Consider the following 115,343-nt stretch of genomic DNA (forward strand, 5'->3'; position numbering starts at 1 on the left):
AACGGTGATATACCCACAATATTTCACCGCATGCTTTATTTTATCTAAAGATGCTTCCTGAACCAGTCAGTCTGAATAGCGATTATATTGTCAAAATGTTTACCACTATACATATCATAATGCATAGCCCCATCCTCAATATGCAACGTTTTATGTAATGAACTCACGGCATTATATAATTTTTGCCCTTGATCCGGCGGGTTTACAGTGTCAGCACCTGCGATAACAACCAGCGTTGGGCAGGTGACTCGTGCAGCATTATCTTTAGGTTTATATCGCAGGGTTTCGCGAACGGTAAGAAATGGGATCTTAATGTCCATTGCAGGATAAATTATTTTGTTTGTTTCGAAGAATGTTTTTGATTCTTTGTCATTCAGCACGCGAGTTACACCAACAAATGTTTCTTTGCCGGTGGCTTGCTTCTTTTCTACCATCTTATCCAGTGTGGCAATAAAGCTCTGTTTCTCTTCCTCAGACATTTTTCCCGTGACGATATCTTCACCATCAGCAAATGCGAGCTGGCTGACTACACATGCGATATCAGGATTATCTGCCGCAGCACCAAATACATGGCACCCGCCGAATGATGTTCCCCACAACCCGATACGGCTGGCATTCATGTCTGTCTGCGCTTTAACCCATGCCACAACGCTGAGGATATCCTCAATTTGCATTGCCGGAACCAGACGGCCACGCTCACCTAAACTGCTGCCAAAACCGCGGTAATCGAAAGTGACCGTGTTAAATCCCGCTAAGGTAAACGCTTCTGCGAATGCCGGTAACAGAATCTCCTGAATGCCACAGAAACCGTGACACAAGATCACGACTGGCTTGTTGCCTTGATGTTCCGTGGTACGCAGGGTCAGAGAAATACCGTTGGGTAATTGATGTATGGCTGCTTTCATCCTAACGACCTATTTTTTATGTATAAATACAAGGGTAACATAGCAAGATTGGAGCAAATCCTACCCGACAGATTAGTGACTAACGCTGCTGCACTAATTGGCGCTATGAGCTTTGGATAAGAATTGTAGTAAGGTGTCTGTCACTATGTCGGGTTTTTCTTTATTACTGATATGTCCCGCACCAGGAATAATGACATGATCACATCGCAGTAATTTTGACATTAATGCACCTTCAGATGGTGGCCTGGGTTTGTCATACTCCCCCGTAATGACTATCGAAGGAACAGTGATTTTTTCAAGTAAAGATAATTTATTTGGACGCCCAAAGATTAACTTACCCAAAGGAACAATACTTTGGCGTAAACGTTCGACTGGGATACTCCTCAAATGATCGATTAGAGGGTGTAACAGCATATTGGAAACATTATCTGAATAGAATAATTTCGCCGCATACTCTAGCAGTGGAGATTGTATGCTCCCGATTTTATCTATCTCATTTAACATACCAAAATAGCGCAACCTTTCAGCGTCACTCTCCTCACCAAGAAAAGTGTCCATCAGGGCAAGTAAGTTGACTCTTTCAGGATGAAGGGCTGCCAATTCAGCTCCCCACATTCCACCGACTGACAACCCTAAAATGCCAAATTCTTTTATACCCAAATCATCCATTAAGCTGAGATGGTCATGGGCAATATCTGAAAGGCTACTGTAGCCATCAGGGAGTTCTGGGGACGCGCCATGTCCCCATAAGTCAGGAATAATGACCCGGTAGCGCTTGGCTAGCTCGGGCAGTTGCGATGACCACATATCACTGCTGAAAAGATAGCTGTGTCCGAGCAACAGGGGAAAACCCGAACCTATATCGACGTAATGCATATTCTTTGTATTCAATACTAACTCCTTATAGTAAGAGTCGAACCATTCCGGCTCATCATTGGCTGGAGCGCTGACTCAGATGATCGTTTGTCGGATTATTCTAAATTATCGAGCTGGACTCCTGATGTAAACATGTCGCCGCTTCTGCACCTTATGTTTGTCTATATCGTGACGTCAAGGCGATCTGTTGGCGTTGCTCGAAAGATATCGGCTGTAATAAATTTCAGCGCATACAACGTGAATAAGGCCGCAATACACGATACATTCCAGTCACTAAGTTAAGTTACACAGATTATATTGCTAGTTAAGTAACAGATTAGTAAACATAACACTGAAATTTAATTAATAGGAAGAATATACAACAAAAATAACAAGCTACAGACAAATATAGTAAATATATTTGACAAGTGCTCATTAAATGCAACAAATGTATATACATGTACATACTCGATGAGAGCTTAATGATGACTCATAGCTATAAATTGGATATTCAGCAAGAGATCGATAACAGCCATTTCTCTTTTTTTCATTGGAAAATCATCATATTAGGCTTTCTTATTCTGGCAATTGATGGCTACGATACAGCCGCTATGGGTTACATCGCGCCGGCATTGTCAGATGACTGGGGGATTCCCAAGCAGAGTTTGGGGCTAGTATTGAGTGCCGCACTGCTCGGATTGTCACTTGGTGCGTTGGTGGCCGGGCCAATATCCGACAGGATAGGGCGCAAAAAAGTGCTGATTTATTCCTGCTTGTTTTTTGGCCTTTCCAGTTTGGCCTCCGCGTATGCCAGCAGCCTTAACCTTCTCACATTTTGGCGTTTTATGACGGGTTTGGGGCTGGGAGCGGCTATGCCTAATGCCATTACCTTGATATCAGAGTACGCCCCTGCACGTTGCCGGGCACTGGCGATTAACACGATGTACTGTGGTTTTCCTCTCGGTGCTGCTGCGGGTGGATTTATCTCTTCCTGGTTGGTACCACTTTATGGCTGGCAAAGCGTGTTATTACTTGGGGCTATCATGCCGCTAGCATTGACCCTTTTGTTAGTGTTTTTATTACCTGAATCCGTGAAATATCTCGTCAGTAAGCAACGTTACCCAGAGAAAGTTCGCCAGATTCTTATTTTGCTTATGCAACGGGATATCAAACCTACGACTCAGTTCTACCTTTATCAAGATCCACTGACACAGACTAAAAGTAGCCTTGGCCTGCTTTTCTCTTCCCGCTACCTGATTGGCACACTGATGCTATGGTTAACCTACTTTATGGGTTAATTATCTATTATGTATTACTGAGTTGGATGCCGATCCTGATGAATGGCCTTGGCTATCAACTGCAACAATCGGCAATACTCACCTCTTTGTTTACCCTCGGTGGAACGCTGGGTATTATCATTGCAGGTTGGCTGATGGATCGCTGGAATGCTTATAAAGTTGTGTCATGCGGATTTATGATTACCGCTCTGCTGATTGTCCTGATGTCTACTCAGAATAGCCAGATACTCTTATTAGGTGGTTTGATTTTTCTGATGGGGGTCACCATGAACGGTGCTCAGTCTGGTTTACAATCTTTGGCGGTTAACTTCTATCCAACGCATAGCCGTGCGACAGGAATTTCCTGGATGCAGGGAATAGGGCGTTTTGGGGGTGTCGCGGGTACTTTATTGGCCGCACAATTACTCAATATGCACTGGCAGGTGGATAATATTCTTCTGTTTATGTGTATTCCGGCATTGGTCGCCGCCATAGCAACACTGATTAATATGCACCATCGGTTTAAGAACGGGGGCTGATAGGGCAATGATACTAAGCACGTCATAATCATGTTTGTGAAAATCTATCGTTATGCGAAGTATTGCGTTCTGGGTGATTGACGATGACTATTTTATTTGGGGTTTGCTCGATCACAATTATCCCCAATCACTACGCATAACGACAGTGACTCTCAGGCACTTAATCCACGACAATAACATTGCTAATATAATGCGAATGCTGAAGCAGCACTACCCGTACTCAATTAGACAGACCCTTGCCTCATTCTATTTTCAGTAACTGAAAAACTCTCTGCTACGGCACTTCTATGGTATTTCCCCGTCGACATATACTGTTTTCCCCCTTGAGTTAACACAAAGGTTTCCAGCATTCATTTGCAAACTGGCCTCCTGAATAGAACAGGAGATAAAGCTTTTCTCCGCCATAACACTATTAATAAAGTATTTATCGCCAGTTCAGTTGCCATTCTCGTTTGCTTAAGCTGGCCAACGGCTCGAGGAGAGAATAAGTTCAGCACCACGACAGCCATGCCGGAGAAACGAATGAAGCTTCTGAATAAATATGATGGTTAAAATACTGATGATTTAGTATTTGTAGCAGATGCTGGGGCAGTTTGGATTTTAACCTGCCTGTAAGGGTGATGCTATGTAATTAAATGTATTATATGACATTTTTTACTGGTTCAATAAGATGAATTTGATCTGCCTTGGTCTGATTCTTATTGATGCGGGCATCCCATAAGATTTTTACCATAGGTCAATAGTTATCTTCACCGTGAAGGGGCTGTCTTTTGCGTATCCTGATACTCATAAATTATCCTCATAATTAACCACAATTGTAAGGTTACTCACATTGTTCTACAGTTAAAATGTTCTAATGTGTATGGGTGCGTGAATGGCGTGAGATTAAAACACGGATGGATAGCTAATATCCTTCATTATCGATAGGTAAAATTTGCGGGTGATTGGATGATTCACGCATTTGCTATATCTGAAAATAAATGTAGAACTGCTCCCGTTTGGATAAAATCGTTGCGCTATGTGTCACCAGATAAACGTGACCTAAGAATCGATCTGTTGCGGGGTATTGCCTTAGTGATGATGGTTGTTGCCCACATTGAAGTGATGTCTGTACTGGATATTTTTACCTGGGAGCGCTTTGGTCTGACGACCGGCGCGGAAGGATTCGTTATTCTTTCGGGGTTTATGTTGGGCGTAATTAATCGTCAACGCCTGCAAAAAGAAGCCTTGCTAACCGTTAGCTATGCACTATACCGGCGAGCTTGCAAGATATATATCGTCAATATAGTTATCATTATAAGTATACTACTGCTAACTAAATTGACATTCATAAACACCTTTGAAGTGACACATTTTACCGATCGATTTTCAGACGTGAACTATCCGTTATATCCAGTTTACGATCAGATAAAAGAATCCTGGTTTAACATGGTGTTCTATTTGCAAATTGGGCCACACCAAAGTCAGATTTTAGGTCTATATTTCTATCTGTTGCTGGCAACGCCTTTCTTTCTCTATTTATTGGAACGTAGATGGGTTGGATGGCTATTAATTATATCCCTTTCATTATATATACTCTATTTTTTCACTAGAATTAAGTTGACCTCGGCTCAGTTTGAATTTGCTTTTCCATTCTTGGCCTGGCAATTAATCTATGTGCTGGGCATGACGATTGGTTGGTATAAAGAAGAGTTGCTTTCTCTGGCTCGCACTAAGGCTGGATTTTGGAGTTTATGTATTATAGTTTTATTTACACTTGTAATGATGTTTATTGCACAAAATCATAATAATCCATTTATGCCTTATGACGTTATGCTGCATGTTATAAATGCGCCACGCTTCAATTGGTTCTATGAAAATTTCGCTGCTAAAAATGCGTTAGGGCCACTGCGCGTTATGAATGATTTTAGTCTGCTAATAACATGTTATTTGATATTGAGCTATTTGTGGGTGCCGATTAATAAGATATTTGGCTGGTTTTTAATAACGCTAGGTCAACATTCTTTATATGTTTTCATTGTCCATGTATATGTGGTTTTACTGGTTAATCAAATTGTGGATTTTGGATTATGGCATCGTGCATGGCTGTTAAATACACTGGTTCATCTCTGTGCTTTACTGATGTTATGGTTATTAGCGAAATATAATGTTGGCAGGAAGTTTATTCCTAACTGATATTTTTACTCAAAATGATAAAGAGGCCAGAGATGAAAGATACACAGTCGACTCCAGATAAAGATCAGGTCAACAAACTGCGTGATAGCATACTTTATGAATTGAAATATTCTCTCGGAGTAACGCTTTTAACTGCATCATCCAGTGATGTATTTAGTGCATTGGCATTGGTTGTGCGACGAAATCAAGTAGATGACTACTTCAGTACCCAAGAACGCCACTATCAGGCAAGAAAAAAACGTATTTACTATATATCGATGGAGTTTTTGATTGGTCAGTCATTACGGAATAACCTAATAAATCAAGGAATGATGGAAATCACAAAAGCCGCATTAGAGTCTCTCGGTGTAGATTTTGAAATTATTGTCAGAAGTGAAGAAGATGCGGCACTGGGTAATGGTGGGTTAGGGCGTTTAGCTGCCTGTTTTATTGATTCAATGGCCACATTAGATCTTGCTGGGTCGGGGCATGGGATCAAGTATGAGTATGGTTTATTTCACCAACAAATTCAGGATGGTAAGCAAATAGAGAAACCTGATGATTGGCACTCTGCTCATTCACCCTGGCTTATAGAGCATCAAAGTCAGGCGATGATAATTCCGCTTTATGGCCGTATTGAGGAAATAAAAGATCTACAAGGTAATTACAATCCAATGTGGATGGATTGGAAGATTATAATTGGCGTACCTCATGACTATCTGGTGTCGGGTTATAATAATAATACGGTGAATTCACTTCGTCTATACAGTGCCTGTGCTTCAGATTCATTTGATATTCATATTTTTAATCATGGTGATTACCTGAAGGCGGTTAATCAAAAAATAGCATCAGAAAATATTTCTAAAGTCCTTTACCCATCAGATGAAATTCTGGCGGGTAAAGAGTTGCGCCTAACCCAAGAGTATTTCCTGGTAGCTTGTACATTGCGAGATGTTATGCATGATTTCTTCTTGCATTCCACTGACCTTAATCAGTTGCCAGAGTTTGTGGCAATACAACTTAATGATACCCATCCGGCACTCGCTATTGTTGAACTGATGAGGATATTAGTTGATGAACATGCTGTCGACTGGGATATTGCTTGGGATTTAACACAACGGACGTGCGCCTACACCAATCACACCTTAATGCCTGAAGCGTTAGAAAAGTGGTCAGTTAATTTGTTCGAGTTGCTCTTGCCGCGACATCTACAAATTATCTATGAAATTAATCGGCGTTTCTTACTGGAAGTACACAGATGGCAGCCGGAACGTACAGACTTATTGGCGTCAATGTCTTTGATTGAAGAGATGCCTGAAAAGAAAGTCCGGATGGCCTATCTTGCAATTATCGGCAGCCACAAAGTTAACGGTGTGGCTAAATTGCATTCGGACTTGATTAAGTCAAACCTGGTGCCTGATTTTTATCATCTGATGCCGGAGAAGTTTACCAATCAAACAAACGGAGTTACTCCACGGCGCTGGATACAGCAGGCTAATCCACGCTTATCACTATTTTTAGATGCTCACCTAGGTAATGAATGGGTTACCAATCTGACACTTTTAACCAAATTGAGATCGTTAGCGAGCGACCGGGATGTTATTGCTGAGCTTGCAGAGATTAAGAAATTCAACAAACTGAAGTTAAGTCAGATAATAACCCGTCAGCAAGGCATAACTATTAACCCTGATGCAATGTTTGATTGCCAGATAAAGCGTATTCATGAATATAAACGGCAACTACTTAATGTCCTTTATGTCATTAATCTTTATCATAGGATTCTTGACGGTGTGGTCTCTATCGCGCCTAAAGTTCATATTTTCTCAGGTAAAGCTGCACCAGGCTATGCGATGGCCAAGCTGATCATACAGCTGATTAATCAAGTTGCTCTGAAGGTGAATAATGATCCTAACGTTAATGGGCAGCTAAAAGTGGTATTTTTAGAGGATTATAAAGTCTCTTTAGCTGAGAGTATTATCCCCGCTGCTGATTTATCTGAACAGATATCTACTGCAGGTACTGAGGCTTCGGGTACTAGTAATATGAAGTTGGCAATGAATGGTGCTTTAACTATTGGCACGCTAGATGGTGCTAATATCGAAATAAGAGATGCTGTTGGCCATGAGAATTTCTATGTTTTTGGTTTATCAGCGGAACAAATTGCAGAACAAAGATCAAAAGGACGTTCTCCATATGACGAGTATGCATCTAATACAGAACTGAAAATGACTGTTGATTCACTCATTTCAGGTTTTTTCCATGCAGATAAGAATCTATTTTATCCCCTATTTAATATGCTGGTAAATCATGGTGATCACTATTTCCATTTGGCTGATTTCTCCAGCTATTGTCAGGCCCAACATCAAGCCTTGACTGATTATAATAATACTTACAATTGGCATAGCAGAGCATTAAATACAATAAGTGGTATGGGAGAATTTTCCAGTGACAGGACTATTCGTGGTTATAGCAGGGATATTTGGGGAGAGGATAGTTTGAAGTGAGATACAACATATTATTTACAATGTTACTTGGTGGATTATTTGTCTACCCGTTAGATATTATGGCGGAGACAGCTAATCCACCGGCTGTTAAATTATTTACCAGCCCTTGGTCGCGCCTTTTTTCTGGTGATGAGGATACATTTTCGACGGCATTAACCTATAGCTCACCACTTAAAAAAAAGATGGTCAATGTTCCTACTGGGGAACATACCTCCGAAGAAGTATACAAACTCAATCAGCGGGGGCTTTTTAGTATGCAGTATTCCCCGATAAGTTACTTTTTTGGCAATATGACTATTCGGGTTCCATTACAAAATACCAGTAAATACAGTACCGATTTTGTCTATAGTTTTGGTTATGACGATTGGCATCCGGGTACTTTCAGCCTGGTTTATGGTAATTACAACGATAATAATAGTTTTTTTCCTGCGACAGGTGCTCAAAGAACACGATTTGAGCAAGGCTCTTGGACTTTGGGCTACAAATTTGCCTTACCTAAGACGGTAGAGTCTGCGTTATTGATTAACAAAAACGACTCACTGATTTGTCAAGTTGGCTATAGCTATGTGCCGCGTTATTACTCTGACGCCTCATCAACCATGAAAGAAAATAAGAACAGTTTTTTAGGGAGTTGTGGCTATACCTTACTACAACACTATTTTTTTCGCTTATCTGCTTTTTATTACCCAGACAAGAACCAGCAGCAACCTTGGAATTATGATTACACTTATAGTTTTGGCTATACGTCTGGTTATGCTCCGGGATCCTGGTCGCTTTATTATGGTAATTACACCGGAACTCGCTACCCGTGGCGGGAGAACGCAAATGCAAATTTTCGCAGTGGAACAATAAATCTTAGCTGGACTTTACCCTTGTAAATTGAAAGGTTAAAACTCTGTGCTACGCTTAATGGCACTATTAATAGTTAAGATAGTGTCATGTTTTATCGGTGTATGAAAAAGTCAGGGACGTCGAATATCATCCATTACTGATGATGTTTGATTAGTTATGTTTACACGAAGTATTTGGATAACTTATGCAACTTCATGCTCCAGTTACAGGTGTGACGTCTATACTTGTTGTTGATGATTCAGCAAGCTACCGCTTTTTACTGGTCAATTTGCTAAAAAAATGGCAATTCTCTGTTTTTGAAGCAGAAAATGGCCAGGATGCGTTGGCTATTCTCGATGATAATGCCATCAATATGGTGATTAGTGACTGGGAGATGCCCGTCATGGATGGATTGAAGCTCTGCACCACTATCCGCAAACACTATTCTGATCGGTATATTTATTTAGTATTGATAACTGTGCGCCAATCTGTTGAGGATTTGATCGCGGGTTTAGATGCGGGGGCCGATGATTTTCTGTCAAAACCGATAAATCAAAGTGAGCTACGCGCCCGTTTGCATGCTGGCGAACGAATATTAATGCTAGAAGCAACCCTTGATGCACGTAATCAGAAGTTATCTCAAGCGTATCAACAGATAGAAGCTGATTTGCAGTCCGCAGCAAAACTGCAACGCAGTGTATTACCCGCGGAAAAGCTGATGGTAAGTGGCTTTCAGGCTGAATGGATGTTTATGCCTTCTGCCTATGTATCCGGGGATTTGTTAAGTTTTTTCCAGCTGGGCACCCAACACATTGGTTTCTATAGTATTGATGTTGCAGGTCACGGTGTAGCCGCAGCAATGCTCTCACTGTCAGTTGCACGCCAATTCCTTAATGGGCGTGCCGCTGATAACTTACTGATTTCACCTGCTAATACTCCTTCAGGTTATCGGATTAACCCGCCTCATAAAGTTGTCGCTGAACTTAATCGGCGCTTTTGCATTGAGAACGATGATATAGCCAGCTATTTCACTCTCATCTATGGCGTTATAGATGTGCAAACCGCGACCGGGGTGCTTTGTCAGGCTGGGCACCCAACCCCGTTTATTGTCAGTGGCTCTGGCCAGGTAACCCCAATTGGTAATGGGGGGGCACCGGTTGGGCTGATTGATTCAATGGATTATCAGGATAGCGCTTTCTCGCTTGCCTCAGGTGATCGGCTCTATTTATTTACCGATGGCATCGTTGAGTGTGAGAACGCAGAACAAGAACTCTTTGGTGAACAGCGCTTACAAGACTTGCTGGCTGTAAGTCATCGGGACAGTGTGCAAGCCGTTTTTCGGCAAGTACAGCAGGCGTTAACTTGCTGGCACCCAATACTAACAGATGAGCATCAAAGTGATATTCAGAACGGGCGTTCTGCATTTAGTGATGATATCTCTTTACTGGTGATCGAGCGCAATAACTGTTCACCCCACGTAACGGCATTGTAAGGAAGAAATAATGAACTTTGAAACTCAGACAATTGATAATGTGCTGGTTATTACCCCCTTGATACGGCGATTGGATGCCTCGGTTGCCCTGAAGTTTAAGGAAGATATACAGGCAATGATTGCCCTGGGAGCCAAAAGTATTTTGTTAGATTTTAGTCGGGTAGATTTCATCGACAGTAGCTGTTTAGGGGCTCTGGTTTCGCTGCTGAAAACGTTGAATGGAAAAGGTGAACTTGCTATTTGCTCACTCAATAACAACATTCATGGCATGTTTAAGCTAACCCGGATGGACAGGATATTTACTATCGGTACTGATCAAACCGAAACGTTACAACAAATGCGCTCCGTAGCACCTTAATTTCTAAGGAATATTTATTTATGAAAGCCATGATCCTTGCTGCCGGGAAAGGAACCAGAGCCAGACCACTGACCACCATATTGCCGAAACCGATGATCCCATTGATTCGCAAACCTATTATGGAATCAATTGTTGAGCATTTAAGACAGTATGGTTTTAATCAGTTAATGGTGAATACCAGTTATTTGTCTATGGATATAGAGAATTATTTTCGTGATGGTCATGCCTGGGGCGTCGAAATGGGTTACTCCTATGAAGGCATTATGGAAGGGAATACCTTTGTCGATAATGTATTAGGTTCCGCCGGTGGCATGAAACATATTCAGAACTTCTCGGGTTTTTTTGATGAGACTTTTGTGGTGGTGTGTGGTGATGCATTAATTGATGTAGACTTTGACCAGGTATTGGCTTTCCATCGGGCCAGAAAAAGTGTGGCGACCTTGGTGATGCGCCCTGTCTCAGCGGATCAGGTGAATAAATACGGTATTGTTGTCACTGATGATCAAGGTAGAGTCAGTAAGTTTCAGGAAAAACCTAAAATAGAAGAGGCATTATCAAACAATGCCAATACTGGCATTTATGTTTTTGAACCCGAAATATTCGATTATATTCCTGATGGTATTGAGTATGATATTGGTAGTCAGTTATTTCCTCAGCTTGCTGAATTAGGCATTCCTTTCTATGGTATTGCCTTACCATTCCAATGGGTTGATATTGGGTCATTACAGGATTTTTGGCATGTGAACCGGATGATCCTCAATCAAGAGTTACCACATTATCCCATGCCAGGCATTAAAGTTGCCCCCCAAGTCTGGTGTGGGCTTAACGTTAAAGCTGATTTTTCGACCTTAGATATTGAAGGGCCTGTTTATATTGGCAGTAGTACAGAAATACAACCCGGAGTGACGATTAAAGGGCCAGCAATTATTGGTGCTGGGTGTTTATTAGAGCAGGGGGCTGTCATTGATCAAAGTTTTATTGCTGATTACACCCGCGTTGGGGGTATCGCGCATTTACATCAACAGATAATTTTTGCTGGGAAAGTTATTTCGCCTGAGGGAATCGCAATTGATTTATCTGAGGCCGGTCTAAATTGGCTAATTGATGATAAACGACGTAAGGATATTATTACGGCGGAGAAGTCTTTATTCAATGAGTTTCTTCATAAAGATATGTTGCTATGAGTTATCATCCAGGCACGTCACAGGCTCAGTTAATACGCATAAGCCTGCCAGCCTCGTTGTCGAGTCTGCATATTTTGCATGAGAAGTTGGTGCAATTTATGCAGCCCTTACAAATTGACTCATCCAGCAGTTATGCTATGGAACTTGCATTAAATGAAGCATTTATCAATATAGTAAAACATGGTGTTAATTATGATGCCACTCAAAATATTATTGTCGAAATGCGTTATGGAAATAATCAGTTAGTCTTGAACTTGCAAGATAAAGGAAAATCGATACCCGCTGAGTTGTTACAAAATAAAAGTGGTTTATCTCATTTTCCTGAGGTGTCCACACCTGACTCCTGGCCGGAGAATGGTATGGGGTTAATGATGATGTTTAATGCTGTCGATGAAATTGATTACGAAATAAAAGACGGTATTAATTCTTTATCATTGATAAAGAAAACAGAAGGGCCGACATAAGTATTGTGTTTGATAATCAGGCTGAATTTCCCCAATAGCTCATTGAATGGACTGATTTATCTCACTTATCTTCATGGATTGACTGAGGTTGTGATATGGCTTTTTATTTCTCTTCGTTTGAAAACAGAAAACCACCATCACCACTAAAAACTCATTGGGCTATTGAGTTTTTATGGCAAAGCCTGGCGGTTGCTGCTCTCATCTTGGGGGCAAACTATATCCGCTGGCGTTGGATGAATTCACTTAATTACGATGCGCTTTGGTATGCAATCCCGTTGGTAATGGCTGAAACTCTGGCATTTATTGGCTCAGCTTTATTTACTATCAACCTCTGGAAAGTGAGAGATATTCCTGCTCAGCCAGCACCTGAAACAATCGACGATTGTATCGTAGCTGAAGAGATGCAAGAAGGGCGGCAGATTAAAGTTGATTTATTTATTGCCACTTATAATGAAGATGTTGAATTGGTGCGCTTATCGATTCGGGATGCACTGGCCGTAACTTATCCCTTCCCCTTAGATTATCGTATTTATGTATTAGATGATGGAAAGCGAAGCGAAATGGCGGTGGTTGCGCAAGAAGAGGGAGTTAACTATTTAAGTCGGGAAAATAATATTGGGTATAAGGCCGGTAATCTTCGTAACGGCATGGAGATGACACAGGGAGATTTTATTATTATTTGTGATGCGGATACCCGTGTGTTCCCAACAATATTAACCGATACGTTAGGGTATTTCCGTGATGTTGATGTTGCCTGGGTGCAAACACCACAGTGGTTTTATGACTTACCGCAGGGTAAACCATTACCTGAATGGGCTAAACAAAAATTGGGCACAACCGGCTATCTGTTTGGTAAAGGGATAGAAAAATTGATTGGCCCATTAACAGTAGGCCATGATCCTTTCTTTAATGATCCCCAGATGTTTTATGATGTTATTTTGCGCAGACGTAATTGGGCTAATGCCGCTTTTTGTTGTGGCGCTGCATCAATTCATCGGCGTGAAGCTATTATGCAGGCAGCACTGCGGCGCTATGTCGATAATATAGAAGATGAGATAGAGCAATATACTAATGATTTAACCGACAGTGAAATAAAAGCGGATTTGGCCCAGGCCATGCTGCCCCATGTGGTACATGATACCGAGTTGATGCCGTATAAATTTCATGTGTCAGAAGATATTTATACCTCTATCGTTTTACATGGCGATCCTGGTCGTAAATGGCGCTCCGTGATGCATCCACAAATAGAATCAAAAATGCTTTCGCCACAGGACTTACTGACTTGGATGATCCAGCGATTTAAATATGCTGCAGGTTCAATGGATATCGCTTTACATGACCGGCTTTTTACCAGCAAACGGATTAAACTCAGCGCAATAACAAAAAATAATGTATGGCACCACCTTCTGGTCCTATTTTGCCTGTATCTGGAATACGGTGTTTTTGATTGCCCCGTTAATTTATCTCTTCACGGGTATTCCTCCTGTTTCGACTTATTCATCACCTTTTTATCTGCATTTTCTGCCCTTTATGATTGTCTCGGAATTAGCGTTTATGTTTGGCACATGGGGTATCTCCGCCTGGGATGGGAAGTCATCTTTCCTGGCTTTATTTTCTATGAATTTACGGGCATTAGATACTGTGCTGCGGGGGGAGAAGATTAAATTTCATGTGACGCCCAAGGAGCGCCAGCAAGGTAATTTTCTATCCTTAGTTAAGCCCCAGCTCGCCATTATCGGGCTGACTTTATTGGGGCTGATTTGGGGGGCGATTCAGATAGCCGAGGGGAATATAAAAGATCCCTCAGGCTTCGTGATTAATATCTTTTGGGGGCCGCAAACATTGCTGCCATGATGCCAATGGTTTTGGCCGCTCTTTGGCAGCCTGACCATGCTGAACTTAATGCACAGGAGGGTTCCTGATGTCATTTAAATATAACCTCCTGAAGGCGAGAAGTTATCTGGCGATGGTGATTGGTATTTTAATCGCTTTTTCTATTGTGTTGTATGTCGAGAGTCATTCCGAGGATAACGGTGATTCCCGTGTTCATATTGCTCCCAGTGTTGGAAGACCATTAACACCGAGTCCGCGCCCACTGAATCCGGAAGAAATAATTTGGGCCAAGGCCGCATGGCAATATTTTGTAAATAATACCCAGCCAAGTGGCTTGGTGAATTCCGTAGATAAGTTTCCGTCATCTACGATGTGGGATACGAGTAGCTATTTTATGGCAATTATTTCCGCTCAACGGATTGGTATTATTCAGCAAGACGAGTTTGATTCCCGTATCAGTAATGCATTAGGCGCGTTGGCTAAACTGCCTCTATTTGAGGGTAAACTACCCAACAAAGCGTATAACACGCAGACATTATCTATGGTGAATTATATTAATCAGCCCAGTACTAAAGGTATTGGTTGGTCGGCTATTGATATTAGTCGAATGATGGTGCCATTAAATATATTGGTCTGGAATTATCCCCAACATGCTGTTGAGGTGAATAAGGTTATTTCACATTGGAAATTAAATGCGCTAGTGGCAGATGATCAATTACAAGGTTCAACGATTAACGATAAAACTCAGGCCGTCTCCTTGCATCAGGAAGGGCGCATGGGTTATGAGCAATATGCTGCACGAACCCTGCAACTGGTGGGTATTAATGCCAGTTTAGCCCTGGATTACACAGCACATCTGCAATTTATTAAAGTTGAAGGGATATTGGTGCCTGATGATATTCGTATCTCACAAAAAGAAGGTGCAAATACCTTTATCGTCAGCGAACCTTATATTTTGACGGGCTTAGAGCTGGGTTTTGATCTTTATTCGTCTGAATTAGCCTGGCGGGTATTTAAAGCTCAGGAAAATCGTTTTCAGCGAACAGGAATTTATACTTCAGTCAGTGAAGACCATGTGGACACCGCGCCTTATTTTATCTATAGCACCTTGCACTATTCAGGCAACGATTGGGCGGTTATTACTGAAAAAGGGGTGCGAGTTGATAAACTGCGGCAGTTATCAACCAAATCAGCCTTTAGTTGGTATGCATTGTGGCGCACGGCTTATAGTGAGCAAACACGCCGTCAATTAAGTGGTTTGATGGTGCCATCAAAGGGTTGGTACGCCGGTATTTATGAGATAGACAACAAAGTAAATACCTCACTGAATGCCAATACTAATGGTGTCGTACTGGAAAGTTTGGCGTTTATTAATGGCGGAAAACTACTTTGTACTGGCTGTACTCAGGTGAAACAGCCAGTCGGCGCAACGGATAAATAACTTTAGTAGGAAGGTTTTATGATGAGAAATCAGTCAGTTTTGCGAAGTTCAAGCCTATTTATTAAGGTTGTATGCTCGATATTGGCACTGTTGGCGATGTTGTCTTTTTATGCTGATGCCACATCGACGGGTGATAAATTAGCGGCTGAAACCTATCCTGTCCGCCACGGCGAATTAACACCGCGGGAGATGGCGGTTGCCGTTAATGCCTGGCAATATTTTGTCCACAATTTACAACCTACAACTGGGCTTGTTAATGCTGTTAATAATTATCCTTCGACTACAATGTGGGACAGTGCATCTTATTTAGCGGCGTTGGTGTCGGCTCGCGAGTTGGGCCTGATTGATAAGGCAGAGTTTGACCACCGGATGTTACCTTTTTTAAAGACACTGAACAATATTTCATTATTTCAAGGGCAGTTACCCAATAAAGCTTATAACACCATCACCGCAGAAAAAGTTAACTATATGAATAAACCCGGTGAAATAGGATTTTCAGCTATTGATACGGGCCGTATGTTAATTTGGCTTAAAATTATTAAGGAGCGCTATCCTGAATATGCCAATAGCATTGATAATGTGGTTTTGGGGTGGGATTTTTCACATGTTATCGATGATTGCGGTACGTTATATGGTGCGATTTTAGATAAAAATAACACGCCTCAGTATGTGCAGGAAGGGCGACTGGGTTATGAGGAGTATGCCGCCAGTGGTTTCCAGCTTTGGGATTTTTCTACCTGCAAGGCATCACGGCCTGAACCTTATGATTTGGCAAAAATCTATTGTGTATTAGTTCCTTATGATTCTAGAGATGCACGTAAAACTAATCAACACAACTATGTGGTTACCGAGTCGTATATCTTACATGGCCTTGAGATGGGGTGGGATCGCAGTAATGATCGTGCAAATAAATCTGGGAGTTACAGCCATCCCTGGATGAAAGATTTTGCCAATAGGGTCTATCAGGCGCAGGAAAACCGCTATCGTGAAACGGGAATACTGACCGCGCGTTCAGAGCATCAGTTGGATCGCGCTCCGTACTTTGTTTATGACACAGTTTTTTCCGATGGTTATAACTGGAATACAATTACCGATCAGGGTGTTTTTGTCCCTGAGAATGCGGCTGTATCATTAAAGGCTGCATTAGGTATGTGGGTGTTTTGGCATTCGCCGTACACTGACCGGTTATTTGATGCAATAGAAAATGCCAACGTTAAGGATATTGGTTTCAACGAGGGCTTATACGAAAATGGCAAAGGGCCAATTAAAGAGTTTACGGCAAATAATAATGGCATCATGTTGGAAGCACTATTATTTAAAAAAGAAGGGAAGATACTCCGTTTTACCAGTGGCGATCCTGGCGATAAAGATTACATTCCATCGTTGTGGGAGCGGCAGTTAATTAATGCTTTTGATGATAATAACAGTAAAAAGAATCGACCATTTATTGATGCAACACCGAGTTTAGCCGCATTTTGTGATCAAACGGGTATTGCGATACGTAAAGCGCCAAACTGTAAGAGCTGCCAGTGTGCCCAATGTCAGGATGACTCTGGTAGTAATAACATATTTAAATTACCGGCTACGGCGACACCATCATGCGCAAAACAGTGAGGTGTTCCGCGCTTGCCTTGGTGATAGCTGCGGGGCTATTTAGTGCTGCATTTATTGGCGGTATGTCTGTCGGTGCCAATATTGATCAAAGTTCTGTTACCTATTCGGCCCGCAGTGGTGTGTTATCTGACAATGAACGATTGTGGGCGAAAGTCGCATGGCGTTATTTTATTAATAATGCACAATCCGGGACCGGGCTGATTAATTCTCTGGATAATTATACAGTTGTAAGTTTATGGCAAATCGGCGACACGCTTGTCAGCCTAACTGCGGTGGCGCAGTTAGGGATTATTAATCGGCAGGAGTTTGATCAGCGTCTATCACTATTATTGGCCACCATCAGCCATTTACCTTTAGTGGCGGGGAAAGCGCCAAATCTACTTTACAATACCGTTAATGGGCAGATGATTGATTATGCTAACCAGCCAAAACCGCTGGGATGGTCAGCTCAAGATATCGGCCGTTTAATGATGGGTTTGAAAGTTGTCGTACGTTTTTATCCTGAATATGCGGAGTATCTGGATAAACTCCTACTACGCTGGAGTTTTTGTCAGGTCATTGATAATGATGGACGATTACTAAAGTCAACGGCAGTTAATGGCCAGTTTATAGCAAGGTCAGAAGGGCGATTGGGGTATAGCAATTATGTTGCGGGTGCTTTTGGATTGTGGGGTTTCCTGTGGGAATATCAGCTAACCTTCCTTACAATACCATATTTATTTATGGTATCCCCATTGATGTCGATATTCGAGATGCCCGAATAACCTCTGTACCGTCTATTGTCGTCAGCTTACCTTATCTACTTACCGCAATGGAGTTAAAAAACACGCCAATATTTAAACAGCAGAAAAACCGTATTGATAATGTTTATCGAGTACAGGAAAAACGGTGGCAAAAAGAACATATATTGACTGCCCGTAGCGATTATTTTACCTCAGTTGCGCCATATCATGTTTACGATACGGTATTCGCCAATGGTTACCACTGGAATACTATTAGTGAGGATGGCAAGTTTCACCCAGATCTGGCGTTGGTATCAACCCGCGCAGTTTTCGGTTTATGGGTGTTATGGAATAGCCCTTATACCGATGCATTAATGCAGTTGACTCAGATGCAGTATGATGAACAACGTGGATGGTATGAAGGGCGCTATGAGAATAATGGTGCGTATAATAAAACGATTAGTCTGACCACTAACGCTATGGTATTAGAAACGCTGCTCTATAAAACGGCGGGGAACTTAATTAATACTGAGCCTGCTGCGGGATATCTGGACGCGCGCATGAGTGATGTCTTTTCACGGCCGCAATTATGCCTACCGCAAGAACGTGTTATCGGTCTGGGGGCAGAAAAATGAACAATATTCGCCGTTTGCGGCAATCAATTCTGACCCTGGGGCTTATTTTACTGCTGGCCCCGCCAGTGGTTATTGCTCAACGGCAATCCGCTGCCACTCAAGACTTATCTGGCCAATGGCGAGTACAGAACGGCAATCCACCTGCTCCTGAGGCCTGGCGTGACACGCTGGATGACAGCCTGTGGCAACAACTGAAAGTTCCTGCTAATTGGTACAGCGAGGGCCTCGACCATCAAGGCGTATTGTGGTATCGCACTCGGTTTACCCTGCCGATTTTAGGTGCCGATGATATGGCGACCTTGATATTCGATGGCGTCGATTATCAAGCTGATATTTGGCTTAATAATCAGCAAGTAGGGCAGCACCAGGGGTATTTTCAGCGATTTAGCACGGATATTACGGATGCTGCCCGAAAAGATAATCTGTTGGCCGTGCGGGTAGATAGCCCTTATGAGATCCCCGGTAAAGTTTGGTCTTTTCATAAGCAACTGATTAAAGGTGTTTTTAATCACCATGATACCCGGCCAGGAGGTGCATGGTCAGACCACGGTCAGGATGCTAATTCTGGCGGTATTTGGGCTGCCGTGGCATCACATATCAGCCGTGGGGCTGTTATCGACAATATATTGGCCGTACCGGACTGGTCCAGAGGGCTGCAATATCCTATTTTGCAGGTAAGTTTGGATTATCGCGCCAATCGCAACCGTTCGGTGGAGATGTTGCTAAAGCTGATCCCCGACAATTTCATCGGGCCATCCTATCAGCTGAAGCAAAATGTTTCGCTGGTTGCCAGCCCACGCAATGCACAACGGCTTACGGCTAATTTCCCTCTCGATAACCCTGCGCTATGGTGGCCATCGGGTCAGGGTAAACAGAATCTTTACCGGCTGGAGGTGCATTTTTCTGATGGTCTTGGCACGATGGATACCGCCCATGTGCGCACGGGGTTACGGCAAATAGTGATAGATCCGCAAGAACAAAGTTGGTCAATCAATGGTAAGCGCCTTTTCATTCGAGGGACTAATTACATTGGCAGCCCGTGGCTGGGGAGCTTGCGGCCAGCCGATTATCATCGTGATTTAGTTATGATGCAGCAGGCGAATGTTAATGCCATAAGGGTACATGCCCATGTGGCTGGGCGGGCGTTGTACGACCTGGCAGATGAGATGGGGATACTGCTCTGGCAAGATTTCCCGCTACAGTGGGGCTATGACGATTCGGCCACTTTCGCCGAAGAAGCCGCAAGACAAGCCGCAGATATGACTCGGCAGTTTGGCAGCCATCCTGCCATTATATTGTGGTCTGGGCATAATGAACCGCCTTGGGATGCGACATGGATGCAATACCGTTACCCGGACTGGCGGCCAGGTATCAATCGAGCGTTAACTGCGCGTGTAGCAAAAGTGTTGAGTCAGGATGCTAGCCGCATCACTCATGCTTATTCGTCAACCGGCGAGCATTACTGGCAAGGTTGGTATTCAGGGCAGAAAAGTGACCACCTTAAACCAGCAACCAACGCAATAATTAGCGAGTTTGGTGCTCAAGCTTTACCCGATTTAACCACGCTAAAAAACTTTATTTCTGGCACGGACTTATGGCCTAAGACCACGGATAAAAAAGATGAGGGATGGCGTATCTGGGCCTACCATAATTTCCAACCTCACGAGACATTTGAGTTAGCTAAAGTCACTCGTGGAACGGATATCAATACGTTTATCGCTAATAGTCAACAGTATCAGGCAAGTTTGATCCAGCTTGCCGCAGAGAGTTATCGACGGCAACGTTATCAACCGGTTGCTGCTTTATTTCACTTTATGTTTACCGAAACCTGGCCATCAATTAATTGGGGGGTAGTTGACTATCTTCGCCATCCCAAACCCGGTTATTTTGCCTTACAGCGAGCTTACCAACCGGTTTTACCCTCAATTGAGCCTAAAACAGCAACGTGGGTGCCGGGGCAGACTGGGCGCATTGGGTTATGGGCCATCAATGATAACTGGCATGACTATCCGCAGGCTTCATTGCATTGGGAAATATTGCAAAGTGGTGTGATGTTATCTGAGGGTGCGCAGGACATCAATCTGATGGCTGATAGCGGTCAAAAAGTGATGGAGTTGCAAATCACCCCGCGCAGTGACCAAACGATAACGGTGATGAGCGACATTCTTAACCACCGGGGCGAGGTCATCGGCCACAATGAGCTGCAATTACAGGTTCAACCTTGATACCTATTGTGGTCACAGATAAATGACATTTTCAGTATCGCAATAACATTTAGGATGGTCTGCACTGTCTTAAATCACATAGCGATCCTATGCTTGAGTCTATGATGATTATAAGGATATAAATTTTATATGAATCCTTCAGCATTGAAAGTACCGACCCAGCCATCCAAAACATATTTATCCCGGATGGCTGGGCTATTACAACAAACCATTTTGTTGCCATTATTTATATTTTTACTGGGGGCGGCTATTTCGGGCGCAGGAGCATGGTGGCTGTTTAACGAAATTGAGGACAATGCTAAAGTTGATTTTCAACGTAATGTTGACCGAGTTTCAGGTGAGGTCATTTGGCGCTTCTCTCAGCCAATATATGGGTTGAATGGCATCAAAGGTGCTTATGCGGCCGATGGTTATCTAACCCGCCAACAATTTCGGGCATATGTGGCCTCGCGTAATTTACCTGTCGAGTTTCCTGGCGTCAGAGGGTTTGGTTTTATTCAACGGGTGCCACGCAGTCAGTTGAATGAGTTTATTGCTAATACCAGAGCTGACGGTGCATCTGACTTTTCCCTTCGTCAGCTGCAAGATAAGCAACATGACGATTTGTATATTATTAAATATGTTGAACCTGCTGAAAAAAAATAAAAGGGGCTGAGGGGCTTGATATTGGTTCTGAGTCGGTCAGGCGGGAAGCCGCGCTATTGGCAATCAACAGCGGGAACCCCACGATTTCCGGCACAATTTATCTGGTTCAGTCTAACGTTAAAACTCCCGGCGTATTACTTTTTGTCCCGGTCTATAAATCGGGCACTCACCCAATGACACCTGCTGAACGCCAGGCATCATTGGTCGGTCTGTTGTATTCGCCCATTGTCATTGCTGATTTATTACGTGATATTCCCGAGTTTATGAGTGGGCGAGTGGATATTGAGTTGTTTGATAGTCTTAATGATTTATCTAATAAAACGATGGTCTTCGATGCCGATGGCAGTAAATATGACAATCTCATACCGGATGAAGATCACAATGATGAAACAATGGCGGCCAGAATATTCCACAATACCAGTATCTTGCCGCTACCAGGGCGAGAGATGACACTGCGTATTAGCAGCACGCCTGCCTTTGAAGCGCTGACTGAACGTTATGCGCCTTGGTTAGTGTTTGCTTTTGGTCTTTTGCTCAGTTCAGCATTGGCATTACTTATTCGGCAGCAAGTCAGTGGGCGCAATCGAGCTGAAATGCTGGCACGCAACATGACCGCAGATCTTGAACGTTTGGCGTTGGTAGCGAAAAACACCTCTAATGCCGTTGTTATTACCGATGTAAACCGTGAAATCGTCTGGGTTAATGAGGGTTTTGAGCGTATTACCGGCTACAGCCAGGACGAAGCATTAGGTAAATCACCGGGAAAATTACTTCAGTGTAGTAGTACAGACCACAGTGTGAAAACGGCGATGAAAACCGCGTTAGATGCGGGTGAACCCTTTAAAGGGGAAATAGTAAACCGTTCTAAGTCGGGGCAAGAATATTGGATTGAGCTGGAAATTCAACCTCGCTATAACGATCAGAATGAACCCATCGGTTTTATGGCGATAGAGTCGGATATTAGTGAACGTAAAGCCACCTATCAGCGTCTTGAAGCAGCCTTACGTGAAAATAATGCCTTACTCAGCACCCTTAATCTGCACGGTATTATCTCTACCGCAGACAGTGCAGGATTAATTACTGACGTTAATGATGCATTTTGTAATATTAGTGGTTATAGCCGAGAGGAACTGGTTGGGCAGACCTACCGGTTAATTGACTCACATACTCACGATGCTGCATTTTGGCAATCAATGTGGCATAACATTGCCAATGGCATCTCCTGGCGTGGAGAGATCTGCAATAAAGCGAAAGGAGGGCGTTTATATTGGGTTGATACCACGATTGCACCGTTTAAAAACAGTACCGGCCAAATTGAACGATATATCTCCATCCAAATTGATATTACAGCCAATAAAATTCAACAGGCCAACCTGATTATTGCCAAAAATCAATTAGTCAGAGCGGCTGATGTGGCTGAATTAGGTATCTGGACCTGGAACATTCAGGAAGGGACATTTTCTTTCGATGATCGAATGAATGATATTTATGAACTGCCGGAGGAGATGCGTAATACACCGCTTCCGCAGGCGTATTGGTATAGCCTTGTTCATCCTGACGATCGGCCTATTGTAAATAATGCCGTAAAAACGGCATTAGATAACGGCGGCATCTATCGTCAGATTTTCCGTATTATTGTTCACGGTCAGGTTCGTTACATCCAGTCGACCGGGACGGTAGAGCGAGATGAATATGGTAATGCTGTTTTGATGATGGGGATCAATCGGGATATTACTCAGCAGCGAGAGGCCGAAAATATACTGCAATCCGCCCGACAAGCGGCGGAAGAGGCCAATAAAGCCAAGTCTGCATTTTTGGCCAATATGAGCCATGAACTTCGTACCCCGATGAATGCTATCCTTGGGATGCTGACATTACTGCGTAAAACAGGGCTGAATAATAAGCAAGCCGACTATGCTGTTAAAAGTGAAGCCGCCACCCGAACCTTGCTCCGGTTACTGAACGATATTCTGGACTTCTCCAAAATCGAAGCCGGTAAAATGGTGCTGGAATGTATCCCATTTGATATTCATGTGATGCTGCGCGATCTGGCGGTTATTTTATCGAGTAACCTCAAAATTAAAAAAGTAGAAGTGTTGTTTGATATTGACCCCACTCTGCCGCAGTTTGTTGAGGGCGATAGTATGCGGCTTCAGCAAATATTAACTAACCTTGGCGGTAATGCGCTGAAATTCACTGAGCAAGGTGAAGTGGTGTTATTTATCAAGGTGCTTAAACAGGATAGCCAGCAGGTTACTTTGCACTTTGGTGTCCGCGATACCGGCATTGGTATTGCGCCTGAGCATCAGGAAAGTATTTTTGGTGGTTTCACTCAAGCAGAAGCCTCGACCACCCGCCGCTTTGGTGGCACCGGATTGGGCTTAGTGATTAGCCAGCGTTTTGTTGCATTAATGGGGGGCAGACTTGAGTTAGAAAGCCAACCGGGGCAAGGGAGTTTGTTCCATTTCACCATAACACTGCCGCTATCCTCTCCTTCTAATCTGGTTATTGATAATGAAATACCGAGTACGCTGGTGAGCAGAGCGCAGGTATTGAATCATCTGCGGGTATTAGTTGTTGATGATAATCCGACGGCCTGTGACCTGATTAAGCGGATGGGTGAGTCATTAAAATGGACGGTTGATGTCGCAACCAGTGGCGACCAGGCACTGCAATTGATGAAACAACAGCGTGATAACGGTATTACCTATGGAGCACTTTTTATTGACTGGCAAATGCCGGGGTTGGATGGCTGGCAGACCAGTAAATATGTCCGTGAACTGATGCCGGCAGATAATGCGCCGATGATTGTGATGATAACCGCTCATGATCGTGAAATGTTGTTACAGCGCAGTGAAGAAGATCAGGCATTACTGGATGGCTATTTGGTCAAACCGATTACAGCGTCTATGTTGCTGGATTCAGTGATCGATGCATTAAGTGAACGTAAACAACCTGATATTACGAAACCAAGAGTCGCCGAATCCTCATATCAACTGTCCGATATTCAGTTATTGATCGTAGAAGATAATTTGAATAACCAACAAATAGCCCGTGAGTTACTGGAAGATGAGGGGGCGACAGTCACTATTGCTAATAACGGTAAAGAGGCTATCGAGATATTAGAGCGGACTCCGGCCCTCTTTGATGTTGTATTAATGGATTTACAGATGCCCGTCATGGATGGATTTAATGCGACGCGCTATATCCGTGAATCTCTTGGGCTGAAGGAGCTACCGATTATAGCTATGACCGCTAATGCGATGGCATCAGATCGTGACGCTTGTTTGGCTGCGGGAATGAATGATCATATTGGTAAACCCTTTGACTTGAATAATCTGATACAGACTATCCGCAAATACAGTGGACGTACTGATATCACGGCCACCGTTAGCCGCGCCAGCCCGTCATCATTCTCTGCTGAGTTGAAGAGTGCCGTAGCAACAACCGGTATCGAGGTGGAATCGGCACTGAATAGATTAGGTGGGGATGTTTCGCTTTATCAAAAAATGTTATCGCTATTCGCGGCAGATTTGGCGACGTTCCCGACGCAATTGGATGCATTGATGACGCAGGGCGATCATCAATCAGCATCTCGTTTGCTACACACTATCAAGGGACTTGCCGCCCAATTAGGGGCCACTGAGCTGTCGTTATGTGCCGGTCAAGGGGAGAAATTGCTCAATGACAGTGTGACCGCGACCACGGAGATAATTAATCCGCTACTGAATGATCTGAAAACTAAAGTGCTGGCGATGCAGGCTGATATCGCGAGCTTAATTCAACTGCTATCAGCTGATGCCACGCAGGCAGACCCGGCAGAAATGCGGAGTACGCAATCTATTGAGCCGCAATTGAACAGTTTGATAGTGCTATTAGAAAATTCAGATATGGCGGCGCTGGAGGTGATAAGTCAATTACAGGCGACGGTGGGTCAGCAACTGAATGGACAATTATTGCCACTCAATGAGGCCATCAATCAATTAGATTTCGCCAAAGCTATCCAGCTATGTCAAGCCCTGCTGGAAAACCTTTCTAGCCAGAGAGATAAAAAGATATGACTATAGTTCAGCCTTTTTCTCAGAATTTGGCCTTGATGCTTCCTGGTGCCAAGAAGCCTAAGATTCTGATTGTTGACGATCATCCGATAAATATTCAGGTACTCTATCAAGCATTTTCTGCGGATCATAATGTTTGCATGGCCACTAGTGGTAAACAGGCACTTGATGTCTGCCATAGCCAGCAGCCTGACCTGATTTTACTGGACATCGAAATGCCCGACATGAATGGTTTTGAGGTTTGCGCCAAACTCAAAGCTTGTACCGAAACTAGCGATATTCCGGTTATCTTTGTCACTGCACATATTGATGAGGAGACAGAAACCCGCTGTTTTAGTGCGGGAGCTGTCGATTTTATCAGTAAGCCGATTAACCGCAACACCGTAAGAGCAAGAGTGAAAACTCACCTGTTACTCAAAGCCCAATCTGATTTGTTACGTCAATTAGTTTATTTGGATGGCTTAACTGAGGTTTATAATCGGCGTTATTTTGATGAAAAATTAGAACAGGAGTGGAAACTGGCGAATCGCAATAGTTTACCACTCAGTTTGATTATGATTGATGTTGATTTTTTCAAAAAATACAATGACCTCTATGGTCATCAGGCCGGTGACGATTGTTTACGGCGGGTCGCAAAAATTATTCGAGATACCCTCAAGCGCCCAACCGATCTGGTTGCCCGTTATGGTGGTGAAGAGTTCGTCTGCCTACTCCCTAACACTGGGTTGGTTGGGGCTATGGAGGTTGCTGAGGCTATCAGGTTGCAGCTTCTCGAGCAGGAAATCCCTCATGTTGGCTCTACTGTTTCTCCCTTTGTCAGTATTAGCCTTGGGGTTTGCTGCAAAGAAACTCAAAGCGACGGTATGCCAACCACACTGCTGCTTCAAGCTGATCTACAACTGTATCAGGCAAAAAGAAATGGCCGGAATCAAACCTGCGGAGTGCCCTATCAACTGAGTGAGGGATAAATGAATATATTCTCGGCGTTGACCCCAGTCACGCTGAGAACCATTCTATTTGTTTATCCACCGGCATTCTTTTAGTCTTAAATTATTAAGCGAAGTGGGCTTGTTTGTTGAGTATTTTGTCAATTACATTTAATACGCCGAAATCATTATTGGACTCAGCTTCGAATCTGGCAACGTGCTTAATATGATGCGGTGCATTTGCCATAGCAAAGCCAAAGCCTGCTTGTTTTAACATTTCAATATCATTGCCACCGTCACCAAACGCCGCCACTTCTTCATCCGCAATGCCCTCTATTTTCTGAAGTAATCGCAGGCCATTGGCTTTATGTACCCCTGGAATGATCAGGTCAACAGAACCATGCCCGCTAGAAACGGGAGTGACTATTCCTGCCAGTTTTCGCTCAACAAATACCATAAAATCGGCTAATTTTTCATTAGGTAAACTGATTGCAAATTTGAAAGCAGGTTCAGTTATTTTGCTAAAATCATCGATAATTTCAAGGCGATGATAGTATTTACTCATTGTGGTATAAAAGTCATTACTCGATGTTTTGAGCATATAGGCTCCATTCTTCCCACAAACAATGATATCAAGGTAGGGGATCGCCTGTAATGTTTTGAGCACGGTTTTACAATCGTCATCGGATATTCTACCGCAGAAAATCTCGCTATTCTCATTTACCACATAGGCACCATTTTCGGCTACAAAAGCAATTTCATGGGCAATGTCAGGGAAAAAAGAGATCAGTTGGTAATATTGATTCCCACTGGCGACGACAAACTTGATACCATTTTCTTTTAACTGAGAATATTGAGTACTGAACCGTTTTCTATCAAAGTTCATCTGGTCATTGAGGAATGTTCCATCCATATCAACAGCAATCAGTTTTATACTCACGTTATTTCCCTCTTTAGAGTCAAAAAATAGTCACTTAATAGAAAATATCTTAACGTAATGTACCTAAAAAAGTCAGATACTTCACAGTGAAATGCGTTATTTGATAAAGCGGACGGCAATGTGTCGGCGGGTATTTTCCCAACAGATACTTGAGAAATCAGTCGCGAGCTTGGTTCAAGAATCATAACATAGTAAAAAACTATGAATAATAGGGAGATGCCTTGATGAAAAGCACCAAAAGAGGGATGGGTTATATTGCAATCGTGGTTGACGATTACGATAAAGCTATTGAATATTATACCGAAAAATTGGGTTTTTTCTTAAGGGAAGATGAACCACAAGTCGGTAAGCGTTGGGTGTCTGTTTCGCCAACACCGGAGAGTGAGTGCCGTTTATTACTGGCTCGGGCATCAAATGATTCTCAGGCTGCGTTTATTGGTAACCAGTGCGGCGGGCGGGTATTTCTATTTCTTGAGACAGATGATTTCTGGCGCGATTACGCGTCGATGAAATCGAAAGGGGTTGCATTCTGCGAAGAACCACGCAAAGAAGAGTATGGCATGGTAGTGGTTTTCGAAGATATTTATGGCAACCGTTGGGATCTTTATCAAAAGTAATCGATTGGATCAGCATGAGTGGTATGAACCAATGATTAACAGCAGCCTATAACTTTGCGGTATGGCCGCAAAGATGCATATCAAATCAAGCTGTAGTATTACGGGCTTTTCTGCTCAACAGATGATGCTAGCCTCTCCCACACGTCCACTGGCGGCTTCTCGTTAAATTCAGCCCGTAGCGCTGTCAGCCTACGGACTGAATAAATGTTTTACAAACAATCTGTTACTTGTATAACTCGGCCGGTTTCATTTCCTTTGCTGCCACATCTTCTCGCATACTCTGTTTTGGCATTGGGGCAAGCGGTGCTGCGGCCACCTCGCTGGCACGTTTTCGCAGACTAAACCAGCCGATAACCAGCAAGATCGCGACCAGAGGTACGGTGGCAATGGTCCAGGTTCCGTTAGGATAGTCAAAAGCCATCATGACTAACACGCCCGCAAGGAAAAAGAGGGTTAGCCAGGATGTCACGGGCGCGCCGGGCATTTTGAACGACACCGGTTTTGCCGTTCCCTGTTTGATTGCCTGACGTAGCTTCATCTGACAGATAATGATAAATGCCCATGAACTGATAATGCCTAACGACGCGATATTTAACACGATCTCGAACACTTGTGATGGAACGAGATAGTTAAGAATCACGCCCAGAACATAGATACCGACAGTCACGAGAATACCCGCATAAGGCACTGATTGGCGGCTCATTCGGGACATGAATTGCGGAGCCGAACCGCCCATTGAGAGGGAGCGTAGAATTCGGCCAGTGGAGTAAAGCCCGGAATTAAGACTAGAAAGTGCGGCGGTTAATACCACGATATTCATGATAGTGCCGATATAAGGGACACCCAAGCTGCTGAAAAATGTCACGAAGGGGCTTTGGCCCGCCTGATAGGCATTCCACGGCAGCAAACAGACCAGTAATACCACGGAGCCGACATAGAACAAGCCAATCCGCCAGATCACACTATTAATCGCTTTGGGCAGTGTTTTTTCCGGGTCTTTGCATTCTCCGGCTGCCGTGCCGATCAATTCGATACCCGCGAAGGCGAATATAACCCCTTGAACCAGCACTAACGCCGGTAATAAGCCGTGAGGGAAAAAACCCCCATTGTCAGTTATCAGATGTAAACCCGTTGCATGGCCAGCCACACTTTGCCCGGTGCCGAGGAAGACCACGCCAACGGCTAAGAAAAGTGCAATAGCAACAACTTTGATTAGCGCAAACCAGAACTCCATCTCGGCGAACCATTTCACACCAATCATATTCATGGTGGCGACAATGGACAGCGCGCCCAGAGCAAATAGCCATTGGGGGACATCTGAGAACGTCCCCCAATAATGCATATAGAGCGCCACGGCGGTGATATCGACAATGCCCGTCATCGCCCAGTTAAGAAAGTACATCCACCCGGCGACATATGACGCTTTCTCACCGAGGAATTCACGCGCATAAGAAACAAAACTACCGCTGGTGGGGCGGTGTAATACCAATTCCCCCAAAGCCCTAAGGATGAAAAATGAGAAGACTCCGCAGACCAGATAAACCAGTGCTAATGCGGGGCCGGCCATTTGTAGTCGGGCACCTGTACCTAAAAATAACCCTGTTCCAATGGAGCCACCAATGGCTATCATTTGTATATGACGACGGCCCATGCTTTTGTGATAACCACTGTCATGGGAATCTAACCAGCGCTTTTTTGCCGCATGATGAGTCTCCGCAGAATGCTTTCCTGAAATCATAAACTTTCCCTATTTTCTTGTCTGTAGTGCAATCATGGTGAATGTAATACAGAATCTGATTGCTAAAGGTTAATGCATAAATAGCGTCTTAGCGCCTGCAGTTGTTATGGTTTTTATCAGTGACATTTAATCTCGGTGGGCATGCTATCGTTTCTTCCGGTATGTGGCAAAAAAAATATTCACTTATTAATTATTTTTGTTGCTCTATTACCACAACAAGTAATCAAATAGGGCTGATTAATTTATAACCGTCACCCATGTTTGTGCCATACAGTATTCACTGTAATCATTGATTAAATATTGACCTTTTCCATAACTCATTGTTAAACAGGCAAAAGACGTTGCTCTGATTATTGTGAGTATAAATTTTCTACATATTATTTTAAATATAATTATTTTAAAATAATTTACCTATTTATATGATGTCATTAATAAAGTATTGCAATTTATCTTATTTGACATAAAGCGCATTTATATTAATGAATAAATATGATGTTTTATTTCATAATTTATTTTACTTGTCTGGTTTATTATAATAAACAGTATGACTTTTGTATTTATATCACAGGAATAATATTGTGCTAACTCTGACTCTATATTGCACGCTCGCGGCCAGGTTAAGGCGCTATTTGATCGGGTAATCGGGCTGATTTCTGAATTTATGTCACATCTTATCTGGTTGATTGTCGCCCATGAGGTTCTTTTATATGCTGCACCGCTACAGGCATCAGTACAACTGAGTTTTCAACGAAATTGCAGATAGATAAGGAGAGATGGAGTGGGAGTTAAGGATAAAAAAGTGGGCATTATGACGTACATCGATAATTCGCAGACGATGTTGGAAGAGTTCAGTTGGCTACATAAAAGCTGGATTCACAGTGGTTGCTGGGAGACATCAGATCTGATTGTGGTTCATCATCCTGCGCTAGTTGATACGTTGCCGAAAGAGCCTGGTATTATTTTGATACCGTTTGCACCGGTTTCACAGCATGATCCCCAGTTTCACAATTACCACTTTATCAATTCTATTGCCTGTCTTAGCGGACCACATATTGATACCGTACTTAAACGCTACCAATGGTTACTTCGCACCGATGCGGATGTTTTTCTTACACACCATCTGGCGAATTTTACGCCACTCTACCCGGTGCATGGTCGTGGTAATTACTATTTCTCCGTTGAGTTCCGCGAGAAGATGCTCGATTTCTGCCATCGACACGGCGTTGAACATTGGCAACGCTTCGGTTGCGGGCATTCTGTCATGTTAAGCAGCGAGTTGATGATTACGTTCTTGCAACGCCAGATCTACTGGTGTCGTAAGTTGGTTGAGGATTTTGGTACAGATAAAGCAAACTGGGGGAGGTGGCCTGGGTGGTATCGTGGCGTATTGACGATGTATGCAGCCGAAATCACCGCCAACGAACGCTGGCACACCTATCTACGCGATGGCCGCGAACGCATTCTGGATATGCCGAGTAGCACGGCTGGTAACATCGATACTCTCACGCTACATATTCACGCGACGCAAGAAACCACTCAGTTTTCCAAGTTTCGCTACCGCGCGGGTGATTATGCTGATATCGATCCCGATACACTTGATTGCCGCCGTGTCGATCAATACTGCATGTGGATTTGTCTGACCTCGATTGAGGCAATAAAAGCACAAGCGGCCTATAGCGGGTAGTCACTCGTCTTGATGGCCACTTGCTTTTTGTGCTGAAGTGGCCTGTTTCACAGCGTTGCTACTGACAATGTTGCTTTAATGCGTCTTGCTGGTTTGGCAACCGTTTATAGAGGTAGAGTGGCCGCCCGGTAGCACCATAAAGCACTTTGGTACTCAGAATTTCCGTGTCTGATAGATAAATCAGATACTTACGACAGGATACCCGAGAAATACCAATCGCATTTGCCATCTGTTCGGTAGAGAACTCATGGTCTTGCATCTCCTGAATCCATTCGCACACAGTGCGTAATGTCTGTACCGTCAGGCCCTTAGGCAATTTTTTACCCTCTGTGAGGGCGGGGTTATTGCGCCGCAGCAAGGTATCCACGTCCTCTTGAGCGCAAAATTTACGTTGACCCAGCAAGTTTTGTTTTTCGCGGTAAGCCGACAGCGCCTGCTCAAAGCGGGAAAACTGAAACGGCTTTATCAGATAGTCCACGACACCGTATTGCAATGCTTTTTTGATGGTATTCACATCGGTGGCCGATGAAATAACAATCACATCAGTCTGCTCACTTAATTCACGCAATGTCGGTAGCAGTTCCAGACCATTATCCTGACGCATGAAGACATCCAGCAGCACCAGATCGATAGATTGCCTGGATGCTATAAAATAGTCTCTGGCTTGTTGCAGACTGGATACGGTGCCGCAACAGTTAAAACCGGCTACCTGGCTGAGATAACACTTGTTCAACTCCGCCACCATCGCATCATCTTCCACTATCAATACATTAATCATGATTTTATGCGCCGTTGTTATTCGTGGTGATATCGTAGGGAAGGTTAATGAAAAATTGGGTATAGACTCCAGCTTCAGAGTCAAACTCAATGCTGCCACCGAGACTCTCTATACACTGCCGCACCAAACTCAAGCCAATACCGCGCTCATTGCCTTTGGTCGAGAAACCGTTATCAAAAATATGCGTTTGCAGTGCTGCGCCAATACCCGGCCCATCATCACTTACGGCACAATGTAACCGGCTATTCTGATAGTGGAAACTGACATTGATCTCCCGTTGGCCTTGGTTATCAATAGCCTCGATAGCATTTTCAATTAGATTGCCTAATACAGTAATTAAGGCAGTGGTGATCTGTTCATTATGGGTATCTGGCAGCAAACTATCGTCACTGATGGATAAAGTGATACCTAAATTATGCGCCCGGTTAATTTTCTCTAACAGGAAGCCCGCAATAATAGGTGATTTTATTTTGTGCAACAGAGAGCCGATCTCAGCCTGATAATTATTGGATGTTTTGACAATATACGCTTCGAGTTGTTGATAATGCTTCATGTGCAACAGGCCCAGTATGACATGTAATTTATTCATAAATTCATGCGATTGTGCCCGTAATGCATCGGCGTAATGGGACATACCCGTCAGGCGTAGCATTAATTTACTGACGTCGGTTTTATCACGGAAAGTCGCAATCGCGCCGATGATATTACCTTTTGCCATCACTGGGACGGTATTGGTCAGTAATATGCTGCCATCAAAATTTATTTCTTCATCGGGACGAGCGATGCCCGTTTCTAATACTTGCTGTAGATAGAGTTTGGCAGGCCAGTATTTACTGGCGTTACTTAATAATAAATTCTCCAGCGGCCCGCTTTGTTTAAATAGACGCTTCGCTTCGTGGTTTATTATGGTGATACGTGAATCGGCATCAACGGCAATCACGCCTTCTTTAATTGATTGCAACATTGCGTTGCGCTGCTCAAATAAATTAGAAATTTCATAGGGTTCGAAACCCAACATGATCTTTTTCAGCGTTTTAACCAAAGCCCAGATACCCAGTGTACCGATCAGAGCACCAAATAAGATAGTCCAAGGGATGGTCCAGCGGGCCTCGCTGACAACTGATGCGATACGGGTAAGTGCAATTCCAATGGCTACCACACCGATTTGTTTACCTTGTAGCCCATAAATCGGCACAAAAATACGCAGGGCAGGAGCCAGTACCCCGCGGTTGACTGCGCTATTTTCTTTACCCTGTAACGCTGGCAGTAAGTCATTACCGATAAAATGTTGACCGATCATCGCACTATTGGGATGTGAATGACGAATGCCATTCATATCAGTGACAACGATGAATAACAGGTCATTCGCTTTTTGTACCGCACGAGCATAAGCCTGAATTTCTTGCCCGACAGCAGGGGTTGTCAGGCCGTGGATGACCACTGGAGACAGTGAAACCGTGCGTGCCACCGCAGTGGCTTTGGCTTGCAAACTGTCTTGAGCCATCTGGCTAAGTTGAACAAATAACAATGAGTAAACCACCAGTAGCACCGCCACAACAACCGCAGAAACCATCAGGGTGATTGAGGTACTGAGTCGTAACGGCACTTTCTGCTTGCCTGCCGCTGTTGTACTGTTCATTTCATGCTCCAGAGACACCGGTGTGTGGGGTAATCAGGTAATTGCATGTGTTAAGAGGGAACGCTGACAGGTTGTATCCCTGACGAGTGAGTAAAGTGAATCACCCATAGTTTACGCTGTTTATATATGAGGGCGCTAAGGTAATTGTTGACGTTATCGTGACAGCAGCAGCAATGTCATTCAGGAGGCTATCAGGTGTTGCCGCTAGACAAGTTCCTCACTGAGGAATAGAAGCGATATCCTTTTCGTCGCCAGAGAGGTTATGTGGCGATAAAGGAAATGATTGAGCATAATAAAAGAGGCGTGGAATGGCATACGTTTATTACATTCACTTTCTTTGTGGCGTTTATTCAGCGTCTCTTTAGCGATAATAGGCCGCAATTATGCCAGCATAATACCCACTAACATGTTTATCTGCTGCTCTAATTAAGGATAAACGGTCATTCGACGGTCTTACATAGCGTAATTATCATGAGATTGCTACGTTGTTTTTATTTTTAATTCAATCTAACCAATTGAAAAAAATCAAATATGACATTGTCGCTCTACGCTCTCTTGGGCTGGAAATTTCAAGGGAACGGATAAACCTCAGGTTCCAATTGCTACCCATTCATGGTCACTATTCTCATTAAATTAAAACGCAGAAAGTACTTCTGTCGCTTAAAATGAGTATTAGCACTAAAAGATAAAATCAGAGAAATAAACAGAATATAAACGGGGATAACTCCTATGCCGACAGATGATAGCAATAATGAAATTATCGACTACGTGTCAACCGGGCACTTACCCGACTCGGACACCGTGATGAGATTAGTACAAGAAGCCCATCGGCGCTTTGGTGCAGATACTGAAGGTGTGGTTTCTACCGTTTACCCGGCTTTAGAACGTATTCCACCGAACCTATTTGGTGTCTGCATGGTGGGTACCCAGGGTAAAGTTCACTCCGCCGGTGATGTGGATTATCAATTTACTATTATGAGTGTCTCCAAACCTTTTGTATTTGCACTGGTTTGTCAGGCTATCGGGGCCAAAGTTGCCCGTGAAAAGTTGGGGGTTAACAGCACGGGTATGGCCTTTAACTCCGTTACTGCCATTGAGCGCACGCCAGATGGTCGTACTAATCCTATGGTTAACTCCGGTGCCATCGCCACGACCAGTCTGGTTCCCGGTGCCACCGGCGATGAACAGTGGAAATTCATCCATGACGGCTTGTGTCGATTCGCGGGGCGAGAGTTGACGCTGAATGAAGAAGTGTATCAATCCGCCAGTGAGACCAACTTCCGTAATCGGGGTATTGCCAATGTGTTGCAAGGGTACGGGCGTCTGGGATGCGATCCGTTGATCGCCACGGACTTATATACCCGCCAATGTTCACTGGACGTCAGTGCGCGTGATCTGGCCGTCATGGGGGCGACACTGGCGGATGGTGGGGTTAACCCGCTGACCGGTCAGCGGGTGGTGGACAATGATGTCTGCCATTATGCCCTGGCCGTAATGGTTACCGCGGGGTTGTATGAAACTTCGGGTGATTGGCTTTATGACATTGGCCTGCCGGGTAAGAGCGGTATTGGTGGTGGGATTGTGACAGTGTCACCTGGAAAAGGGGGGCTGGGTACTTTTGCACCGCGGCTTGATAGTGCGGGTAACAGCGTCAAAGGGCAACTGGCGGCACGATTCTTATCGCGTAGCTTGGGGATGGACATGTTTGTTTCGCAACCTTATACCGAAAAAAGCTGAGTCATAAAGGGGATAGCGCTTTGAGCATCAGCTTTTTTAAAAGATGAACCGTGCTGCACACTGCACTGTGGTGAAACCGGCCTGTTTCTAAAACGATAAAGCATGTCAGAAGGATGGAAAATTTATGGCGAATCAATCAATTCACCGCGCGAGCGCGGAAATAAAAGAGTCATGGGTGCCGATGATAACCATCGCACTGGCCCAAATCCTGATGTCATTCAACGTAGCCTCCTTACCGGTAGCGCTGGGTGGGATGGTTAAGAGCTTTAATGTCCCCCCAACCACCATTGCCACTGCAATTGTGATGTACTCACTGTCAGTTGCCGGTTTCGTGATGTTGGGGCCAAACTTAACCAACGTTTTGGGCCGCTGGTGGTGTTCCGCAGTACCGTGCTGTTGTTTGGTATCGCTCAGGTGATGATGACCTTCAGCCCGAATGTCACTGTCATGATCAGCGCGCAAGCATTGAGCGGTTTGGCGGGGGCGGCATTAGTGCCTGCTCTGGTGGCGTTAATTGCTGAAAACTACCGTGGCACGCAACAGGCTACGGCGCTGGGGGCATTGGGTTCAGCCCGTGCTGGTGCGGGTGTGGCAGCATTTTTAATTGGTGGTGTATTGGGGACGTATATCGGTTGGCGTCCCGCATTCGGCATTCTGATCGTGTTATCGGTAGTCATCTTTGTACTGAGTTTCCGTCTGAAATCTGACAATGCCCGCCCGGAAGTGGGTATCGATCTGTTCGGTGTGGTGCTGGCGGCATCGGCGATTATTCTGCTGTCGTTTGGTTTTAATAATTTGAACCGCTGGGGTTTCGGGCTGGTGCGCGATGGTGCGCCGTTTGACCTGCTCGGTTTCTCACCCGCCCCCTTCATGATTGTGTTAGGTATCGTGCTGGGTCAGGCATTTGTCGTCTGGACTCGCCGCCGTCAGGAACAAGGCAAAACGCCGTTACTGGCGCTGGAAGTGATCACTTCACCGACCGAGAAAGCCGCCGTATTCGCCATGTTCGCCGTGGTCGCGTTGGAAGCGATGCTGAACTTCTCGGTTCCGCTGTATATCCAGATAGTGCAGGGCAGTACGCCGATGGCGACGGCGATTGCCATGATGCCGTTCAATTTATCGGTGTTCTTCTCCGCGATGCTCATTGTGCGTTTCTATAAGAAACTGACGCCCCGTAACATTGGCCGTTACGGTTTTATCACCTGTACCATTGCGCTGTTATGGCTGGCATTTGTGGTGCGCAATAACTGGAGTGAGTTCGCGGTATTATTCGGTCTGGTGGTATTTGGTTTGGCTCAGGGGGCATTGGTTACTTTGCTGTTCAACGTATTGGTCAGTGCATCACCGAAAGAGCTGGCAGGCGATGTTGGCTCCTTACGTGGCACCACCAATAATCTGGCAAATGCCATCGGTACTGCGGTTGCCGGTGCCTTGCTGGTGGGGTTGTTAAGTGCCAACGTGATGCGTGGTGTGGCCGAAACGCCGATCCTGACACCCGAGATTCAGGCTCAGGTCAATATGGACAGTATCAACTTCGTCAGCAATGACCGCCTATATGGTGTGTTAGCGCAAACAACAGCCACTCCTGAGCAGGTGGCCGAAGCGGTGCGGGTGAATGAGGAAGCACGACTGCGAGCGCTGAAGTTTGGTCTGCTGATTATGGCGCTGTTGTCACTGCTGGCTATCTTCCCTGCCGGTCGTTTACCAAACTACCTGCCGGGTGAATTGCCCGCGGATAATTTGGATAAGAAAGCGCGTAAATAAGTGGTTGTAGTGTACGTGGTTAGTAAAAAAGACTGACAGTGGGCTGTGAACTGGCCACTGTCAGTCTTTTCCTGCCTTATATCGCTCATGCGACTCTCTGCGAAGCACCCCTAATCCTCTTGCCAACAGCAGTCACTCACGTCACCGAATTGCGGCGTTTGCCGCATTTTTAGACGAAAATTCAAAAGACTAAATATTATTTGATACGGATCAAGACACATTTCCTTTATTTAGTGTTAATGTAAACAAATCTCATTATCAACTTTATACTCATCACCATTATGCGAATTTGGCTCAAGTCTTTTCTGTTGTGCTGTTGTTGGCTGTTGTCTGTCTCATTAGCGTGGGCCGCTGCAGATTACCAGCAGTGGGTGAATGATATTCAATCTCGTCTCGATAAAACTTCTCAGTTATATCAACAACACAAGAATGATGAAGCCAGAACCACGGTTCAGATGGCGTATTTTGAGGTGTTTGAAAATCTGGAAGGGCCGATTCGAATCAATATTTCGGCACAAAAAAGTTACCAGATGGAGGCCGCATTTGGTGAAATTCGCCGGATGATCGGTGAAGGTAAACCCTCGGCTGAGATTGATAATAAAATTAACTGGCTCAAGGGCGAACTAAACGCCGTGCTGCCGGTATTAGCTGATGGGCATAAACTCACCGCAGAACAACAGCATACGACTTATGAGAACAGCGATATTGCTGTCTATTGGCAACAGAGTTTTAAAATCATCGATGACCTGCTGGCACAGGCTATCAGTGAATATCAAGATGGCAACCTTGCTGCCGCAAGCCAGAGTGTGCAACAAGCCCATTATCAGGGGTTTAAAAACTCTGAAATGGAGATGTCAGTACGCGGTAATCGTTCCTCACAACTTGCGGCGGCGATTAACCAACAGTTCACCGCACTGATCGATTTGACCCGCAAACCGGGCCAAATGACCGATGTGGCTTATCAGGTTACCCGCTTGCTACAAACGATTGAAGAGATATTACCGGGCTTACCAACCACTCGTGAACAGCAGCAAGTCAGCGCAGACCAACCGACAACAAGCCAATCTTCTTTCGCCAGCGATACTGACGTACAACCTAATGCAGACTGGGCCGCGGTTTCCCACAAGATAAACCAGGCCATTACTGACGCGATTAGCCAATACCAGCAAGGGCAGACGTCGCCTGCGATGCTGTCGGTACAGGATACGTATTTTGACTTGTTCGAAGCCAGTGGCATGGAAAACAAAGTGGGTTCGCGTGATGCTGCGTTTAAATCAACCTTAGAAGGGCATTTCACCCGTTTGGTTAGCCTGATGAAAGCGGGGCAACCGGTAGAACAGTTGCACGTAGAGGCTGTTGCACTGCAAAAAGACCTGTCCAGTGCGGTGGAGATGCTGGGTGAGGGCGATGAAACCGATTGGAGTCTGTTTATCTACAGCCTGCTTATCATCGTGCGGGAGGGGCTGGAGGCATTGCTAATCGTTGCGGCGATTGTCGCTTATCTGGTTAAAAACAACCATCAGGACAAACTGCCGCTGATCCGCCAGTCGGTGGTCGTGGCGCTAATTGCGAGTGTGCTGACCGCCGTTGTCTTCCAGTGGCTGTTTGCTAATTCAGGGCAAAGTCGAGAGTTGCTGGAAGGCTTCACCATGATGATTGCCGTGGTGATGCTGTTCTCAATGAGTTACTGGCTGCTGTCAAAAACTGAAGCGCGCCAATGGAAAGCTTATCTCGAAGGTAAATTCTCCAAATCACTCAGCAGTGGGTCAATAGTAGGGCTGTGGCTAACCAGCTTTCTGGCGGTATACCGCGAAGGGGCCGAGACGGTGCTGTTCTATTTGGCGCTGGTAGGGGATGCCAACAGTACCAGCGGTCACTTGTCGATTCTGGCCGGTTTTGGCATCGGTTGTGTCATCTTGCTGGCCGCATACCTGGTGATGCGTTTCACCGTGGTCAAACTGCCACTCAAACCCTTCTTTATGTTTACCGGTGGTTTTATGTACCTGATGGCATTTGTGTTCGCCGGTAAAAGTGTCCTTGAGCTGATTGAGGGTAAACTATTCGAGCCAACGCTACTGCCGTGGGTGCCAGAAATCAGTTGGTTGGGAATTTACCCCTATATAGAAACACTGATTCCACAGGTGATTTTAGTGATTGCTGCGTTAGTTGCTCTATGGGTAATGCAACGGCGTGGCGATGCTGTAACCGCATAATGACCGGTATGATGCCGGTGTGAATAACGACAATGTAATCATAATTGATACCAGAGGGTGTGTTCCATGACGATGAAGAAAACGATTATTGCCAGTAGCATTATTGCCAGCATTTTTGCAGCACCGGCCGCTTTTGCCTTCAAAGAGTATCCTGCGGGCGAACCTATTAAGATCAATGATATGGAAATCGCTGCCGTCTATTTGCAACCGATCGATATGGAACCGCGTGGCATGGGCTTGCCTGCGGCGAAAGCGGATATCCATCTGGAAGCGGACATTCATGCGACTGAAGGTAATAAAAATGGCTTTGGGGCCGGTGAATGGATGCCGTACCTGACTATTGCTTATACGCTAGTGAACACCGATACCGGTGCCAAGCAGGAAGGGACGTTCATGCCGATGGTCGCCAGCGATGGGCCGCACTACGGGGCAAATATCAAGATGATGGGGGTGGGTAACTATAAAGTGACCTATCACATTAGCGAACCATCGAAAGCGGGTTTGCATCGTCATACCGACAGTGAAACCGGTGTTGGTCGCTGGTGGAAACCCTTCGATGTGAGCTACGACTTCAAATATGTCGGCTTGAATTGATAATGAGAACCGCGATGACTGACACCGTGATCGCGGTTTTTTTCATGATGCATCGTTGTAGACTGAACAGCAGTAAAAGAGTGGTTATTCTCGACACTATGTAAATATGACAGCTATACCCAAGGTGGGCTAATGAGCTATTTTTTTGTCTCCGTACTGCAAGCCTTTTTACCTGTGGCATTGCTATTAGGGTTAAATTGGGCAACCCGGCCAGCGCCTGCGCTGAATCGTGTGGTATGGATAACCCTGGTGATGGTCGTCTTGGGGATTTGGGCCGGTACTTATTATCCTAAATCACAACAATTGCAGTTGGCATTGGCAGGAATTCAAATTCTGTCACTGTTGTTATTCTTCCTCAGTCAATTTATTCGCCGCGTGTCATTAGGCTATTTCTGGCAGGCGTTGTTGGTATTCGGTGCCGCATTCAATTGGGGCAATAACCCGAATTTAGGCGCTTTCACCAATACCCATGTCGTGAATACTGATTTATTGCTCAATCTGGCGGCGACTATCGTGGCGTTTGGTTGGGTTGTGTTCTGTTCGGTGCTCTTGCTGATGATGATTCGGCAACTGCCCCGTTGCCGTTGGCCACTGTTGACGATATTAACCCTGTTGTTGATTCTACCGCTCAGTGGCGATGCCATTCTGTTATTAATGAAGTTACAGGTGGTGGCCCTAACCAAATCGTTGCTGAGCTATGTGGCACTCGTGACCAATGGGCATCGCTGGCTGAACTACATTTGTGCATTGCTACTGGCTCTCACAACACTCTGTTATTTGCAACCTCTGCGCTATGCCCACCATATTGTCAGTAAGGCATCAGAGGCTATTGCTCAACGTAAAGCACTGGCCAATTACCGCAATGTGCGGCGGATTTGGCGCTTGTCAATTTTTGCCGTGGTTGTCGTGGCCGCCAGCCAACTCTATTGGGATAAAGTGGCCTCTCAGCCGCCACAATTATCAGAAGCCCTACCCGTCACGCTATCTGCTGATGGCTTGGTTCATATTCCGGTAGAGCAAGTGCGTGATGGGAAGTTGCATCGTTTTGTTTGGGTGGCAGATGATGGTAAGGCGGTGCGCTTTTTTATCATTAACCGCTATCCGGACCGCTTGCGCCTTAGTGTGGTTTTTGACGCCTGTCTGCTGTGCGGTGATCAGGGCTATGTGATGGAAGGTAATCAGGTCATTTGTGTGGCCTGCGCGGTACATATCTTTATTCCGTCCATTGGTAAGGCTGGCGGCTGTAACCCGATCCCGCTGGAGGGGTGGAAAAGTGATGACCGGGAGCTGGTTATCCCCAAAGCATCGTTGACCGCAGGGGTTAATTACTTCACCACCGTGGTAAAGCTGGATGTCATTGATCCGGTTGATAAGAGCCACCTGACGAATGAAAACGCTGAGCATAAGTACAGTTATGGTGGCAAAACCTATTTCTTCTCCTCAGAGGCCAACTACAACCGTTTCCGCGATCATCCAGAGCAGTTTGTCACCCCGGTTGCTGATGAAAACGATCAGCCGCAGGAGAACCCATAATTATGCTGTGGCGCATGTTGAAGCAGTCTTGGTTTCGTAATGTTCGGCGCAAATCACTGGCGGTATTCACGGTGTTCCTTGCCGCGGGGCTAATCTCTTCGCTGCTGGCGGTGTCAATTGATATCGGCGATAAAATGTCCCGTGAGCTGAAATCATACGGAGCCAATATCCTGATAGAACCCGCCGGTCAGGTGGCAATACCTTCATTGTTTGGCGAACGGAGTAACCCTCTGGCAGGGCAAGATTTTATTGATCAAACTGAGTTACCCAACATTAAAGATATTTTTTGGCGTAACAATATTGTTGGTTTCGCCCCACTTTTGAGTGGCGAGACAGAAACGAATGGCCATGTGATTTCGCTGCTGGGGACATACTTTAATCAGCCGGTAGATGTGCCTGATGAAGAGGATTACCACACCGGTCAGCAGATTATTAGCCCGTACTGGCAAGTGAGTGGTGATTGGCCACAAGAGCCGGTCAAAGCAGATGCCAGCGAGGTTCAGGCGCTGTTAGGTAAACAACTGGCGCAGCAAACCGGCTGGAAAATAGGTGATGAACTGCATCTTAAGGGCGTATCTGGCCCGTTGACGGTGAAAATCAGTGGAATACTCAGCAGCGGTGGTGAAGAGGAAGGGCGTTTGGTGATGCCACTGACTGCGGTGCAATCGTTGCTGGGGCTGGCGGGGAAAGTTCAGGCGGTGCGCGTCTCGGCGCTGACAGTGCCGGAAAACGAGTTATCACGCAAAGCGCGTGAGAATCTTGAGTCGCTCAACGCCGAAGAGTACGACCTGTGGTATTGCACCGCCTATGTGTCCTCCATCGCCCATCAATTGGAAGAGGCGATTTCAGGTTCGGTGGTTCGTCCAATCTGGCAGGTTGCTGCATCTGAGGGGGTAGTGATTGAGAAGATACAGTTGTTACTGGCGGTGGTGACACTGGCGGCATTGATTGCGGCGGCAATGGGAATTGCGTCATTGATGACCAGTACCATTATGGAGCGGGCCAAAGAGATTGGTCTGATGAAAGCGTTAGGTGCCCGTCAGTGGCAGATCCTCATGCTGTTCTATCTGGAGGCGGCGATCAGTGGGCTTATTGGTGGATTAGCCGGTTGTCTGGCGGGCTGGGGGCTGGCAAAAACGATCGGCCTGATGCTATTTGGTGCGCCACTCAGTTTTGCCTGGATGGTGGTGCCGTGTGTTTTAGTGCTATCGGTATTGATTGCGGTTATTGGGACGTGGTTCCCGGCACGGCGTATAGCCCGACTGTATCCGGTGGAGGTACTTTATGGCCGCTAATAGCAAAATTGTTACTGCCAGACCCTCTCGGCGTAAAGGCAGTGATGGCATGTTTTGGCGGCTGGTGCTGCGGGCACTGCGCCTGCGTATGCAGCGGGTTAGTGTGGTATTTGCGGCGCTGACCGTCGGTGCTGCCATTGTCACGGCGATGTCGGCAGTTTATTTCGATATCAATGCCAAAATGAGCCAAGAACTACGTACTTTTGGTGCAAACTTTTACATCGGCCCTGGGCATGGCAGCACCCTCGAACAAAAAACATTTCAACCCATCATTGATGTGGCCCCACAAGGGCTAATCAATGCTTCCAGCCCTTATATTTATGGCATGGCGCGCACCGAACTGGAAAAAGTGGTGTTAATGGGGTGTGGTTTGAATCCTTACAACGGCTGGTTCCTTATTGGCAGGTGAGCGGCAATTGGATTGGGGTCAGTTTTGATGATCGCAATGCGATGATAGGCGTCAAGCTCGCGGAACGTTTGCACGTTAAAGTGGGTGATACCATTACTTTAGTCGGTGAAGGTACCCGTCAACGGCTGCAAATAAAGGGTATTGTTGAGGCCGGAGACGCGACCGATAACATGCTTATTGTCAATTTAGATTTAGCGCAAAAATGGCTTAACCAACCAGGTCGCATCAGCAATGCGTTGCTCAGTGTCAGCAACGATGTGGGGCAAGTTGAAACCTTCGCCAGTCACTTGCGTGAACAATATCCGGATCTCGAAATCAGGCCGATTCGTAAGGTATCAGCCTCTGAAGGTCAGGTTCTCGACAAGATCAAAGGTTTGATGGGGCTGGTTTCGGTGGTGATCCTCGTGCTGTCATCCTTGTGTGTCAATACCACGCTGATGGCCATTGTCGCTGAGCGTTCGAAAGAATTTGCCCTGCAAAAAGCCCTCGGAGCCAGTGGGCGGGATATTATTCGGCAAATACTGACAGAGACACTGATTATTTCGTTGGCCGCCGCCGTGAGCGGTGCCTTGTTAGGTTACGTGTTGGCGCAAGTGTTGGGGCAGGCGGTATTCAGTGCTGCAATTGCGTTACGCGCACCGGTATTACCCTTGACGCTGGTATTGTCGCTGTTAGTGGCCGCAGTCGCGGCGATTGTACCCACCCGTCGGGCTATTCATATTGAACCTGCTAAAGTCCTGAAAGGAGAGTAGTAAATGACATCTTCAGCAACACCGGGGCGGCCTGAATATATTCGCGATGCTGTTATTGAAACCCGGCATTTATATAAGCGCTTCGGGCAGGTAACCGCGCTAGATGATATTAATATCTGCATCAAGCGTGGTGAGTTTGTGGCGATTATGGGCGCATCTGGCTCGGGTAAAACCACCCTGATGAATATCCTTACCTGTCTGGATACGGCAACCGAGGGTCAGGTATTGCTCGATGGTATCGATGCTGCGCGGCTGGATGAAGAGGGGCGCCGGCAGTTTCGCGCCGATAAAATCGGGTTGGTTTTCCAGCAGTTTCACCTCATTCCTTATCTGACGGCACTAGAAAATATCATGTTGGCGCAGCATTATCACAGTGTGGTTGATGAAGACGCCGCCCGACAGGTGCTGGAACAGGTGGGGATGACGCCACGTATGGGGCACCTACCCAGTCAGCTTTCGGGCGGTGAACAGCAGCGGGTCTGTATCGCACGGGCGTTGGTTAATCAGCCGCCGATTATTTTTGCCGATGAGCCGACCGGTAACCTTGATGAAGAGAACGAACAGCGGGTGTTGGATTTGTTAAATCATATCCACCAACAGGGTAGAACCATTGTCATGGTGACCCATAATCCGGATTTAGGTTGTATAGCAGATAGGGTTATCCGCTTGCAACACGGCAAATATCTAAATGAAGAGAGTCGTCATCATGTGGCGTAATCTATTGAAAATGCTCAGTATGGGTGGTTTGTTATTGTTGCTCAGTGCTTGTAAGCAAGAAGAGGTTGCCGTAGGTGAGGCGGCACCACAGCTGGCTGCTTATGACCTGCAAGGAAAACCTGTTGCGCTTGAACAATGGAAAGGTAAGCCGGTGTATCTTAATTTTTGGTCTGCCAGTTGCGGTGGCTGTCTGGCTGAAATGGCAACACTGGATAAGTTGAGTAAGGAATATCAAGGCAGTGTGGTGGTGGTGGCAATCAACACCGATCCGCAACAAGTGGATATCAACCCGGTATTGGCACAGCGCAATATCAGTTATCCAGTGATTCGCGATCAATTGGGAATTACCCAAGAGCGTTATCAGGTAATTGGTACGCCTACCTCTTTCATGATAGACCCTAACGGTAAGGTCACCGAATTACATCAGGGATCGCGTGACGAGCAGGCGCTGACAGCTTCGTTTAAACAGTGGGTTGCAGGTGCATAATGAAAGTATTGCTGCTAGCGGCAAGTCTGGTGGTATTTAATGCAACAGCACAAACCGCTGCTGACGGTGAGCATATTTACCAACAAACCTGCTCAAGCTGTCACGGGCGTTCAGCTAACAGAAAAGGCTTGGACAAAGCGCCGCCGCTAATATCCTTATCCCGTGATGAGGTGGTCAGTGGCCTGACGGAGAGACGCGATGGTAAAATTATCGGCAGGGGCAATAAAGCCAAAGCTCATTTGAGCGATGAAGATATTCAAAAGTTGGCTGATCATATTGAGAGTTTAAAAAAACGATTATAAAAAGCAGCCAAGTCCATAATGCCGGCCCTTTTAACGCGATAGGCTTATGATTTAATAGCTAAAATTAGCTGTATTTCTTATAGGCATTGTTTGAATGGCACACTTCAAATTAGAGTATTAATGCTGTATTATATGTTGCATATAAAATGCATCTTTAGTTTATTTGAGGAATCTCAGCATGGAAAACAACTCAGCGCTGCTTTGTTATAAGACATTACCGGTCTGGCACAGTGCTAACGTGCCGACGATGTTTCGGGAGAAACACAATACCAAAGCCGGTACTTGGGCCAAATTGACCATTTTGAGTGGGGAGATGGACTTCCTTATTCTGGATGAAACAGGTAATACTCTGGAAAGACATACTTTCACCAACGAACAGCAACCTCCGTTTATTGAGCCACAAGTCTGGCATCGCATAGCCGCCTGTTCAGATGATCTGCAATGCCAGCTAAGTTTTTATTGCACCGTGGAAGATTTCTATCATAAAAAATATAATCTAACACCAACACATTCCGAAGTGATTGCAGCCGTGAAAGCGGTTAATCCCGGTAAAGCACTGGATTTAGGCTGCGGTTCAGGGCGAAATTCACTGTATCTGAATTTATTGGGTTTTGATGTGACTGCGGTGGATAAAAATAGTGACAGTATTAGCAGCTTACAGCAGATCATTGAGCGGGAAGAGCTGAAAAATATTACCGCTAATATTTACAATATCAATGATGCTGTTTTGGCGCAACGCTACGATTTCATTCTTTCAACCGTGGTACTGATGTTCCTACAGCCGGAAAGAATCCCACATATTATCAATGACATGCAGGGGTGTACTTTGTCTGGCGGCTATAATCTGATTATCTCTGCCATGTCGACGGATGATTTCCCATGCACGGTTCCTTTCTCCTTTACTCTCCAGTCAGGGGAGTTGAAACAATATTATAAAGATTGGGAAATTATTAAATATAACGAGGACGTAGGGCAGTTACATAAAACCGATGCCGAAGGTAATCGTATAAAACTGCGTTTTGCGACCTTGCTGGCTAAAAAACCGTAATTGTAGTGACGTATCCAATTTGCTGTTCACTATTCCATGCGAACCCGCTGATGATTTAACGGGAGCGGGGCGGTAAGTTGGGTTCACCACGTAAACAACAGACAATATAGTCAATAAATACGCGCAGTTTGACGGGTAAATAATGTGTTGGCGGGTAGAGCAGCCATAAACCGCCACTGTATGAGCTGACAAAGCGCCACTCGGGTAATACCTGTACGATCAATCCCTGATGCAATGCGGTACGAGCGGTGAAATAAGGTAAGCTGCCGATGCCAATATGTTGTAGCGCAGCATCTAACCGGACGCCGGTATGGTTGGCCGCATAGCGGCCCCGCACAGCAACCGTCACCGTTTTATTGCCCTGCCGAAATTTCCAGCGGGCATCTCCAGGCGTCTCGCCCAGATAGATGCAACTGTGGTGTGCTAAATCATGGGGATGTGAAGGAGTGCCACGGCTGGCGAGATACTCCGGTGTGGCACACAGCAAATGTTCGATATCCATCAATTGCCGCCCGATCATACCCGGTGGAGGTTGGTCAGTAATCCGAATGGCTAAATCTATATTTTCATCAATGAGATCAACATAGTGGTCATCTAATATCAGTTGCACATCTATTTTACTGTAGCGGCGTAAGAACTCAGGCATATGCGGATGAATCACAAAGCGCCCAACCGCTTTCGGTATGCTGATGCGAATAAGCCCTTCGGGTTCCTGATTGTACTGACCACTGACTTCCATCACCGAATTTGCAGCACTAAGCATCACATTACAGCGCTTAAAAACCTCTTCACCACTCTGGCTCAAACGCAGTTTACGCGTTGTTCGTTGTAATAAGCGGGTGGCCAGTGCTTTCTCCAACCTACTGATACTGCGGCTGATTGCCGAAGGAGAAACACCTAACTGGCGTGCGACGGCAGAAAAACTACCGCTTTCTACCACTTTAACGAAAATAGCCATTTCGCTTAGCAAAGCCAGAGGAAGATTTGTGCTCACAGCGCAACAGTCCTTTGAGTATGTGACGGATTATCAATCTAGCCTGACATCAATATAATCATAATGGAAATGATAAAAGGATAATGATTATGACAACCCGTCTATTTTTTGATAATGATATGCTGACTACGGATGTTAATGTCCTTAGCTGCACCCCTGATAATGAGCAATTTGCCGTTATAGTTGAGGCGACGATTTTCCATCCGCAAGGGGGTGGGCAGCCTTCTGATACCGGTTGGATAGGCACGAGTCAGGTATTGCGCGTCGTTCAACAGCAAGACCATTTGCTTCACTATTTGCAACAGCCCGTGACGTTGGGCTGGCATCCTGCCTGTACCGACAGTGAACGGCGCTTCCTGAATACACGGATGCACTCCGCTGGACATTTAATTGGCAATATAGGTGAACGCTATGGTTGGTTGCCGGTGAAAGCACATCATTGGCCAGGAGAGGGGCGAGTATCATTTAAACGTGCTGAGAACGTTCAACCCATTGATATAAATATCATTCAGTCCGCCTTACAACAATTTATCAGCCAGGATTTACGTCGGCAGATATCAGTACAGGGTGATTTCCGAGAAGTTGGATTTGGTGATTTACCCGCTTATGCGTGTGGTGGTACCCATGTCAGCTCGTTGCGGGAGCTAGGCCACGTCAGTGTGCAGTCTATATCGGAAAAGAAAGGCATTATGTCGGTAAATTACATCGTTGATTAACCTGAGGTAAGGTGTATTCGCCGCTTACCTGCAATTTCAATGATTTTAAGTATATTATTCAGTGTAAATATAAAATCAGATTTGAAGGAAAGATTGGTGAATAAAGAAAAGATTGCGCATTTAGACGCGGTAAGTCGCAAGGCTCGCACGGTTATGGAACGAGAGGGGCTTGATGCTTTGGTGGTTACCGTATGTGATAATTTTTATTATCTCACCGGGGTCGCCAGTTTCTTTATGTATACCTTCAGGCATACCGGTGCTGCTGTTGCGGTGATGTTTCGGGATGAAACAATTGCGACGCAAATCATCATGAATGAATTTGAAGCCGCCAGCACACATTTCGATATGCCCCATGTGGAACTTAAAACCTTTCCGGTATGGGTCGATGTTGATGATCCCCGTAATCCTCTTAATCACCAAAAATTACGCGAGCGACCCATTGGCCCGCCGGTTGAAACTGTTTTTGGTTTAGTCAAAGCGGCGCTGGAACAGGCGGGAGTACTTAACAAAACCATCGCTATCGAATTACATGCCATGTCCAACGGCGGTAAGGGCGTATTAGATAAGGTGATCCCCGGGCTGAAGCTGGTTGATTCTACCCCGTTGTTCAATGAAATCAGAATGATCAAAAGCCCGTGGGAAATAGCACACCTGCGTAAAGCTGCACAAATTACCGAGTTGGGCATTGCGAGTGCGGCGAAGAATATTCGTATAGGTTGTACTGCGGCAGAGTTGACGGCAGCATTTAAAGCCGCAGTGATGAGATGCCCGGAAACTAACTTCTCGCGTTTCAATCTTATTTCAGTTGGCGATAATTTTTCACCCAAAATAATGGCTGATGAAACGCCCGCCAAATGGGGCGATTTAATTAAATTTGACTGTGGAGTGGATGTTGCCGGTTATGGTGCTGACTTAGCCAGAACCTTTGTGCTGGGAGAACCGGATGCACTGACACAGCAGCTATATGACACCATCAGAACGGGCCATGAGCATATGTTATCGATGGTAGCGCCCGGCATGAAATTAAAAGATGTTTTTGATTCTACGATGGATGTTATCAAAAAGGCGGGCCTACCGTACTATAACCGTGGGCATCTTGGTCACGGAGATGGGGTATTTTTGGGGCTAGAAGAGGCTCCGTTTGTCAGCACATTGGCGACCGAAACATTTTGTCCCGGTATGGTCTTGAGCCTGGAGACGCCCTATTACGGTATCGGGGTTGGTTCTATCATGCTGGAAGATATGATTCTCATTACAGACAGTGGTTTTGAGTTTTTAAGTACATTGGAACGTGACTTACGGCACTGTTATTAAACGGTGTCTACACTCTCATCATATATGAAAGGAATGCTTATTTTCATTATATAAATAGTTATAAGCTAACAAATATAATGAGATGTATAAAACCACAGGTATAAAATAGAGGGTTAAATGATAAATTGTCTTAATTCTCTATTTTTTACTGTTTCTAACGATATTCGTAATTCAGTATTTCTAAATTTAATTATAAGGTGAGTGATAGTGTTCTCAGCCACAAAATTCTCGTTACTGAGTCAGTGGAAAACATAAAAATAGTTGATAAATTAAACACGACACGCGGTACATTGCCTTATGAGGCCGAGGTAAAATCAATTTGTGCGATCTTTTAGCACAATACTGTATCGCAGCATTCTTTCAATAAAAGTATTTAGTATCAATATTCAAGTGTTTTAAACTATTTAAAACTAAGAATAATCTTACTCTCATCTAAATAAACGCCCCTGGTACATTTCCACCTCTATTAATCGCTGAAATAACAATATTCTATAATAATTCGACAACAGTATTTTCTTTCAGCTATCCTATGTAACATGCTGTAATACATTCTAAGGATACCATTTCATCATCATTAGATAATGAAAATGGACGTTCATGAAGTAGCTTTCTTTGAACATCAAACAAGTGGCTGGCTTAAGGGTTATATAATGTATAACGCATTTACGACACTGCTGCGCCCTTTGTGCCAGCACAGAATCACTTTATTAGCGCTACTAATTTCCGGCCTTTCAGTCAATTCCGTTTTGGCCCAGACACCGTATGATTCATTAATCATCAAAGCCAGAGCGGGGGATACCGCACCGGTCCTTAATTATTTACAACAAGAATCTAACGCTGGGCCACTTAATAGTGGTCAGGTCGACGACTGGCTGCAAATTGCCGGCTGGGCAGGGCGTGATCAGGAAGTGATTGATGTTTATGAACGTTATCATTCCTCAATGAATCTCTCCTCGCGCGGCCTCGCCTCTGCGGCGCGCGCCTATCGCAACGAAAAACGCTGGGATCAGGCACTGGCATTATGGCAAAGCAGTTTAAAGAAAGACCCGACAAACCCTGATCTTATCACGGGTATGATCATGACTCAGGCCGATTCCGGGCGCGGTAGTGAGGCTTTGAAGCAAGCCAAAGAATTAACCGAGCGTGATCCTTCGGCGAAAAACTATATGACCTTGTCCTATCTAAACCGCGCGACCAACCATAATTACGATGCTTTGCAGGCTTCCAGCGAGGCTGTACGGCTGGCTCCTGAATCCGATGCAGTATTAAAAAACCATCTGGAAATTCTGCAACGAAACCGTATTGCTGATCCAGCGTTGCAACTTGCCCGAGAAAATCCGAGATTAGTTTCGGCTGAACAGTATCGACAGCTTGAGAGAGATGCCGCCGCAGAACAGGTGCGCATGGCGCAGTTACCAACGCGCAGTGAAACGGAACGGTTTTATATCGCTGATCAGGCATTGGCCGATTATCAGGATTTGCTCACTCGCTGGAGTAAATACCCTGACGCGCAGGCTGACTATCAACGTGCTCGCATTGATAGATTAGGTGCATTATTGGTTCGCCGTAATACTGCTGAGCTGATTAAAGAGTATGAAAGTATGGACGCTGAGGGCTATAAAATGCCTGACTATGCCCGCCGTTGGGCCGCTTCTGCCTATATTGACCGCCGGATGCCAGAAAAAGCCGCACCGATCCTCACCAGTCTCTATTACGCCGACGGAAAAACGTTCCGCAATAGTGAGGATTTACTGGATGCTGATGACCTCTATTACGCGTTGAATGAAAGTGAACAACTGGATAAAGCACATCAGTTCGCTAAGAACTATAGCGAGCAAACACCATATCAGGTGGGTGTTTATGGTCTGCCAGGTAAACAACCGAATGAGGACTGGATGGAAGGTCAGACCTTGTTGATTCAATCTTTGGTAGCATTGAATGATCTGCCTGCGGCACAGAAAAAGCTGGAAACGCTATCTGGCACTGCGCCGGCGAACCAGAATTTACGTATTGCCTTAGCGAGTGTTTATTTGGCCAGAGATTTACCGCGCAAATCAGAACAAGAGCTGAAAGCGGTAGAATCATTGGCTCCGCGCAGTCTTATATTGGAACGTGCGCAAGCTGAAACGGCGATGGACTTGCAGGAATGGCACCAGATGGAGTTATTAACTGATGATGTTATTACTCGCTCGCCGGAAGATGTGCCTTCTCAGGAATTAGACCGGCAGCGCAAAGTGCATAATATGTATGAACTGCGTGTTACCGGTAACCACACCATTTCTTCTAATAGCCCGGTCAGTGGTAGCAAGGATTTTGGCATTGAAACTCTACTCTATAGCCGGCCGATAGCTGAAAACTGGCGTATATTTGGTGGTGGCAGCTATGACAATGCGCAATTTGAGGAAGGAAAGGGGATTAACCGCGTTATGCGGTTAGGGGGCGAATGGACGTCTCGTGATCACTGGGTTGAGGCTGAGGTCAATAATCAGAATTACGGTTTTGGCAATAAAACCGGTGCCCGAATATCGACGTGGTACGATTTTAATGATCACTGGCGGGTGGGGGGGGGAGTCGAAAGATTAGCCAAAGAAACCCCGTTGCGGGCTATGAAAAATAATATCACCTCCAACAGCGCTTCTGCTTTTGTGCTCTGGAAAGCCGATGAACGGCGTGATGTGGCATTTAATGTGACACCGTCAGATTTCTCTGACGGTAACAAGCGGTGGGAATATGGGTTAATTGGGCGTCAGCGCATCTGGAGCGGGCCTTATCTGACAGCCGATTTCAGCCTGGGTCTGGCGGCGAGCACAAACACCAAAGCAGACGTTATTTACTATAACCCAAAAAGGGATTTCACCTACCTTCCTGCTATTACCCTCAACCACATTATGTATCGTCATTATAAAACTATCTGGAGCCAACAGATTCAGCTAGGTGTTGGTGGTTATTGGGAGAAAAACTACGGTAATGGTCTGGCAACCGCGGCAGCTTATGGGCAACGTGTTCAATGGAATGATGTCGTGGATACCGGCGTGGCTGTTACCTATGATAAACGCCCCTATGATGGTGTCCGTGAGCACAATCTCTCGCTCGCTTTCGATTTGAATTACCGTTTCTAAGGGAAGTCGCTATGGCGAAGATACTCTTTTTTATCCGGATACTTGTCGTTGGAATGATAACGGCAATGGTCTCTGTCTGTTATGCCGAGAAACCGGTATTTGTTCCTCCTGCTGAACGTGCATTGCCATTCAGTGAACGGCCGTGGCAAAAGAATACCTTTTTAGTTATTGCTTACCATGATGTTGAAGATGATTCCGCAGACCAACGTTATCTGTCGGTAAGAAGCAGCGCGTTAAGTGAACAGTTAGCCTGGCTGAAGGATAATCGCTATAACATCGTTTCCGTTGATCAGATTTTAGCCGCACATAACGGTGGCACACCGTTACCGAATAAAGCCGTATTACTTACCTTCGACGATGGTTATAGCAGTTTTTATAACCGTGTATACCCGTTGTTAGAAGCTAATAAGTTTAGTGCGGTTCTGGCCCCGGTTGGGGTGTGGATTGACACGCCAGTGAATAAAAAAGTAGATTTCGGTGGGTTAAGCACCGATCGCGCCCGTTTCCTTAGCTGGAAACAGATCAGTGAAATGTCTAAATCAAAACTGATCGAAATCGGAGCACATACCTACGCATCACACTATGGTGTGCTTGCTAACCCACAGGGGAATACTGAACCCGCTGCTGCCAATCTGATCTATGACCCTAAAACGAAAAAGTACGAAACGGAAGCGGCTTTCAAGCAACGGATGGAAAAAGATGTGACGTTGATAACCCAGCGTCTTACCCAAGCTACAGGGAAACAACCGCGGGTTTGGGTTTGGCCATACGGTGCGCCGAGCGGAACAGTATTAACCATTTTACGCCAACACGGTTATCAAATGGCAATGACGCTGGAGCCGGGCATTGGTAACGTTAATGACCTGATGAATATACCGCGTATTCTTATCAGCAATAACCCGTCGTTAAAAGACTTTACCCAGTTGATCACCTCGGTTCAGGAAAAAGGCATCATGCGGGTTGCGCATGTTGATCTGGATTATCTCTATGATCCGGACCCGGTGCAGGAAAAGGAGAATCTTGACAAACTGGTGCAACGTATTTCTGATTTACGTGTTACGACAGTGTTTCTGCAAGCGTTTTCTGATCCTAAAGGGGATGGCAATATTCGGCAGGTTTACTTCCCGAACCGCTGGATTCCGATGCGTGAAAATCTGTTTAACCGCGTTGCATGGCAATTAGCCTCACGGCCAGATGTTAATGTGTATGCCTGGATGCCCGTGCTGGCATTTGAGATGGACCCTTCTTTGCCACGGATTGAACGTATTGATCCGAAAACCGGTAAAACAAGTATCGATCCGGACCAATATCGTCGCCTGTCGCCATTTAACCCTGAAGTCAGGCAGCGCATTATCGATATTTATCGCGATATGGCCTATAGCGCGCCAATTGAAGGCGTCCTTTATCACGACGATGCGGTGATGTCTGATTTTGAAGATGCGTCGCCGGATGCGATTCGTGCGTATGAAAAAGCAGGTTTCCCTGGTTCAATCGTCACAATACGTCAAGACCCGGAAACAATGGCCCGCTGGACGCGCTATAAAAGTAAATATTTGGTTGATTTCACCAATGAATTAACGCGTCAGGTTCGTGATGTCCGTGGCCCACAAGTGAAGTCTGCCCGTAATATATTTGCAATGCCTATCTTAGAACCGGAAAGCGAAGCTTGGTTTGCGCAGAACTTTGATGATTTTCTGGCTAACTATGATTGGGTTGCCCCAATGGCAATGCCGTTAATGGAGAAAGTGCCATTATCAGATTCTAATGAGTGGCTAGCGCAATTGGTTAACAAAGTTGCGCAGCGTCCAGGTGCACTGAATAAAACGGTATTTGAACTGCAATCGAAGGACTGGACCAAGCCAGAGGGCAGCAATGCCATCAGTGGCCCGATACTGGCGGGATGGATGCGCCAGTTGCAATTAAATGGCGCACAAAATTTTGGTTACTATCCGGATAACTTTATCACTGGCGAACCGCCGCTAAAAGATGTCCGTCCTGTGCTATCTTCTGCCTGGTATCCTTTATATGATCGATAGAATAATTGCGTTACTCATTCTCTGCCTGGTACTGAGTATCCCCGTGGGTTTAATCCTGCTCTTTACCGGTGATGTGCTGCTGAATTTTGTTTTCTTCTATCCACTCTTTATGTCTGGGATCTGGATAACCGGAGGTCTCTACTTTTGGTTACGTCGGGAAAGACGCTGGCCGTGGGGCGATGATGTGCCAGCTCCGGAGCTGAAAGGCAATCCATTGGTGTCTATTTTAATCCCTTGCTTTAACGAGGGGCTGAATGCGCGAGAAACCATCCATGCTGCACTGGCTCAGACCTATACCAATATTGAAGTGATCGCGATTAACGATGGCTCCAGCGACAATACAGCACAAGTGCTGGATGCTATGTTGACGAAAGATCCACGCTTGCGTGTTATTCATCTGGCACATAATCAGGGCAAAGCCATTGCTTTGCGTATGGGGGCCGCAGCGGCGCGCAGCGAGTATCTGGTCTGTATCGATGGTGATGCTTTGCTTGACAGCAAAGCCGTGCCCTATCTGGTTGCCCCACTGATTGCCAACCCGCGCACTGGAGCCGTAACCGGTAACCCACGTATTCGCACGCGATCCACGTTGATTGGCCGTGTTCAGGTGGGGGAATTCTCCTCGATCATTGGCCTGATTAAACGAACTCAGCGCGTTTATGGTCAGGTATTTACGGTATCGGGTGTGGTGGCTGCTTTTCGCCGCCGGGCGTTGGCCGATGTGGGCTATTGGAGCCCGGATATGATAACTGAAGATATTGATATCAGTTGGAAACTCCAAATCAGGCACTGGTCGGTGTTCTTTGAACCGCGTGGGTTATGCTGGATTTTGATGCCAGAAACATTAAGAGGTTTATGGAAACAACGGCTGCGTTGGGCGCAGGGCGGAGCTGAGGTTTTCCTGAAAAACATGTTTAAGCTGTGGCGTTGGCGTAATCGCCGCATGTGGCTGCTGTTCCTTGAGTATTCACTGTCAATTACTTGGGCGTTTACTTACCTGTTCAGTATTATCCTGTTCCTGTTGGGCATGGTTATTACTCTCCCGCCGGGTATTCATGTACAAAGTGTCTTCCCCCCGGCGTTTACCGGGATGGTATTAGCGCTGACCTGTCTGTTGCAGTTTGCTATCAGTTTGGTGATTGAACGGCGCTATGAGCAAAAATTGGGTAACTCACTGTTTTGGATTATCTGGTATCCGATGGTTTACTGGATGCTGAGCTTGTTTACCACCGTAGTATCGTTCCCAAAAGTCATGCTGAACACCAAACGTCAACGTGCGCGCTGGGTCAGCCCGGATCGCGGGATCGGGAGGGTAAAACCATGAGTACACCTCTGATTCATACCGAGCAGCGGTTCATCCCACGCTGGATCGACATTATTATTACCGCTTTAGCTTGGTTCGGTTTTATCTTCCTGTTTGTAAAGGGCTTTTTCGATATGATCGGCAGGGCGCCGAACATGGGGCCGATTCCGTTCAGAATGTATATCCTCGCCAGCCTGACCACTCTTGCCTTGTATGCGGCGATTGCGGCATTTAATGCTGTCGTGCTGATTGTCTGGGCAAAATATAATCAGGTGCGTTTTCAAGTTGAGCGCCGCGGGCACCGACCTCATCTGGATGACGATGAGCTGGCTAATAGTATGGAAATGACGAGTGAGATGATTACCCAATTGCAAACCGGTTCGTGTCTCACATTGTATAACGATGAACATGGGCATCTGCTGGAGGTGAAGGAAGGGCTGCACTTGCCGCAAGTCGCTCCGGTTATCAATTTACGCAGAGGGTGATGGGCAATCATCGCTGAATACCTGATAACACACCATCGTGGGCTGATATTGGGTATTCAGACGTTATTTCCGTTTCTTTAGATACTATCTCCAATAGCAAATACCGCAAAACTCCACTTTATTTATCCACTCTGCTTATATATTGCTATGCTTTAGCCGCAATTACCGCGTGCGCAGCTATTACGTCTGGTAATTCATTGATATTCTTTTGACAACGGGGTTTAACGGGAGCACACAGTGAGACAAAATCAGTTCGGACAAACTATCGGTGCGGAATTAGTTGATTGGCCGTCAGCGCAAACACCTAAGCAAGAAATCCCATCCGGCCATTTTTGCTATCTGACACCGGTTCATGCCGATAAACATGCAAAATCACTCTTTCAGGCTTACCATCTCATTAATGATGCGCGGGACTGGACCTATTTTTATTGTGAGCGTCCTGAGAATGAAGATGACTTTTACCATTATCTGCAAAAGTTAATTAATGCCAATGATGCTTTCCATTACACCGTGGTTGATTCGCTATCGGGTGATGCATTGGGCACTGTAGGGTTGCAGCGTATTGATGAAAAAAACGGCGTAATTGAGATTGGTTCTGTTAATTGGTCGCCACGGTTAAAACGTCATTCGGCAGGAACAGAAGCCATATATCTGCTATTACATTATGTTTTTGATGAATTAGGCTATCGGCGCTGCGAGTGGAAATGTGATTCGTTAAATGAACCGTCTAACTCTGCGGCATCTCGTTTTGGTTTTCAGTACGAAGGGCAATTTCGTCAGGCAATCGTGACGAAAGGGCGCAATAGAGACACCAATTGGTACTCGATAACTGACAGAGACTGGCCATTAATTAAGCAAGCATTTAATGATTGGTTAGCCGCAGAAAACTTTGATAGCCAGGGCCGGCAAAAAGTACGATTACAGGATTTAAGAGTTTGTCGCTAATGGTGTGCTGATTTAAATGCATTGATCCTATATTGCTGTTTTATAGATAAATTATTCAGTCTAATTTTTCTAAATAAAGCTAATAATAGATAAAAAGGTGTAAAGGCGAAATAATTAGCTTAGCTATAGCGCGATCTATAAAACAATTAGAGTAAAAAGTGAGCACATAAAGAAATTATATTTTTTTACATTTTCATCTCGCGAAACTTAAGAGTGTCATTATACTGTAATCATACGGCGGTATTTTTCACACGGTGCATAGCTTAGGCTGATGTTTATCACTGCGGGGATCGCTAATGGTAGAGTCCATGATTGGGCTGTTAAGACAAAACAAAGGTTTTACTCAATCGACTCGTTGTTACGAGGGCTTCAACGCCGACTCTCAAATTCCAGTATTACCCTCTTTATTGACTTCTACTATATTATTTTCAGTCTTGTCGTTATTCCCCGTATCTGTGTCATGCAATAACTCCCGTTGCGATATTGTTTTCATCCGACCATCAGGTTGGATGCTGACATTATTCGCATTTTTATCGCTAGTATTGGCTGCAAAGGAAGCCAGAACCTCATCCGTATGTGAAACATATACCCAAAATAATTCGAGTGCAGCAAGGCGGCAGCCAGTAATTAAAGAGCAGCCAACATATGTAGCTTGAAGTATGGCGGATATAATCGCGCGGGCTTTCCTGCTGCGATAGTTGAATCAAACTGTAAGGTGCCACTATGGGAAGACAGAAAGCAGTGATCAAAGCTCGTCGTGAAGCGAAACGCGTGATTAGACGTGATTCACGTAGTCATCGTCAGCGTGAGGAAGAAAACGTGACATCGTTAGTGCAAATGGGCGGTGTTGAATCAATAGGTATGGCGCGGGATAGCCGCGATACCTCCGTTATTCAGGCACGTACCGAAGCTCAAAGTCATTACTTATCAGCCATAGACAGTAAGCTGCTCATCTTCGCCACCGGTGAAGCGGGGTGTGGTAAAACCTTTATCAGCGCTGCCAAGGCAGCAGAAGCACTCATTCACAAAGAGGTTGAACGGATTATTGTAACGCGACCGGTGCTACAGGCAGATGAGGATCTGGGGTTCTTACCCGGTGATATCTCTGAAAAATTCGCGCCTTACTTCCGCCCGGTGTACGACATTTTGCTGCGCCGGCTCGGTTCCTCGTTCATGCAATATTGTCTGCGACCGGAAATCGGTAAAGTGGAAATCGCGCCTTTCGCTTACATGCGCGGGCGTACCTTTGAGAATGCGGTGGTGATCCTCGATGAGGCACAAAACGTAACCGCCAGCCAAATGAAAATGTTTCTGACCCGCCTGGGTGAGAATGTTACGGTCATTGTTAATGGCGATATTACCCAATGCGATCTGCCGCGTGGGGTGAAATCAGGTCTTAGCGATGCATTGGAGCGTTTTGCCGAGGATGAAATGATCGGCATTATTCGCTTCGATAAACAGGACTGTGTGCGCTCTGAGCTGTGCCAGCGCACCCTAAACGCCTATTCATAACTCAAGGTTATGAATGGAGGGCCCCATAAAAAAGGGCAAGCGCGATAAACGCTTGCCCTTTGCTATTCATTAATCGTCGCTACAACATAATCGTCATCATATACGCGGCAAACAGTGCCAGATGAGCGGTGCCGTTGAGCACGTTGGTTCTGCCGGTAGAGAAGGAGATTTGCGACAGAATCAACACGCTGACCATGACCACGATATGCGGTGCTTCGAGGCCGAAATTAAGCTCCTGCCCGGTCAATACCGCTATTAATGTAACCGCAGGAACCGTCAGGGAAATCGTTGCCAGCACTGAGCCAAAGAACAGGTTCATTGCGCGCTGTACCTGATTAGCCAAGACCGCTTTTAATGCGCCCAAGCCTTCCGGTGACAAGATGAGCAAGGCAATCAGGAAGCCGGTGAATTTAGCGGGCGCATTGAGTTCAGTCAGTAGCGATTCCAGTGGGTTGGCATCAAATTTGGTGACGGCAATAACGGCCACCAGATGTATCAACAGCCAGAAGGTATGCCACAAGCTGCTGTGCGACGAGGGTTTACCGTGATGCGGATCGCTTGGGTCATCACCTTCATCTTCATGTTCGTAGACAAACAGGCTTTGGTGCGTTTTAGTTTGAATTAGCAGGAAAACACCGTACATGGCAGCGGAAATGGCGGCAACCACCAACGATTGTGTGACGGTAAAATTACCGCCCGGCAGGGTGCTCGGTAAGACCAAGACAATGATAACCAATGGGAAGATAGCCATCAGGTACTGTTTGATCCCCACCAGATTAACGTGTTGGGTGGCAAATTTGCGCCCACCCAGCAACAGTGAAACCCCGACCAGGCCGCCGATAACAATCATAATGATGGAATAGAGCGTATCACGCATCAACGCGGGGGCAGCATCGCCTGTCGCCATCATTGCCGAGATCAAACTGACCTCAAGCACCACCACTGACAAGCTGAGGATCAAGGAACCATAAGGTTCACCCAAACGGTGCGCCAGTACATCGGCATGGCGAACCACGCTGAAAGCACTGCTCAGGATACCGACCAGGGCAATCAGGTTAATAACGATGACGGCAGAAAAATTGCTGGTATCACCCCAGATATTAAGGATAACCAGCGCAATAATTGGCAGGATAAGGGAGTATTCGTGGTGGCGTGATTTAGATCGGCCAGGATCATGTTGCGACTTCATTTTGAGAATGCTCCTAATAACTTTACTGTATTAAACAGGCATTAGACCCATTTAATGATAATTAAGCGCCATATTGCAGGCAATATAGTTATAAGACTAACAAATAACAGGGAATTGTCGCAGGAAATTTACAAGCTTTTAACTGCGATGAAGGCGGGGGAAAGCGAATAACATGGGCATCACAAGATTATGCCCATTGATTTTATAGGTATTAATACATTCTAGCTATCAATGTTGTCCATAACTTCATGGCGTTTCTGATGATAAATTTCTTCTGTCATCCCCTCACGCCAATAGGGTATCGCATAGAGTTGCTGGCGCTGACAGCCTTTTTCACGACGCAGATAGCGGCGCAGTTGTACCACCATTTTGTCTTCGCCTGCCAACCAGAAAGCGGCCTTATCCATTGGCAAATCCAGAGTACAGAATTGGTTAACCACATCGATTGTCTTCTCGGTTCCGCCAATCACCCAGCTTAATGCCATACCGACAGGTTTTATCAGGTCTAGCACATCCTGCGGGCTATCCACACGAATGATGGTATGACCCTGCGCGTCAGTAGGCAGTGTTTCCAGCAGGGCGGCAATGGCTGGGAGTGAAGAGGGATCTCCTACCAGATAGCTATAGGCGGCACAGGGCAACAGGGTATCCGGCCCACCGGGGTTCGTTATCCCTATCCAATCTCCTGCTTTAGCATGACGGGCAAAATCTACCGCCGGGCCACGGCTTTCATGCATTACAAACTCAATATCTATTTCTAACTGTTGCGGGCGGGCGGCTCGAACGCTATAGGTGCGCACAATTGGGCGAATATCAGCCGCGGGCCAGATTGGGCCTTTTTCGCCAGGTACCGGTAACTCAGGTTGTGTCTGATGGGCTAAGGGTAAGAAAATTTTCAGATGAGCGCCGGCACAATCTGCCGGGTAATCATGCAATGTCGGGCTATGAAATGTGATGCGGCGCAAATGTAGTGAGGTGTCTTCGATCCTTTTTACCTGAACCAGACGCGGGGGCGTTGGGCGGTGTAGGGGTTTTGCTGCGGTGGATTCCAAAGTCACAGTTTATCCTTCTTATCTTATTGGTGTTCTATTTCTTGGCCGTTAGCCAGCATAGGCATGGCTTATAGAGCGCTAAACTATACCACCAACTAATGTTAATGATAATTATTTGCATAAGATAAGTGTGAAGGAAACGGCAGGGTATCGTTGCCCCGCAGGTGTGCAGGGCAAAATGTGTCAACGGGTTAGCTGATAGATTGCACTACTGCGGTTCGCCGAAAATGCATACTTAAACGTAGCATGGTGACTAACGCTATCGCCATGACCACCATCGCGGCAAGCGGTAGCTGTTCCAATCGCACGCCAAATGCCAGTAATGAGCCGCCAAGCCAGGCACCTAATGCATTGCCTAAATTAAACGCACTTTGGTTAAAGGTGGATGCCAGATTGGGGGCATTTCGGGCCTGATCGACGACTAACAGTTGTAACATTGGGCAAAGGGCAAAAGCCACAATACTCCAGATAAACAAGGTCAGCACTGCCGGTAAGTAAAAACCAATGGTGTAATGCAATGCCAGTAGAATACCTATCAAAATGGCTATCAGGCGAGTCATTGAGCCGACCAAGTTTTTATCACCCAAGCGGCCACCCAGTACACTGCCGATTGACAAACCGACGCCGAGAATTAATAAAACCACAGTCACCCCATGTTCAGAAACCTGCGTCACATCGCGCAGTAAGGGGGCAATATAGGTAAATACAGTAAACAGACTGGTATTGGTTAACACAGATAGCAGCAGAGCCGTTTGTACTTTCTTTTGCATCAGGGTTTTAAATTCTAATTTCGGGCTAATTCGCTTCATTGGAATATTATTCGGCAGCCAGGCAACCACGGCAATAATTGCCACAATCCCAATCGCACTAACGCCCCAGAAAGCGGCACGCCAACCGAAAGCCTGCCCGATAGCGGTACCTAGCGGAACACCGAGCACATTAGCCAGTGTCACCCCCATAAAGACCAGAGCGATGGCTCGTGCCCGGCGATTGGGTTGCACCAGGTCGGTTGCGACCACCGATGCCAGGCCGAAGAAGGTGCCATGACACAGGGCCGCAATAATGCGTGCCATCATTAACAGATTATAGGTTTCAGCCAGTGCACACAGGATATTGCCGAGAATAAACAGCACGATTAAACCCAACAGCGTGGATTTTCGTGGAATACGGGCCGTGGCAATCGCTAAAAGGGGGGCTCCGATAACCACGCCCATCGCGTAAACTGAAACCAACATGCCGGTTTTGGGAATGCTGACACTCAGGTCACTGGCGACTTCCGGTAACAACCCCATAATTACAAATTCGCTGGTACCAATACCAAAAGTAGCAATGGTTAGCGCGATTATTGCCAATGGCATGAATCACTCCTGAAGAGACGGCAAACGGCAAGCTCAACTTCTTCTCTGACATGAATATGCAGGAGATAAAGTTTATGCAGATAAATTAATGTGAGCGATCTTATCACCGCTTAAAATGTGCGTCTAACGGCAAAGTGCTCTATTAAGAAGTATTTAAATACCGCTAATTTCAGTTGTAACGCATCAATCGGTTAGAACCAATAATGTATGGGTTTTAGTTATCTGATTGAAATGTATACTTTAATTTCTATTTTCTGCCTGATATATTCCCAGCGGCTTAACATTATTCGGGCATCAGCCCGCTGCAATGACAATCTGACTGAGGCCACGAATACATTATTCATCTTGCAGGCCGGTGTCAGTCGATATATCCGTGAATGAGAAGAAGACATGAGTAAAGAATTATTGATTATCGCCGCACGTATGCTGAATGATTTCAGCTAAATTTACCGTCTGGTGAATATGTCTTATGAAGCAGAACGTGATAAATGGCTTGTTTTGCAATTTGCCACGAGTAATCAGTCGAGGTCATCGTTATCTGGGGTAAATTGCACCCGGACTTCAGTGCCCCCATTTTCCCGCTGACGAATATCACAGTGCCCATGCAAACTGTTGGCGCGATCCTGCATAATTATCAAACCGTAATGATTAGGCCGCTCGCTGGCCTGACCAATCCCGCAGCCATTATCGCGAATCGACATCACCACATCGCCTTGGATGCGGGTCACTTCGACCCGCGCTTCGCTGGCATGTGCATGTTTGTAGATATTATTCAGCGCTTCACGGGCAATATTGACCATGTGGATAGCTTGATGGTCTGGTACCCCATCGGAGGGGAGGCTAAAACTGAGTTCAATTTTTAGCGCGGCCCGCTCACTGAATTCATTCACCAATTTTTGTAGCGCGGCTTGAAGTGTTGCCTCATTAAGTTTTAGGCGGAAAGTGGTGAGTAATTCACGTAACTGGCGGTAGGCAACGTTTAATTCATCCCGCATTTGCTGCATCAGTAGCTTACTTGCTTCCGGTAAATCTGGCGTCTGCATCTGTAGGCAGCTAATTTGTATTTTCAGGCAAGATAAGGATTGAGCGATAGAATCATGCAATTCCCGCGCAATGGCCGATCGTTCTTCCATTAGCAGGAGTTGCTGTTGATGCCGTGCCTGACTTTCCAGCGCCAGCGTGCTGGTCAGTTGTTCAACCAGCATATTAACCAGTTGTTGTTGATCCGAATTGAGTGGCTTATCCGTGGGAAGTTTTGCCAGGAGCAAGCCATATTGACCGAGCTTATCACTCAAGCTCCAGCTCAGGGACTCCCATGACATGCCACGGTTTAATGGAACGCAAGGGCCTTCGACAATTAATTGAGTCGGGCGATGTTGTGGTGGCAGGTTCTCACCATCGGTAAGGTGGTTGAGCTGATTGCGGTATAGATGACTTTCATACAAACAGATTTGCACATTTTCCAACGGTGTAAGCGCCTGTAATTGTTCAATCACTGGGATCAAGCGTTCGCTCAATGGCTGGTTTGTGTGTAATTGACGGCTACTATGATAAAGGAAAGCCAGCACTTGGTTTTTCTGTTGTAAATCGGCGGTTTTTTCAGTAACGCGTTTTTCTAAATCACTGTAAATTAATGACAACTCCTGCGACATGCGATTTAATGCGATACCCAACATCCCCATCTCATCGCGTTGATGGGACAACCTATAGCGTTGACTAAAATCACCACGTCCAATCGCATGAGCCATTGAGATCAATTGCAGCCACGGGCTGAGTAAGCGGCGGCGCAGATAATAGATAGTGACCAGCAGAAGCCCCAGTGTTAGTACAATAAATACCAACTGAATCAGGGTGACCAGCAGTAGGCGTTGCTCAGTTTTGTGGTCTATGGCGAGCACCAGGGCATCAAGCTGGTGGACAAAGTCGGCAACACTGGCTGCAACCTCGTCAGGGTGCCTGGCCTGCTGTAATTGGGGTTTGAGTGTGGTCTGCCAATACTGCTCTATTTGCCGGTACTGGCTGTTTAGCCCTTCTCGCTGCAACGCTTGCTGTAAATCACTGCTGGTTTTGTCTTGCTCTAACGCCACCAGATAAGACAAGTCATTTTCATCAAGCGGAACCATCGAAAGCAGTCGGTAACTTTGCATTCGCAGCGAGCCTGCTTTGTTGATGGCATGTGCATTACCCTGAATGCTTTGTGCCATCCATGACGAAATGGTCATGCCAGCCAGCCCAAGCATACCCAGCAGTATCATCAGCATGGCAATCTGATTAACTAATGGGATCAGGTAACGTCTCATAAAGCGGGAATCCTTTGACCAATCAACGCCGCTACTTTACCGTTTTTGGTGCTGAAGTGTTAGAGCTAATGAGACTTCATTCCTGCGGCTGTCATCATCATACGAAACAGCATAGAGACGGCTAATAATGCCAACACGCTAGCGCACCAAATGACCACCAACCAGCCGACTTTTTTCCACCACGGAGCTTTTACCTGTTCAGCGGCATGGGGGGAGGGCTGTGATGCTACCGCCTTATTTTCACGTATATTAGTGTCACTCATATTTATTCCAACTCACTGTTCTTAGAAAAGTATCAGGGTCGGCACCCCGCCCTGACACGAATGGCTGACGTAAACTCAGTGGTAACCTTGGTCATGATTGATTTTCCCGCGGAACACGTAGTAGCTCCAGAAGGTATAAACCAGAATAATGGGAATAATAAATAACGCGCCGACTAACATGAATCCCAAACTTTGTGGTGGAGCGGCAGCTTGCCACAGGGTAATAGACGGCGGAATAAGGTAGGGCCAGATGCTAATGCCAAGGCCGCTGTATCCCAGGAAGACCAACAATAAGGTTAATAAGAAAGGTGCGTAATGCGCACCACGGCGAACTGAGCGCAGTAAGGCTGCACTGGCAAGCAATACCAATACAGGAACGGGCAGGAACCAGAACACGTTTGGTAGGGTAAACCAGCGCGCTGCAATCTGCGGATGCGCCAGCGGCGTCCACAGACTGATAACGGCAATAATCAGTAGCATAAAGAGTGTGAGAGGTGTTGCCAGCTTATGCATCACTTCCTGTACATGGCCTTCAGTTTTCATAATGAGCCAGGTACAACCGAGTAGGGAATAGGCGGTTACCAAACCGAGGCCGCAGAACAGCGCAAAAGGAGTAAACCAGTCAAACGGCCCGCCACTATAGCTACGACCTGTTACTGGAAATCCATTAATAAATGCACCAACAACCATTCCTTGGGTAAATGTGGCGACCAGAGAACCACCAATAAAGGCTTTGTCCCAGATGTGTTGTTTGTTCGGGCTGGCTTTAAAGCGGAATTCAAATGCCACACCACGGAAAATTAAGCCCAACAGCATGAGGGTTAATGGGATCGCCAGGGCATCCAAAATAACCGCATATGCCAGCGGGAACGCACCCAGTAAGGCCGCGCCGCCTAAAACCAGCCAGGTTTCATTGCCGTCCCACACTGGGGCTACGCTGTTCATCATTAAATCCCGGTCACGGCTGGCTTTGACCAGTGGAAACAGGATGCCGATGCCCAAATCGAAACCATCCATAACGACATACATCATGGTGCTGAAAACAATAATGACAAACCAGATCAGTGGAAGGTCGATACCCATAATTAACTCCTGTGGCCTTGGTTGTTATCACTATTTACCGGTTGGTTATCCTTACCAAATGGTTCACTGACGGCAGACAATGGCCGTGATGGCGTACTTGATTGGCCGGGGCCACCTTTATTTTGCTGTGTGCCTTCATGTGCCTTCGGCCCTTTGCGGATCAAGCGCATCATATAGGCATATCCCACGCCGAATACTGAGCCGTACACCACAATAAACACCAACAGACTGATGCTCATGTGCATCTCACCATGAGAGGAAACTGCGTCGCGGGTACGTTGCAGACCATAAACAATCCACGGCTGGCGGCCTACCTCAGTGGTAAACCAACCGGCCAGAATAGCAATCAGGCCGGATGGCCCCATCCACAAAACGAAATACAAGAATGGGCGCGATTGATACAACCCTCCTCGCCAGCGTAACCATAAACTCCAGAACCCAGCCAAAATCATCAACATGCCTAAGCCGACCATGATGCGGAATGACCAAAACACAATGGTAGAGTTTGGGCGGTCTTCCGGTGGGAAAGATTTCAGCGCCGGGATCTGTTTTTCCAAACTGTGCGTCAGGATCAAGCTGCCTAAATAGGGGATTTCCAGCGCAAAGTGCGTTTTTTCCTGTTTCATGTCCGGCCAGCCAAACAGAATCAATGGCGTAGGTTCACCGGGTTTATTTTCCCAGTGGCCCTCAATGGCAGCAATTTTAGCCGGCTGATATTCCAGCGTATTTAAGCCATGAGCATCACCGATGACGGCCTGAATGGGGGCGACAATCAATGCCATCCACATCGCCATAGATAGCATCTTTCTCATCGCTGGCGTGTCACGCTGGCGCAATAGATGCCAGGCCGCAGATGCGCCGACAAAGAATGCCGATGCCAGGAACGCGGCGGTTGTCATATGCAGCAAGCGGTAGGGGAATGAGGGGTTAAAGATGACTTTCAGCCAGTCAACGGGTACCACTTGCCCATTGATGACTTCAAAGCCTTGTGGAGTCTGCATCCAACTGTTGGAGGCGAGAATCCAGAACGTAGACATCAGCGTGCCCAGCGCCACCATACAAGTAGCAAAGAAGTGCAAGCCCGGCCCGACGCGGTTCCAGCCAAAAAGCATCACGCCGAGGAAACCGGCTTCAAGGAAGAAAGCCGTTAGCACTTCATACGTCAGGAGTGGGCCGGTAATGCTCCCTGCGAATTCAGAGAAGAAGCTCCAGTTGGTACCAAACTGGTAGGCCATGACCAGACCAGAAACCACCCCCATACCAAAGTTGACAGCAAAGATTTTTGACCAGAAGTGGTACAGGTCACGGTAATCCTCATTTTTGGTTTTCAGCCATAACCCTTCGAGTACCGCAAGAAAACTGGCCAGTCCGATAGTGATGGCGGGGAAAATGATATGAAATGAAATAGTAAAAGCGAATTGGATCCGGGCCAACTCTAGAGCGGTTAAGCCAAACATAGCGACCTCACTGCAAACATGGTACTGCCTCATCTATGTATAAATGCAAAAAATAAATTACGCCAATCGTCTCGGGATGGTGAGTGACCCACGAGCAATTTTTTGCGGGAAACTTGGCAGTTAGTTAACCATAAGTTAAAGTGGCTATAATAGTGACAATTAATCCAATATTACCTATAACAGATTCTCTATGACACGATATGAACAGTTAGCTCAACAAATTCGGGCACAGATACAATCTAAAGTCTGGCAGGCGGGTGATAAGCTGCCTTCTCTGCGGGAGAGTTGTCAGCAGTCAGGTTTAAGTTTGATGACAGTGGTGCAATCTTACCAATTGCTGGAAAGTCAGGGATGGATCATGGCACGCCCCCAGTCGGGCTATTACGTCGCGTCACGCCCGACACAATTGCCCCAACCTCAGCGGGGTAAAAAGCTGCACCTGGATGAACAGGTGGATATTAATGCTTTTATTTTTGATGTGCTTCAGGCGGGTAAAGATCCGGCCATAATGCCGTTTGGCTCGGCGTTTCCTGATCCGAGTCTGTTAATACAACCACGGTTATCACGCGCGTTGGCCAATGTTGCGCGCAAGATATCACCACAAAGTTCGGTGACCAATCTGCCGCCGGGCAATGAAAGCCTGCGTCGCAATATTGCTCAACGCTATGCCGCGAGCGGGATGAATGTTTCGCCGGAAGAGATTGTGATTACAGCGGGTGCGATGGAGTCACTCAGCTTGAGTTTGCAGGCGGTGACTCAGCCCGGCGATTGGGTGGTCATTGAGTCACCGGCCTTTTATGGCGCATTACAGGCAATTGAGCGCTTACGGCTGAAAGCCATCGCCATTACCACTCATCCACAACAGGGTATGGATTTGGATTCCCTGGAACAGGTGATCAGCCAATACCCGATCAAGGCTTGCTGGCTGATGACACACTTTCAGAATCCGTTGGGATGCACCATGTCATGGCCGCAGAAAAAACGGTTGGTGGCGCTGTTACAGCAGAATAATATTTCACTGATTGAAGATGATGTTTATGGCGAGTTGTACTTCGGTGCAGAGCGGTTGTTGCCGGCAAAAGCCCTCGATCAGCATCGGCAAATCCTGCATTGTTCCTCCTTTTCTAAATGTTTGGCTCCGGGGTTCCGCGTGGGGTGGGTTGCTGCTGGCGAACATGCTCAGCGAGTTCAGCATTTGCAGTTAATGAGTACGGTTTCTGCGAGCGTGCCGACACAGTTGGCGATTGCCGATTATTTAAGTCAGGGGGGATATGATACCCATTTGCGCCGCTTGCGACGGCTAATGGAACAGCGGCTCAATACCTTGCATCAAGCGGTGGCCGAACACTTCCCCAAAAACGTTAAAATTAGTCATCCGGCAGGGGGCTATTTTTTATGGCTGGAGCTGGAACCCCCTTTTAATGCCAGCGAGTTATACCGACGTGCATTGGCGCAGGGCGTGAGTATTGCTCCAGGACGTATGTTTACCACCGGGAATCAATTTGATCACTGCTTTCGACTTAATGCCTCTTTTGCGTGGTCTGAACAGAGTGAAAAAGCGATTCATATTCTGGCTCAATTAATTAACCAATTGATGGGCAGCGCGGATAACAGCCGATCTCATCGTTAGCCATGCCATTACCCCCCACCCATCCCATGCTGGTTTGATTCTGGCAATGACAGCCAAACCAGCATTATCCTCTAGCGATACTCAGGTTTCTTCACACGCACTCTTTTGCATAAATGATCAGTTTTTTTTGATCATAGCCAATTTATTCACAGATAAAACGCACTCAATTGATGCAATAGCTGCTCATTTATAGGGCAGCTAAAACATTTATTGTTATATTTGTGTTGCCAGAATGTGATCTGGTAGAGCAAAAGAGAAAGTTTATTTTATATGCATATAATTTCGATTTTACAATTTGTAAAACGCACCAAATGCGCCTTTTAAGAGGTGTGAATGCGATTATTGTGCATAATTATTCATTTTAAGTGGCTGTTTTTATGAAATTTATACATTTTATTCACATTTGGAATGGTGTGGCACGAAAGCTGCTGTACACTTTATATCAGGTGAATATATTTCATTATTTATTGTTAACAGAATAATAGCTTTTTGTTGGAGTTTTTGGTTGGTGCTGATGATAAGTCTCTAAACCTAATATTTACGCTGATTAAAGAGGTCAATATGGAACAGCCAATTCCGGTCACCCGACAATCTTTTGACGAGTGGATCGTCCCAACGTATGCACCGGCAGATTTCATCATCGTTCGTGGTGAAGGCTCGACGCTGTGGGATCAGCAAGGAAAATCATATATCGACTTTGCCGGTGGTATTGCGGTGAATGCCTTGGGGCATGGGCACCCGGCCGTAAAAGCCACGCTGATTGAACAGGCAGATAAGGTGTGGCATCTCGGTAATGGTTATACCAATGAACCGGTATTGCGTTTGGCGAAGCAATTGATTGATGCCACTTTTGCGGAAAAGGTTTTCTTCTGCAACTCCGGGGCTGAGGCTAATGAAGCCGCACTGAAACTGGCACGTAAGTATGCATTGGATAATTTTGCCAATAAACCGGGTCAGCCGGGTGAAAAGAATCAGATTGTTGCTTTTAGAAATGCATTTCATGGCCGGACGCTGTTTACGGTTTCCGCCGGCGGGCAGCCTAAGTATTCGCAAGATTTCGCGCCGTTACCCGGTGGTATCAGCCACGGCATTTTCAACGATTTGTCCTCGGCACAAGCGCTTATTAATGACCAAACCTGTGCGGTGATTGTCGAGCCAATTCAGGGCGAAGGCGGCGTGTTACCGGCTGAAAGAGAGTTCCTGCATGGTTTGCGAGCGCTTTGTGACCGCCATCATGCGTTACTGATTTTTGATGAAGTGCAAACCGGGATGGGCCGTACCGGAGCGCTTTATGCCTATATGCACTATGGCGTTACGCCGGATGTGCTAACCAGTGCTAAAGCGCTTGGCGGTGGTTTCCCGATTGCGGCGATGCTGACCACGACAAAATATGCCAGCGCGCTCAATGTCGGTAGCCACGGCACCACCTATGGCGGCAACCCCTTAGCCTGTGCAGTGGCGGGAACGGTTTTGTCATTGATTAATCAACCCGCGCTATTAGCGGGCGTTAAAGATCGTAATCAGTGGTTCTTGGATGGATTGGCAGAAATTAATGCGCGGTACAAGGTTTTTGCTGAAATTCGCGGACGTGGCTTGCTGATTGGCTGCGCGCTCAATAGCGATTATGCCGGTAAAGCGAAAAAGATTGTTCAGGCGGCAGCACAGCACGGGCTAATCGCGTTGATTGCTGGCCCTGATGTCGTGCGTTTTGCGCCATCGTTGATTATTTCCCAACACGATATTAAAGAGGGTTTGGCCCGACTTGCTCTGGGTATTGAACAGGTTTGTCGCAAGACTCAGTCGTAATTTTATGCAGTAAGCAAGGGACTTTGACTATGATGATAGTTCGCCCGGTAGAACGCAGAGATCTGGCCGATATCCTTGAACTGGCTGGGAAAACAGGCGTTGGCATGACTTCACTGCCACAAAATGAGCAGCACCTCGCGGCCAGAATAGAGCGTGCATTAAATACCTGGCAAGGCGCATTGGCACCGGGCGAGCAGGGGTATCTGTTCGTATTGGAAGATAGCGAACGGCAAAAAGTGGTCGGCGTCAGCGCGATTGAAGTGGCTGTTGGTATGAACGATCCTTGGTATAACTTCCGGGTCGGCACGCTGGTACACGCCTCGAAAACGCTTAATGTGTATAAATCTGTTCCCACCTTGTTTCTAAGTAATGACCACACCGGTTACAGCGAACTGTGTACGTTGTTCCTCGATCCCGAGTATCGGAAAGAGAAGAATGGCCCGTTCCTGTCGAAAGTTCGCTTTCTGTTTATGGCTGCTTTCCGCCAATACTTTTCGCGCAAAGTGATCGCGGAAATGCGTGGATTTACTGATGATAATGGCCGCTCACCGTTTTGGGAAAATGTCGGTCGTCATTTCTTTTCGATTGAGTTTGCAAAAGCAGATTATCTCAGTGGCACGGGGCAAAAAGCGTTTATTGCCGAATTAATGCCTAAACATCCGCTGTATGTGGATTTTCTGGCAGAAGAGGCCCGTGCCGTGATAGGACAGGTCCATCCTCACACCGCACCGGCCCGCGCGGTGCTGGAAACAGAAGGTCTGCAATATCAAGGCTATGTCGATATTTTTGACGGCGGGCCAACACTGGAAGCCAATACTGATGAAGTGCGGGCGGTGCGTGATTGCAGTAAACGGACGGTGGCTATTGAGGATATCGATATTGACCCAAACGGTACGGCCTATTTGGTCACTAACGACCGTTACCAAGATTTCCGCGCAATATTAATTGATACTCATCTATCCGACGATTTACTGCATTTAAGCTCTGAAAATGCCGCCGCACTGGGTGTTGCCGCCGGCGACTCAGTTCGTATCGTCAGCCTGTTTGCTCCGGAGACAAAGAAATGACCCACCCAGCTCTGTTTATTCAAGGTGAATGGCGTACAGGTAAAGGTGCGTCTTTCGATAAGCATGATCCTATGGATCAGCAACTATTATGGCAAGCCCGTGCTGCGGATCAGCAAGATGTCGCCGCTGCCTGTCAGGCGGCACGAACAGCTTTCCCTCACTGGGCACGTACCCCGCTGGAGCAGCGAGTTGCGGTAATACAACGTTTTGCCGCCTTGCTCGAACAACATAAACAGCAACTGGCACGTACCATCAGCCTGGAAACCAGTAAGCCGCATTGGGAAACGTTGACCGAAGTACAGGCGATGATAGGTAAAGTAGCCATTTCATTGCAGGCTTACCAAATTCGGACTGGCAGCAGCCAAACCCCGATGGGCGGGGATCTCTCTGTGCTGCGTCACCGTCCACATGGTGTCCTGGCCGTTTTTGGCCCATATAACTTCCCCGGTCACTTGCCCAATGGTCACATCGTTCCTGCCTTGCTGGCGGGCAACACCGTGGTATTCAAACCTAGTGAACTGACGCCGGTGACGGCAGAAGAAACAGTCAAATTGTGGCAGCAAGCCGGTATCCCTGATGGGGTACTTAATTTGGTGCAGGGGGGGCGTGATACCGGTGAGGCGCTGGCCGCTCAGCAGGATATTGATGGCCTATTGTTTACCGGCAGTGCCAATACCGGCTACCACTTGCACCGTCAATTGGCGGGGCAGCCGGAAAAAATCCTGGCGTTGGAAATGGGGGGTAACAACGCCTTGATCGTAGAGCAAGTGAAAGACACTGACGCCGCCGTTAATCTTGCGATTCAATCCGCGTTTATCTCTGCCGGGCAGCGATGTACCTGTTCGCGTCGGTTGTTAGTGAAATCTGGTGCGGAGGGGGATGCATTTCTACAACGTTTTGTGGCCGTCGCCAAAGCGCTGCGTATTGGCCGCTGGGATATGCAACCCGCACCCTTTATGGGGGCGGTTATTTCCGCTCAGGCAGCAGATAAAATGTTGGCGGCTCAACAACATCTGATTGAGTTGGGGAGTCACCCGTTACTGACCATGACCCGGCCCGATAGTCAAAGTGCGGTACTCACACCTGGGATTATTGATATCACGGGTATCAATAATGTGCCTGATGAAGAGTATTTTGGTCCATTGGTCAGTGTCATCCGCTATACAGATTTTGCCGAAGCACTGAAAATAGCTAATCAGACCCGCTTTGGCTTAGCCATTGGCCTGGTTTCTGAGGATCGTCAGCAGTTTGAACAACTATTGCTGGAGGCGCGTGCAGGGATTGTAAACTGGAACAAACCACTGACTGGGGCATCCAGTGCTGCACCTTTTGGTGGTGTCGGTGCATCGGGTAATCATCGCCCAAGTGCATTTTATGCTGCCGACTATTGTGCATGGCCGATGGCTTCGCTGGAGAGTGAAAGCTTGATACTGCCGACAACATTATCACCCGGTATTTGTTTTGATTTGCCAGCGACTGATTCAACCAATAGCCACTGAGCCGTGAACGGAGAATATGATGGCGGGACATGAAGTTAACTTTGATGGACTGGTCGGGCTGACACATCACTACGCGGGTTTATCTTTTGGTAACGAGGCCTCCACCACGCACCAAAATAGCGTTTCCAACCCCCGTTTGGCAGCAAAGCAGGGCTTGCTTAAGATGAAAGCGCTGGCTGATTTGGGTTATAAGCAAGGTGTGCTACCACCACAAGAGCGGCCAGCAATCAGCGTGTTGCGTCAGTTGGGTTTCAGTGGCTCTGATGAGCAGGTTTTAAGTCAGGTTGCCCGCCAATCACCGCGCCTGTTATCAGCGGTCAGTTCGGCTTCATCAATGTGGACCGCCAATGCGGCGACGGTATCACCCTCTGCTGACAGCGCTGATGGTCAAGTGCACTTTACAGTGGCTAATCTGAATAATAAATTTCACCGGGCAATTGAGGCAGATAACACGTCAGCATTGCTAAAAGGGGTGTTTAGCAACCCTCGTCATTTTGTTCACCACGCTGCGCTGCCCTCGGTGGAGTTGTTTGGTGACGAAGGTGCTGCTAATCACAATCGCCTTGGCGGGGAGTACGGGAACCCCGGTATTCAGGTGTTTGTTTACGGTCGCAAAGGGTTAGACGGTGGCGCAATGCCCAGTCGATACCCGGCCAGACAAACGCTGGAAGCTAGCCAGGCGGTGGCACGATTGCATCAGTTAGCGCCTGAGCGCACCGTCTTTGTGCAACAAAACCCCACGGTAATTGATCACGGTGTCTTTCATAATGATGTCATCGCGGTCAGTAATCAGAATGTGTTATTTCACCATCAACATGCATTCGTACCTGACATGCATGTTATGGATGATATTCGCCGTAAGATGGCTCGTTTGGAGCAACAATTTGTCACCATTGAAGTGCCAGAAGCTCAGGTGTCAGTAGCTGACGCAGTATCGACCTATCTGTTTAACAGCCAATTATTAACTAAACCTAATGGCAAAATGTTGTTGGTTATTCCTCAGGAGTCGCAAGAAAACCCCAGGGTATGGCGCTATCTGTCCGAACTTATCAGCAGTGGCAGCGTGATTGATGAAGTTCGGGTGTTTGATTTGCGTGAGAGTATGCGTAACGGCGGCGGGCCTGCCTGTTTACGTTTGCGGGTTGCCTTGAATGATACGGAATTGCAGGCGGTCAACAGTAGAGTAATGATGACTCCGGCCCTGTTTGTTACGTTAAATAATTGGGTCGATCAATATTATCGTGACCACCTGCAATTTAAAGATTTAGCCGATCCACAATTGTTACAGGAAGGGCGGCAGGCGTTGGATCAGCTGACGCGCATACTTAACCTTGGCTCGGTATACCCGTTCCAACGCGATTAGTGCTGGATGAAGCCTAAACCACTGAAGAGAGAGAAGGGGCGCTAATGCTGGATTTTCTAGCAGTAACACTGTCTGGTGAGCCACCGCAAATCGTACAAGGCAAAACAGACACTCTGCATTGGCAGTGGCTGGGTGAAGGCATGTTGATATTGACGCCACACCGCGATTATAGCCAATCAATAGTGATTTCTGCTGGTATTCATGGCAATGAAACAGCACCAATTGAGATTTTAAATCAATTGGTTACTGACTTATTTAGCGGGAATTACCCTTGGCCGTCCGCTTGTTAGTGCTATTAGGTAATCCTGCGGCGATCATCGCAGGAAAGCGCTATATCAATAACGATATCAACCGGATGTTTGGTGGCCGCTACCAAAATTATCCGTCAGATAATGAAACACAAAGAGTTGAGGAACTTGAAAAAGTCATCAGTGCATTTTTTCTTACCGGGCACCAAACAGCGCGGCTGCATTATGACCTGCATACGGCGATTCGTGGCTCTAACCATACCCGTTTTGCCTTATTACCTTATCAGCAGACGCCCTATTCGGCGGCAATGGTCCGTTGGTTACGAGATATTGAGCTGGAGGCTCTGGTTATGCATACCTCGGCAGGCGGTACATTTGCTCATTTCAGCAGCGAATGCTATCAGGCGGCCAGTTGCACTTTAGAGTTAGGAAAGGCGTTGCCGTTTGGCGAAAATCAACTTTCAAACTTCAATGGCGTTTCCCGTGGTTTACGTACACTGGTAAGTGGTGAAGAGCTGCCTGCTCGTACCACTGAGACGATGCTTTTTTATCGGGTGGTGAAATCATTACTTAAGCAGCATTCTGATTTTACCTTGCGAGTCGCCGATGACCTTGTGAATTTTACTCGTTTCCCACAAGGAACATTGCTTACCGAACAACCCAATGAGTATTATCGGGTTCAACATGAGAATGAGTGGATTTTGTTTCCAAACCCGAAGGTAGCTTTAGGATTGCGTGCAGGGATCATGTTGGTGCAAATGGATGAAAGTGAATTACCTACGGCATAAGTAAGTTTGGTTTATAAATATTCGTGCATATAGTTACGCAGGGTAATATCCAGCTCGGTGGAGCGACTTAAGCTAAATCTAAAGTGATAAATCACATAAATAGACACTAAAATGAGTCATTAGCAATAATGGCTCATTTTTCGTTCATTAAAATTAAGACTATCTTATCTGATGAAGTATAAAAATCTTTATATTAATGGAGGTGTGCTCTGTTTTTTGTGGCAATCCCACACATCTAATAATCTTATTAGCCTATTTTATGAATGTCATCATTTGTTGTTGCACTAAAAAGAAGAGGTGTTTTGCATTCTTAATAGTCATTTGATTACTTTTGTTATGGAGAAAATAAAATAGAACTATGATATTCACTGCAATTTACAAATCTAACGACGTAACAGGGTAAAAAAGAAACAAAATGAAATGACTTTGCACCAAAAAAGTGCGCGCGCACCATGTTGGTCATCATATTCAATATAAAACTACTTATAATCAGCATGTTGTGGAAAGTTCACTGAAAAACATTTTGTTACAAACTATTACCTGTCTATGCCGATGTTTCTATGTTTTTACCATTTTAACTTTTTGTGCTTAATGATAATGTCTCTTCGCTTTACAAGACAGGTTACTATAAAAAATTAAAAATTAACTTTTAAGAGGCTAAAAAATTAATTTAGCCCGGTGGGTTGGTTTTATTAAAATTCAAAGGAAAAATAATGATGAAGCGCAGTATGCTGGCCCTGGCGGTCGCCTTGAGTATCGTTCCTACTCTCTCAAATGCAGCCGAGATTTATAATAAAGATGGCAACAAACTGGATCTTTATGGTCGCGTAGCCGCCAAGTACCTTTTCTCAAACCATAATAACGCAGACGATACTTATGTCCGTTTTGGTTTTAAAGGGGAAACACAAATCAATAGCCAACTGACTGGTTTCGGTCAGTGGGAATATAATGTTGCCGCCAAAAATGCGGAATCTCAGGGTGATAAAGGCAATAAAACCCGTTTGGGTTTTGCGGGTCTGAAATTTGCTGAATTTGGTTCTTTCGATTATGGCCGTAACTATGGCGTAGTTTATGACGCGCTGGCTTATACTGATATGCTGCCAGAATTCGGTGGTGACACAATCGTTTATACCGATAACTATATGACGGGCCGTTCTACCGGTCTGGCAACATACCGTAACTCTGACTTCTTCGGTCTGGTAAAAGGCCTGAATGTTGCAGCTCAGTATCAGGGTCGTAATGACGACGGTGATACCACTCAGAATGAGCGTGCAATTCAGAAAGCTAACGGTGATGGTTTCGGTTTATCTGTTGATTATCAAGACATCGAAGGCAGCGGTATTGGCTTCGCAGGCGCTTACTCTTCATCCAACCGTACCTTGGGCCAAAAAAATCTGGCTAACAGTGCGAGTGGCGATAAGGCCCAGGCTTGGGCTACTGCGCTGAAATACGATGCAAACCAGGTTTATATCGCAGCAATGTACGGTGAAACGTTGAACATGACGCCATACAAGGCACTGATTGCCAATAAAACTCAGAACGTAGAGTTGGTAGCACAGTATCAGTTTGAAAATGGTATTCGCCCGTCCATTGCTTATGTCCAATCTAAAGGTAAGGACCTGGCTGTTGTGGGTGATGCAGACTTGCTGAAATATGCTGAAATCGGTGTGACTTACTACTTCAACAAGAACATGTTCACCTATGTTGACTACCAGATTAACCTGCTGGATGAAGACAAAAATCCATTGGGCTTAAGCACTGATGACGTTGTAGCAGTGAACCTGACTTACCGTTTCTAATCTAATTTGAGCCGTGAGTATTGCCCTTTTCTGTGTCGGAAATAGGTGAGTTAAAGGGCGGGGGAACCCCGCTTTTTTGTATTTAACACATTCAGAAGTTGAATCAAAAAGTATGACTATAAATCAGCGGTGATACTGTTGTTCACCCCATTTCAGCATTGTATCAACCAACGGCTGGAGTAGCTGCTGTAAGCGAGCTGCTCGTTCTGGTTGATAGGTGTATGGCTCTGTCTCAGACATATAGTTTAACTGTGATAACTCAAGTTGCACCGCGTGTTGATGGTCCTGTGGTAAACCATACGCTCTAGTTATATATCCGCCTTTAAAGCGGCCATTTAATATATGACTGAATGTGGATTGGTGCTCGCAGCATTCTATTAGTTGTTTGCTTAACGATGGGCTGCAACTGGCACCACTGTTCGTCCCAAAATTCAAATCTGGCAATTTCCCCTCAAACAATCTCGGTATAACTGAAGCAATCGAATGAGCATCTAGCAGTAACGCATAGCCAAATTTAGCTCTAAGCCGTTCCAGTTCTCGCTGAAGTTGTTGATGGTAGGGACGCCAGATCTGCATTAGGTAGGATTGGCGTTCTTGCGGTGATGGTGTTTTACCTGACATAAAGCAAGGCTGGCCATCAAACAGAGTTTCAGGGAATAGACCGGTGGTAGCTGTCGTATAAAGTGGCTGGTCATCGTCAGGGCGGTTAAGGTCAACCACCAGACGGGAATAGTTACCGATTAATATGCTGGCCCCCATGTCGTGGGCAAAGTCATAAAGGTGAGGAATATGCCAGTCAGTATCAGACAATGGGCGAGCAGCCGCAGTCAACCCAGCCTCAACTGCCGGTGTCAGCCATGTTCCTGCGTGTGGAATGCTGATCAATAGCGGTAATTTACCCGCCTGAAAACGCAAAGACTCAGTTAGATTCATGAGCGAGTTTCTCCTTGAAATACAACAGCGGCAGGCAGTTGCCCTCCCAACCAATATGCCAGTTCGGCAGGGCGCGATAATGGCCAATGAACCCAGTTTGCTAATTTACCGGTTTCCAGTGTGCCTTGGCTCTGTTGCACGCCAAGCGCCTGTGCTGCATGGCAAGTAACACCTGCCAGCGCCTCTTCGGGTGTCATACGGAATAATGTGCAAGCCATATTAAGCATTAAACGCAGGGAGAGTGCCGGGGATGTTCCCGGATTGGCATCACTGGCTAAGGCCATTGGTACGCCATATCGGCGAAACATCTCAACTGGAGGGCATTGTGTTTCACGCAACAAGTAATAGGCACCCGGCAGTAAAACTGCCACCGTACCCGCCTGACTCATGGCTTTAACATCAGATTCAGTCGCGTATTCTAAATGGTCGGCAGACAAGGCACCAAACTTAGCAGCCAGGGTGCCGCCATTGAGAGAAGAAAGCTGCTCTGCATGTAATTTGATGGGTAAACCTGCTTTTTGCGCAGCTAAAAATACGCGCTCAACTTGAGTTGGTGAGAATGCCAAATGCTCACAAAAAGCATCGACTGCATCCGCTAAACCTTCTACAGCGACTTGTGGAATAATAGTGCTACAAACATAGTCAATATAATCATCAGGACGGCCCGTAAACTCAGGGGGTAAGGCATGAGCGGCCAGACAGGTGGTTTTAATGGTAATAGGTAATATTTCACCCAGTTTACGGGCAACCCGGAGCATTTTTATCTCACTTTCCAAACTAAGCCCGTAACCGGATTTAATTTCAATACAGGTCACGCCTTCAGCTAGCAGAGATCTCAGGCGAAATAGCGCTTGCTCTAGTAATTGTTGTTCGCTTGCGGCCCGAGTAGCTCTGACGGTCGAAATAATACCACCGCCATTTGCTGCTATTTCTGCATAACTCACCCCGTTCAGGCGTTGCTCAAATTCAGCACTGCGGTCACCGCCAAACACCAAATGGGTATGGCAATCAATCAGACCTGGTGTGATCAAGCCACCTTTATAGACTACTTCGTGGCTGGTTGTGATCGGCGGTAATTCTGCATATGGCCCAATCCAAACTATTTTGCCACCAGTAACTGCCATAGCCCCTTGCGGGATCAGGTGGTACTTCCCACCCTGCATAGTCACGATATCGGCACCGTACCACAGGCTGTCACAGTGAATCATTGACACCATTTCACTCCTCCACGGGCATATCCTGTAAACGGCACTTGTTACTACAATGCCACTTAGATCGGATATCTCGAAATTAGGTTGTATATACAATCATGGACAACCTAGCGCATAAATTCACTATCGGCAAGATAGCGATTTAAACAATTGCGTAACACTTCGCAGTTCTCGCAGAGAAAAAAAATTGATCAGGACGTGACGGTACCTTGTGGGGTAAAACGGCCATAGAGCTGATAGCGGGAGCCGGGGTAGAGTAATTGTGCGGCTGTGACTACCGCTTTCCCGTACCAGGTTCGGCGGCGGATCAACAGGCAAGGTTCGTGTCCATCCAGTTGCAGTAACTGGCGTTCAGTTGGTGTGGGCATAATTGCCTCGACAATATGCTCCCCTTCAGTGAGTGGCGCGACTTGAGTTAGGTAGCTGTATGGGGTTATTTGGTTGAAATCCTGTTTTATGTAATCGGGTGCGGTGGTTGGGTTTACACAGCGGTTTTCAACCTGAACTGGGAAGTCATTTTCGTAATGAACAATTTGTGAATAGAACAATAGCTGACCGGGTTGAATACCTAAGGCTACCGCTTCTTCAGAGGTAGCAGCACGGGCTTGCAGTTGGAGGATTTTACAATTATGGCGATGACCACGAGCAGTAATTTCATCAGCGATATTATGAACTTCAAGTAACGCACTGTGCGCTTTGGCTTCTGCAACAAAAGTGCCCACGCCTTGCATACGAATAAGGAAACCTTCACTGGTTAATTCACGCAATGCCCGATTGATGGTCATACGGCTGACACCCAGTTCTGCGACCAGCTCACTTTCGGAGGGTACACGCTGGTGGGGTTGCCAGGTTCCGGTTCTGATTTGGCGGATGATCGCCAGCTTAACCCGTTGGTAAATTGGTGCAGGGATGTCACCCATTGCTGCACTCAATTGTAAAACCGTTTGTTGTTCCGCCACGGCGTTAACCTCGTCAAATAACACTGTTATAGGTTAATTCTACGGTTGAATTCAGCGTGTGTATATGTATATACAAGTGGGCGGTTTAATTAATTGACGCGGCTGTGGCTTGGCGCGTTTGACTCTGAACAAAACATGGAGATATCGCGATGCCAGTTTATTTTACCAAACGTGCTTTTCTACCTGATGGATGGGCTACAGATGTGCAGATCTCCGTTGATGAACTGGGGTTTATTCAACATATTTCGAGTGGCAGCAGTAGCGAGAATTGCCAGGTTTTATCCGGCCCGATAGTACCTGGTATGCCCAATCTACACTCACATGCTTTTCAGCGCATGATGTCTGGATTAGCGGAGGTTGCCGGTGATCCGCAAGATAGCTTCTGGACCTGGCGTGACCTGATGTACCGTTTGGTGCAACAATTGACACCGGAACACATTGGTATCATTGCCCGCCAGTTGTATATCGAAATGTTAAAAGGTGGCTACACCCAAGTGGCAGAATTCCACTATTTGCATCATAGCCCTGAGGGTTCTCCTTATGGCGACCCTGGTGAAATGACGGCACAGTTGAGTCAGGCCGCCGAGCAGGCAGGGATTGGAATGACCTTATTGCCTGTGCTTTACAGCTATGCTGGTTTTGGCGCTCAACCAGCCCAACAAGGCCAGCGGCGCTTTATTCAAAATACTGAAAGCTATCTTGAGCAGCAGCGAGTCATTAGCAAACAATTGGCTAATCAACCGCTACAAAATCAAGGTTTATGTTTTCACTCATTGCGTGCTGTTGAGCTAAGCCAAATGCAGGAGATTTTGCAGGTATCAGATAAACAGTTGCCGATTCACATCCACATTGCCGAACAACAAAAAGAGGTCATGGATTGTCTGGCGTGGAGTGGGCAACGCCCGGTTGCATGGCTGTATGATAATTTACCTGTCGACAGCCGCTGGTGCCTGGTCCATGCCACGCATCTGGATAAATCAGAGCTGGTGTCACTGGCAAACAGTCAGGCTGTTGCTGGATTGTGCCCAACAACAGAAGCCAATTTGGGGGATGGGATTTTCCCTGCGGTTGATTACTTGCAGCATGAAGGGCACTGGGGAATAGGTTCAGATAGTCACGTTTCACTGGATGTAGTGGAAGAGCTACGCTGGCTGGAATACGGGCAGCGTCTGCGAGACCAGCGGCGCAATCGCCTAACCAGCGAGCAACAACCCGCAGTGGCTGATTTGCTATATAAGCAAGCACTAGCCGGTGGGCGGCAGGCTTGTGGCACTATGATCAGTCAACTCGCTGTAGGATATCGTGCTGACTGGTTGGTGCTAGATGGCGCGGATCCTTACATTGCAGGCACTGAATCTGCTTCGTTACTAAATCGTTGGTTATTTGCGGGGGGGAAATCGCAAATTCGAGATGTTTATGTAGCAGGTAGAGCGGTAATCGTGGATAGATATCATCCAATGCAACAGCAAGCGGCACAGGATTTTCTGGCCGTACTGAAAACCTGCCAACAGGAGGTCTGATGAACTTTACTGTTTTTGATTTCGCCAGCTTGCCCATTAGCCGCTGGCGAAATGGTGGTGGAGAAACGCGTGAAATCGCATGTTGGCCGGTTGGTGGCGATGATTTTGCCTGGCGTGCCAGCATCGCCACTATTGAACAGGATGGCCCGTTTTCTTTATTTCCTGATATCGATCGCTCGATCACATTGCTATCTGGCGAGGGGATGGTGCTATCCGGCCCGGAATTAGGGGAGCATACTCTTTCACACCCATTGCTGCCTTTCGCTTTCCCTGGGGATACCGCTGTCCATTCAAGGTTATTGGGGGGAGCCTGCCAGGATTTTAATATCATGACACGCAGAGGGTGCTGGCTGGCGAAAGTAACAGCAATTGATTCTGAATATGAGTTACCCGCCTCCCACGGTGGACTGGTCTATGTCGTCAAAGGCAAGTGGTTGATTTGTCATACGGAAACCCATCAGTTGGCGGCTCAACAAGGTTGCTGGTGGCTACCGGCGAGTAAAGGTGGACAATTACAACCATTGTCTGCTGTGGGTCATGTGCTGTGGGTGGATTTAATTCCAGTACGCTAGTTGTGAACCCTAATCGGTATTTGCTATCAACTAAGCCGCTATAAAAATAGGACTCCCTGATCCTTATAATTAAATTATGCCTGCTATTTTAAATCGCAGGCATAAAATCGTTGGCCTGCTGCCCCTTCATGTTTTTATCAATATTTTTCGTCCGAGCTACTTTTATCGCTGAGTTCACTGTCTTTTAATCTTATGAAGCGCTCAAATCATGAGCATTTGTTAGATCCATGTCATATTTTTGTTGTTTGCTCGATACAAAACACACATTTCGGTTGTTTGGTTGTAAATATTTCAATAATCTTAATTATGAAATAAAAATTTGAAAAAACGAATGTGTGAAAAAAGATAAGCGATAAAATGTTATAACTTATTGTTATTTAAGTTTTTTATGAGATTATTGTCGGGGTTTAAGCGATTGGATTCACTTAAATCGCATTATAAGTGCCGATAATCCTTATGTATACACTGCGGTGCGTTAGGTAATTATAAAAAATACCTTTCATAAAGCAGGCTCTGAGATGTTAATGCAATACCACTATTGAAGGGTAAAAATATGAAGCTGAAAAAAATCATTATCGCCTCGCTTGCTATCTGTATGCTGCCATTGGGTGCTTATGCAAAAGACCTAAAAATTGGTGTGTCAATGGCCTATTTTGACGACAATTTTCTGACAATCTTACGCCAGGCAATGCAAAATAAAATGAACGAAGAGGGTAACGTTTCTGGTCAATTTGAAGATGCAAAAGGTGATATTGCACAGCAAATCCAGCAGGTAGAAAACTTTGTCAGCCAAGGTGTCGATGCCATCATTTTGAACCCAGTGGATACGCAAGGGGTGAAATCGATGATCAAATTGGCTGAGCAGGCAAAAATCCCACTGGTTTTTGTCAATCGTCGGCCTGAGGCGACGTTGCCGGCAAGGATGGCCTATGTAGGTTCTGACTCTGAACTTGCTGGACGTTTACAGATGGAGGAATTAGCTAAACTGATGGGAGGGAAGGGTAATGTTATGATTTTAATGGGAGAACTTTCCAGTGAGGCTACCCGCGATAGAACTCGAGGCGTAGAGAAAGTAGCTGCTCAGTATCCCGAAATCCATATTATTGATAAACAAACAGCAAAATTCTTCCGCAAAGAAGCAGTTGATGTCACCACAGATTGGATTCTTTCTGGTCAGCAAATTGATGCGATTGCTTCGAATAATGATGAAATGGCGATCGGTGCAATTCTTGCTTTAAAACAAGCTAAGAAAAAAGGTGTGCTGATTGGTGGTATTGATGGCACGCCTGATGCTATTGAGTTTATTAAAAAAGGCGATCTTAATGTGAGTATTTTTCAGGATGCCAAAGGCCAGGGGGAAGGTGCGGTTGACGCTGCAATCAAATTAGTCTCTGGGCAGAAAGTGGAAAGTAGCGTTATGATCCCATATCAATTAATTACCAAAGATAACTACCAGGATTTTTCCAATGAAAACAAGAAATGATGTAATAATTAACACGGCTAAGAAGTTAATGAGTAAAATAGTCAAAAGTTTCAAGTGACGATACCTTTTAAATATTATTAAATTAATTTAATAAATAGTGAGTGAAATCTATTTCCATAAATAGACAATGCCGTATTTATGACATTGGTCAAATAATAAATACGGTATTACCCGACACTAAACTTGTTGGGATGACTCCGGAGATCATGATATGTATTCTTATATTCTCGAGGCCGAGGGTATCAGCAAGAAATTCCCTGGTGTCAAGGCGTTGAATAAAGTGGGCATCAAAATAAAATCAGGTAGTGTCCATGCATTAATGGGAGAGAATGGCGCAGGAAAATCAACACTGATGAAGTGCTTGATTGGAATATATCATCCCGATGAAGGTACAATTAAAGTAAAGGGTAACATAGTTACCTTTAATGATACGTTAGATGCACTTCATGCGGGCATTGCCATGATCCATCAGGAATTAAATTTAGTTCCACATATGACGGTTGCTGAGAATATTTGGCTCGGGAGAGAACCTGTTCATTATGGGTTGGTTAATCACGACTTATTGAACAGGAAAACCAGTGAGCTATTGCAACACCTTAATATCAAACTCCGGCCGGATATGATCGTTGGTGAATTAAACATTGCCAGCCAGCAGATGGTCGAAATTGCGAAAGCGGTTTCCTATGATGCGGATGTATTAATCATGGATGAACCAACGTCAGCATTGACCGAAGGAGAAGTCTTTCATCTTTTTGCAATCATTAAAGAATTAAAACAACAAGGTAAGGGTATCATTTATATCAGCCATAAGATGGATGAAATTTTTGAGATTACTGATGAGGTGACTATTTTTCGTGATGGCACATTGGTCGCAAGCGATAAAACAGAAAACCTGACTAAACAGTCGTTAATTACCATGATGGTAGGCCGTGAACTTACGCATATGTTTCCTAAGTTTAACAGCAATATTGGTGAGGAAGTATTGCGCGTAACTAATTTGCGGCGTGATGGTGTGTTTCATGATATTTCCTTTGCTGTCAAACGAGGTGAAATCTTGGGGGTGGCAGGTCTGGTGGGGGCTGGTCGTAGTGAGGTTATGGAAAGCCTGTTTGGTATGCATCCGGCAGATGGCGGTGATGTTTTTATCGAGGGTTTATCGGTTCATATTGATTCTCCGTCAAAAGCCATTGAACAAGGATTGGCCTTTTTGACCGAAGACCGTAAAAAATCAGGCTTATTTTTAGTTCTGTCTGTTGTTGAAAATATGAGTATTGTAAATCTTTCCGAATATATTAATAAAAGAGGATTTGTCAGCCACGGAGAAATGGCGCAGGACTGCATGGAGCAAATAAATAGGCTTAATATTAAAACACCTACGATGGACCAAATTATTAATAATTTGAGTGGGGGTAATCAACAAAAAGTTCTAATAGCACGTTGGTTGTTGGCTCAACCTAAAATACTTATTCTCGATGAGCCAACCAGAGGCATTGATGTTGGGGCGAAATCGGAAATTTATCGTTTGATCAGCGAACTGGCAAATCGTGGTGTTGCTATTATTTTAGTCTCTTCCGAATTGCCTGAAATACTGGGGATGAGTGATAGAATCATGGTGATGCATGGTGGTCACATTACAGGGATATTAGACCAAAAAGATGCCAGCCAAGAAAGAATAATGGCGCTTGCTTCTCAATAATAACAGAAAGGTTACAATGATGAGTAATGTTAAAATTGATAACGTTATAGTTAATGAGCCAACCCAAAAACATTCATTCATGTTAGGTCTGAAGGGGAGGTTGCCTAAAGATACCGGTATTTTTATTGTGATGATAGGTATCGCACTAGTTTTTGAACTGCTTGGCTGGTTTATTCGTGAACAGTCATTTTTATTAAATCCGAACAGGTTATTATTGATTGTATTGCAGGTGGCGATCATTGGTATTATTGCTGTTGGGGTTACACAAGTTATTATTACTACAGGTATTGATTTGTCGTCAGGTTCTTTGATTGCGCTTACCGCCGTTGTTGCGGCAAGCCTGGCGCAAACATCCGATAGTATATCACCGATGTATCCACACTTGCTGGATTTACCCGCAGCTATCCCTATTACTGCCGGTATTGGGGTGGGTATTTTGTGCGGGTTTATTAATGGTTTTTTGATAACCCGTACCGGAATCCCCCCTTTTATTGCGACTCTTGGGATGATGGTTTCAGCTCGTGGACTGGCTCAGTATTATACCAAAGGCAATCCGGTTAGTTTTCTTTCAGATGAGTTTACTGTAATCGGTCAGGGTGCGATGCCGGTTATTATTTTTCTTGTGGTCGCGGTTATTTTCCACATTGCACTTAAACATACCCGCTACGGGAAGTATGTCTATGCCATCGGTGGCAACATGATTTCCGCAAAAGTCTCCGGTATTAACGTTAATAAGTATTTGGTCACAGTTTATACTATCGCAGGGGGCCTGGCGGGTCTGGCAGGTGTGGTATTGGCTGCCCGGGTGAGCAGTGGGCAGTCCAGTATGGGTCAGTCTTATGAATTGGATGCAATTGCAGCGGCAGTTATTGGTGGCAGCAGTTTGATGGGAGGGGTTGGCAGGATCACCGGCACTGTCATTGGGGCGGTGATCCTGGGGCTGATTAAGAGCGGTTTCACTTTTATTGGCGTCGACTCATACATCCAAGACATCATAAAAGGGATGATTATTGTCAGCGCAGTCGCCATAGATATGCATCGTAATCGTAAGAAACGATAGTTATGCCGAGTCATACCAGACAAGCCGTTGCTTGTCTGGCTGTTATTTACTCAGTTCAAACCAATCAGTATCACGGGTGGCTATAGTGGCCAGCGTTGATACCATTTCAATCAGGTGCAGGTGGATAGCCTCTTTAGCAGCATTCTGATCGCGCTGTTCTAGCGAACGATAAATTTTATAATGCTGCTCAATCAGACTCTCTGGTGAGGACTCATCAGCCAGTCTCATAAAACAGGCTCTATCCATCGTGGCTTTAATACTTTTGATAGCCTCCCACGCCAACGTGCAGTTTGCGATTCCAGTAACGGTGCGATGGAACGCGTCATCCAGCCCTAAAAACTCTCGAATGGTAAAATGCAAATGTGCGGGCCATAGAAAGCCGTACAGTTACTGCACTTGTTTGGGGCGGATTTGACCATCTGTAACCAGGCGAATATATCTATTTGTGACTATTATAAAACATCCTTTCATTAAAATTGAAATTTTGTTTCCAAGTTGCTATGGTCTGCACAGTCAAGTCTAACTATCATACCCAATGGGCTGTAGCTTGTTGGCGCAAAGGAGATAACAAATGAAAATCGCACTGATGATGGAGAATAGCCAGGCCGGTAAAAACGCGATAATTCTTAAAGAGTTAAATGCGGTCGCTGCGGAGAAATCATACCCGGTATACAACGTTGGGATGAGTGATGAGAAAGATCACCACTTGACTTACATTCATCTGGGTATCATGGCCAGTATTTTGTTAAATGCCAAAGCGGTCGATTTTGTCGTTACCGGCTGTGGCACTGGTCAGGGCGCAATGATGTCATTAAATATTCACCCTGGCGTGATATGTGGCTATTGTATCGATCCTGCGGATGCTTTCCTGTTTGCTCAAATCAACAACGGCAATGCGTTATCTCTGCCATTTGCCAAAGGTTTTGGTTGGGGTGCGGAATTAAATGTGCGTTATATCTTTGAAAAAGCATTTACCGGCGTGAAAGGCGAAGGTTACCCACTGGATCGTAAAGAGCCGCAAGTTCGTAATGCGAGTATTTTAAATCAAGTGAAAGCTGCGGTGGTGAAAGAGAATTATCTGGATACACTGCGTGCCATTGATCCCGAATTGGTGAGAACTGCGGTGAGTGGCGAGCGTTTTCAGCAGTGTTTCTTGGAAAATTGTCAGAATAAAGAGATCGAAACTTTCGTAAAGGGTGTTCTGGGATTACAGTAGAACAATAGCGCTAAGAAAAAGGCTCCTGATTAGGAGCCTTTTGCTTTTTGGGATATTACCCGGTGACATGCTGGTTGAAAACGTTGTAACCCGTTAGCATTTGGGCTGTGTCCCTTGCGGTGGCAGATAACGTAGCGGATCAAGTGCGGTGGCACGGTAACGGATTTGGAAGTGCAACATTATAGTGTCGCTTCCAGTGCTACCCATTGTCGCAATTTTTTGCCCAGCTTTTACATCCTGCGCATTTTTTACCAACAGGGTGTCGTTATGAGCGTAAGCTGTGATGAAATCATTGCCGTGTTTAATCATTATTAGATTGCCATAACCACGCAGTTGATTTCCTACATACACCACACGCCCTTTGGCAGAAGCGTATACGGGTTGTCCACGTTTACCTGCAATATCAATCCCTTTATTACCGCCATCGGCGCTGGAGTATCTTGATATTACCTGGCCGTTGGTTGGCCAATACCAGCAACGATTAGCACCCGGTGGTGGAGCCGCTTGCGCGACAGTGCTGCTGGAAGATTTACGCTTAGTCGACGTCAGCCGCCCTGATGAGGTGGAACTACCGAGCTGAATTTTTTGCCCGACTTCCAGTGTATAGGGTGGGCGAAGCTTGTTGATTCGCGCCAGGTCACTCACTTCGCTGTCACTGATCCACGCGATAAAATAAAGTGTATCACCGCGTTGAACCGTATACGTTTTATCGTTATAGCTGCCTTTCGGTAACGTGGCATAGTCACGATTAGATTTGTTTGAGCACCCAGCCAATAGCAAAATAGCCATTGCATATATTGCATATATTGCAAATTGTGGCCACAACTGCATTCTACTCCTCGTGTTCAAAACGTTTCCTTTATCATCGTGATATCAAACTCCCTCAGCCCACTATATTACCATTTGAATGATAAGCGTCAAAAGCCTGAACAAGTCTATCATTGTAGTCACCGACGCCAATAAATTTAACTGCTTCAACCCGCATAAATTATTGATACCCCGAATAGAACTGGGTTATTACCGATAAAGGCCTTGCTGTGGCGGGTTTGGATGGATTAGGTCATGGCGGCATTGCAGTGATTTTCGCCTGACAGTTCCCAGCACACCCGCGCAGCAAAAATAAAAAACGCAGTATTCTGCGGTTATTGAGTGAGTAACCGCTTTAATATTCATATGTGATTTTACGAATGTATTATTGATTTTGTTTTTATGCGGAGTATCCTGTGCCTGATCCAATTATGGAGGCCATGATGCTTTTAACGCCACTACAACTTTTCAAAAACTTATCCGATGAAACGCGTCTGGGTATTGTCCTGCTGCTCAAAGAGATGGGTGAACTGTGCGTATGTGATCTCTGTACGGCACTTGATGAACCTCAACCCAAGATTTCACGCCATTTGGCGATGCTAAGAGAGTGTGGATTGCTGCTGGATCGTAAGCAGGGGAAATGGGTGCATTATCGTCTCTCACCACATATTCCTTCGTGGTCAGCGCAGGTGATAGAGCAAGCCTGGTTAAGTCAACAGGACAACATTCAGGTCATCGCGCGGAAGCTGACTGTCGCTAATGGTGCTACCCGCAGTAAAACGATCTGTTTATAAAGCTATCTGTTTATAAAACTATCTGTTTCCAAGACTACTTTCATCTAAAAAGCTTGTCGATATATATTCGAAATTTCATATGTATGGGGGTTTTATGTTACTGGCGGGAGCAATATTCATTCTGACAATCGTACTGGTCATCTGGCAACCTAAAGGGCTGGGTATCGGGTGGAGTGCGACATTTGGCGCAGTGTTAGCCTTGCTCTCTGGGGTGGTTCATCTTGGCGATATTCCGGTGGTATGGAATATTGTTTGGAATGCGACCGCTACCTTTGTGGCAGTGATAATCATTAGCTTATTACTTGATGAATCTGGTTTTTTTGAGTGGGCCGCGCTGCACGTATCCCGCTGGGGTAGGGGGCGTGGGCGATTATTGTTCACCTATATTGTGCTATTGGGTGCCGCTGTTGCTGCTCTGTTTGCAAACGACGGTGCAGCGCTTATTCTAACTCCCATTGTCATTGCGATGCTACTGGCGCTTGGTTTTAGTAAAGGAACAACCTTGGCGTTTGTTATGGCCGCAGGGTTTATTGCAGATACTGCAAGCCTGCCGTTGATTGTGTCTAATTTGGTGAATATCGTCTCTGCCGATTTCTTTAAACTCGGTTTTAGTGAGTATGCCGCGGTAATGGTGCCAGTAGATATCGCTGCCATTATCGCAACGCTCATTATGTTACATCTATTCTTTCGTAAGGATATTCCGGCAACCTATGAACTCTCACGGCTGAAAGCGCCAGTCGACGCGATAAAAGACCCTGCGACATTCAAAACTGGCTGGGTGGTTCTGGTTTTACTGCTGGTTGGTTTCTTCGTTCTTGAGCCATTGGGGATTCCAGTTAGCGCAATTGCGGCAACGGGTGCAATCATTTTGTTTGTTGTAGCGAAAAAAGGACATGCAATCAATACCGGTAAGGTTTTGCGTGGTGCGCCCTGGCAAATTGTGATTTTTTCACTCGGCATGTATTTAGTGGTCTATGGTTTGCGCAATGCGGGGCTGACGAACTATCTGTCTGGCGTATTTAATCAACTTGCAGAACATGGACTGTGGGGGGCCACATTGGGTACCGGTTTCCTGACAGCGTTTTTATCTTCGATTATGAATAATATGCCGACGGTACTGGTGGGAGCCTTATCCATTGAGGGTAGCTCGGCTTCCGGTGTTATCAAGGAAGCGATGATTTATGCCAATGTGATTGGTTGCGATCTGGGTCCAAAAATTACTCCGATTGGTAGCCTGGCGACGCTGCTTTGGCTGCATGTGTTATCGCAAAAGAACATGAAAATAACCTGGGGATACTACTTCCGCACCGGGATTATCATGACCCTACCTGTGCTATTTGTCACGCTGACCGCGCTGGCGCTACGTCTTTCTTTCAATCTGTAATGAGATGCTGATATGAGCAACATAACCCTTTACCACAATCCAGCTTGCGGTACGTCCCGCAATACGTTAGAGCTTATCCGCAACAGCGGTATAGAGCCTACGATTATTTATTATCTCGACACACCACCGAGCCGCGATGAATTGGTGAAACTTATTGCAGACATGGGCATCGCGGTAGAAGCATTGTTGCGTAAGAACGTTGAACCATATGAACAACTGGGTTTATCAGAAGGTTTGTTCACAGATGATCAACTGCTCGACTTTATGTTGCAGCACCCGATTCTGATTAACCGACCAATTGTAGTCACGCCAATCGGAACCCGCTTATGCCGCCCTTCTGAGGTGGTCCTCGCTATCTTGCCTGAAACGCAGAAGGGGAATTTATTAAAGAGGATGGCGAAAAAGTGATTGATGAGTTCGGTAAACGGGTTAAATGACTTGAAAGGGGCATTTCGCCCCTTTGTTTTATGATTCAGCCTGCTGGCCTTTTAACATTATTCGTGTCGCGTCTATGTGTTTTTCTGTCTTTGTGGTTAATCCTAAGATGCCAATAGAAACAACATAGTTAGACGTTGAACAGGAAGTTCATTACGTCACCATCTTTCACGATGTACTCTTTGCCTTCTGAACGCATTTTCCCGGCTTCTTTTGCGCCTTGCTCACCTTTGTAGGTGATAAAATCGTCAAAGGCGATGGTTTGTGCACGAATAAAACCTTTCTCAAAGTCGGTGTGAATCTTACCCGCCGCTTGTGGCGCGGTAGCACCGATAGGGATTGTCCAGGCGCGAACCTCTTTAACACCGGCGGTAAAGTAGGTTTGCAGGTTCAGCAGTTCATAGCCTGCACGGATCACACGGTTCAGGCCCGGCTCTTCGATACCCAGTTCGGCCATAAATTCAGCGCGGTCGGCGTCTTCCAGCTCTGCGATATCAGACTCAACAGCGGCACACACTGCAACCACAACAGAACCTTCGGCGGCGGCAATAGCACGCACCTGATCCAGATACGGGTTATTCTCAAAGCCATCTTCATTGACGTTGGCAATGTACATCGTTGGCTTCAGTGTCAGGAAACTCAGATAACGGATAGCGGCTTTATCTTCTGCGCTCAGGTTCAACGCACGCAGCATCCCGGCATTTTCTAAATGAGGCAGGCATTTCTCCAGTGCTTCCAGCTCTGCTTTTGCGTCTTTATCGCCACCTTTGGCTTTTTTCTGGACGCGATGGATCGCACGCTCACAGGTCTCCAGATCAGACAGTGCCAGTTCGGTATTGATGGTGTCGATATCATCAACCGGATCAACTTTACCCGCGACGTGGATGATGTTGTCATTTTCAAAACAACGCACTACATGGCCGATAGCTTCAGTCTCACGGATATTGGTCAGAAATTGGTTGCCCAGACCTTCACCTTTGGAAGCACCTTTTACCAGACCGGCAATATCTACAAATTCCATCGTAGTCGGCAGGATACGTTGCGGTTTAACAATCTCGGCCAGTTGGTCCAGACGTGGGTCCGGCATTGGTACCACACCCGTATTGGGTTCAATGGTACAGAACGGGAAGTTGGCTGCTTCGATCCCCGCTTGTGTCAACGCGTTGAACAGGGTGGATTTACCCACGTTAGGCAGGCCTACAATACCGCATTTGAATCCCATGTTTATATCACCTTAAATAACTTAAAAATCAACTCGTTAGGTTTAACGCGCCGATGTAATCAAAATTTATGTCGCCATTATACACATTCTGACGATTTTTCTCGATCACGCTCTTTCGTTGCGGTAATTGCTTTTATCACAATGGCTGGTAGGTAATTGATTTTTCTAACTCTGTGTTAAAGATCACGTTTCTGCCATCTGAAGTTTTCTGGTTAATATCCGATAACGGGTTATTAGTGGCTGCTTACTGAATTTGGATTATCCCGATGGAAATGAATATCTATAAATGGCTGATAGTAATTTTGGTTGGGGGGATTGTGGGGGTCTTGGGTGTGTACTTTCTGACGACAGACATGCAGCCTGCCGAACCCACCTTTGCGCAACGGGTGGATCAATATGGGGCGCAGATAGAAAGTCATTCAGCTAATAGCGTGAGATATGTGGGTTATAAAAATAAACCACTTTATGAGGATCTTGACAGTGTTCAATTAACATTCACCGCCATAAACGACAAGTTTGAGCGCAGCCACGATTTGTCAGATAACAAGGAAAAGGCAGCCAATTGGGAAACCCTTTTTTGCACTGACGAACTGCAAGATATTGCTGAGCAATATGACGCCGAGAGCACTAATCTTCTCGGGCGGGTTAGGGTGGTTGTTGTTGGTATTGTTCTGACCAACAAAGGCCAGCAGGGAATCAATGCAGTATGCAATTAACGATGGATGAATTGAAAAACAAGTTCCCCGGTTCGGATTAGCGTTCGGGGAACTGGGGCCATCTATCTCTACGCATTCGCCTTAAAGGAGTGCAGGCGATTCATGGCCTTGGTGATGTCTTCTTGTAGCAGCACTTCAGTGCAACGGATAGATTCGTCGATAGCATCATCAATTAACGCTTGTTCGCTGGCTGGGGGTTTGCCCAGAACAAAACCGGTTACTTTACTCTTATCACCCGGATGACCAATACCAATGCGCAAGCGATAGAAGTTAGGATTATTGCCGAGCTTGCTCTGAATATCTTTCAGACCATTGTGGCCACCGTTACCGCCGCCCAATTTTAATTTGGCTACACCGGGCGGAATATCCAGTTCATCATGTGCGACTAAAATCTCTTCCGGCAAGATACGGTAGAACCCCGCCATTGCAACGACTGCCTTGCCACTAAGGTTCATGAACGTTGATGGTACCAGCAAGCGAACGTCCTGACCCGCCAGGTTTAAGCGCGCGGTATAGCCGAAAAACTTAGGTTCTTCTTTCAATGATTGGTTGTGGCGCTCGGCCAATAAATCCACATACCAGGCACCCGCATTGTGGCGGGTTTGGGCATATTCAGCGCCTGGGTTTGCCAGCCCAACGATTAGTTTAATGCTACTCACGTCGTCAATTCGCTATTACTAAAGGAGTTTAAAGTGTGACAGTTTACCTGTCATGGCGCGCAATAACAAAAGTGAATGCGCGGGTAAATTTGCCTGGAGTGAATAGTTGTAAATATGAATAGTTTATTTGTGCAATAATTCAAATTTAATGCTAAATGTTTGGATAATTTAGAGATTTGTCGAAAATAATTACCCAGATGTGATCGTAAGCGCAACACCTTTAGCGCCAGCCTGACTATACTGAGTTATTAAGTGGAGATTAATAATCGCCTTAAGCAATGAGTTTCAGTACGTAGGGTTAAGGCAATCTTTCATTGGCAATCGGAAGTTATTGGCAACCGAAAGCGGAGGTGGCATATGAAACGTAAAAACGCAACGGTAATGGGTAATGTGTTGATGGGATTGGGTTTGGTCATAATGGTCGGTGGCGTCGGTTATTCAATTCTGACTGAAATCACCGAGCTTGGTTTACCGCAATTCTTTGCCCACGGCGCGGTAATGAGTATCTTTATCGGCGCTCTGCTATGGCTGGTTGGCGCGCGTATTGGTGGCCGTGAACAAGTCGCTGATCGCTATTGGTGGATTAAGCACTTTGATAAACGGTGCAATCGCAATCAACGCCACTCATAGCTGAGTACTGTGTTAAATACAGAATAACAACCTGCTTCCAGTATTAATCGGGCTAACAGGAGGCATCAATGACGGCTCAAGGCTGTATTGATCAAGAACTTACCGAGCAAGAGTAGAAAGCCCGTTGTCGCATCTGCTTCAACGGGTTTTTCTTTATCTGCTATTGATTAATGCTCAAACATCGCAGAGATAGACTCTTCATTACTAATACGGCGGATAGCTTCAGCCAACATACCAGACAGCGTTAGAGTACGTACATTCTTCAATGCTTTGATTTCAGCTGACAACGGAATGGTGTCACAGACAATCACTTCATCAATAACAGAGTGCTTGATGTTTTCAACCGCATTGCCAGAGAAGATCGGGTGAGTTGCGTAGGCGAATACACGCTTGGCACCACGTTCTTTCAGGGCTTCTGCCGCTTTACATAAAGTACCACCGGTATCAATCATATCGTCAACCAGCACGCAGTCACGGCCTGCAACATCACCGATGATATGCATCACCTGAGAAACGTTAGCGCGTGGACGGCGTTTGTCGATAATGGCCATGTCGGTGTCGTTCAACAGTTTCGCAATAGCTCTGGCACGGACAACGCCACCAATATCTGGTGAGACAACAATTGGGTTTTCCAGATTCTGCTGCAACATATCTTCCAGCAGGATTGGGCTACCAAATACGTTATCAACCGGAACATCAAAGAAGCCTTGGATCTGTTCGGCATGAAGATCCACTGTCAATACGCGGTCAACCCCAACACTTGAGAGAAAATCGGCAACAACTTTGGCAGTGATAGGCACACGGGCGGAGCGCACACGGCGATCCTGACGAGCGTAACCGAAGTAAGGAATAACAGCAGTTATACGGCCTGCGGAGGCGCGACGCAGGGCATCAACCATGACAACCAGTTCCATTAGGTTATCGTTCGTGGGTGCGCAGGTGGACTGGATGATGAAAATATCACCGCCGCGTACATTTTCGTTGATTTGCACGCTGACTTCGCCGTCGCTAAAACGACCTACAGCGGCGTCACCAAGACTGGTGTACAAACGGTTGGCAATACGTTGTGCTAGTTCCGGGGTGGCGTTACCAGCAAAAAGCTTCATATCAGGCACGAGAAGAACCTCAGGCATGCGTCCAGAGAAGATATTGTCAGATCAGTAATCAGGGGCGATTATTCATACTGATTGCAATATACATACGGGTATTTAAAGCCAAAACAAAACAGCATTATGAACCGGCTTTCAATCAAGTGAGACAAGTATTTTCAGAACCCAGGTCAGTGGGGCCATTACTGCGGCCTCTCGTAACGCTGTAAATCATTATCTGTACTCACTACTTTCAAATTTCCCAGAGCGCAGCATACGATGCAGCGGTGAAATATTCACACCACGCGCAACAAAACCGTGCAACCACTCTGGGGCAATACTTAACACCTGTCTGGCCGAGGCTTCAGTGTCGAACTCTGCAAACACACAAGCACCGGTTCCGGTAAGGCGTGACGGAGCGTATTCTAACAGCCATGAAAGAGCCTGTTCAACCTCGCGAAAACGTTTTCTTGCGATCGGTTCGCAATCATTTGCGTACGGAGTGCTTAAAAGCGCCGCCAGTGGGCGAACTGGCGTATTTCTTTTTAATTCAGGATCGGAAAAAATAATGGGTGTTGGGATGGTTACACCGGGGTGTACGACCAAATACCACCTCTCTGCCGGCTCCGCCGGGTACAATTTTTCGCCAATACCTTCGGCAAAAGCAGCATGACCGCGAATAAATACTGGCACATCGGCACCCAATGACAGGCCAAGAATGGCTAATTCATCCTCAGATAAGCCACATTGCCACAGCGCATTAAGTGCGACCAGCACGGTTGCCGCATTTGAGGAACCGCCACCCAGCCCACCGCCCATTGGCAGGCGTTTATCAATACTGATATCCGCACCGCGTGGTGTTTGATGATTACCGGACTGTTTTTTCAGCAATCGTGCCGCTTTAATTATCAAATTTTGTTCGTTTTCCACCCCCTCTATGGGGGTTAGCAATCGAATCTGTTCATCATTACGGGGCACGATGGTGAGTTGGTCACCATAATCGAGAAACTGAAACAGCGTTTGCAACTGGTGGTAGCCATCGGCTCGCTGCCCGGTAATGTAAAGAAACAGGTTCAGTTTGGCCGGTGACGGCCAGATAAGTTGACGCTGGCCCACCATATTATTTGACAATCCAGCTATCCATTTTCAGTTTGATGCGTTGCCCACCCTGGCTTAATTCCAGGCGGCTGGGTAATGATGGCGTGACCTTGGTATTGTATTCCTGATAGTCGACCACCCATGTCACACCATTTTGTGTGTAAGTCAGCTGCTTTAATCGGTATTGATCATCAAGCGTGAAGTCGGTGGTATCACCCGGCAAGCCGAGTATCCATTGGCGCAGGCTGTCCAGTGGGATAGACATCCCCGTCAGCTTTTGAATCATCTCTTGCGGGTCGTCACTGACATAGCGTTTACCCTGATTATCAGTCAGTCGTGTCACTCCCGGCTGCACGAGTAACTCCAGTTCGGTGCTACCCAGCGGGTTGGTTAGCAGCAAACGATAACGCTCAGGGGCGGTCTGCTGCCAGAAGAAACGTGCATAAACCTTCTGTTTGTCAGAGAGATAAGCAAAAGCGCCACGGGTCTGGAATGAATCAAGTTGTTGCAACTGTTGTTCGTGCTGACGCCACTGCGGTGATGTCGGGCTGGTTGCCGGGCCAGGCGGTGGCGTGGTGCTACAGGCTGCCAGCAACAGAGTGGCTAAAGGAAGCAGGCGATAAAAACTGACTTTATGCATCGGCATATGGGTATAAATCCTATCGGTCGCAGGGTTTTCACCGGCGGCGCGTCTTTGAGCAGATCATTTTACCGTTAAATCATCATTTTTGATAAAATAAATCATTTGATGCGCTGTAAATCGGTATCCGAGGTGCTCACGCTAACGGGCTGAAGGCAGAGCGTCAATGCCTTGTTCCGTATTGTGCTGGGCGTAAGCAATATTGTTGTACAGCAGATAACCAATTTTTGATCATAATTTATGATAATACTTAGGATAATGCACTGTGACTTTTATTGATCTCGCGCATCAAGTAGAATGCGGTTCAGACGAGAATCCATACTAACATCAGTATTACTCGAAGCCGTTCACATGACTCTGCTCGCATTAGGCATTAATCACAAAACTGCTCCTGTATCGCTACGTGAACGGGTGACTTTTTCACCGGAATCGATCGAGCGAGCGCTTGCTAGCTTGCTCCAACAGCCGTTGGTGCAGGGCGGTGTCGTATTGTCTACGTGTAACCGCACCGAGCTTTACCTCAGCGTAGAACAGCAAGAAAATTTGCAAGAGCAATTGATTGCCTGGTTGTGCGGTTATCATAAGCTCAGTCCGGATGAGGTGAGAAAAAGCCTTTATTGGCACCACGGCAATGATGCGGTCAGCCATTTAATGCGTGTTGCCAGCGGATTGGACTCACTGGTATTAGGTGAGCCACAGATTCTGGGGCAGGTGAAAAAAGCGTTTGCTGAATCTCAGCGCGAGCAATCACTGTCTGGTGAACTGGAGCGTTTATTCCAGAAATCCTTCTCCGTTGCCAAACGGGTTCGTACCGAAACTGAAATTGGTGCCAGTGCTGTTTCGGTAGCTTTTGCTGCCTGTACACTGGCGCGGCAAATTTTCGAATCCCTTGCTGAACTGAATGTATTGCTGGTCGGCGCGGGTGAAACCATTGAGCTGGTGGCACGTCATCTGCGTGAACATCAGGTCAAGCATATGATTATCGCGAACCGCACGCGTGAACGCGCACAGGCATTGGCGACCGAAGTGGGGGCTGAGGTGATTACTTTGCCGGAAATTGACGCTCGTCTGGCGGATGCCGACATTATTATCAGTTCGACTGCCAGCCCACTGCCCATTATTGGTAAAGGGATGGTGGAGCGTGCGCTGAAAAGCCGTCGCAATCAACCAATGCTGTTTGTGGATATCGCCGTACCACGGGATATTGAACCGGAAGTGGGTAAATTATCTAACGCCTATTTATACAGTGTTGATGATTTACAAGCGATTATTCAGCACAATATGGCGCAACGTCAGGCTGCGGCGATTCAGGCTGAGACGATAGTGCAGCAGGAAAGCATGAATTTTATGGCCTGGCTGCGCTCTCAAGGGGCGGTTGAAACCATTCGTGATTATCGCTCGCAGGCTGATCTGGTGCGTAGCGAAATGACGACCAAAGCGCTGGCGGCGATTGAACAGGGCGCTAATGTGGAACAGGTAATAAACGAACTGGCCTACAAGCTGACCAACCGCCTGATTCATGCTCCTACCAAATCCCTCCAACAAGCCGCCAGTGATGGCGATATGGAGCGGTTACAACTATTACGCGACAGCCTTGGGCTGGATCAGCACTAGTTTCCTCTAATTAACAGGGTCTAAAACCACGGATGAAGTCTTCTATTGTTGCCAAACTGGAAGCGTTACAAGAGCGCCACGAAGAAGTGCTGGCGCACCTTGGCGATGCCAGTGTTATTGCCGATCAAGACCGTTTCCGCGCGTTATCTCGCGAATATGCGCAATTGACGGATGTCACCCACTGTTTCAAAGAATGGCGCAGTATGCAGGATGATATCGACGCGGCAGAAATGATGCTCGAAGATCCCGAAATGCGTGAAATGGCACAGGAAGAACTGAAAGAAGCCAAAGCCCGCAGTGAAGAGTTGGAACAACAACTGCAAGTCTTGTTGCTGCCAAAAGACCCTGATGATGAACGTGACTGTTTCCTGGAAATCCGCGCCGGGACCGGCGGCGATGAGGCGGCTATCTTTGCCGGTGACATGTTCCGCATGTACAGCCGTTATGCTGAAGCGCGCCGTTGGAAAGTTGAAATCATGAGTGCCAGTGATGGTGAGCATGGTGGCTATAAGGAAGTGATTGCCAAAGTCTCCGGTGACGGTGTCTACGGTCAGTTGAAGTTTGAATCCGGTGGTCACCGTGTTCAGCGCGTTCCTGAAACCGAGTCACAAGGCCGTATTCATACCTCGGCATGTACCGTGGCGGTGATGCCCGCCATTCCTGAGGCAGAAATGCCGGAAATTAACGCCGGTGATTTGCGCATCGACACCTTCCGCTCTTCCGGTGCGGGTGGTCAGCACGTTAACACCACCGACTCAGCAATCCGAATTACTCACATTCCCACCGGTATTGTGGTGGAGTGCCAGGATGAGCGTTCACAGCATAAAAACAAAGCGAAAGCGATGTCAGTGCTGGGCGCGCGTATCCGTGCTGCTGAAATGCAAAAACGCCAGTTGGCAGTGGCTTCAGAGCGCCGCAATCTATTGGGTTCAGGTGATCGCTCTGATCGCAACCGCACTTATAATTTCCCGCAGGGCCGGGTGACAGACCATCGCATCAACCTGACACTTTACCGTCTGGATGAAGTGATGGAAGGGAAATTGGATATGCTGATCCAGCCAATTGTGCAGGAATATCAAGCTGATCAGCTCTCCGCGTTGTCTGAGCAAGAGTAATGGACTACCAGCACTGGCTGTCCTGTGCGGCAGCCCGTTTCAACCACAGTGATAGCCCGAAGCGTGACGCTGAGATTTTGTTGAGCTTTGTCACGGGTCGGGCGCGAACTTATCTGCTAGCGTTTGGTGAAACGGAGCTGACAGCAGAGCAGTTGCCGCTGTTAGATCAACTGGCTCAACGGCGTGAGCAGGGGGAGCCGATTGCCTATTTGGTTGGGGAGCGCGAGTTCTGGTCTTTGCCGCTGAGTGTTTCCTCCGCCACATTGATCCCTCGCCCTGATACCGAATGTCTGGTTGAACAAGCTCTGGCTCACCTACCGTCAACACCCTGCCGTATTCTGGATTTGGGTACAGGTACTGGTGCGATTGCGCTGGCGTTAGCCTGCGAGCGCCCTGATTGCGCGGTTATCGGTGTTGATATCAACACCGATGCTGTTGCACTGGCGCGCCATAATGCTGAAAAGCTCGCGATAAATAATGTGGATTTCCTGCAAAGTAGCTGGTTTGACTCAGTGAATGGGCGATTTACGCTGATTGCGAGTAACCCTCCCTATATTGATGCCAATGACCCTCATCTTAATGAAGGTGATGTGCGTTATGAACCGCACAGTGCGTTAGTGGCTAAGGCTGAGGGGATAGCTGATTTGGCTGAAATTATTCGTCAGGCTCCGGCCTATCTGGAACCCAATGGTTGGTTAATGTTGGAACATGGCTGGCAGCAAGCAAATGCGGTGCAGAAACGGCTACAAGAAACGGGATTTAGCGCTGTAAAGACCTATAAAGATTATGGTAATAATGATCGAGTGACATTAGGGCAATGGGGCGTGTTTTGAGAAAATACCCGTTTAACCGCAGCGTGTTCTGCCTTGAAAAAAGAACGACGAATAATTTACCTATAATAGGGAGCGAAAGTCATGTGGGTTGATTACATTGCCATTAAGTATTTGCATTTACTCACTGTGGTCGTCAGTATTACCCTGTTTGTACTGCGTTTTTTCTGGAAATGCCGCAGTTCAGCTATGATGGAGAAACGTTGGGTAAAAATAACGCCGCATATCAATGATACGCTGCTGTTCGTCAGTGGCATTGTTCTTATTTTTATTACTGGGTTTTATCCATTTAGTCCGCAAGGAACATGGCTGACTGAAAAGCTGTTTGGCGTTATTATCTATATCCTGCTTGGCTATGTTGCATTAGGTAAGCGAACTCGCAGCCAGAATATTCGCTGGTTTGCTTTTATACTCGCATTGGGTTGCCTGTATCTGGTTGTCAAACTGGCAACAACTAAATTACCACTGCTGATGGGATATTTATGAGTAGCATTGCTGATTTCGAATTTAACAACGCATCTCTGTGTGATGGGGTGTTACTGGTTACCCAGGCGATTCGACAGGATTTTCCGCTGGCTGATGTACGTAAACAGCTACAACAGCTCGTTGATGATGCGCGGGCTGCTATGCCGGCCGATCTCAATCAGGATCAGCAATTAGAAGTGCTTATCGACTTGTTTTATCGCCAATGGAAATTTGGCGGAGCAGGTGGGGTTTACCGCTTATCTGATGCTATCTGGTTGGATAAAGTGCTGGATAAACGCCAAGGCACACCGGTTTCCTTGGGGGTTATTTTCCTGTATATCGCCCATCAGCTAGATTTGCCGCTGATGCCAGTTATCTTTCCAACTCAGTTGATTCTTCGGGCCGACTGGCTGGATGAAGAGATGTGGCTGATCAACCCGTTGAACGGTGAAACACTCAATGAGCATGTGCTTGAAGTGTGGATCAAAGGCAATCTGGGGTTGAGCGCAGAGCTGGAAGATGAGGATCTGGAAGAAGCGGAAAATACCCTGATAGTACGCAAAATGCTCGATACGCTTAAAGCGGCGCTAATGGAAGAGAAGCAGATGGAACTGGCATTGCGTGCCAGTGAAGCGGTGTTGGCGTTTGACCCCGATGACCCCTATGAAATCCGCGATCGTGGTCTGATTTATGCGCAACTGGATTGCAACCATATTGCCATCTCAGATTTAAGCTATTTTGTCGAACAGTGCCCGGAAGACCCGATTGCTGAAATGATAAAGATGCAGATCCACTCTATTGAGCAACAACGAGTGACGTTGCACTGATACCCGTCATACTTCAAGCCGCATGTGCGTTGGCCGCCTTCATTCACCCCAGTCATTTACTGGTCGTTGACTTTAAATGAGTAAGCTCCGGGGGATTTGTTCAGTTGCCGCCTTCCTGCAACTCGAATTATTTTGGGTATCTTTATGGTAATCATCTTGTTGAGTAATAACTCACTGTAATTAATCTCGATTTATCCTTTATAAAGGTATTTGTATGAAACAGAAAGTGGTTAGCATTGGCGATATCAACGTTGCGAACGACCTGCCTTTCGTGCTGTTTGGTGGCATGAACGTGCTTGAGTCGCGCGATCTGGCGATGCGCATCTGCGAGCATTATGTGACTGTCACCCAAAAGTTGGGCATCCCTTACGTCTTTAAAGCCTCGTTCGACAAAGCCAACCGTTCTTCAATTCATTCTTACCGTGGCCCAGGGCTGGAAGAGGGGATGAAAATCTTCCAGGAACTGAAACAGCAATTTGGTGTGAAAGTGATCACCGACGTTCATGAAATAAGCCAGTGCCAGCCTGTTGCCGAGGTGGTTGATGTTATCCAGTTACCGGCGTTCCTGGCCCGTCAGACTGATTTAGTTGAGGCGATGGCACGCACGGGTGCCGTCATTAACGTGAAAAAACCTCAGTTCGTCAGCCCAGGTCAGATGGGTAATATCGTTGAGAAATTCAAAGAAGCCGGTAATGATCAGGTTATTCTTTGCGATCGTGGCAGTAACTTCGGTTATGACAATTTGGTGGTTGATATGTTAGGTATTAACGTCATGATTCAAGCGACTGGCGGCCATCCAGTGATTTTCGACGTGACTCATGCCTTGCAATGCCGTGACCCGTTTGGTTCTGCATCCGGTGGTCGCCGTGCGCAAGTGGCTGAACTGGCCCGTGCTGGTATGGCAGTCGGCTTGGCAGGTCTGTTTATCGAAGCGCACCCAGAGCCGAACAGTGCTAAATGTGACGGCCCATCAGCCTTACCATTGGCTAAACTGGAACCATTCTTGGTGCAGATGAAAGCTATCGATGATTTGGTGAAGAGCTTCCCAGAGTTAGATACCAGTAAGTAATATCCTTCGTCCTTGACGTTGGATATTAAAATATAAGCTGGGTGAATGATATAAAGGCAGCGATTGACGCTGCCTTTTTTGATCGCGAAACAGCTTATTTTTCCTGTAATACTGCCAATGCTTCCGGCAGCGAACCATAGAAGCTCAGTTTGCCTTCAATAGGCTTCACCCGTGCTCTTGCCAGCGTCTTCAGTGGCTGGAACGGGATATCGGTGATAAGCAGTTGCTGGTGTTCTTTCAATGCCTCAGTGAAGCGCAGGAACGCATTCAGGCCACCTGCATCAAGTACAGGCACCGCATCCCATTGCAGAATAATCGTGTCGTAATCCTCGCAACGGCACAGCAGCTCATTGAATATTCGTTCGGCAGCGGCAAAGAATAACGGCCCGTTAACGCGTAATACCAAGGTATGCGCATCAACGGCTGCGGGGATCTCACTTAGCCGTGTCATTCGTGCAATTCGCCGCATAAACAGCAGTGATGCCAGCACTATCCCAACGGTGATAGCAATCACCATGTCGAACAATACCGTCAAACTCATGCACAGTAACATCACGATAATGTCATCTTTGGGCGCACGCCGGAGTAGATCGACCACTTTATGCGCCTCGCTCATATTCCAGGCGACAATCAGCAACAGAGAGGCCATCGCCGCTAACGGCAGATATGACAGCATCGGAGCCAGAACCAGCAACGCCAGCAGCACCAATAGCGCGTGAATAATGGCTGATACTGGCGATGTAGCACCGGCACGCACGTTGGCGGCAGAGCGCGCAATAGCGGCCGTGGCGGTAATCCCACCAAAGAAGGGGCCACCATATTACCCAACCCCTGACCGACTAATTCACTGTTTGAGTGATGCTTCTGCCCGGTCATGCCATCCAGAACCACTGCACAGAGTAATGACTCAATTGCGCCCAGTACCGCCATCGAAAACGCGGCAGGTAGCAATGCAGAAACGGTGGCCCAATTTAATACAAAGGGCTGACCGTTGGCCGCAGGTAAATTCCACGGCAGAACAAATTGCGGCAGGATAGGTGGGATACCGTGGCCCTGTGTGCCATCGGCTAGCAGGTAGCCAAAGCGTGAGCCGATAGTCGCCACTTGACTATCAAACAGCGATAATACGGCCATCACCGCAGCACCCGCGACCAGTGCAGGTAAGTGACCCGGTAACTTTAATTTCAGACGAGGCCAGAGAATCAATACCAGCAGTGTGACGGTAGCAATTAAAGTATCACTGAGATTGATGGTTGGCAGCGCTCGCGCCAATGCCACCACCTTACCGACATAATTTTCCGGTACTTCTGTCAGATGCAGGCCAAAGAAATCTTTGATCTGCATGGTGGCAATCGTGATGCCAATGCCGGAGGTAAAACCCAGCGTTACGGGCAGCGGAATATATTCAATCAAACGGCCAAGTTTCCCCAGCCCCATGCAGAGTAGAAATATGCCGGAGATCAAGGTTGCCAGTAATAAGCCCGCTAAACCAAACTGCTGTGAAACGGGATAAAGAATAACCACAAAAGCGGCTGTCGGGCCGGATACGCTATATCGCGAGCCACCGGTGACCGCAATGACTATACCGGCGATAGCCGAGGTATATAGGCCATATTGGGGGGGGACACCGCTGGCAATCGCCAGTGCCATAGCCAATGGGATTGCAATGATACCGACGGTGATACCGGCAATTATATCTTTAATAAGCCTTTGAAGTGTATAGGTTTCCCGCCAGCAAGCATCAATAAGTGCGCTGAACGGCCTAATGCCGTTGATTCCGTGCGTTTTCATTAAGGTACAAACCAAATAAAGAAAAGACAAAATAAATGGCGGGCCAGTAGGGGTCCGTCTCGAGTAGCAGACAACAACGATACGCCTATTCACGACAAGAGATCTAGATGTATATCAATCTCTACCGAATATTTAGATAACTATCCGTTTTGCAAGGCTTCATATTTGAACAGATTCATAGCTGGCAACCAAACTTACCCTCGTTGCTTAATTAAAAGTGCTTGTTATCGCGCTTACCCTGCCTTTTTTATCTCAATAGCGGAAAATATCATGAGAACAGCTTGGCGAGCCAAGTTACTGAATACGGTAATCAGGTCGTAATTCGGATATATCTTGTTAGATGAAAGAGAAGGGCGGTCTCATAATGAAATTATTCAAGAATAAAGCCTATCTCACGGCTAAGATATAGGTTAGAAACCATCTCAAATGTAGGTGCTAAATGTTCGAGGCTGTGGATGAATAAATTCAACGTAAAATCAGATTTAATTTTACTGATCAATCAGAACTATCAATGTCAGGTAACTCCTACGTTGGAAATTCACAAGGCTAATGCGACGCCATGAGCGAATTAGACTCTCTTTTTGCATTGTACAGCGATGCTTGCGTGACCTACGCAACCCTGTCTATAAGCTATTTTGCATTGAGTAAAAACAGCCCTTTTTCCTATAACGGTGAGGTCTGGAAACGTATTGTATACGGCCTCGTATCAGGGCTGGTTTCCCTTTATCTTAATCAGGATCAATGGGTAATCTCTGGTTCGTTTTTCTACAGTTTTGAGTTGATCCCTATTGTTTTGGTCACATTCTATGGCGGTTGGTTAAGTGGGCTGACAGCGATACTGATCAACTTCTCCTTTACCAGTTGGGTTACGCTAGATAATATATTGATAACAATAGTATTTATTCCACTGGTGTTATTTCGTGTATGGGAACGAAAAAGTAACTATATATTTTATATAGCCATTATATTAATTGCTATTTACCACATTGCTGTCGCTGCTTTAATCGTCAAACATGAGCTGATCTGGACACAGATTATTATCTATCAGTTTATTTCTGCTCTTTGTCTGGCCATCTGCTATCACGCGCTAGATTTCAAAGAACGTCATATTTACACCTACTTTACGATGAAAGATCGGGCCAATATCGATAAGTTAACTCAGTTAAATAATCGGGCAAGTGCTGATTATCGGCTGGCAACGATTCATAACCGCCGTCAGGCTTGCGGATTGATGATTTTGGATATCGACCATTTTAAGTCGATTAATGATACTTATGGCCATGATTGCGGTGATATCGTGCTGACGACCGTTGGGGCATTGCTGAGTCATGCCGTGCGCGATGAGGATTTCATTGGGCGATATGGCGGTGAAGAATTTATCGTTATTACTCGCAGCTATGATCCACAAACCATTAAATCAGTGGCTGAACGTATCCGCGAACGGGTTGAGAGTTTAGACGTGTTATTACCTGATGGGCGCAAGATAAAAGCCACGATCTCCATTGGTGCGTCACTTTATCTGCCTGGAATGTCGATGTTGAAAGCGCTGAAAATGACTGATGAAGCGCTTTATCAGGCGAAGCGGCAGGGACGTAATCAGGTGGTATATAGCCGGTTAATGCCATTCTCGCCACTGGGTGACCGTCATTTTCGGGAAGAAAGGCGGCGGCGCTCATAGCAATGACTGGAATCAGAATTTCTGGCAAATCTGGCAAAGAAAAAGGCCCTGACTTTCGTCAGAGCCTTTTGCTCGAATATGGCGGTGAGAGAGGGGTTCGAACCCTCGATACGCTTACGCGTATACACACTTTCCAGGCGTGCTCCTTCAGCCACTCAGACACCTCACCGTTACGTCACAACGCTAAGCACTGCAACGGGGCGGTACTATAGGGATCGGCGGCCTGTGGGTCAAGCAGTATTTATCCGTTACCAACTATCTGGTTATTCTGCGTGCAGATAGCGTAAATCACAGGCAAATCAGGTGGCTTTAACGCCACATTTTTGCCTGTTGTGGGGAGTCAACCATCACATAATCGGCTCCCAGCTCTGTAGCTATCCGATAGTCCTCGGCCGAATTTATACCGATCAGCAAAACTTTTGCGTCGCCACTTTCTTTGAAACAGTCCATTGCCTGTTGATTCCAAACTAACTGCGTCCGTGTCGTTCCTTTGCCAAGTGTAAATGTCTCTATAACTTTCACATCACGCTTTAATTCAAATGCATAAAGCTTATTTTTACGGCGGGTATGTCCATCACTCCAGTTCTTGGTAAGAATGCACTTATTGGCCATAACAGCATTCGCTAAAATCTTGCGGGTTTTATTGCGTGACTCAAACTTATTAATATAATCAGGTAAGGCATTCAGATATTTTTTCTCAGTAGAATAGAAGGTAATTCTGTTAGATGAAAGGATGCTCTCTCTCAGTTCTGTTATGACATTTACTATTACTTCAGGGTCTGCATCAGGAGATTTTATATCTATAAAAAATCTTGTTTTCGGGAATGATAAAAGTATCTGATGTAATGAAGGGATTTTAAATCCCCGGCTGCGGTAAATATATTGATCATCCTGTTTGAAATGATAGGCTGCATCTAATTGCTGTAATTCTTCCCAAGAATGGTCTGAAATAGGGCCGTTACCGTCAGTTAACTCCTTTAAATCTGTGGGTCGATACAGCACTAAGGCACCATCTTTAGTGAGTTGAACGGTGATCCAAATTATATCAGCTTTATTTAATATAGCGTGACTAATGCCATAGCGTGTATTTTCTGGAAAATCGGCAGTTCCCCCTCGATGAGCTACAATTAATGGAGATGCTGATAATGGGCTGATATACAGCGCTAATAGTAAGGTGGTAAAATGCAAATTTTTTTATTTTCATTTTTGCCTCGCTGGTAAATATAACAGGATTGAAATGTTCTCCACCTTATTTGTAGCACTTTTTTAGGTGTCAATATAACCAATTAATAGTGGTCTTATGAGGCAATTGCTATATTGATATTTATTGTGTCATGCTCAGGAAAAATGACTTTGATCTATGGGCCTTTTTAAGGAAAGGGTTATCAAGAAAACAAAAAACGGCAATCCAGCGAACAGGCTCTGGTATTAACCAGGCTTGTTACCGGTTGCCGCTTTTTTTGGCTGCCCAAAGGCTTCTTTACTGCGAAGAAATCTATCTACTGGCTAAATATGGCGGTGAGGGAGGGGTTCGAACCCTCGATACGCTTACGCGTATACACACTTTCCAGGCGTGCTCCTTCAGCCACTCAGACACCTCACCGTGGTACTGCAATATCGTTTAACGGTATACAACCGCTGACCGGCGTAATGTAGGCAAAAGTGCATCCAGCGTCAAGCCTCTTCTACCCGCTTTAATTATATTGAGTCAAAGTTGCAGCAATTTGCTGATTTCATCGACATTTCTTGCTTGTAGCGCTTGCATCTCACGATAAAGCGCGGAAATCTAGCCGGTACTTTCGCAAGGAGCTGGCAAATCATGAACATTATTTTTTATCACCCGTTTTTTGAAGCAAAACAGTGGTTGTCTGGCATACAATCTCGCCTGCCGGAGGCTAAGGTCAGGCAGTGGCGGCGCGGTGATTCTCTGCCTGCCGACTATGCGCTGGTCTGGCAACCGCCTCATGAAATGCTGGCTAATCGAGTTGCGTTGAAAGGCATTTTTGCGTTGGGTGCCGGTGTCGATGCCATTTTGGGTCAACAACGCCGCCATCCTGGTATATTACCGGCAGGTGTGCCACTAATACGGCTGGAAGATACCGGTATGTCATTGCAAATGCAGGAATATGTTGTGGGTTGCACCCTGCGTTATTTTCGTCGGATGGATGAATATCAATTGCAACAACAGCAAAAGCTCTGGCAACCATTACAACCTCATCACCATGATCAATTCACGGTGGGAATCTTAGGGGCTGGAGTATTAGGCAAGAGCGTTGCCCAAAAACTGACTGAGTTCGGTTTTACCGTTCGCTGTTGGAGCCGCACAGCGAAAAATATTGATGGTGTGGGCAGCTTTGCTGGTCATGAGCAGTTGCCCGCATTCCTCCAGGGGACCCAATTGCTGATTAATCTGCTACCCAATACACCAGAAACAGCCGGAATACTGAACCAGCCGCTGTTCTCGCAGTTGAACGCCAATGCTTATGTGATCAATGTTGCTCGTGGTGCGCATTTATTGGAGTGCGATTTATTAGCTGCGATGCAGGTAGGGAGGGTCGCTGCTGCCACATTGGATGTGTTTGCTGAAGAGCCATTACCGCCAATGCACCCTTTCTGGACTCATCCACGGATTACCCTCACACCGCATATAGCCGCAATAACGTTACCTGAAATAGCAATGGATCAGGTGGTGGCCAATATTCAGGCAATTGAGGCAGGTAGGGCGCCGGTCGGGTTAGTTGATGTGGCTCGAGGTTACTGATTTAAGGCGCAAACTCTAAATAATTTGAGCGGTAGAAAGGCTCCCAACACATATAAAACGTGAAATATCATGGGGGTATTTTTGCCGCTAAGGGGAAGGGGCAATCAGGCAAAACCACTTTTTTAGCTCAGCCGATGAGAAGAATTCCTGCTATCATTAGCGAACAATGCTTTGCCTGCAAAAAAGCCTTCTCTCCTTAAAAGACTTTGTGGAGTAGTCATGTATCCTGTTGATTTACATATGCATACTGTTGCCAGTACCCACGCTTACAGTACCCTGCACGATTATATCGCCGAAGCCAAACTGAAAAATATCAAACTGTTTGCCATTACTGATCATGGCCCCGATATGGCTGATGCGCCGCATTACTGGCATTTTATGAATATGCGGGTGTGGCCACGGCTGGTAGATGGGGTGGGTATTTTGCGAGGTATCGAAGCCAATATTAAGAATCTGGACGGTGATATTGATTGTACCGGCCCGATGCTGGACGCGGTCGATCTGCTTATTGCTGGTTTCCATGAGCCGGTATTCCCGCCGCAAGACAGAGCCGCCAATACGCAGGCAATGATTGCCACCATGGCGCAAGGTCATGTGCATATTATCAGTCACCCCGGTAACCCTAAATACCCGGTTGATATTCAGGCCATTGCCGCAGCCGCTGCCAAATATGATGTGGCTCTGGAATTAAACAACTCATCTTTCTCGCATTCCCGAAAGGGCAGCGAAGCGAATTGCCGCGCAATTGCGCAAGCGGTGCGGGATGCCGGGGGTTGGTTGGCGTTAGGGTCTGATTCCCATATTGCTTATTCATTAGGGGTTTTTGAACATTGTGAACGCATTATTGATGAAGTGAATTTCCCGCAAGAGCGTGTCCTAAATGTTAGCCCGCGCCGTCTACTGAATTACCTTGAACAACGCGGTCGCCCTGCAATTGCTGAATTAGCTGATTTATAATCTATTATGTGACGTTGTCACCGTTAGACTTATACAAAAATAAATAGAACACAGGAAGATGTAAATGAATGATTTTTCACTGGTTTGCCGGGTGCTTGGTTCACTGTTCTACCGTCAGCCACAAGATCCACTGCTTGAGCCGCTGTTTGCACTGGTAAGCGAAGGCAAGTTGGAACAGCATTGGCCGTTGGAGCAAGGTGAGCTGTTGGCGCGTCTGCAACGGGAATACCAGCCAGCGGCGTTAATCGCTGATTACCGCGCCTTGTTTGTCGGGGAGGAATGCAGTGTCTCACCTTATGGCTCTGATTATGAAGACGCACCCCAAGAAGCAGAAGTCCGCGCATTTTTGCAACAACGCGGGATGCCACTAGGTGACGGTCCAACGGACCATTTTGGCGGCTTATTGCTGGAAGCCTCGTGGCTGGAAGACCAAGCGGCTGAGGACGAAATTTCAGCACAAACCCTCTTATTTAGCGAGTATTTATTGCCTTGGTGTGGCCGTTTTCTTGGTAAAGTCGAAGCCCACGCCACCACGGGTTTCTACCGTACCTTGGCACAGTTGAGCCGTGAAGCGTTGCAAGCAATGTGGGATGAGTTATCAGAAGATACCCTTCCTGCTTGATGCTGCAACGGCGTTAGTCACTCTCATTCACCCGAATCACTGACTTGAGTCAGTGATTCGGAGTTTATTGGTTTGCAGCCAGACGGTAACGCCAATACGTGAGGATGTATCAATCTTTGTCTTGTAGGCAAGCCGTGCTGCTAGTCAGTAAAGGGGATGACTAATTGGCCCGGTTTCACTTCTAAACCCTTAGCCAGTTTTTTCGCCATGCCTTCAGCTTTACTCTTATCGGCGTCCAGTACGTAAGCGGGTTGCTGATCAAAGTAGGATTTCAACGATTGGTTCAGATAGGGCGTTAACGCTTTCATTACCGAGTCCATTTTTTCCGGTTTGACGGTGTAATCGGTTAACTCCATGTTTTTCAGGAAAATAGCTCCTTTTTCACGATCAAATATCGGCTGCGCTTTTAATGTCAGCGTCATATCCGCACTCTGCGGGCCGAGGATCGAGGTGATATCCACTTTCGCATTACCGGTTAACGTCACTTTGCCCGGTTCAGCACGACCAATCTGGCTCTGTAACTGTGTCAGGGTGATATGAGCGTCAACCAGCCCAGGAATGCCAATCTGCTTTTCATAGTTATTATGTTTTTGCAGATATTCATTTACTTCCTGCTCGCTCAAGGTGTACTGAGTCAGTTGATTGCAGCCGACCAGTGTGGTTGTCACGATCAGCGCAGCAGCGCCCCACATCAATTTATTCATTAAAACCTCATGGCAATAAGCACTATTCAAACAGATAAACTTAGCCAATAGTAACCGCTAAGTTTGTCATTTTGTATTATTAACCGTGTTTGTTCAGCTACGGTTGTGTTGTGGCGGCGAATAGTGCGACAAGAAATTGGCTCTGCCAATCGGATAACCCTGAATCAGTTAACTGCGGGGAGAGCCCAGAGAAACCGTGCCCGCGGGTATCTAAATGGCTAGCTGCCGCTCAACATGGCAGACTCAATGCGCCGCTGATTAAATTGCCAGTAAAGCCCTACCAACGTAATCAAACCGATAACCCCCAGCAGGAACCACGGCAATTCTGGCATTTCCAGTGTTCGGCCAGTATCGTACATCCACCCCCCGCCGGTATAGCCTAATGCGCCACCCAGTGCCAGGCCAAGGCGACTAAAGCCCATATAGCTGCCACGAGCACGGGAATCCGCCAGAGACGCACTGAGGGTTTCACGCGCCGGTTCAGCGATAATGGAACCCATATAGAAGAAGCAGATAAACATAAATAGTGTTTGTAAATGGGTAATCAGGCCAATTGGGAATAGGCTTAACGTCATGATCAGTAGCCCGAACATCAAACGTTGCTCCAGGCGAAAACGTTTTTCACTCCAGCGGGCAATCGGGTATAGCAAGGTCAGTGACAGTGCGGCTTCAATCGCGTACATCCATTTTACCGAGGCCGGCGATCCGGCAACTTCATTGACCACGATAGGCAGCATCAGCATCACTTGTACTGACAACATATAGTAGCCCGTGAGTGTCAAGACGTAAGTGACAAAGCGGCGATCACGCAGCACCCGCATTAGGCCCTCTTTCATCGGCGCACGCACGGTAGATATGCGATAAGCGGGGAGTAACCACAGATTCCAGCCCGCCGCTAAGACGAAAATAACCGCGCCAGTCCAGCAAACAAAGTGGAAGTCGTATTGCAGCAGCCAGCTACCAATCAATGCACCAATCACCGCGCCGGCGCTGTCTTGCATCATGAGCAGAGAGTAAAAACGGCCACGTTCATGCGGGCGGGTCAGCTTAATTACCAGCGCGGTGCGCGGTGGGTCAAACAGCGTGCCGCCTAACCCTGAGAGCGCACAGGAGAGCAACAGTATCCAAGGCTCATTTGCCATCGCCATAAAAGCAAATCCGGCGGCTCGCATCAACATACCGGTGACTATCATCGGTTTGGCACCGAACCGGTCGGCAATTGCGCCGCCGAAGATGCCTAATCCTTGCTGTACAAGTTGTCTCAACCCCAACGCAAGGCCAACAATGACCGCTGCCCAGCCAAGTTGATCGACAAACCGGATAGAAATGAGTGGGAAAACGACAAAAAAGCCCAACACAACTAACAAGTTATCAAGCAATAAGAAATACTTACCCAAGCTGCGAGCCTGTGATACCAAAGCCATGCTTCACCGTCAGAAATCAGAAAAGGGGGATACAAATCACGCTTATAGTTTGTACCGAAATTGATAGAAACGATAGAGGGTAGACAGATAATATTTTTTATCGTCAATACGTTACCTCATCGACTGTTTCATAATAAAATACGGTTTTAGCCGTTCAGTGTTTGAATTTATGGTTTTTAATAGTAACAGGCGATAAAGGGCATTTTACGCCGTGCCCTTGCAGCAGGTATATTGATCAAAACAGATTTCGGTTCCGTTGAGTACCGCGTGCAGCCCAAGGGGAGCAGATGTTCGGCTATCATTCAGCAATACCTAAAATACGCCTGACGACGGATCGTATGTCACTGCGGCTGGTTCATGAGCGTGATGCCTACCGAATGGCGGAGTTTTACGCGGAGAATCAGGCATTTCTCAAACCGTGGGAACCGGTGCGTGATCAAAGTCATTGTATGCCTTCGGGCTGGCAAGCGCGCTTGGGCATGATTATGGAACTGCAAAAGCAGGGCAGTGCTTATTACTTTATTCTGCTGGACCCAGAAGAAAAAGAAGTGCGTGGAGTGGCTAATTTTAGCAACATATTGCGCGGCTCGTTTCATGCCTGTTTTCTCGGTTATTCGCTGGGTGAGCGCTGGCAGGGGCAGGGGTTAATGTTTGAAGCACTGCAACCGTTGATTCGTTATATGCAGCGGCAAGAGCGGATGCACCGTATTATGGCGAATTATATGCCGCATAATCATCGCAGTGGCAGCTTACTGGAACGTTTGGGGTTTGAGCGCGAAGGTTATGCCAAAGATTATTTATTGATTGATGGCCAGTGGCGCGATCATGTGCTGACGGCTTTGACTCACCAAGAATGGACGCCAACTCGCTGAGGTCAGGATGAAACATATTTTAAACGCCCAGGAAGCCAGAGTTATCGGGAGTTTGCTGGAAAAGCAAGTGACAACGCCAGAGCAATATCCGATGTCGCTCAATGGCGTAACCATCGCCTGTAATCAGAAAACCAACCGTGAACCGGTGATGGAGTTATCCGACACAGAAGTGCAGCAAACGCTGGATTTTCTGTTGAAAAAGCATCTTATCCGCACCCAAAGCGGCAACCGGGTAATGAAGTACGAGCAGCGTTTT

Annotated in this window: 87 protein-coding genes, 2 tRNA genes and 9 pseudogenes (1 of these 98 running past the window's edge); 67 read left to right on the plus strand and 31 right to left on the minus strand. The window is 46.3% G+C overall.

Going from position 1 to position 115,343, the window contains the following annotated elements; all coding sequences use genetic code 11:
- Positions 1-44: 44 nt before the first annotated feature.
- Both uilS and YALDO0001_RS00010 read right to left on the minus strand, forming a co-directional pair.
- Positions 45-905: a UilS family quorum-quenching N-acyl-homoserine lactonase gene (gene uilS / locus YALDO0001_RS00005; RefSeq protein WP_004698772.1), complete on the minus strand. Its 861-nt coding sequence runs from the start codon at positions 903-905 to the stop codon at positions 45-47.
- A gap of 93 nt (positions 906-998) precedes the next feature.
- Entirely contained in the window at positions 999-1,781 is a 783-nt protein-coding gene (locus YALDO0001_RS00010; RefSeq protein WP_004698774.1) for an alpha/beta fold hydrolase, read from the minus strand.
- A gap of 464 nt (positions 1,782-2,245) precedes the next feature.
- Here YALDO0001_RS00010 and YALDO0001_RS00015 point away from each other — a divergent pair.
- From YALDO0001_RS00015 to YALDO0001_RS00085, 16 genes and pseudogenes are all read left to right on the plus strand, one after another.
- Positions 2,246-3,576 (plus strand): annotated as a pseudogene (locus YALDO0001_RS00015) (MFS transporter).
- Positions 3,577-4,524: 948 nt separating this feature from the next.
- Positions 4,525-5,751, plus strand: coding sequence for an OpgC domain-containing protein (gene opgC, locus YALDO0001_RS00020; RefSeq protein WP_049596031.1), 1,227 nt, complete (start codon positions 4,525-4,527; stop codon positions 5,749-5,751).
- Between the two features lie 32 nt (positions 5,752-5,783).
- On the plus strand, positions 5,784-8,234 hold the full coding sequence (locus YALDO0001_RS00025; RefSeq protein WP_004698782.1) for a glycogen/starch/alpha-glucan phosphorylase: 2,451 nt from the start codon (positions 5,784-5,786) through the stop codon (positions 8,232-8,234).
- 20 nt (positions 8,235-8,254) lie between these two features.
- Positions 8,255-9,112: a hypothetical protein gene (locus YALDO0001_RS00030; RefSeq protein ID WP_004698784.1), complete on the plus strand. Its 858-nt coding sequence runs from the start codon at positions 8,255-8,257 to the stop codon at positions 9,110-9,112.
- Between the two features lie 158 nt (positions 9,113-9,270).
- Complete coding sequence (locus YALDO0001_RS00035; protein ID WP_004698785.1) at positions 9,271-10,557, plus strand: PP2C family protein-serine/threonine phosphatase; 1,287 nt, start codon at positions 9,271-9,273, stop codon at positions 10,555-10,557.
- A gap of 10 nt (positions 10,558-10,567) precedes the next feature.
- Positions 10,568-10,915 carry an STAS domain-containing protein gene (locus YALDO0001_RS00040; RefSeq protein ID WP_004698787.1) on the plus strand — a complete coding sequence of 116 codons (348 nt, stop codon included), beginning with the start codon at positions 10,568-10,570 and terminating at the stop codon, positions 10,913-10,915.
- Positions 10,916-10,935: 20 nt separating this feature from the next.
- Positions 10,936-12,099 carry a nucleotidyltransferase family protein gene (locus YALDO0001_RS00045; RefSeq protein ID WP_004698790.1) on the plus strand — a complete coding sequence of 388 codons (1,164 nt, stop codon included), beginning with the start codon at positions 10,936-10,938 and terminating at the stop codon, positions 12,097-12,099.
- The gene (locus YALDO0001_RS00050; protein WP_082039535.1) at positions 12,096-12,563 is read left to right on the plus strand and encodes an ATP-binding protein; all 468 of its coding nucleotides are present in this window, start codon (positions 12,096-12,098) and stop codon (positions 12,561-12,563) included. Before YALDO0001_RS00045 ends, YALDO0001_RS00050 begins: the two co-directional genes overlap by 4 nt.
- A gap of 95 nt (positions 12,564-12,658) precedes the next feature.
- A pseudogene (locus tag YALDO0001_RS00055) lies at positions 12,659-14,485 on the plus strand (glycosyltransferase).
- The gene (locus tag YALDO0001_RS00060) at positions 14,485-15,837 is read left to right on the plus strand and encodes a DUF3131 domain-containing protein (protein WP_004698799.1); all 1,353 of its coding nucleotides are present in this window, start codon (positions 14,485-14,487) and stop codon (positions 15,835-15,837) included. The pseudogene YALDO0001_RS00055 and the gene YALDO0001_RS00060 overlap by 1 nt, the downstream one beginning before the upstream one ends.
- Positions 15,838-15,933: 96 nt before the next feature.
- Positions 15,934-17,451 (plus strand): DUF3131 domain-containing protein, encoded by a 1,518-nt coding sequence (locus tag YALDO0001_RS00065; protein ID WP_086016793.1) that lies wholly within the window; start codon positions 15,934-15,936, stop codon positions 17,449-17,451.
- A 62-nt stretch (positions 17,452-17,513) separates the two neighbouring features.
- A pseudogene (locus YALDO0001_RS00070) lies at positions 17,514-18,808 on the plus strand (DUF3131 domain-containing protein).
- Positions 18,805-21,033: a glycoside hydrolase family 2 protein gene (locus tag YALDO0001_RS00075; protein WP_049596029.1), complete on the plus strand. Its 2,229-nt coding sequence runs from the start codon at positions 18,805-18,807 to the stop codon at positions 21,031-21,033. The pseudogene YALDO0001_RS00070 and the gene YALDO0001_RS00075 overlap by 4 nt, the downstream one beginning before the upstream one ends.
- A gap of 129 nt (positions 21,034-21,162) precedes the next feature.
- Positions 21,163-21,678, plus strand: coding sequence for a CHASE domain-containing protein (locus tag YALDO0001_RS21655; RefSeq protein ID WP_004698809.1), 516 nt, complete (start codon positions 21,163-21,165; stop codon positions 21,676-21,678).
- Positions 21,679-21,734: 56 nt separating this feature from the next.
- Positions 21,735-25,739, plus strand: a complete 4,005-nt coding sequence (locus YALDO0001_RS00080) for a response regulator (RefSeq protein ID WP_004698811.1) — start codon at positions 21,735-21,737, stop codon at positions 25,737-25,739.
- A complete protein-coding gene (locus YALDO0001_RS00085) occupies positions 25,736-26,704 on the plus strand; it encodes a diguanylate cyclase (RefSeq protein WP_049596028.1) in 969 nt (322 codons plus the stop codon). The genes YALDO0001_RS00080 and YALDO0001_RS00085 overlap by 4 nt, the downstream gene beginning before the upstream one ends.
- Before the next feature lie 85 nt (positions 26,705-26,789).
- Here the strand turns inward: YALDO0001_RS00085 and YALDO0001_RS00090 are convergent, their stop codons facing one another.
- Positions 26,790-27,602 (minus strand): Cof-type HAD-IIB family hydrolase, encoded by an 813-nt coding sequence (locus YALDO0001_RS00090; RefSeq protein WP_004698814.1) that lies wholly within the window; start codon positions 27,600-27,602, stop codon positions 26,790-26,792.
- A gap of 224 nt (positions 27,603-27,826) precedes the next feature.
- Here YALDO0001_RS00090 and YALDO0001_RS00095 point away from each other — a divergent pair, with 224 nt between their 5' ends.
- Positions 27,827-28,219: a VOC family protein gene (locus tag YALDO0001_RS00095; RefSeq protein WP_004698815.1), complete on the plus strand. Its 393-nt coding sequence runs from the start codon at positions 27,827-27,829 to the stop codon at positions 28,217-28,219.
- A 297-nt stretch (positions 28,220-28,516) separates the two neighbouring features.
- On the opposite strand, the pseudogene ansP reads toward YALDO0001_RS00095, so the two are convergent.
- Positions 28,517-29,957 (minus strand): annotated as a pseudogene (ansP, locus tag YALDO0001_RS00100) (L-asparagine permease); the annotation flags it as partial.
- An 808-nt stretch (positions 29,958-30,765) separates the two neighbouring features.
- Here ansP and YALDO0001_RS00105 point away from each other — a divergent pair.
- A complete protein-coding gene (locus YALDO0001_RS00105) occupies positions 30,766-31,641 on the plus strand; it encodes a DUF7164 domain-containing protein (protein WP_231585769.1) in 876 nt (291 codons plus the stop codon).
- A 58-nt stretch (positions 31,642-31,699) separates the two neighbouring features.
- Here YALDO0001_RS00105 and dcuR read toward each other — a convergent pair whose 3' ends face one another.
- Both dcuR and YALDO0001_RS00115 read right to left on the minus strand, forming a co-directional pair.
- Positions 31,700-32,419: a two-component system response regulator DcuR gene (gene dcuR, locus YALDO0001_RS00110; protein WP_004698821.1), complete on the minus strand. Its 720-nt coding sequence runs from the start codon at positions 32,417-32,419 to the stop codon at positions 31,700-31,702.
- Between the two features lie 4 nt (positions 32,420-32,423).
- On the minus strand, positions 32,424-34,058 hold the full coding sequence (locus YALDO0001_RS00115) for a sensor histidine kinase (protein ID WP_042839152.1): 1,635 nt from the start codon (positions 34,056-34,058) through the stop codon (positions 32,424-32,426).
- 729 nt (positions 34,059-34,787) lie between these two features.
- Here YALDO0001_RS00115 and glsA point away from each other — a divergent pair.
- The 11 genes and pseudogenes from glsA (at position 34,788) to tehB (ending at position 46,909) form a co-directional block, all read left to right on the plus strand.
- Positions 34,788-35,795, plus strand: coding sequence for a glutaminase A (glsA, locus tag YALDO0001_RS00120; RefSeq protein WP_004698826.1), 1,008 nt, complete (start codon positions 34,788-34,790; stop codon positions 35,793-35,795).
- A gap of 124 nt (positions 35,796-35,919) precedes the next feature.
- Positions 35,920-37,559, plus strand: a pseudogene (locus tag YALDO0001_RS00125) (MFS transporter).
- 281 nt (positions 37,560-37,840) lie between these two features.
- The gene (locus tag YALDO0001_RS00130) at positions 37,841-39,772 is read left to right on the plus strand and encodes an FTR1 family iron permease (protein WP_042839153.1); all 1,932 of its coding nucleotides are present in this window, start codon (positions 37,841-37,843) and stop codon (positions 39,770-39,772) included.
- 66 nt (positions 39,773-39,838) lie between these two features.
- Positions 39,839-40,366: an iron transporter gene (locus YALDO0001_RS00135; protein WP_004698834.1), complete on the plus strand. Its 528-nt coding sequence runs from the start codon at positions 39,839-39,841 to the stop codon at positions 40,364-40,366.
- Positions 40,367-40,498: 132 nt separating this feature from the next.
- On the plus strand, positions 40,499-41,899 hold the full coding sequence (locus YALDO0001_RS00140) for a Fe-S-containing protein (RefSeq protein WP_004698835.1): 1,401 nt from the start codon (positions 40,499-40,501) through the stop codon (positions 41,897-41,899).
- Positions 41,900-41,901: 2 nt separating this feature from the next.
- On the plus strand, positions 41,902-43,194 hold the full coding sequence (locus YALDO0001_RS00145; RefSeq protein WP_004698838.1) for an ABC transporter permease: 1,293 nt from the start codon (positions 41,902-41,904) through the stop codon (positions 43,192-43,194).
- Between the two features lie 49 nt (positions 43,195-43,243).
- A pseudogene (locus tag YALDO0001_RS00150) lies at positions 43,244-44,355 on the plus strand (ABC transporter permease).
- Positions 44,356-44,358: 3 nt separating this feature from the next.
- Entirely contained in the window at positions 44,359-45,072 is a 714-nt protein-coding gene (locus YALDO0001_RS00155) for an ABC transporter ATP-binding protein (protein ID WP_004698843.1), read from the plus strand.
- A 19-nt stretch (positions 45,073-45,091) separates the two neighbouring features.
- Positions 45,092-45,559, plus strand: coding sequence for a TlpA family protein disulfide reductase (locus YALDO0001_RS00160; RefSeq protein ID WP_004698844.1), 468 nt, complete (start codon positions 45,092-45,094; stop codon positions 45,557-45,559).
- Positions 45,559-45,861: a c-type cytochrome gene (locus tag YALDO0001_RS00165; protein ID WP_042839155.1), complete on the plus strand. Its 303-nt coding sequence runs from the start codon at positions 45,559-45,561 to the stop codon at positions 45,859-45,861. The genes YALDO0001_RS00160 and YALDO0001_RS00165 overlap by 1 nt, the downstream gene beginning before the upstream one ends.
- Positions 45,862-46,039: 178 nt before the next feature.
- Entirely contained in the window at positions 46,040-46,909 is an 870-nt protein-coding gene (gene tehB / locus YALDO0001_RS00170) for an SAM-dependent methyltransferase TehB (RefSeq protein WP_004698845.1), read from the plus strand.
- Positions 46,910-46,964: 55 nt separating this feature from the next.
- On the opposite strand, the gene YALDO0001_RS00175 is transcribed toward tehB, so the two are convergent.
- Complete coding sequence (locus tag YALDO0001_RS00175; RefSeq protein WP_042839157.1) at positions 46,965-47,903, minus strand: LysR family transcriptional regulator; 939 nt, start codon at positions 47,901-47,903, stop codon at positions 46,965-46,967.
- Positions 47,904-47,992: 89 nt separating this feature from the next.
- Here YALDO0001_RS00175 and YALDO0001_RS00180 point away from each other — a divergent pair, with 89 nt between their 5' ends.
- The 8 genes from YALDO0001_RS00180 to phoH all read left to right on the plus strand — a co-directional run bounded on the left by YALDO0001_RS00180 (position 47,993) and on the right by phoH (position 59,333).
- Positions 47,993-48,619, plus strand: coding sequence for a serine-tRNA(Ala) deacylase AlaX (locus YALDO0001_RS00180; RefSeq protein ID WP_042839158.1), 627 nt, complete (start codon positions 47,993-47,995; stop codon positions 48,617-48,619).
- A 96-nt stretch (positions 48,620-48,715) separates the two neighbouring features.
- Positions 48,716-49,933 carry a M24 family metallopeptidase gene (locus tag YALDO0001_RS00185; RefSeq protein WP_042839159.1) on the plus strand — a complete coding sequence of 406 codons (1,218 nt, stop codon included), beginning with the start codon at positions 48,716-48,718 and terminating at the stop codon, positions 49,931-49,933.
- 650 nt (positions 49,934-50,583) lie between these two features.
- Positions 50,584-53,052 carry a poly-beta-1,6 N-acetyl-D-glucosamine export porin PgaA gene (pgaA, locus tag YALDO0001_RS00190; protein ID WP_042839210.1) on the plus strand — a complete coding sequence of 823 codons (2,469 nt, stop codon included), beginning with the start codon at positions 50,584-50,586 and terminating at the stop codon, positions 53,050-53,052.
- An 11-nt stretch (positions 53,053-53,063) separates the two neighbouring features.
- The gene (pgaB, locus tag YALDO0001_RS00195) at positions 53,064-55,088 is read left to right on the plus strand and encodes a poly-beta-1,6-N-acetyl-D-glucosamine N-deacetylase PgaB (RefSeq protein WP_042546069.1); all 2,025 of its coding nucleotides are present in this window, start codon (positions 53,064-53,066) and stop codon (positions 55,086-55,088) included.
- Complete coding sequence (gene pgaC / locus YALDO0001_RS00200) at positions 55,078-56,412, plus strand: poly-beta-1,6-N-acetyl-D-glucosamine synthase (RefSeq protein WP_042839160.1); 1,335 nt, start codon at positions 55,078-55,080, stop codon at positions 56,410-56,412. The genes pgaB and pgaC overlap by 11 nt, the downstream gene beginning before the upstream one ends.
- Complete coding sequence (gene pgaD / locus YALDO0001_RS00205; protein WP_042839161.1) at positions 56,409-56,876, plus strand: poly-beta-1,6-N-acetyl-D-glucosamine biosynthesis protein PgaD; 468 nt, start codon at positions 56,409-56,411, stop codon at positions 56,874-56,876. Before pgaC ends, pgaD begins: the two co-directional genes overlap by 4 nt.
- A 237-nt stretch (positions 56,877-57,113) precedes the next feature.
- Positions 57,114-57,821: a GNAT family N-acetyltransferase gene (locus YALDO0001_RS00210; RefSeq protein ID WP_004698858.1), complete on the plus strand. Its 708-nt coding sequence runs from the start codon at positions 57,114-57,116 to the stop codon at positions 57,819-57,821.
- Between the two features lie 723 nt (positions 57,822-58,544).
- Positions 58,545-59,333, plus strand: a complete 789-nt coding sequence (gene phoH / locus YALDO0001_RS00215; protein WP_042546065.1) for a phosphate starvation-inducible protein PhoH — start codon at positions 58,545-58,547, stop codon at positions 59,331-59,333.
- A 79-nt stretch (positions 59,334-59,412) separates the two neighbouring features.
- Here phoH and chaA read toward each other — a convergent pair whose 3' ends face one another.
- From chaA to YALDO0001_RS00250, 7 genes are all read right to left on the minus strand, one after another.
- Positions 59,413-60,522, minus strand: coding sequence for a sodium-potassium/proton antiporter ChaA (gene chaA / locus YALDO0001_RS00220; RefSeq protein ID WP_004698861.1), 1,110 nt, complete (start codon positions 60,520-60,522; stop codon positions 59,413-59,415).
- 221 nt (positions 60,523-60,743) lie between these two features.
- Positions 60,744-61,580 (minus strand): siderophore-interacting protein, encoded by an 837-nt coding sequence (locus YALDO0001_RS00225; RefSeq protein WP_004698862.1) that lies wholly within the window; start codon positions 61,578-61,580, stop codon positions 60,744-60,746.
- A 185-nt stretch (positions 61,581-61,765) separates the two neighbouring features.
- On the minus strand, positions 61,766-62,932 hold the full coding sequence (locus YALDO0001_RS00230; protein ID WP_004698865.1) for an MFS transporter: 1,167 nt from the start codon (positions 62,930-62,932) through the stop codon (positions 61,766-61,768).
- Positions 62,933-63,450: 518 nt separating this feature from the next.
- Positions 63,451-65,232 (minus strand): nitrate/nitrite two-component system sensor histidine kinase NarX, encoded by a 1,782-nt coding sequence (gene narX / locus YALDO0001_RS00235; RefSeq protein ID WP_004698867.1) that lies wholly within the window; start codon positions 65,230-65,232, stop codon positions 63,451-63,453.
- Between the two features lie 65 nt (positions 65,233-65,297).
- Positions 65,298-65,495 carry a DUF2474 domain-containing protein gene (locus YALDO0001_RS00240; protein WP_004698870.1) on the minus strand — a complete coding sequence of 66 codons (198 nt, stop codon included), beginning with the start codon at positions 65,493-65,495 and terminating at the stop codon, positions 65,298-65,300.
- A gap of 75 nt (positions 65,496-65,570) precedes the next feature.
- Entirely contained in the window at positions 65,571-66,578 is a 1,008-nt protein-coding gene (cydB, locus tag YALDO0001_RS00245; protein WP_004698873.1) for a cytochrome d ubiquinol oxidase subunit II, read from the minus strand.
- Positions 66,579-66,580: 2 nt separating this feature from the next.
- Positions 66,581-68,035: a cytochrome ubiquinol oxidase subunit I gene (locus YALDO0001_RS00250; RefSeq protein WP_004698875.1), complete on the minus strand. Its 1,455-nt coding sequence runs from the start codon at positions 68,033-68,035 to the stop codon at positions 66,581-66,583.
- Between the two features lie 190 nt (positions 68,036-68,225).
- On the opposite strand from YALDO0001_RS00250, the gene YALDO0001_RS00255 reads away from it, so the two are divergent.
- From YALDO0001_RS00255 to YALDO0001_RS00285, 7 genes and pseudogenes are all read left to right on the plus strand, one after another.
- On the plus strand, positions 68,226-69,665 hold the full coding sequence (locus tag YALDO0001_RS00255; protein WP_004698877.1) for an aminotransferase-like domain-containing protein: 1,440 nt from the start codon (positions 68,226-68,228) through the stop codon (positions 69,663-69,665).
- Positions 69,666-70,226: 561 nt separating this feature from the next.
- Entirely contained in the window at positions 70,227-71,471 is a 1,245-nt protein-coding gene (locus YALDO0001_RS00260) for an aspartate aminotransferase family protein (RefSeq protein WP_042839211.1), read from the plus strand.
- Between the two features lie 29 nt (positions 71,472-71,500).
- Positions 71,501-72,538 carry an arginine N-succinyltransferase gene (astA, locus tag YALDO0001_RS00265; RefSeq protein ID WP_004698882.1) on the plus strand — a complete coding sequence of 346 codons (1,038 nt, stop codon included), beginning with the start codon at positions 71,501-71,503 and terminating at the stop codon, positions 72,536-72,538.
- Complete coding sequence (gene astD / locus YALDO0001_RS00270) at positions 72,535-74,037, plus strand: succinylglutamate-semialdehyde dehydrogenase (protein WP_042839163.1); 1,503 nt, start codon at positions 72,535-72,537, stop codon at positions 74,035-74,037. Before astA ends, astD begins: the two co-directional genes overlap by 4 nt.
- A gap of 19 nt (positions 74,038-74,056) precedes the next feature.
- On the plus strand, positions 74,057-75,400 hold the full coding sequence (gene astB, locus YALDO0001_RS00275; protein WP_042839164.1) for an N-succinylarginine dihydrolase: 1,344 nt from the start codon (positions 74,057-74,059) through the stop codon (positions 75,398-75,400).
- Positions 75,401-75,444: 44 nt separating this feature from the next.
- Positions 75,445-76,436, plus strand: a pseudogene (astE, locus tag YALDO0001_RS00280) (succinylglutamate desuccinylase).
- A 713-nt stretch (positions 76,437-77,149) separates the two neighbouring features.
- Positions 77,150-78,235, plus strand: a complete 1,086-nt coding sequence (locus YALDO0001_RS00285; protein WP_042839165.1) for a porin — start codon at positions 77,150-77,152, stop codon at positions 78,233-78,235.
- A 123-nt stretch (positions 78,236-78,358) separates the two neighbouring features.
- Here the strand turns inward: YALDO0001_RS00285 and hutG are convergent, their stop codons facing one another.
- The 3 genes from hutG to hutC form a co-directional block, all read right to left on the minus strand.
- On the minus strand, positions 78,359-79,168 hold the full coding sequence (gene hutG / locus YALDO0001_RS00290) for an N-formylglutamate deformylase (RefSeq protein ID WP_042839166.1): 810 nt from the start codon (positions 79,166-79,168) through the stop codon (positions 78,359-78,361).
- On the minus strand, positions 79,165-80,385 hold the full coding sequence (gene hutI / locus YALDO0001_RS00295; RefSeq protein ID WP_042839167.1) for an imidazolonepropionase: 1,221 nt from the start codon (positions 80,383-80,385) through the stop codon (positions 79,165-79,167). Before hutI ends, hutG begins: the two co-directional genes overlap by 4 nt.
- Positions 80,386-80,570: 185 nt before the next feature.
- On the minus strand, positions 80,571-81,338 hold the full coding sequence (gene hutC / locus YALDO0001_RS00300; protein WP_042839168.1) for a histidine utilization transcriptional repressor HutC: 768 nt from the start codon (positions 81,336-81,338) through the stop codon (positions 80,571-80,573).
- A gap of 149 nt (positions 81,339-81,487) precedes the next feature.
- On the opposite strand from hutC, the gene YALDO0001_RS00305 reads away from it, so the two are divergent.
- The 5 genes from YALDO0001_RS00305 to YALDO0001_RS00325 all read left to right on the plus strand — a co-directional run bounded on the left by YALDO0001_RS00305 (position 81,488) and on the right by YALDO0001_RS00325 (position 87,669).
- Positions 81,488-82,858: a formimidoylglutamate deiminase gene (locus YALDO0001_RS00305; protein WP_042839169.1), complete on the plus strand. Its 1,371-nt coding sequence runs from the start codon at positions 81,488-81,490 to the stop codon at positions 82,856-82,858.
- Complete coding sequence (locus YALDO0001_RS00310; protein ID WP_042839170.1) at positions 82,858-83,430, plus strand: HutD/Ves family protein; 573 nt, start codon at positions 82,858-82,860, stop codon at positions 83,428-83,430. The genes YALDO0001_RS00305 and YALDO0001_RS00310 overlap by 1 nt, the downstream gene beginning before the upstream one ends.
- 553 nt (positions 83,431-83,983) lie before the next feature.
- Complete coding sequence (locus tag YALDO0001_RS00315) at positions 83,984-84,913, plus strand: sugar ABC transporter substrate-binding protein (RefSeq protein ID WP_004698903.1); 930 nt, start codon at positions 83,984-83,986, stop codon at positions 84,911-84,913.
- 211 nt (positions 84,914-85,124) lie between these two features.
- Entirely contained in the window at positions 85,125-86,609 is a 1,485-nt protein-coding gene (locus YALDO0001_RS00320; RefSeq protein ID WP_004698904.1) for a sugar ABC transporter ATP-binding protein, read from the plus strand.
- A gap of 19 nt (positions 86,610-86,628) precedes the next feature.
- Positions 86,629-87,669, plus strand: coding sequence for an ABC transporter permease (locus YALDO0001_RS00325; protein WP_042839171.1), 1,041 nt, complete (start codon positions 86,629-86,631; stop codon positions 87,667-87,669).
- 42 nt (positions 87,670-87,711) lie between these two features.
- Here YALDO0001_RS00325 and YALDO0001_RS00330 read toward each other — a convergent pair whose 3' ends face one another.
- Positions 87,712-88,029, minus strand: a complete 318-nt coding sequence (locus YALDO0001_RS00330; protein ID WP_050773539.1) for an FCD domain-containing protein — start codon at positions 88,027-88,029, stop codon at positions 87,712-87,714.
- Between the two features lie 211 nt (positions 88,030-88,240).
- Here YALDO0001_RS00330 and YALDO0001_RS00335 point away from each other — a divergent pair, with 211 nt between their 5' ends.
- A complete protein-coding gene (locus tag YALDO0001_RS00335) occupies positions 88,241-88,885 on the plus strand; it encodes an RpiB/LacA/LacB family sugar-phosphate isomerase (RefSeq protein ID WP_004698911.1) in 645 nt (214 codons plus the stop codon).
- A 93-nt stretch (positions 88,886-88,978) separates the two neighbouring features.
- Here the strand turns inward: YALDO0001_RS00335 and actS are convergent, their stop codons facing one another.
- Positions 88,979-89,716: an amidase activator ActS gene (gene actS / locus YALDO0001_RS00340; protein WP_004698913.1), complete on the minus strand. Its 738-nt coding sequence runs from the start codon at positions 89,714-89,716 to the stop codon at positions 88,979-88,981.
- Between the two features lie 419 nt (positions 89,717-90,135).
- Here actS and YALDO0001_RS00345 point away from each other — a divergent pair, with 419 nt between their 5' ends.
- From YALDO0001_RS00345 to arsC, 3 genes and pseudogenes are all read left to right on the plus strand, one after another.
- Entirely contained in the window at positions 90,136-90,486 is a 351-nt protein-coding gene (locus YALDO0001_RS00345; RefSeq protein WP_042546043.1) for a transcriptional regulator, read from the plus strand.
- Positions 90,487-90,580: 94 nt separating this feature from the next.
- The gene (locus YALDO0001_RS00350) at positions 90,581-91,870 is read left to right on the plus strand and encodes an arsenic transporter (protein ID WP_004698918.1); all 1,290 of its coding nucleotides are present in this window, start codon (positions 90,581-90,583) and stop codon (positions 91,868-91,870) included.
- A gap of 12 nt (positions 91,871-91,882) precedes the next feature.
- Positions 91,883-92,307 (plus strand): annotated as a pseudogene (gene arsC / locus YALDO0001_RS00355) (glutaredoxin-dependent arsenate reductase).
- Positions 92,308-92,435: 128 nt separating this feature from the next.
- On the opposite strand, the gene ychF reads toward arsC, so the two are convergent.
- Positions 92,436-93,527, minus strand: a complete 1,092-nt coding sequence (ychF, locus tag YALDO0001_RS00360) for a redox-regulated ATPase YchF (RefSeq protein ID WP_042546040.1) — start codon at positions 93,525-93,527, stop codon at positions 92,436-92,438.
- Positions 93,528-93,793: 266 nt separating this feature from the next.
- Between ychF and YALDO0001_RS00365 the strand changes: the two genes are divergently transcribed.
- On the plus strand, positions 93,794-94,243 hold the full coding sequence (locus YALDO0001_RS00365) for a hypothetical protein (protein ID WP_004698925.1): 450 nt from the start codon (positions 93,794-93,796) through the stop codon (positions 94,241-94,243).
- A gap of 68 nt (positions 94,244-94,311) precedes the next feature.
- Here YALDO0001_RS00365 and pth read toward each other — a convergent pair whose 3' ends face one another.
- Positions 94,312-94,902 (minus strand): aminoacyl-tRNA hydrolase, encoded by a 591-nt coding sequence (gene pth / locus YALDO0001_RS00370; RefSeq protein ID WP_004698927.1) that lies wholly within the window; start codon positions 94,900-94,902, stop codon positions 94,312-94,314.
- Positions 94,903-95,259: 357 nt separating this feature from the next.
- Here pth and ychH point away from each other — a divergent pair, with 357 nt between their 5' ends.
- A complete protein-coding gene (gene ychH / locus YALDO0001_RS00375) occupies positions 95,260-95,532 on the plus strand; it encodes a stress-induced protein YchH (RefSeq protein WP_004698943.1) in 273 nt (90 codons plus the stop codon).
- 167 nt (positions 95,533-95,699) lie between these two features.
- Here the strand turns inward: ychH and prs are convergent, their stop codons facing one another.
- The 3 genes from prs to lolB all read right to left on the minus strand — a co-directional run bounded on the left by prs (position 95,700) and on the right by lolB (position 98,364).
- Positions 95,700-96,647, minus strand: coding sequence for a ribose-phosphate diphosphokinase (gene prs / locus YALDO0001_RS00380; protein WP_004390739.1), 948 nt, complete (start codon positions 96,645-96,647; stop codon positions 95,700-95,702).
- Positions 96,648-96,854: 207 nt separating this feature from the next.
- Entirely contained in the window at positions 96,855-97,739 is an 885-nt protein-coding gene (gene ispE, locus YALDO0001_RS00385) for a 4-(cytidine 5'-diphospho)-2-C-methyl-D-erythritol kinase (protein ID WP_004698945.1), read from the minus strand.
- Position 97,740: 1 nt separating this feature from the next.
- On the minus strand, positions 97,741-98,364 hold the full coding sequence (lolB, locus tag YALDO0001_RS00390; RefSeq protein ID WP_004698947.1) for a lipoprotein insertase outer membrane protein LolB: 624 nt from the start codon (positions 98,362-98,364) through the stop codon (positions 97,741-97,743).
- Between the two features lie 345 nt (positions 98,365-98,709).
- Here lolB and hemA point away from each other — a divergent pair, with 345 nt between their 5' ends.
- The 6 genes from hemA to kdsA all read left to right on the plus strand — a co-directional run bounded on the left by hemA (position 98,710) and on the right by kdsA (position 104,278).
- Positions 98,710-99,972, plus strand: coding sequence for a glutamyl-tRNA reductase (hemA, locus tag YALDO0001_RS00395; RefSeq protein WP_004698950.1), 1,263 nt, complete (start codon positions 98,710-98,712; stop codon positions 99,970-99,972).
- 32 nt (positions 99,973-100,004) lie between these two features.
- Positions 100,005-101,087: a peptide chain release factor 1 gene (gene prfA / locus YALDO0001_RS00400; protein WP_004698952.1), complete on the plus strand. Its 1,083-nt coding sequence runs from the start codon at positions 100,005-100,007 to the stop codon at positions 101,085-101,087.
- The gene (gene prmC, locus YALDO0001_RS00405; protein WP_042839172.1) at positions 101,087-101,920 is read left to right on the plus strand and encodes a peptide chain release factor N(5)-glutamine methyltransferase; all 834 of its coding nucleotides are present in this window, start codon (positions 101,087-101,089) and stop codon (positions 101,918-101,920) included. Before prfA ends, prmC begins: the two co-directional genes overlap by 1 nt.
- An 81-nt stretch (positions 101,921-102,001) precedes the next feature.
- The gene (locus YALDO0001_RS00410) at positions 102,002-102,403 is read left to right on the plus strand and encodes a SirB2 family protein (RefSeq protein ID WP_004698955.1); all 402 of its coding nucleotides are present in this window, start codon (positions 102,002-102,004) and stop codon (positions 102,401-102,403) included.
- Entirely contained in the window at positions 102,400-103,209 is an 810-nt protein-coding gene (gene sirB1, locus YALDO0001_RS00415; RefSeq protein ID WP_042839173.1) for an invasion regulator SirB1, read from the plus strand. The genes YALDO0001_RS00410 and sirB1 overlap by 4 nt, the downstream gene beginning before the upstream one ends.
- Before the next feature lie 214 nt (positions 103,210-103,423).
- Positions 103,424-104,278, plus strand: a complete 855-nt coding sequence (gene kdsA, locus YALDO0001_RS00420) for a 3-deoxy-8-phosphooctulonate synthase (protein WP_004698958.1) — start codon at positions 103,424-103,426, stop codon at positions 104,276-104,278.
- Positions 104,279-104,372: 94 nt separating this feature from the next.
- On the opposite strand, the gene YALDO0001_RS22275 is transcribed toward kdsA, so the two are convergent.
- Positions 104,373-104,894, minus strand: a complete 522-nt coding sequence (locus YALDO0001_RS22275; RefSeq protein ID WP_353933414.1) for an STAS domain-containing protein — start codon at positions 104,892-104,894, stop codon at positions 104,373-104,375.
- Positions 104,889-106,069: pseudogene (dauA, locus tag YALDO0001_RS00425) on the minus strand (C4-dicarboxylic acid transporter DauA); the annotation flags it as partial. The gene YALDO0001_RS22275 and the pseudogene dauA, both read right to left, overlap by 6 nt.
- Before the next feature lie 559 nt (positions 106,070-106,628).
- Between dauA and YALDO0001_RS00430 the strand changes: the two are divergent.
- Complete coding sequence (locus YALDO0001_RS00430) at positions 106,629-107,747, plus strand: GGDEF domain-containing protein (protein WP_042839174.1); 1,119 nt, start codon at positions 106,629-106,631, stop codon at positions 107,745-107,747.
- Positions 107,748-107,826: 79 nt separating this feature from the next.
- On the opposite strand, the gene YALDO0001_RS00435 is transcribed toward YALDO0001_RS00430, so the two are convergent.
- The 3 genes from YALDO0001_RS00435 to YALDO0001_RS00445 form a co-directional block, all read right to left on the minus strand.
- Positions 107,827-107,916, minus strand: a tRNA-Ser gene (locus YALDO0001_RS00435).
- Positions 107,917-108,056: 140 nt separating this feature from the next.
- On the minus strand, positions 108,057-108,935 hold the full coding sequence (locus YALDO0001_RS00440; RefSeq protein ID WP_004698969.1) for a glycerophosphodiester phosphodiesterase family protein: 879 nt from the start codon (positions 108,933-108,935) through the stop codon (positions 108,057-108,059).
- 325 nt (positions 108,936-109,260) lie between these two features.
- Positions 109,261-109,350 (minus strand) — tRNA-Ser (locus YALDO0001_RS00445).
- A 216-nt stretch (positions 109,351-109,566) separates the two neighbouring features.
- Here YALDO0001_RS00445 and ghrA point away from each other — a divergent pair.
- The 3 genes from ghrA to YALDO0001_RS00460 all read left to right on the plus strand — a co-directional run bounded on the left by ghrA (position 109,567) and on the right by YALDO0001_RS00460 (position 112,087).
- Entirely contained in the window at positions 109,567-110,508 is a 942-nt protein-coding gene (ghrA, locus tag YALDO0001_RS00450) for a glyoxylate/hydroxypyruvate reductase GhrA (protein WP_004698971.1), read from the plus strand.
- 219 nt (positions 110,509-110,727) lie between these two features.
- Positions 110,728-111,465: a phosphatase gene (locus YALDO0001_RS00455; RefSeq protein ID WP_004698975.1), complete on the plus strand. Its 738-nt coding sequence runs from the start codon at positions 110,728-110,730 to the stop codon at positions 111,463-111,465.
- Between the two features lie 64 nt (positions 111,466-111,529).
- Positions 111,530-112,087: a TorD/DmsD family molecular chaperone gene (locus YALDO0001_RS00460; protein ID WP_004698977.1), complete on the plus strand. Its 558-nt coding sequence runs from the start codon at positions 111,530-111,532 to the stop codon at positions 112,085-112,087.
- Positions 112,088-112,227: 140 nt separating this feature from the next.
- On the opposite strand, the gene YALDO0001_RS00465 is transcribed toward YALDO0001_RS00460, so the two are convergent.
- Both YALDO0001_RS00465 and mdtH read right to left on the minus strand, forming a co-directional pair.
- The gene (locus YALDO0001_RS00465) at positions 112,228-112,791 is read right to left on the minus strand and encodes a lipoprotein (RefSeq protein ID WP_042839175.1); all 564 of its coding nucleotides are present in this window, start codon (positions 112,789-112,791) and stop codon (positions 112,228-112,230) included.
- A 218-nt stretch (positions 112,792-113,009) separates the two neighbouring features.
- Positions 113,010-114,215, minus strand: a complete 1,206-nt coding sequence (mdtH, locus tag YALDO0001_RS00470; RefSeq protein WP_004698981.1) for a multidrug efflux MFS transporter MdtH — start codon at positions 114,213-114,215, stop codon at positions 113,010-113,012.
- A 287-nt stretch (positions 114,216-114,502) separates the two neighbouring features.
- On the opposite strand from mdtH, the gene rimJ reads away from it, so the two are divergent.
- Both rimJ and YALDO0001_RS00480 read left to right on the plus strand, forming a co-directional pair.
- Positions 114,503-115,087 (plus strand): ribosomal protein S5-alanine N-acetyltransferase, encoded by a 585-nt coding sequence (gene rimJ, locus YALDO0001_RS00475; protein WP_042839176.1) that lies wholly within the window; start codon positions 114,503-114,505, stop codon positions 115,085-115,087.
- 7 nt (positions 115,088-115,094) lie between these two features.
- Positions 115,095-115,343, plus strand: the 5' portion of a protein-coding gene (locus YALDO0001_RS00480; RefSeq protein WP_004698984.1) for a YceH family protein. 393 nt of this gene lie beyond the right edge of the window; 249 of the gene's 642 nt are visible here — the first part of the coding sequence; it begins with the start codon at positions 115,095-115,097; the stop codon falls past the right edge of the window.

Origin of the sequence: Yersinia aldovae ATCC 35236 (assembly GCF_000173735.1) — a bacterium.
In the GTDB taxonomy this organism is placed as follows: domain Bacteria; phylum Pseudomonadota; class Gammaproteobacteria; order Enterobacterales; family Enterobacteriaceae; genus Yersinia; species Yersinia aldovae.

What these genes read in the sequence shown, in the direction of transcription:
- uilS (WP_004698772.1), bottom strand. Translation starts at nt 905, where the DNA reads ATGAAAGCAGCCATACATCAATTACCCAACGGTATTTCTCTGACCCTG.
- YALDO0001_RS00010 (WP_004698774.1), bottom strand. Translation starts at nt 1,781, where the DNA reads ATGCATTACGTCGATATAGGTTCGGGTTTTCCCCTGTTGCTCGGACAC.
- opgC (WP_049596031.1), top strand. Translation starts at nt 4,525, where the DNA reads ATGATTCACGCATTTGCTATATCTGAAAATAAATGTAGAACTGCTCCC.
- YALDO0001_RS00025 (WP_004698782.1), top strand. Translation starts at nt 5,784, where the DNA reads ATGAAAGATACACAGTCGACTCCAGATAAAGATCAGGTCAACAAACTG.
- YALDO0001_RS00030 (WP_004698784.1), top strand. Translation starts at nt 8,255, where the DNA reads ATGTTACTTGGTGGATTATTTGTCTACCCGTTAGATATTATGGCGGAG.
- YALDO0001_RS00035 (WP_004698785.1), top strand. Translation starts at nt 9,271, where the DNA reads ATGCAACTTCATGCTCCAGTTACAGGTGTGACGTCTATACTTGTTGTT.
- YALDO0001_RS00040 (WP_004698787.1), top strand. Translation starts at nt 10,568, where the DNA reads ATGAACTTTGAAACTCAGACAATTGATAATGTGCTGGTTATTACCCCC.
- YALDO0001_RS00045 (WP_004698790.1), top strand. Translation starts at nt 10,936, where the DNA reads ATGAAAGCCATGATCCTTGCTGCCGGGAAAGGAACCAGAGCCAGACCA.
- YALDO0001_RS00050 (WP_082039535.1), top strand. Translation starts at nt 12,096, where the DNA reads ATGAGTTATCATCCAGGCACGTCACAGGCTCAGTTAATACGCATAAGC.
- YALDO0001_RS00060 (WP_004698799.1), top strand. Translation starts at nt 14,485, where the DNA reads ATGTCATTTAAATATAACCTCCTGAAGGCGAGAAGTTATCTGGCGATG.
- YALDO0001_RS00065 (WP_086016793.1), top strand. Translation starts at nt 15,934, where the DNA reads ATGTTGTCTTTTTATGCTGATGCCACATCGACGGGTGATAAATTAGCG.
- YALDO0001_RS00075 (WP_049596029.1), top strand. Translation starts at nt 18,805, where the DNA reads ATGAACAATATTCGCCGTTTGCGGCAATCAATTCTGACCCTGGGGCTT.
- YALDO0001_RS21655 (WP_004698809.1), top strand. Translation starts at nt 21,163, where the DNA reads ATGAATCCTTCAGCATTGAAAGTACCGACCCAGCCATCCAAAACATAT.
- YALDO0001_RS00085 (WP_049596028.1), top strand. Translation starts at nt 25,736, where the DNA reads ATGACTATAGTTCAGCCTTTTTCTCAGAATTTGGCCTTGATGCTTCCT.
- YALDO0001_RS00095 (WP_004698815.1), top strand. Translation starts at nt 27,827, where the DNA reads ATGAAAAGCACCAAAAGAGGGATGGGTTATATTGCAATCGTGGTTGAC.
- YALDO0001_RS00105 (WP_231585769.1), top strand. Translation starts at nt 30,766, where the DNA reads ATGACGTACATCGATAATTCGCAGACGATGTTGGAAGAGTTCAGTTGG.
- dcuR (WP_004698821.1), bottom strand. Translation starts at nt 32,419, where the DNA reads ATGATTAATGTATTGATAGTGGAAGATGATGCGATGGTGGCGGAGTTG.
- YALDO0001_RS00115 (WP_042839152.1), bottom strand. Translation starts at nt 34,058, where the DNA reads ATGAACAGTACAACAGCGGCAGGCAAGCAGAAAGTGCCGTTACGACTC.
- glsA (WP_004698826.1), top strand. Translation starts at nt 34,788, where the DNA reads ATGCCGACAGATGATAGCAATAATGAAATTATCGACTACGTGTCAACC.
- YALDO0001_RS00130 (WP_042839153.1), top strand. Translation starts at nt 37,841, where the DNA reads ATGCGAATTTGGCTCAAGTCTTTTCTGTTGTGCTGTTGTTGGCTGTTG.
- YALDO0001_RS00135 (WP_004698834.1), top strand. Translation starts at nt 39,839, where the DNA reads ATGACGATGAAGAAAACGATTATTGCCAGTAGCATTATTGCCAGCATT.
- YALDO0001_RS00140 (WP_004698835.1), top strand. Translation starts at nt 40,499, where the DNA reads ATGAGCTATTTTTTTGTCTCCGTACTGCAAGCCTTTTTACCTGTGGCA.
- YALDO0001_RS00145 (WP_004698838.1), top strand. Translation starts at nt 41,902, where the DNA reads ATGCTGTGGCGCATGTTGAAGCAGTCTTGGTTTCGTAATGTTCGGCGC.
- YALDO0001_RS00155 (WP_004698843.1), top strand. Translation starts at nt 44,359, where the DNA reads ATGACATCTTCAGCAACACCGGGGCGGCCTGAATATATTCGCGATGCT.
- YALDO0001_RS00160 (WP_004698844.1), top strand. Translation starts at nt 45,092, where the DNA reads ATGGGTGGTTTGTTATTGTTGCTCAGTGCTTGTAAGCAAGAAGAGGTT.
- YALDO0001_RS00165 (WP_042839155.1), top strand. Translation starts at nt 45,559, where the DNA reads ATGAAAGTATTGCTGCTAGCGGCAAGTCTGGTGGTATTTAATGCAACA.
- tehB (WP_004698845.1), top strand. Translation starts at nt 46,040, where the DNA reads ATGGAAAACAACTCAGCGCTGCTTTGTTATAAGACATTACCGGTCTGG.
- YALDO0001_RS00180 (WP_042839158.1), top strand. Translation starts at nt 47,993, where the DNA reads ATGACAACCCGTCTATTTTTTGATAATGATATGCTGACTACGGATGTT.
- pgaA (WP_042839210.1), top strand. Translation starts at nt 50,584, where the DNA reads ATGTATAACGCATTTACGACACTGCTGCGCCCTTTGTGCCAGCACAGA.
- pgaB (WP_042546069.1), top strand. Translation starts at nt 53,064, where the DNA reads ATGGCGAAGATACTCTTTTTTATCCGGATACTTGTCGTTGGAATGATA.
- pgaC (WP_042839160.1), top strand. Translation starts at nt 55,078, where the DNA reads ATGATCGATAGAATAATTGCGTTACTCATTCTCTGCCTGGTACTGAGT.
- pgaD (WP_042839161.1), top strand. Translation starts at nt 56,409, where the DNA reads ATGAGTACACCTCTGATTCATACCGAGCAGCGGTTCATCCCACGCTGG.
- phoH (WP_042546065.1), top strand. Translation starts at nt 58,545, where the DNA reads ATGGGAAGACAGAAAGCAGTGATCAAAGCTCGTCGTGAAGCGAAACGC.
- chaA (WP_004698861.1), bottom strand. Translation starts at nt 60,522, where the DNA reads ATGAAGTCGCAACATGATCCTGGCCGATCTAAATCACGCCACCACGAA.
- YALDO0001_RS00230 (WP_004698865.1), bottom strand. Translation starts at nt 62,932, where the DNA reads ATGCCATTGGCAATAATCGCGCTAACCATTGCTACTTTTGGTATTGGT.
- narX (WP_004698867.1), bottom strand. Translation starts at nt 65,232, where the DNA reads ATGAGACGTTACCTGATCCCATTAGTTAATCAGATTGCCATGCTGATG.
- YALDO0001_RS00240 (WP_004698870.1), bottom strand. Translation starts at nt 65,495, where the DNA reads ATGAGTGACACTAATATACGTGAAAATAAGGCGGTAGCATCACAGCCC.
- cydB (WP_004698873.1), bottom strand. Translation starts at nt 66,578, where the DNA reads ATGGGTATCGACCTTCCACTGATCTGGTTTGTCATTATTGTTTTCAGC.
- YALDO0001_RS00250 (WP_004698875.1), bottom strand. Translation starts at nt 68,035, where the DNA reads ATGTTTGGCTTAACCGCTCTAGAGTTGGCCCGGATCCAATTCGCTTTT.
- YALDO0001_RS00255 (WP_004698877.1), top strand. Translation starts at nt 68,226, where the DNA reads ATGACACGATATGAACAGTTAGCTCAACAAATTCGGGCACAGATACAA.
- YALDO0001_RS00260 (WP_042839211.1), top strand. Translation starts at nt 70,227, where the DNA reads ATGGAACAGCCAATTCCGGTCACCCGACAATCTTTTGACGAGTGGATC.
- astA (WP_004698882.1), top strand. Translation starts at nt 71,501, where the DNA reads ATGATGATAGTTCGCCCGGTAGAACGCAGAGATCTGGCCGATATCCTT.
- astD (WP_042839163.1), top strand. Translation starts at nt 72,535, where the DNA reads ATGACCCACCCAGCTCTGTTTATTCAAGGTGAATGGCGTACAGGTAAA.
- astB (WP_042839164.1), top strand. Translation starts at nt 74,057, where the DNA reads ATGGCGGGACATGAAGTTAACTTTGATGGACTGGTCGGGCTGACACAT.
- YALDO0001_RS00285 (WP_042839165.1), top strand. Translation starts at nt 77,150, where the DNA reads ATGATGAAGCGCAGTATGCTGGCCCTGGCGGTCGCCTTGAGTATCGTT.
- hutG (WP_042839166.1), bottom strand. Translation starts at nt 79,168, where the DNA reads ATGAATCTAACTGAGTCTTTGCGTTTTCAGGCGGGTAAATTACCGCTA.
- hutI (WP_042839167.1), bottom strand. Translation starts at nt 80,385, where the DNA reads ATGGTGTCAATGATTCACTGTGACAGCCTGTGGTACGGTGCCGATATC.
- YALDO0001_RS00305 (WP_042839169.1), top strand. Translation starts at nt 81,488, where the DNA reads ATGCCAGTTTATTTTACCAAACGTGCTTTTCTACCTGATGGATGGGCT.
- YALDO0001_RS00310 (WP_042839170.1), top strand. Translation starts at nt 82,858, where the DNA reads ATGAACTTTACTGTTTTTGATTTCGCCAGCTTGCCCATTAGCCGCTGG.
- YALDO0001_RS00315 (WP_004698903.1), top strand. Translation starts at nt 83,984, where the DNA reads ATGAAGCTGAAAAAAATCATTATCGCCTCGCTTGCTATCTGTATGCTG.
- YALDO0001_RS00320 (WP_004698904.1), top strand. Translation starts at nt 85,125, where the DNA reads ATGTATTCTTATATTCTCGAGGCCGAGGGTATCAGCAAGAAATTCCCT.
- YALDO0001_RS00325 (WP_042839171.1), top strand. Translation starts at nt 86,629, where the DNA reads ATGAGTAATGTTAAAATTGATAACGTTATAGTTAATGAGCCAACCCAA.
- YALDO0001_RS00335 (WP_004698911.1), top strand. Translation starts at nt 88,241, where the DNA reads ATGAAAATCGCACTGATGATGGAGAATAGCCAGGCCGGTAAAAACGCG.
- actS (WP_004698913.1), bottom strand. Translation starts at nt 89,716, where the DNA reads ATGCAGTTGTGGCCACAATTTGCAATATATGCAATATATGCAATGGCT.
- YALDO0001_RS00345 (WP_042546043.1), top strand. Translation starts at nt 90,136, where the DNA reads ATGCTTTTAACGCCACTACAACTTTTCAAAAACTTATCCGATGAAACG.
- YALDO0001_RS00350 (WP_004698918.1), top strand. Translation starts at nt 90,581, where the DNA reads ATGTTACTGGCGGGAGCAATATTCATTCTGACAATCGTACTGGTCATC.
- ychF (WP_042546040.1), bottom strand. Translation starts at nt 93,527, where the DNA reads ATGGGATTCAAATGCGGTATTGTAGGCCTGCCTAACGTGGGTAAATCC.
- YALDO0001_RS00365 (WP_004698925.1), top strand. Translation starts at nt 93,794, where the DNA reads ATGGAAATGAATATCTATAAATGGCTGATAGTAATTTTGGTTGGGGGG.
- ychH (WP_004698943.1), top strand. Translation starts at nt 95,260, where the DNA reads ATGAAACGTAAAAACGCAACGGTAATGGGTAATGTGTTGATGGGATTG.
- ispE (WP_004698945.1), bottom strand. Translation starts at nt 97,739, where the DNA reads ATGGTGGGCCAGCGTCAACTTATCTGGCCGTCACCGGCCAAACTGAAC.
- lolB (WP_004698947.1), bottom strand. Translation starts at nt 98,364, where the DNA reads ATGCCGATGCATAAAGTCAGTTTTTATCGCCTGCTTCCTTTAGCCACT.
- hemA (WP_004698950.1), top strand. Translation starts at nt 98,710, where the DNA reads ATGACTCTGCTCGCATTAGGCATTAATCACAAAACTGCTCCTGTATCG.
- prfA (WP_004698952.1), top strand. Translation starts at nt 100,005, where the DNA reads ATGAAGTCTTCTATTGTTGCCAAACTGGAAGCGTTACAAGAGCGCCAC.
- prmC (WP_042839172.1), top strand. Translation starts at nt 101,087, where the DNA reads ATGGACTACCAGCACTGGCTGTCCTGTGCGGCAGCCCGTTTCAACCAC.
- YALDO0001_RS00410 (WP_004698955.1), top strand. Translation starts at nt 102,002, where the DNA reads ATGTGGGTTGATTACATTGCCATTAAGTATTTGCATTTACTCACTGTG.
- sirB1 (WP_042839173.1), top strand. Translation starts at nt 102,400, where the DNA reads ATGAGTAGCATTGCTGATTTCGAATTTAACAACGCATCTCTGTGTGAT.
- kdsA (WP_004698958.1), top strand. Translation starts at nt 103,424, where the DNA reads ATGAAACAGAAAGTGGTTAGCATTGGCGATATCAACGTTGCGAACGAC.
- YALDO0001_RS22275 (WP_353933414.1), bottom strand. Translation starts at nt 104,894, where the DNA reads ATGAGCGAGGCGCATAAAGTGGTCGATCTACTCCGGCGTGCGCCCAAA.
- YALDO0001_RS00430 (WP_042839174.1), top strand. Translation starts at nt 106,629, where the DNA reads ATGAGCGAATTAGACTCTCTTTTTGCATTGTACAGCGATGCTTGCGTG.
- ghrA (WP_004698971.1), top strand. Translation starts at nt 109,567, where the DNA reads ATGAACATTATTTTTTATCACCCGTTTTTTGAAGCAAAACAGTGGTTG.
- YALDO0001_RS00455 (WP_004698975.1), top strand. Translation starts at nt 110,728, where the DNA reads ATGTATCCTGTTGATTTACATATGCATACTGTTGCCAGTACCCACGCT.
- YALDO0001_RS00460 (WP_004698977.1), top strand. Translation starts at nt 111,530, where the DNA reads ATGAATGATTTTTCACTGGTTTGCCGGGTGCTTGGTTCACTGTTCTAC.
- YALDO0001_RS00465 (WP_042839175.1), bottom strand. Translation starts at nt 112,791, where the DNA reads ATGAATAAATTGATGTGGGGCGCTGCTGCGCTGATCGTGACAACCACA.
- mdtH (WP_004698981.1), bottom strand. Translation starts at nt 114,215, where the DNA reads ATGGCTTTGGTATCACAGGCTCGCAGCTTGGGTAAGTATTTCTTATTG.
- rimJ (WP_042839176.1), top strand. Translation starts at nt 114,503, where the DNA reads ATGTTCGGCTATCATTCAGCAATACCTAAAATACGCCTGACGACGGAT.